Raw genomic sequence first — 115343 nt, 5'->3', positions numbered from 1 at the left:
AACCACAAACTTCAAAGGGTGAGGCTTAAATCACCAGCAATCCAAATTCCCTCAATGTATTTACTGGTTTCGAAAACCAAAACAGCTCAAAATTATCCATTTCTGTTTCAAAATCAACTTTCACCTCGGCGAAGGTATGTACTTTTCTATTTGAGACATGAATTTTATTTAGAATTGAAACCAACCACTCTCCCTCCATTTTATTCGTTTGAACGGTAAATGTTTCCTTCTTGTGGTGAAAAGTTAGCGCAGCCATTTCCCAGGTGTTGCCTTTTTTCGATTTCTTATAATATTCGGCATTCGGCTCCCCACCTATCCAAACCACTTTTGCAGTTGGCTTGATGTTGAAGCGATCATCGTTATTTAATGCACGCTCAATGAAATCGGTAGCAACGGTTGTGCGGGGAATTTTAAAATCGAACCAGTCCTGTAGCTGGTAATCGAAACAAACGCCATGCATAAAATTGAACAGCGATTTTTTTAATCCATAACTGAACTTGTTGTGGTCGATACCCGTTTTATCGATGTAGTTGATATCATTATTGGCAAAAGCGCCAATGATTTCAGTTTCTTTAACTACACCAAACTTTTCGGGGTATAGGCCCACCGGACTGTGAGCAGTCATGGCGAATTGGTGCCAGAAACCCGATTGCAACACACCCGCCTCGAAGAGTTGACGAACCATCTCCAAACTATCGACAGTTTCTTGCACCGTTTGCGTTGGGTAACCGTACATTAAATAAGCATGAACCATAATGCCTGCAGCGGTAAAATTTTGCGTAACCTTGGCCACCTGCTCTACCGTTACGCCTTTGTCAATCAGTTTCAATAACCGATCAGAAGCAACCTCTAACCCACCCGAAACCGCAATACAGCCCGAAGCTTTCAGCAACAAACATAAATCGGCTGTAAAACTCTTTTCAAAGCGGATATTTGTCCACCAGGTAACCGACAATTTTCTGCGGATTATTTCCAATGCCACTTCCCGCATCAATGCCGGCGGAGCTGCCTCATCAACAAAGTGAAATCCGTTTTGCCCCGTTTTAACCGATAATTCCTCAATCCGATCGACAATTTGACCTGCCTGAACAGGTTCGTAAACCTTAATGTAATCCAACGAAATATCGCAAAATGTGCATTTGCCCCAGTAACATCCGTGTGCCATGGTAAGCTTGTTCCAACGGCCGTCACTCCACATGCGGTGCATTGGGTTTACAATTTCGATTACGGAAATATAACTGTCGAGCAGCAAATCAGAATAATCTGGCGTACCCACGTCTGCCTGCTTATAATCGTTCCTAAACGAATCGTTTTTATAAACTACTTCTTCGTGTTCGAGCAAAAATGTTCGTTTGTAGGTTTGCATTTCGATTGGCACGTTGCCAGAGGTATTTTGAATTAGCAGTTCAATTGGCAATTCACCGTCATCCAGCGTGATGAAATCGAAAAATTCAAATACACGCTTATCCGATAGCGAGCGTAATTCAGTATTCGGAAAACCACCGCCCATAGAAATCTTAATTTCCGGATGGTTGCGTTTTACCCATTGCGCACAGCGAAAGGCGCTGTACAAATTTCCGGGAAAAGGCACCGAAATTAAAAACAATTGAGGTTGGATGGTTTCGATCTTTTCTTTTAAAACCGATATTAGTAAATTATCGATGTAAGTAGGTTCCTGCTGTAACGCGTCGTACAATTCGTCGAAGGCATTTGCACTTCGGCCAAGGCGCTCTGCATAGCGGCTAAACCCAAAGTTTTCATCAAGGCATTCCACAATATAATCCGAAATGTCTTCGAGATAAAGCGTTGCCAAATGCTTGGCTTTATCTTGCGTTCCCATTGCACCAAAGGCCCAATCCAATTCCTCCAGCTGCGAAAAGCGTGAGGCCTGCGGCAGAAAATCATCTCCGCAAATCTGTAGCGCCAATGTTGGGTTTTTTCCTTGCAGAAAGGAAATAACAGCATCAATCGTTCTAATATATTCGTCTTTTAAAGCAGAAATCCGTTTCGCATTGTCGCTTGTTGGTTTTACACTTCGACTCCGATGAGTGTAACAGAATAAATCGGTTAAACCATTTTTAGAGAAAAGCTGAAGAATAACTTCGATGCCCAAATCGGCCTGCGTAGATGGAATATTTTTTGTGTTCAGAAAGCCTTTTATATACGCAGTTGCCGGATATGGAGTATTCAGCTGGGTAAATGGCGGCGTTATGGCAAAGATCTCTGTTTTCAAAAGGAAATTATTTTCTGCAAAAATAAGGGAAATTTATTCCAATCGATATTTAAATTCATCGAGTACCACTCTGTTTAGGCTCATCGTTCAATAAATTGCAATCACATTAATATTTTTCTCAAATCCGCAAACATTTTATTGGGTTTTTGGTTATCTATATAATTCACATTATACTAATCTTTTACAGATTAATTTGTTTGGTTTAAAAAAAGGGATTTATGGATATAAATCCCTTTTCTTTTACGCAAAAATTTTAAATCATATATTAGGCCACTGCAAATTACATCCTTAATATATCGATGAACAGAAAACATTTCCTTGCTTCATTAGCTGCTGCTTCGGCCCTACTTCCTCCCTTCAAAGTGTTGGCAAAGACCGTTCAAACCGAAAATTCATCTTTTAAAACGCCACAATATTTAAAATCGGGCGATAACATCGGAATTACCAGTCCTGCGGGATTCATCACCGTAGACGAAATACAGCCCGCCGTTTTACAAATGCAAAGCTGGGGTTTTAATATAAGCGTTGGCAGCACCATTGGTAAAAGAGATTTCACCTTTGGTGGAACTGACGAGGAACGCATAGCGGATTTACAGGAAATGCTGGATAACGATAACATAAAAGCCATTATGTGTGCCCGAGGTGGCTATGGGCTGGTACGAATAATAGATCGGCTCGATTTCTCTAAATTTAAGAAAAACCCAAAATGGATTATCGGTTTTAGCGATGTAACGGTGCTGCACTGTCATTTGGCCAAAAACTATGGCATTGCGTCCATTCATTCTAAAATGTGCAACAGCTTCCCTAGCAACTGGGCAACTGCTGAGCCCATTCAGATTGAAACAATCCTCTCGATAAAAAACAGCTTACTGGGCCAACAGATGACATATAACGCCCCTCCGAACAATAATAATCGGCCTGGCAGAACCAATGGAATTTTGGTTGGCGGAAATTTGAGTATCATAGAAACCCTGTCCGGCAGCAGCTCGGATTTAGACACGAAGGGTAAGCTCCTTTTTATTGAAGATACGGGAGAATATCTGTATAGTATCGACAGAATGCTTTGGAATTTGAAACGAAGCGGGAAGTTAAAAAATCTGGCGGGGCTGATTATTGGTGGCTTTAAAGTGAAGCCCGATGATGAAGGCGAAGAATTCGGAAAGACTGTTTATGAAATTGTGATCGAAAAAATTAAAGAATACGATTATCCTGTTGCTTTCGACTTTCCAGTCGGCCATCAAAGGAATAATTTTGCACTGCGCTGTGGCCTAAACCATACTTTGGATGTTACTAATGCAGGTTCGGTGCTTACAGTTTAGCTGATATGCCCGTTACTTAGAAACCGAAGTTCTTCGATTTTGACTTGGTCTATAGCATAAACCGTCATATCAAAAACGGATCCTTCATCGGTTGAGATATCTCATGCTAATAGCAGTGGCTTAAAGGCTTGTGCTTTGTTGAAGCAAGTGTTACATCGCTTGGGGATCCTTCACTGCGTTCAGGATGACAGCAACCTCGAAAAAATGACGCGAAAAATGTGCATCGTCGTACGGACCCCTCAAACTCCCCGTCATATCGAAAACCGATCCTTTATCGGTTGAGATATCTCTCCCGGATAGGTACAGACTCGAAGCCAGTAGTACTTAGCTAACGGATTTCTCCCTGAGCTGTGCCAAAGGCATCCGTTCGGAAAAAAAACTCCGGTTCGAAATGAGGTAGATTATTAAGCCGTTTTTACTTCGTTTTCGTTATAATCTTCAATATCGGTAATATAGCCATTAATCAATAGAAAATCGAACAATGGTTTGGCCTCCGCAGTTACAGGCATATTTTTGGTTGTAATTACCTCATTGGCTTTTTTGCTAAAGAATGGATAAGCGAACAATCGAACGTTCGTATTAAACATATCGTTAACGTAGCTTAGCAATTGGCCTGAGTAATTTTCGCCCTTAAAGTTGGTTGAGTTAAACACAAACTTTAAGTTATTAATATTGGTGGCCATTCCCACGCTTTTCGGCTTACAACGGGCCAAATACTTTGCTAGCCGGTTATGACGGGTAAAGTTTGATACAATTACCAGGTTACCGGTATCGCACATTTCGAGCGTACGTTTGGCTACCGCCTCTAAATCAATATCATCCGGCGTTTCCTGGTCATCAGTTAACACATTAGTTAATAAAACCTCAATCATAACCGCAAGGTTGTCGTCGTTTACCTTATTGGTTCGCTTAAACTGGTCGGTGGCTTTATTAAACAAATTGAAGTTGGGTAACGATTTCTGACCATATTTGGTCCTTAAAATCATGATGTCTTTTTTATAAAGAAGATCCTTGGCCTGGCGGGGATGGGCATCTGCATCGAAGATCGCTGCTGCCGAAAAATCCTTCACAATCATATAAAGATTGAGCAGCACATTATCTGCATTTGGAAAAGCAGGCCCTTTAACCGAAATCAAATCTATTTCAACGGAGCCAATGGTGAGGTTATCCGCCAGCGATTCGACCATTAATTTAGGATCTTGATAATGGTAAAAAGCAGCATAAATCAAATTTACACCGATAATTCCCAACACCCGTTGCTGCATATTTACATCGGTATCGAGTAACCTCACATGGAAAAATATTTCATTCGGCAACCCGCCGGGTTCGTGCTGAAAACGAATACCAACCCACCCGTGCGGCTCGTTTGTACGTTTGTAGTTTAAGGTAGTCACCGTGTCGGCGAACGCAAAAAATCTTCGGCTCTCGTACTTTTCGCCCGATAGGCGTTCGTTGAGCAAACCAAACTCGTGATCGAGCATTTGCAGCAATCTGTTTTGAGAAACATAGCGTCCGTTGGTTTCCGCCCCATAAATGGCATCACTAAAGGTCATGTCGTAGGCCGACATGGTTTTGGCTACCGTTCCAGACGCTGCACCAGCGTTAAAAAAATTTCGCGAAACCTCCTGCCCTGCTCCGATTTCGGCGAAAGTACCATAGATTCTAGGGTCAAGATTTATTTTAAGTGCTTTACGTTTAGTATCCAGAATTTCTCGTGCCATAGTGCAAAAATAACAAAAATGGAGCAGGATTTATAGGATTAACGGATTTTCAAGATCATAGATCGCGAAAGAAGCGCCGTTTTCAAAATGACACTACTAAGAAACCCTATTCTTTTTGTTTTCCATAATGGACACATTTTTATTAACAGATTCAAATCTTGTAAATCCTATTTTTTTGATTGTAAATCTTTTTAAATTGCAAACTTGTTGAACCAAAATTAATCAATAACCCAATATCGAAATTATAAGCTATAACATAGTTTTTTGCTTGCGACAAATGTTGGTTTTCTAAATTGATACATGCTTTAACTTCTACGGTAAGTATACCTTCAATAACAAAGTCTGCTCGTCTTTTCCCAACAACTAAGCCATCATAAAAAATTTCCTGCTCAACTTCTCTCCTAAATTTAATTCCGGCCTTTTCCAGTTCAATCGCTAAACAACGTTGATAGATAACCTCTTGAAAGCCATTTCCCAAAACGTTGTGAACTTTCATTGCACAGCCATTTACCCGATAAGTTAAATTGTCGATATCCATTTTATTTAAATTAACGGAATGAAAGACTACAACAACGCGGGATTATATTTTCAGGCTTACAGTTAAAAAAATCAATACCCAATTCGTTCAATTTCTTTTTGCATTTGTAAGATACTCACATTATCCTGAAAATCCGGCTAAAGGAAGAATATTTAGTTAATTAATTCATTTTGGCTTTTGAAACCTATGCTTTATCATGGACATCCTTAAATCTTTCAAATCCTGCTCAAATAAATAAGGTTAGCATCATCCGATGCTAACCTTATAAACCTAAACTTAAACTATTATGAAACCTGCGTCAGTTATCAATCAAACTTACTTTCAACAAGCTGTCGCAAGCTTCATAACCATTTTCCTAAACTAAACTATTATGAAAAACCCTCTTTCGAGAATATCCTATTTACGATACCGAAATTTCTCTGTGTTGTAATTTCGAATCGTCTTTTTTGCTGATATTGATGCTTAAAATACCATCTTTATATTCAGCAGTAATTTTGTCACCGTCAGCTGTTTCTGGCAAGTTAAATGATCTTGCAAATGAGCTATAATCAAATTCTTTGCGGGTAAAATCTTTAGCTGTCGCAGTTTCTTCTTTTTTAACTTCTGCCCAAACAGAAAGCGTATCTTTTTTTAGGTTGATTTGAAAATCTTCTTTCTTTAAACCCGGTGCGGCCAACTCAATTACGTACGCTGTTTCGTTTTCGTAAATATTTACATTTGGCGATTTGTCAACCATTTTATTTTTAGTTATTGCATCGCTAAACAATGAATCGAAAACATTGTTAAAGTAAGGAGCTGTGTTACGGGTTCTGTTGTTAAAATTTACAAGTGTCATATCTCTGGTTTTTTTAATTTTTAATTGATATTATCCCTTATTCAACTTACATACCAAAGCGAAAACATATGATTTTTAAGACATTTTGGCAAAAAAAGCAAACCATAAAAGACAAATTGGCAGAAACCAGAGCTTTTTCAGACGAATTCAACTATAAAACGAACATCCATCTCCGCTTTGTAGATTTCGATTTAATGGGGCATGTGAACAATTCTGTTTATTTTACCTATCTGGAAATCGCCCGTTCGAAGTACTGGGAGGAGATTGTGAAATGGGACTGGAAGAAAACCGGGATTGTGATTGCGCATGCAGAACTGGATTACATTTTACCTATCGTAATGGGCGATAAAATTGCCGTACATGTAAAAACGTCGAGGATTGGCAATACGAGCTTCGATCTGGATTACCAAATTGTGAAGCTAAAAGGCACTGAAGAAGTGATTTGCAGCAAGGGCAAAACCGTTTGCATCGCCGTTGATTATACCACTAACAGACCAACGGCAATACCCGAAACGGCTAAGCAGAAAATGCTGGGGTTTGAGCAATTGCAATAATCAAAGAAGAGGCTGTATCGAACAGTCGACTTTTTCCTCCCAAAGGGATGCCTACAGTACAAAGGGATCCCATTGCATAAATTTCCCTTCCAAATTAATTTTGCCTTGCGGTTCCTAACCTCTCCCTATCAACGTTTGGGTTAAAAGCAATGCCTTTGCTTTCCCTCTCCTCGAGGAGAGGGATGTACAGACAGAACAAAAACCAGCGCCATTAAAAGGGAGAGGTTTAAGGCGCCAAATAAAATCCGATAGCTATCCGATCTGAGCTAGGGTGTCGTTTTGCTTTTTGACACAGCCTCTTCTTTAGTCAGGCATTATCTTCCCGGGATTCATTATTCCTTTCGGATCGAACACCTGTTTAATTCCCCGCATAAGGTTCAAATGAATTTCAGAATATTTGATCGGCATAAATTCTTTCTGAACCAGTCCTATTCCATGTTCGCCAGATAAAGTTCCACCCAGCGCAGTGGTCAGTTCAAAAATTTCTGCGATACCGAACTTCAGCTTGTCTTTCCAATCTTGGTCGCTCATTCCGGCCTTAATGATATTTACGTGCAGATTGCCATCGCCGGCATGGCCGTAACACACGCTTTCGAAGCCGTATTTGGCGCCCACTTCTTTAATGCCGTTAATTAATTTGGGTAATGCCGCACGAGGTACAACCGTATCTTCTTCCTTATACACCGAGTTCGATTTTACTGATTCGGCCATCGTTCTGCGCATCCGCCACAACTCTTCTTTTTGCGCTGCTGTATCGGCAAACAAAACTTCGGTACAATTGTGCTCTTCGAGAACGATATTTGCTTTTTCACAATTTTTAAAGATGTCGTCCAAATCGTCGCCATCAAACTCAATCATCAGCAAGGCCGCCACATCATCTTTTAAATCGAACTTAATGTCGTCGAATTTGATTACCCACTCTACGCCTCTCCGCTCCATAAACTCCAGCGCAGACGGCGTAACACCTGCTCTGAAAATTGCCGAAACCGCAGCACAGGCGGCTTCATTTGTACTGAACGACCCCATCATTAAAACAGATTGACTTGGCTTGGGCAAAAGCTTGGTTACGATTTTTGTAACTACGCCCAAAGTTCCTTCCGAGCCGATCATCAGCTGTGTTAAATTATAACCCGAGGCATATTTTAAAGTATTAGCCCCGGTCCAAATAATATCTCCATTGGGCAAAACCACTTCTAAGTTTAAAATATACTCGCGTATCGTTCCGTACTTTACAACCCTCGGTCCGCCGGAGCCGTGCGCCACATTTCCACCAATAAAGCACGAGCCTTTACTACTCGGATCTACCGGGTAAAGGAGCCCTTTTTCGGCCACAGCATTGATAAACTCCTCAGTAATAACGCCTGGCTCAACAGTGGCCTGTAAATTTTCGGTATCGATATCAATAATAGATTTAAATTTCTCCATCGATAAAGAAACACCGCCATAAATCGGCAAGGCTGCACCACTCAAGCCCGTGCCACCGCCGCGGGGCGTTACCGGAACCTGGTATGCGTTGCAGATTTTCAATAAGGCTGAAATATCTTCGGGCGAAGTGGGTTTAACCACCACCTCGGGCTGAAAACGAAGGTCTTCCGTTTCGTCGTGGCTATAATGATCGAGGTTTTCGGCATCCGTAAAAATTTTTTCTTCGCCGATTGCAGCTTTGATCTCTGCTAATATTTCAGCATTTATTTTGGTAAAATTCATTTCTATTTTAATGATGTATAGGACAGTTTAACAAATGAATGCCCGATTTGGCCCGGCATTGGTGGATTTAGCTTTTTGATGCTCACATTTACCGTTTCTACGAAAGGATAAAGCGCAATCACTTTTGAGATCATATTGTTTAAAACCGTTTCTAAAAGCTTTTGAGTGTTTTTCATCTCCTCCTGAATGATGCCGTTCAAATCTTCGTAATTTACGGTTTGGGCGAGCTCATCATCAAAGCTTTTCGGTAAAAACTCGGTTTCCAAATCTACAATAAAATGATTTCCAATAAGTTGCTCTTCTGGATAATATCCGTGTAAGGCAAAACATTTAACATCCTTTAAAGCTACAGTTTGTTTGAATTGGCCCATATCTGTTTTGTGTGGTGCAAAATTAAATTTTTATTCATGAATATAAGGCCCATTGTTGTAAATTGTTACCTTTGAAATGAACGTGATTCTTTAACCAGATAAACGAAACTAAATGAGCAAATCAGTAAAAAAAGACCTTTACGAGGCACCGGATTACTATTTATTGGATGAACTGTTAACTGATGAGCATAAACTCATTCGCGCAACAGCAAGAGAATGGGTAAAGAAAGAGGTAAGTCCGGTTATTGAAGATTATGCTCAAAAAGCTGAGTTTCCGAAACATTTAATCAAAGGATTGGCCGATATTGGTGCTTTTGGCCCCACAATTCCGGTAGAATATGGGGGCGCCGGTCTTGATTATACTGCCTATGGCATCTTGATGCAGGAAATTGAACGCGGCGATTCGGGCATCCGTTCTACAGCCTCCGTTCAGGGCTCGCTGGTAATGTACCCCATTTACGCTTATGGAACGGAAGCGCAGCGCAAAAAATATTTACCAAAGTTGGCCACCGGCGAGTGGATGGGTTGTTTCGGCTTAACCGAGCCGGATCATGGCTCAAATCCCGGCGGCATGGCCACCAATATTAAAGATGCTGGATCGCATTATATTTTAAACGGCGCCAAAATGTGGATCAGCAACGCCCCTTTCGCCGATATCGCCGTTGTTTGGGCAAAGGATGAAGCGGGAAAAATTAGAGGAATGGTAGTTGAGCGTGGAATGGAAGGTTTTTCTACCCCGGAAACGCATAACAAATGGAGCTTGAGGGCATCGGCAACCGGTGAATTAGTTTTTGATAACGTTCAAATTCCTAAAGAAAATGTTTTTCCTGAAATTAGCGGACTCAAAGGCCCGCTGGGCTGCCTTAACCAAGCTCGCTATGGTATTGCCTGGGGTGCGCTCGGCGCCGCAATGGATTGCTACGATACGGCGCTACGCTACGCTAAAGAAAGGGTACAGTTTGGCAAACCGATCGGCGGATTTCAATTGCAACAGAAAAAGCTGGCCGAAATGGTTACCGAAATTACCAAGGGGCAGTTATTGGTTTGGCGTCTGGGCGTCCTTAAAAGTGAAAACCGAGCTACAGCCGAACAAATATCGATGGCAAAACGAAACAGCGTAGAAATTGCGCTGGATATTGCCAGAAACGCCCGCCAAATGCTCGGCGGAATGGGAATTACAGGCGAATATTCAATTATGCGACATATGATGAACCTCGAGTCGGTGGTAACTTACGAGGGAACGCACGACATACACTTATTAATTACCGGAATGGATATCACCGGATTAAATGCTTTTAAATAAAACATGATAAAAAAAATTACACTCTCAACCATCCTTACCATTTTTACAGTTCTTTTAAGCTTTGCCGGAAACGGCAAAGTAAACATCAATAAGCAACTGCCCAGTTGGTTGCAAAAAGTTGATGTGATCAACAAGAAACCGCCTTATAAGAACATTCAAGACGGTTATTATATTTTTCTTTTCGAAAGACAAAACAACCTTGAAACGAAAGAACATTATACGCACATCATAAGAGAAATCAGTAATTCGAGCGGCGTTCAAAATGGTTCCGAAATTTCTGTGTCCTACGATCCAAGTTACGAAAAGCTAATTTTCCACAAACTTGTAGTTTGGCGGGCGGGCAAGCCAATCAACAAGCTGGTTTCCGAGAATTTCAAAATCCTGCAAAATGAAGAAGAACTTTCACGCTTTATTTACAGCGGTTTATTCACCGCTTATTTAATTCTTGATGACATTAGAAAAGGTGATAGGATCGAATACGCCTATACCACGCAAGGGAGTAATCCGGTATTTCCAAAATACGCTAGTACGATCTATTTTGAAGGAAATAGCCAGATTGTTAATGTTTATAACAACATTATCTTCGATCCGAACAGAAAGATGAGGACCAAAACCTTTAACGACACTCCGGTTTTAAATAAATCTGTTGTAAACGGATTAAATGTTTTCGAATGGCAAAACACAATGTCCAAAACATATCCCGATCAGGATTTTGTACCTTCATCTTACAACCCCTTTGCCCGCGTTCAAATTTCTGAATACCAGAGTTGGGAGGAAGTTGTAGACTGGGGCTTAAGCATTCAAAATTTCGATATCAAAAACACAACACTTCTCAATAACAAAATTGCTGATTTGAAGTCGAAATCAAAAGGAAATAAAGAGAAGTACTTAGAACTTGCAACGAGGTTTGTCCAAGATGAAATTAGGTACATGGGTATAGAGATGGGAGAATATTCTAATCGCCCAAATACGCCTGACAAAGTCTTAAATCAACGGTATGGCGACTGTAAGGATAAATCCAATTTGCTTTGTTACCTACTTAAAGCTAATGGAATTGATGCCTATTCTGTATTTATTGATACGTACCTCAATAACGAAACGGCGAAGCTTCTGCCCAGTCCAAATGTATTTAACCACGAAACATTAGTTGTTGAGCTCAACGACAGAAAAGTTTACATCGATCCAACTATATCCAATCAAAGAGGTCCTATTTTCGACAATTATTATCCATATACCGCAAAAGTTTTGGTCATTAAAAAAGGTGTAAAGGACCTAATAAGCACACCGCGACCAAACTTAGGGAGACTGCACTCCTTTACTGTTTTTAAAGTTGCAGACACCTCAACAAAATCAAAAACAAGCTTCATAATAACTACAACTTATTCAAATAATTACGCAAATACTTTTAGAGACGATTTAAATACTAAAGGTGAAGAAAGTTTGGAAAAATCTTACATAGAATATTATACAAATTTTTATCCCGGCTTGAGCATGAAAGGGCCATTAACAATTAAGGATGATGAGCTGGAAAACGTCATCACGGTAAAAGAGGAATATGAAATAAATAACTTTTGGACAAAGGATGAAAATTTAAAGTCAAAGAAAATAGCTTACTTCTATGGCGACTTGATAAATAACCAAATAAACGACTTGAAAAAGTTTAGAAACGCACCAATGAGTATGCAGTTTCCAAGCACTGTTGAGCAGCAAATAAAAATTATTTTGCCACGAACGTGGAATCTTCAAAACGAAAACTTAACTATTGATGATGAGAATTACAGATTTGTTTACTCAGCAAACGCTAAAAAAGATACCTTAACGTTAAACTACTATTATCAAAGTTTTGTCTCCGCTTTACCACCCATTGCACTTGATAAGTATATAAAAGACAGCAAACAGATTTCGGCTTTACTGAGCTACGGAATTTATTGGGATGGCGATGTAGCTGGTGATTTAGGTGGCCTCGCTGCAATGCCATTTTCAATCGCCATTATTACATTAATTCTTTTCTCTTTTATCGCAATGTATGTCTACACAAGACATACAGCCTACAACCTCGAAGCAATCAAAAACGCACGTAAAATTCAGGGCTGGCTTATCGTTCCGGCAATCGGTATAACGGTTTCGCCAGTAACAATTCTGTTTGCCACATTCAAATTAGAAATTTTTAATCAAGCCATTTGGAGCGCAATGCAAACCAGCGAACATTCAGTTTTTTTCGTTTGGTCGGTAGTTTTGACCGTTATAGTAAATACGATCCTGTTTGTTTCCAGTATCTTTATTCTCATCTCTTTCTATAATCGAAGAGATTTTTTTCCAAAATACTATATTGGATTTTTATGTTTTAACTTCGTAGTATTATCGGCCGATTATTTTGCCAATGCTTATTTAACGAAGATTGTAGCTACCGAGGCTGCAAATGGCACTAACGACCTGGGTTTTCTAGTGGTAAAAGGAATTTTCGCGATAATCTGGATTGTTTATTTCATTAAATCAGATCGGGTTAAGGAAACGTTCGTATTTTCGTACCCCGGTTCCGCATGGCGCATGGCTATGGTTAAAGACCTGAATGAACAGTTTGAAAAAAATGATGGCGCAAATGATGAGCAAGCATTTAACGATAAAGAAATAGTAAAAATTGATGAAAGACTATAAAAAATACACTTACCTGCCAGCTTCTCCCGAAGAAGTTTATTTAGCGCTCACAAAAGATCTCAGCATTAAACTTTGGACAGGTGCCGAAGTAACGTTTGAAGAAAAGCCTGATACCGAATTTTCTTTTTGGGATGGCGATATTGTTGGAAAAAACATTGAGTTTGAAACCAACAAAAAGATTGTGCAACAATGGTACTTTGGCGAAAATAATGAACCATCAATCGTTACTATCAAACTTCATGACGATAAAAAAGGAACATCGTTGGAGTTTAAGCAAACCAACATTCCGGATGAAGATTATAAAGATTTTACCGAGGGCATAGAAGAATATTTTCTTGGTGGGCTCGTCGATTTTTTTGACGAATAAATTCCTAGGTTCAGGAATACTTTGTATCTTGAACCTGTAAATTATCTCTTATTTATTAACGTATGCTCATCCCACGAAACTCCTTTGCGGTTTTAATACTGCTTTTGGCTGTCGTACTCACCTCCTGCGGTGGTATTTCAAGCAACTTACCCGTTTTTTACACGCCCGCGGCAACCTCAAATCACATGTCGTACCTACCAAAGCCAATGATTTCTGACAGCGTGAAAGCCCGAAATTATGTTAGCGCCAGTTTTGCAGATAATACCTTGCCATACGAAACAGGCAGCATGTCGATGGGTTTCGTTAACTACAACCGATCCAATGTAATCGGAAACTTTAACTTTTCGTACGGAGGCTTTGGGTACTTCGGCGGAACATCGGAAGGATATGAAAACACCCGACGTAAAATAAGCGACGATTTCTATCAAAAGGGTGTTGTAGGATTTGGATTGAGAACATCGGCAGGCGTTGCACAAGTGTCGGGCAACACAGAATTTAGGATTTTAAACTGGGAAACAGCGCTTGTTTATGAGGGCGGAAGTTACGCATCGTTCAGAAAAGATTTAAGAGCAAAATCAGATTCATTATCCATTGCATCAAACAAAACAACCCTGTTTACTACGGGCGGATCTACAGAACTCATCTGGCATGGCCGAAAAAACCCCGACAGGCAATATGGCTTCCGGCTGTTCCTCGGCTCTACAATTGGCCTCAAGCGCAATATTAACTACAGCACCGAAAAAATCTCGGGACTCGCGGCCGATTTCTCCTTTTTCATCAAGATCAAAAACGCTTATGGCATCGTTGGCACAGGTTCCAATTTGATGAACAACTCTGGAAAAATTACCATCGGATATGCATTTTAAAACATAAGCCCAATTCATTTGTTCAACTGTAAATTAAAATGATATGAACAGAACAGTTGGAATTGTATTGATTATTGTAGGAATTGCAATGCTCGTTTGGACGGGGTTTTCTTACACCAAAAGAGAAAAAGTTGTTGATGCCGGCCCGATCCAAATTTCGGCAGACAAAGAAAAATCAGTAAACTGGCCTCCGTATGTTGGCGGTATTATTCTGGTGGCGGGGGTTGTAGTGCTTGTTACTTCGAAAAAAAGGTAAGCTCGTTTGTCCCAATGCATTAATTGGTTAGCTAAAGCGTAGGTTATCAGCGCTCTATTATACTTTCTGCATCGCAATTCATATTCAATAGAATCTGGATTGCGATGCTTTTTTATTTCTGGCTCAAAAATAAATCACTCACATTCAACAAATTATTGAAATTTCAGAATTTAATTTTGTCATTCAAAAAATAATTCAGACATTTGAAATATTATTTGGCGGATAGCTGAATAAAAGTCAATCTTAATCGGATTGATTTATAAAGAAGTGGCGAGAGACTGGCTCTGCGACCCACTGGCAACCCTCAGAAAGAGAAGGTGCCAATTCCTGACCGGATAACACGGTGTTATCTGGAGATATAAATTACAACTGATGAAAATATTAAATCTTCAATCGCAAAGCGAGAACAGTTTGAATCCAAAGCAGGTTCGAATTTCCCCTATTTTGTCTATTTATTTTGATATCAAAGCGGTTACTTGTATGTGCTGTTGCATGCAGTAATTTAAAAAATCTTCCTCTATTGTGTTTTCAAATTGGAAGGTCCCAGTAAATTGGGATACGCCCCTGTCTGAACTTACGAAGCATATTTCACTAAGTATTCGGAAGTTCCATCATTCAACAACCACAAATTCAATCATTTAAAATTATGTCAACATCATATAAATTCGAAACGCTACAAATTCATGCCGGCCAGGAAATTGACCCAACAACTGGTTCAAGAGCTGTTCCAATCTATCAAACTACATCTTACGGTTTTAAAAATGCCGAACACGGTGCAAACCTCTTTGCATTAAAAGAATTCGGAAACATTTATACACGGATTATGAATCCTACAAATGATGTTTTCGAAAAACGGATTGCCGCTTTAGAAGGCGGTGTGGCCGCTTTGGCAGTGGCCTCCGGCCAGGCCGCACAGTTTATCGCGTTGAACAATATTTTGGAGGCTGGCGATAGTATCGTCTCTTCGTCGCATATATACGGGGGCACCTATAATCAGTTTAAGGTGGCCTTTAAACGCCTGGGCATTCATGTAGAATTTGCCAATCCTGATGTACCAGAAGAATTTGAAGCGAAGATTACCGAAAAAACAAAGGCCATTTATTTAGAAACGATCGGAAATCCAGCTTTTAGTATCCCCGATTTTGAGAAGATTGCAGCAATTGCCAAAAAATTCGATTTGCCTTTGGTTGTCGATAATACTTTTGGTGCAGCGGGCTACTTATTTAAACCTTTAGAGCACGGTGCAAATATCGTTGTAGAATCGGCCACAAAGTGGATAGGTGGACATGGAACGAGTATTGGCGGCGTAATTGTTGATGGCGGCAATTACAACTGGGGCAACGGAAAGTTTCCGCAGTTCAGCGAACCATCGGCAGGTTACCACGGCCTCGTTTTTAGTGATGTTTTTGGCGTTGATGGTCCTTTCGGAAATATTCAATTCATCATCCGTGCCCGTGTTGAGGGCTTAAGAGATTTAGGTCCTGCGCTTTCGCCATTCAACTCCTTCCTTTTGTTACAAGGATTGGAAACCTTATCGCTCCGCGTTCAGCGCCATGTAGATAACGCCCTTGAATTGGCAACCTGGTTAGAAAACCATCCGGCCGTAAAAGAAGTTTCCTATCCCGGATTGGTCAGCAGCAGCTATAACAGCCTCGCAAAAAAATACCTCAGCAATGGTTTCGGTGCCGTTTTATCGTTCGAGTTAAATGGCAGCAAGGAAAACGCTACAGAACTGATCGACAACCTCAAACTGATTTCGCACCTGGCCAATGTTGGCGATGCAAAAACATTGATCATCCAACCGTCGGCAACTACGCATCAGCAACTAAGTGACGAAGAACAATTGGCCGCAGGTGTTAAACCAAACTCGTTGAGAGTTTCGGTAGGCATTGAACATATAGATGATATAAAAGCCGATTTCGAACAGGCCTTTACTGCAATTGGCGTGGCTTAAACGCATAAATAGCGTAATAATCCTAAACTTTTTGCTTTAAAACCTCTCAATATTCAACATGCAGACTAAAAAAAATAACAGCGCTTCAAATTCTCCCTCCGGAGGCTCAACAGCGACATATACATACCCCAAGCAATTTAAGCTCGAAAACGGGAAAAAGCTTCGCAACCTCGAAATCGCGTATCAAACGTACGGCAAGTTAAACGCCAATAAAGACAATGTGATTTGGGTTTGCCATGCACTTACCGCAAATGCCGATGTTTTTGAATGGTGGGAAGGTTTGTTTGGGCAAAATGCATTATTTAATCCGAAAGACCATTACATTGTTTGTGCAAACGTTTTGGGTTCTAACTACGGCACCACAAATCCGTTGAGCAAAAACCCCGTAACCGGCCTGCCCTATTACCTTTCTTTCCCGCAATTTACCATTCGCGATTTTGTTTCTGCGCATCAACTGTTGGCGAAACATTTGGGCATTAACTTAATTAAACTCTTAATCGGTGGTTCTTTGGGCGGTCAGCAAGCAGTAGAATGGGGAATTATCGAGCCAAATCAGATTGAAAACCTGATTTTGGTCGCCACAAATGCAGCGCACTCTCCCTGGGGAATCGCCTTTAACGAGAGTCAGCGTTTGGCAATTACCAGCGACCGCACTTTTTATGCCAACCAGCCCGACGGCGGAAGTAAAGGGTTGAAAACGGCCAGAACGATTGCACTTTTGAGCTACAGAACCTACAGCGCATACGGCAGTACGCAGGTAGAAAGCGTAAATGATAAAACCGATCATTTCAGGGCGTCATCTTACCAGAATTATCAGGGAGAAAAACTCATTAATCGCTTTAATGCCTACAGTTACTACTATTTAACCAAGGCAATGGATAGCCATAACGTGGGGCGAAACAGAAACAGCATTACCGACGCCTTGAAGCTTATAAAAGCGAACACCCTGGTTATCGGAATTGAGAACGATTTTCTCTTCCCCATTTCGGAGCAAAAATACCTGGCAGACCATATTGATGATGCCGAATTTGTATCTATTCATTCAGAGTATGGTCATGACGGGTTTTTGATTGAAACGAATGCCTTAACCAATATCATCAGCACTTTTATGAAGGAAAGCCGCAAAAAAAAGGTAATCAAACTGCAGTACACCGCTTGAAGGGAGTTTGGAGTCGTGAGTCAAGAGTCCGGAGTCCGAAACTCGAGAGACAAAAGACCAAAGCTGAAAGACCAAAGCAAAAATAAACGTCTGCACAGTATTCCCATCGCTAAGCCCTCCCTTCTGGGGAGGGTTGGGTGGGGCTTAAATAATCAAAACAGATAAAATCGGTGCAATCCGTTTAATCTGTGTAATCACAAAAATAAAAATGAGTAAGAACTTAAAAATTGGTTTATTTGGTTTTGGAGTTGTTGGGCAAGGTTTATTGGATATTATCCAAAGCCAGAACTTAAACCTCGAAATCATTAAAATAGCGATTAAAGATCCAAGAAAGAAACGTACGCTAAACAAGGATTTATTTACTACCAATAAAGACGAAATTCTGAACAATTCGGAAATCAATACCATTGTAGAGCTGATAAATGATGCCGATGCGGCATATGAAATCGTAACTACTGCACTAAAAAACGGCAAAAATGTGGTTTCGGCCAACAAGAAAATGATTGCCACCCATTTGAAGGAACTGGTAGATCTGCAACAAAAGCATGGCACCTCTTTGCTTTACGAAGGTGCAGTTTGCGGCAGTATTCCAATAATCAGAAACTTAGAGGAATATTACGATAACGAACTTTTCCATGCTTTGAGCGGCATCTTCAACGGCTCATCAAATTACATTCTGTCCAAAATATTCAATGAGAACCAAAGTTACGATTCGGCATTAAAGGAAGCACAGGATTTAGGCTTTGCCGAAACCGATCCAATTTTGGATGTGGGAGGCTATGATCCAAAATACAAATTGGCCATTGCTACAGCACATGCTTATGGCTTGTTTGTTAATCCTGATGTCATTTTGAACATCGGTATTCAAAATCTTTCTGCTAACGATATTAAATATGCCCGTGAAAAGAACTTTAAGATAAAGCTGGTTCCAACCGCCCGAAAGGTTAACACGAAAGATATTGTTACCTACGTTTTGCCGAAATTAGTTGCCAAGGATGATTTCTTGTATAATGTAGAGAACGAATACAACGCGGTAACCGTTCAGGCTGCATTTGCTGATAAACAGTTCTTTTTTGGCAAAGGAGCCGGGGGCCACCCAACAGGAGCAGCAGTGCTATCTGATATTGCGGCGCTGCGATATGATTATCGCTATGAGTATAAAAAATACCACTCAGAAAATGGTGTTAAGCATACAGAGGCTATTTTGTTGGAGGTTTACCTGCGTTACGCTGACGAGGATTTAATTAGGTTACTGGAATTTGACAACATTAGCGAACGTTACTCGGCCAGTAATTACAAGTACGTAATCGGTACCGTAAAGCTCGAAAGCCTCATTAAAAACCGCGACTTGTTATTGGATAAGGAAGTATTTATCGCCTACACCGGAAGACAAGTTTATGCGCAAACTGAAATAGCCGAAAATATCTTCGCAGAAGAACTGGCGGCGATTTAAGAATATAATTTAAGTTAATTTTTTATTTGTTTTGTTGTTAGCACAAAGGCCGGAGCGATTCCGGCCTTTTGCATTATTCGAAGTTTTCTAAAATCCGCTTCCGATCTTCGTTTTCCTTATCGTTCTTGTGATAAAGCTCAATAAATACGATCTTTTGTTCCTCTGGAAAATAAGCGTAAATCAGCCTCAATCCGGAGTTAACTCCACGGCCTTTTAAACTATCGCACGCAATTTTCTTAACTTTTATAATACAGGATGAAATCCCCAGATTATCAATCCTAAAGCTAAATGGATTCTGAGCATCTGGCTTAACTCTCAAAATAATCTTTACATCCTCTAGGTCAGAATTAAGGCTCCGATATTTTTTCAATAACTTCTTTAAGTCCTTGTCAAATTCATTTAACGAATCAAAGCGCATATCTAATGATCAAAGTCCTCGTCGTAAACCCTCACTGAATAAGGCACTTCTCTATAAAAAGCTAAATTATAGCTGATGTCTTTCCCATCTTCAGTAACCTCCCAGGGCAAATCCTTATGAGAATAATCGCTTATTGCAGTTGCCGACCAATCGCTCATTTGCTCTAAAACCTTGTCGATCACATCCTTTTCGCTGGCTTTTAATTGTGTTAAATCGGCCTTTTGCAACGGCAAAAAACGCTTTTGGGCGAAACCTTTATACGCTGTTTTAATGCGTTGAATTTCGTTGTCATCCAACATCTGATTAATTACAGAATCTAATTTTTGCGGCACAGGCCCATAGGGTAGTTTTTTGTACTTCGCCCCTGTTAAATGTTCTTCGTAAAGTTCGTAATAATTGAAATCAGAAAAGTATAGCAATTTATACAGAACCGTTTCACCAACGTTCGGTTTTCCGGCACACCGTTCTAAAATGTAAAGTAAAACGTTCTTAAATTTATTGATATTCAAAGTTGGAATAGAAATCCGCTCTTCCGTTACTGGTTGCGCTTCCTTAGTAGAATCAATATTCTGACCAAGCTGGAAATCTTTCGCGACAAAGTCATCCAACGAAAAACTTAAGGCATGCGAAAGCCGCTGCAACTCATTTAAACTAATGCTCCTGTTGCCCAACTCAATTTGTGTTAAAGACGGACGGGAAATATTGATACTTTTTGACAATTCGCTTTGCGACAAGCCTTTTCGGTTGCGTAATAGAACAATTCTCCGTCCAATTTCTTGTTTCGACAATTCAAAATCCATCACCAAAGGTAAGCGATGTTTCGAAATAAAACAATAGATTGATTTAATTCAAAACACTTATCCCCTTCCGGCCATCTCCATCAATTTTTTCGCCAGTTCTTTGCCCAGGTAACCATCAATAATGGCATGAACGATATACAAGATTGGCGTCATCAAAATGGCCACTACAAATTTGTAAGTGTAGTTTACCAGGCCAATTGCGGCCACCATTTGCCAGCTGTAATGGTACTGGGGATTGAGGTAAAAAGCAATAAATATAACCACAAAGCTATCAATCAACTGCGAAACCAAGGTAGAACCTGTTGCCCGAAGCCACAAAGCACGTTCGCCGGTTATTTTCTTTATCCGATGGAAAATTAAAACGTCGGCAAGTTGCCCTACAATAAACGCAATGATAGAGCCCACAATAATCCACATTCCCTGCCCAAATATGCCCGCAAAAGCATTATTCATATTCAAATCTTCACCATTAATGGTCTGGTGAACCCAAAAATCGGCTGCACTTAAGTGCATTGAGCCCCAAACCACCAGAAATGCAAATGCAATTAAAATTGAAGTTAAGATAGATAAAAAGCGAACCTGTTTTACTCCGAAATACTCGTTGATAATGTCGGTCATGATAAAAATAATAGGCCACGTTAGTACGCCCGCCGACATTACAAACGACAAATTAGGCACGCCAAACAAGTTTATATCAAACTTTTTGAAACCAAGTGTTTCTTCTACACTGAACAATTTTACACCAATAAATTCGGACAAGATTGCATTAGCAACAAAAAAACTTCCTAATATGAGAAGCAGACGGCTTTCTTTGGTCTTAAAGGTCATAGCGTATAAATCTAGGGATAAATCAAATAAATGTTGCCTTTTTGATTAAATTAATAATCCGCATGAAACCAACTATCTTCGTTCAATGCGTACCCCTGACGCCGATGCTAAACGGACTAATCCCAATGTTACTAAGTTAAGCCCTTCAGTTGTCAGTCTGAGCGGAGTCGAAGACCCTTTTTTTTGGATAAAACAAATATTTGTCCTTCGACTCCCTTGACATCGACGTTATTTTGTAATCTGTTGTTTTTAGCTTTTTAGATGAACAGTCGTCATGCTGATCCCGTACGTAGGGAGACAGGGTGACGAGGAGGTTGACCAGAACGCCCTAAAATAATCATCAACGTCACTCATATTGATTTTTGCTAAAAAACTACCCCTACCATTGGCGTTTCGTCATTGCGAAATCGATTTTTAATCGATTGAAGCAATCTCATTAGCGACCTTATTGCAGAATAGATTGCTTCGTGCCTCGCAATGACGGCCGACTAAAAAACGTCACTCATATTAAGTTTTTCCTAGAAAATTAAAACTCCGGATGACACAATATTTTTTGTTCACCCTTAACGTTAATCGCACTGGAACGAACCCTAACAGCTATCCGATACCCAGATTAAAAATGTTTAACCAAAATTCAAAACATTTTAAAAAACGAAATCTTTTTTACAATCATTCGACCTTAAAAATAGGTTAAGAAATTTAATCTCCCAATCTTTGCGCTCCGAAAAAATCGAACAAGAACATGGCTAAGAAAAAGCACTTTTACCTCATTTTAATTTTGGGTTCGTTAGCCGCACTTGGCCCGTTCTCTATTGACATGTATCTGCCAGGTTTTGTAGATATTGCGCAAGATTTAAACAGCACCGAATCAACCGTCGCGTTATCGCTATCAAGCTTTTTCATCGGAATTTCTGCGGGTCAATTATTGTACGGCCCCCTGCTCGATAAGTTCGGTCGAAAAAAACCGCTGTATTTTGGTCTGGCACTTTATATTGTTGCTTCCATTTTGTGTTTGGCCGTTACAAACGTGAACCAGCTTATTGTTTTGCGGTTTGTACAAGCTATTGGCAGCTGCGCCACTGCCGTTGCATCTGTAGCCATGGTTCGCGATTTGTTTTCCGTTGAAGAGAGCCCAAAAGTGTTTGCCTCACTAATGTTGGTTATTGCCGTATCGCCAATGCTTGCGCCTACCGCCGGCGGCTACTTAATTGCAGCGCTCGGCTGGAAATATGTGTTTGTTTTTCTGGGGTTTATGGCTGTGTTGATTTTGCTGGCATCGATATTCAAATTGCCCGAAAGCTATAAACCTGATCCGAATTATTCCCTAAAGCCGAAACCAATTTTAAACAGCTTTTTAGGTGTTTTAAAAGAGCCGCAGTTTTCTACTTATGCATTAATCAGCTCAATAACCTTTTCGGGGTTGTTCGCTTACGTCTCTTCATCGCCAACCGTTTTTATGAAAATTTACGAAGTAAGTAAAACCGGTTACGGATGGATTTTCGCCTTGCTATCAGTCGCGTTCATCGGGTCGAGCCAGTTAAACAGCGTAATTTTAAGATGGTTTACCAGCAAAAAAATAGTAACCTGGGCTTTGCTTGCGCAATGCGCCTTCAGCTTGATATTCCTGGTTTTTGCTTTGAACGATTGGTTAAGTTTATATTCAACCATTGGTTTTATTGCGCTGTTTTTGTGCTGTTTAGGATTTATTAATCCAAATGCGGCGGCCTTATCTTTAGCGCCTTTCAGCAAAAATGCTGGCAGTGCATCGGCTTTAATGGGTGCGCTGCAAATGGGATTGGGCGCACTCGCTTCCGTTGTTGTTAGTCTCTTTAGCGAACACTCAGTAGTGCCCATGCCCCTGGTAATGACGCTTGCCGCTTTTATTGCGCTCTTTTGTCTGTTCGTTGGTACGAGGTTCATCAAAACAGAAATCGCAGCTTCGGCCGATGCGACGGTTGTGGGGCATTAAGGCCGCTCCCTATCAAAGTTTGTGAATTATTTTTCTGTAGTGCAAGTCCCTCTCCGGGAGAGAGGGAAACAAGGGTAAGGCAGCGACGTACTGGCCAATGCATTTACTTTCAAAGGGTGAGGCCCTAAGGTACAAACAGTTTATAAATGATATAGCAAGCCAGTGCTCCAACCGCTGCAATGATCAAACCGCTCATTCTTTTCTTCTTGATAAAGCAAATCAGGATGATGCCCGAAAGGGAAACCAATGTCATCAGCACCGCCGAAATATCGATAATCCACGACCAGGCTTTCCCCGAGTCTCGTCCTTTGTGCAGGTCATTTATTACCGCAATAGCACCAAAACGGGTAACTGTTAGCTCATAATTACCTGTCTCCCTATCAACAAATGTATCGGCAATGTATCCGGGGCCATTAAAGGTTAGGCTGCATTCCGCATCATCGATTCTAAAATCGCTCAATGCACCTTTAACCTCGTGCTTGCTCCTAAAATATTCTACCAGTTGAAGCTTATTAATTTTTGAGGTATCAATTTCATTTACCCATTTTACGTTTACGGTTCCTGAGTCTTTCCTTACCACTTCTTTGCCCGAGGTAAACCAATCCGCATGGTTTAAGGTTAAACCCGATACCGCAAAAAACAGCAGAATGGCAAAACTTACCATCGATAAATAGATATGAAGCCAACGAGACAAACCTGCAAAGCGTTTTTTTACCCTGCTTTTTCCTTGAGGTTTTTTCGAAGTATTACGACCTAAGCCTGCTGGAGCCACTACAATATTACTTTTTCCTGGTTGCGATTTTTCTGTAGTCAAGTGATGCTGATGCTAATTCTGTATTTGGGGTTAATTCGATCTTACTGGCCGTTCCGGTAAATTTCATCTGTTTAGCTATAATTTGATAAGTGCCATGTTCCCTAACCACTTCAATATAAACCGTGTACGAGCCTGCTTTAACCAGCTTACCATGATCATCTTTCCCGTCCCAAACCAACGTATATTTTCCGGGGCCACGGGTTGCCGAACTTGTTGAACTCAGGCTGCCTTCTGCCCCTTTTTTAAATTCATCGCCATTTGAACGCGACCACGATTTTAAATCGGGCAGCCAACGTGGCTTGTTATACCAAATCGCCAGGTTACGCACAGGTGTTTTCTGGGCGTCTTCTACCCAAACGGCAACAAACGGGCGACGAACGCGACGGCCGTCGGTAGATTCAACATTTGCAAGTTCCAGATTGACGAGCAGTTCGAATTTGGTATTCCAGAATTTATCTGCTTTAGCACGATCGGGAGAAGCAGTTGATGTTGCTGTTTCTACTTCATAGGCCGTCCAGCCCTTACTTTTTATTTCTGTGCCAGCTTTGGTAACCAACAGATATGCAACATCTGATTGTGCCGACATCAGTTTTTCAATCTCACTTACCGAAAGTACGTTGAAAGCGGTTGCCAGCGCGCCGGCCTTACTGGCATCAGCCGCAATTACCGTTGCACTAACGATTTCAGCAACAGGGTTTCCGTTACGTGGATCGATTATGTGCGAATACCACTTTCCATTTATACGATAACCTCTTCTATAATTGCCACTTGTGGCTACAGCCTTGTTCGATACTTTAACGGTAACCAATGGCGCAGCGTTTTCTGCATCCGCCATGGGGTTGGCAATCTTAATTACCTCTGTGCCAGAACCTTTTACCACCATATCTCCACCAATGTTTACAACAACATGTTTAATGCCGGGAGTTTCTATAGCTTTTTCTGCAGCCTTATTAATAATGTAGCTTTTGGCAAAAGAATTTAAGGCCAGCGGCGCATCATCAAGGCGTGTTACCGTTAAATCCTGCTCATTCAAAACATAGTGTTTTGTTTTTACCATACTTACGGCCGTTTTCAGTTCGGCAGCCAATGGCAAGCGATTTTCGGCAGTTGCCTTTTTCCATACGTTGGCAAAAACCGCTGCCGAAGCATCCAAAGCGCCATTTGTTGCGCCTTTATAATTTTCAAATTGTTGTAAAACCTCAAACAGCTCGGCCGAAATTGGCGTAGTCGTTTTTCCGTTGCGCATCCACCTGCTAAACTCCGATGTGCTTTTGTATGCACTTAAAATATTATCTAGGCGATCAATTTCATTTACGGCGTTTTGCTCAGCCAAATAAGCGTCGTCCTCGCTCGCTGCTTTAAATTTCAATTCTAACGATGTTCCCAGTACATTTTCGTAGTTGGACACAAACGTTTTGATCGTTTTTTTCGGAAGAACAAAAGCCGATGTTGTTAAAGCAAACAAGGCAATGGCAATTAGATATTTAAATTTCATAGAAACGAGTTTTGATTTGGCATGCCAAATTAAGATTTTTTATTTGGATTAATTATAAATAGCAAACAAATATTCAGGTTTACTTGAACAAAATAGTGCAATAACGAGTACCGAAAGATCCGAATAGGTACAATATTCATCAATCGTAACCAGCATCGGCGAGCAATAAAAATGAATCAATACCTTTGCTATTTAAGCTTTAAAGCTTTTTTTCATACATTCGCTTATAACATGTTAAATATCATATCGAAGCTTCCTGGTGTGGGCACTACCGTTTTTTCGGTCATGTCTAAACTTGCGGCAGATCACAATGCCATTAACCTGTCTCAAGGCTTTCCTGATTACCCTTGCGATCCCCATCTGGTCGAATTGGTAAATAAGGCCATGAAAGATGGTTTTAACCAGTATGCGCCGATGCCTGGCAACCCGTTTTTAAAAGAAACAATTGCCAGGAAAATAGAAAATCTTTATCAGGTAAAATATAATCCAAACACCGAAATAACGGTTACCGCAGGTGGAACACAGGCTATTTTTACCGCCCTGGCTACCATAATCAATCCCGGCGATGAGGTTATCATTTTCGAGCCCGCTTACGATAGTTATGCACCAACCATAAAACTGTTGGGTGGCCTGGTAAAAACTTACGAGCTTGCGCCGCCAACCTACGCTATTGATTGGGACATGGTAAAAAAGCTGTTTACAGCCAATACCCGGATGATTATCCTCAATTCTCCTCAGAACCCTACCGGAAGCATTTTATCAGAAGACGATATGCGATCGCTCATTAAACTGATTAAAGGTACGGATATACTGATCCTGAGCGACGAAGTTTACGAACACTTGGTGTACGATGGGCAAAAACACATGAGCGTTATGCTCTTTCCCGAACTAAGGGAAAGGAGCTTTATTGTAGCTTCCTTTGGCAAGCTTTTACATGTTACCGGATGGAAGCTCGGTTATTGCCTTGCACCTGAGCAGCTTACCACCGAATTTAGAAAAGTACACCAATTTAACGTTTTCAGCGTTAATAGTGCTATGCAGCAAGCCATTGCCGAGTACATCAATAATTCTGAAAACTACACTGGTTTAACCCGCTTTTTTGAGCAGAAACGCGATTATTTCAGGCATCTCTTAAGTCAAAGCCGCTTTGAATTATTGCCATGCAATGGCTCGTATTTTCAGTGTGCCAGCTACAGTAAAATTTCAAAAGAAAAAGATACAGATTTCAGCATGAGGCTGATAAAAGAATTCGGGGTTGCTACGATACCCGTTTCCGCTTTCTACCAAAAAGCAACCGATTACAAGATTATCAGATTCTGTTTCGCCAAAGAAAACTCAACCCTACAAATGGCCGCAGAGAAATTAATTAATGTTTAATGCATCCCGTAAAGCAAAACACATGGAAACACCTATTTACACGCAAATAGAAAACCTGAAAGTTACCGTTTTTCAAGCCTACCTTTTTTGGGAGAACATAGAAAAAAACCTGCAGAACCTCACCTTGCGCCTTTCGATGGGCGTTAGAGAGAAAACAGATTTAATTGTTTTGCCAGAAATGTTTAACAGTGGCTTTAGCATGCATGCCGAAGCACTTGCCGAAGAAATGGGCGGCTTTACCATGCAATGGATGCAGAAAACGGCCTATCAATACAATTGCGTGGTTACCGGAAGCTTAATTGTTAAAGAAGATGGTAAATTTTATAATCGCATGATTTGGATGGAACCGGATGGCGAGTTTAAAAAGTACGACAAGCACCATCTGTTTGGGATGGGCGAAGAGGATAAAAACTTCACTGCAGGAAATGAAAAACTCATTGTAACGCTAAAGGGCTGGAAAATACGATTGGCGGTTTGCTACGACTTACGCTTTCCGGTTTGGTTACGCAATAAAAACGAAGAATACGATGTTTTACTGCTTATTGCAAGCTGGCCCGACAAGCGTTCTTCGCACTGGAAAGCACTGATCCCTGCCCGTGCCATCGAAAATCAAAGCTACGTGATTGGTGTAAACCGCGTTGGCCACGATGGCGATCAGATTTACCACAGCGGCCATTCGATGTGCATTGACCCTTACGGCGGTACCGTATATTACAAGCCCGAAGACGAAGATTTGTACACTTTTAGCATTAACTACGAGGAATTAGTTAAAATAAGACGCCAGTTTCCGTTTTTAAAGGACGCCGACCAGTTTGAGATCGATTAGGTTTGACAGTTTTCAATTGGGAGTTTCCAGTTGGGAGTTTCCAGTTGGGAGTTTGCAGTTGGGAGTTTCCAGTTGGGAGTTTCCAGTTGGGAGATTGCAGTTGGGAGATTGCAGTTGACAATAGGAAACTAGCAATAGGCAACCTAAACCATTAAGCAATTCAACAATAAAGCAATTTAACAATTAGGCAATCTAAACAATCAAGCAATTTAACAATTCAACAATTAACCATACAAACTAAACTAACTAATGTTCAACCGTCGTAAATTTATTAAAGCCTCTGCCCTTTCTGCGGGTTTATTGGCTATCGATAAAACCAGTATTGCTCATGTTATCCCAACTGAAGTTGGCCAGGCAGATCATTTTCCGATTGTAATTTCGACCTGGGATTTTGGCATTGCCGCAAATGCTGATGCCTGGAAAGTGCTTTCCAAAGGCGGCCGGGCGCTCGATGCCGTTGAACAGGGCGTTTGGGTGCCAGAGGCCGATGTAAAAAATCAATCTGTTGGCTACGGTGGCCTTCCTGATAGAGACGGCCGGGTAACGCTCGATGCCTGCATTATGGATGAAGAGGGAAATTGCGGCGCCGTATTGGCTATTGAACACATTAAACACCCCATTTCGGTAGCGCGGAAAGTAATGGAAAAAACGCCTCATGTTATGCTGGCCGGCGATGGCGCATTACAATTTGCGCTTGAGCAAGGTTTTAAAAAGGAAAATCTCCTTACTCCAGAAAGCGAAAAAGCCTGGAAAGAATGGTTAAAAACGGCTAAATACCAACCTATAATAAACATCGAAAATAAACTTTACGATAAGGCGGCACCGCAAAAACTGCCGGGAAACCAGTACAACCACGATACCATCGGTATGCTCGCGATAGATGCCAAGGGGAACATATCAGGCGCCTGCACTACCAGCGGAATGGCCTATAAACTGCACGGCAGAATTGGCGACAGCCCGATTATTGGTGCCGGATTGTATGTTGATAATGAGGTGGGCGGCGCAACGTCAACAGGTGTTGGCGAAGAAGTAGTAAGAAACGTCGGTTCATTTTTGGTGGTCGAGCTGATGCGTCAGGGTTATACGCCTGAAGCAGCTTGTAAGGAGGCCGTAATGCGGATTATCAAGAAAAAACCCGAAACCGCAAAGAACATCCAAGTTGGCTTTTTAGCGATCAATAAAAAAGGCGAATATGGTGCCTACGCTATTCAAAAGGGTTTTAGTTATGCGGTTTGCAACGAGAAACAGCAAGATTTACTGATTAAAGGAAAAAGCTATTATTAATTTAAATGAGTCATCATTTCCAATGCCGATTCTTCGGGAGGGATCTGATTTGCGAATAGAGATTGCCTCGTGCCTCGCAATGACGATATAACAAAAACGAATTGTCAAAGCTAAATCTCCATAAAAGATATGAACGATAATATAAAAGGCGCCTTTGGTGTACTGGAAATTTGTGGTAATTCTTTCGAATCGGCTTTGGCTGCACAGCATGGTGGCGCCAAACGTGTAGAACTTTGCGATAATTTAGCCGAAGGAGGAACTACGCCCAGTTATTCCCAAATTGCCTTATCTAAACAAAAACTTAACATAGCAATATGGCCCATTATACGTCCACGCGGAGGCGATTTTCTATATTCTGAGATCGAGTTCAGCTTAATGAAAGAAGATATAGCCATTTGTAAATCATTAAATTGCGACGGTGTAGTGATCGGAATACTTCAAGCTGACGGAACGATTGATAAAAAGCGGTGTGCTGAACTGATTGAACTTGCCAAACCTCTTCCCGTGGCTTTTCATCGTGCATTTGATATGAGCAATGATATGGAGAAATCACTGGAAGATTTGATCGACCTGGGAATTGTTCGGGTGCTTTCATCTGGTGGAGCGGCTTCAGCCATTGATGGGGCCGATGTTTTAGCAAAACTGGTTAAGCAAGCCGCCGGAAGAATAGTAATTATGCCGGGGGCCGGAATTAACGAACACAACATTAGCACACTTATTAGCAAAACTGGCGCTACAGACTTTCATGCTTCCGCTAAAACCTTTGTTCAAAGTAAAATGCAATACCGCAACCCCACAACCAAAATGGGTAGTATAGAAGATGAATACCGCTACGAATTGACCTCCGTAGAAAAAGTGAAGGCTTTAACAGCGCAATTGGCCATTAAACACACTTAGCTGCCCAGGTTAAAATTGGTATGTATAGTATTTAATGTTCCTTATTCTTAGTTCTCAGAAGTAAATTTAGCAGCCCTACAAGCGCAGCCAGTACAATATAAACCATTGCTATCGCCAGTAGGGCAAATTTGGTTACGGCACAGTAAAAGGTGATGGCGGGCATTGTGTCGTAAACTTCGTTCAGCGTAATCAACATGGTTCCGTTCTCCAGTACATCAAACAGGCCCGCCAACCAAACTAGCTTAGCCAAAAATGAGCCAATGGCAATCAGCTTAGGCTGCATAGAGAATTTGCCGGCGATGTTACAACCCAGGCTGATCGACCACGAGTACAAAATCAGAAATCCAAAATCAAGATAAATGCTTAATCTTGCCTTTGCAATGCCCGCCGCTCCCCATTCGCTCAAAATTGCCAATGCCCGTTCGGGTACTTTTGCCAATTCAAATGCTACAATGTTATTGGGCGTATACGGGCGCATTACCAACATCCAGCTAACGGCGAGAACAGTAATAAGCCAAAATTTTTTACCTGTATTTCGCATGTTAGTTCACAATTTAAGGTGCCCAAAATAAGTTTACGGCAAAGAGCCTTATTCCAAAACCACTCCGCTTACTTCTAACTCGGCAATTGCCGACAAAGTGGCTTTCTCAAAAGTTACCTTGATAAATCTTCCCGTTTTTTTGCCATCGAACGAAATATTCAATTGTTTATCCGTGCTATTTTCTTGCTTTGATAAAATTTGCCAGTTTATTTTATCGTTCGAAATTTCTATAGAATAGTTTCGCTGTTTTACATTAGGAAAAGTGAGGTTAATACCTTTAACTGCAATACGTTTTTCCGTATCAAGCGTAAAACTAGGTGTTGGATCGTTATCAGCAGCCTTCCAAAAAGTAAGGAGATTAGCATCTACACCAAAACCTGCTGTACTGTTTCGTTGTGAAGAACTCGAAAAGGCCGGATTGTTTGGCCCAAACGTGCTGATCTCCGATTTTTGGCCCGATGTTTCAAAACGAATATATTTTTTCTCTGTATATTTTTGAGCAGGGTTATACCGAACCGCTCCCTCAAACTCAAGTTTTATCGTATCTGGTTTTAGGCCCGGTGAAGTGGCTACTATTGTTGTTTTACCAGCGTAATACGATCTAAACTCAATTGCCGCCTGCCCATCTAAAATTCTAATATCGCTACCCTGTTCAAAGCGGATGCTTCTTCCAGTTGGAAACTCCCCCGGGCCAGCAATTACCGTAAGCGTCACCCGCGGTGCAGATTTTACAACCTTTCCCCATTTGCTCAATGCCGATACAACCAGCTGTACATCTTCCCCTCCGTTAATGTCTTTTACCAACACCCTATCAGCGCCCAGTTTTAAATAATCTGCCGCCGCTTCAGTATGCTCCCCAGGTGCCGGCACACCGGCATAAGCCTGTCGATACCAGTAATACGCTTGCTTAGGAATGCGAAAATAATCTACGATCCCCATTTTACCCAGCGTTTGCCCGGCTATACTTCCATGATCAAAACCACACCATATGGCTTCACCGCTTCGCCATGCCGGTGTTTGGCCATTTTTACCCTTACTCAAATCGCCCCATTGCGGGCTGTAAACCCCCGGTCTATCCGCCGTAACGCTGCCGTATTCCGAAACAACCGAAGCCACCCCTGGGCTTTGAAAAACAGAAATCGAGGCTCCATCGCCATTATAGCCCGCTATATCCCCCAGCCTATCTATTCTGTTACTGTCCAAAGGTCGTTGTGCACCACCAATTGCCACAGCCCTTGTAGCGTCCAGTTTTTTAGAGAGCGCTACTTGTTTTTTTAGCAGCCCCCTCATTTTCGAGATTACAGCACCTGTGCTGAAAAATGGCTCATTCGACATGCTCCACGTGATAATAGAAGGATGATTTCTAGAAATCCTGATCATCTCCCCAAGCTGCTGTAAAACACTTTGTTCAAATTCTTCCTCGTCTTCAATTTTTGTTGGGTAAGCGCTCGAATTCCAATAACCCTCCGCTTTAAAGCCTCCTATTCCCCAAAACGCATTTTCAGACCAAAAAAGCATTCCCAGTTCATCACAAGCTTCAGCAAAAGAGGGATCGTGAGGATAATGAGAGCCCCTAATTAAATTAAAACCGGCCTCTTTCATCATTTTTACATCCCTGTAGAAACCAGAATTGGTTACCGCATCGCCCCAGCCAGCATGATCCTGGTGTACATTTGCTCCTTTCAGGTAATAATGTTTGTTGTTAAGAAAAAACCCACTGTCTGCCGTCCATTTTAACGAACGTATTCCAAATTTTGTTTCATATTCGTCTGCTTTTGTTTTTCCATCCATCAAAGTTTGTACTGCTTTATATAGAACTGGCTTTTCGGGACTCCAAAGCTGGGGATTGTTAAATGCGTTCATATTTTGAACAATTGTTTTCATTTGTCCCTTATCTATCTGCTCTTTTACAGTTTCCGAACAAACTAAATGCCCTTTGGCATCTAATATGTCTGTTCTTAAAACAATCGATTTCGATTCGTCATCGTCGTTTTTTACTTCCGTTTGTACCTTAATATTTGCGCTGGCGTGGTTTGCCGTAGGCGTAGTTACGAAAGTTCCATGCCATGCTACATGTACGGGGCTGGTAACATGCAGGTAAACATCTCGATAAATTCCTCCTGAAAATACATGCTCACCAGCGCGGGGCGCTAAACGAGGGTTCCATAAATTGTTTAAACGTACGGCAAGCACATTGTTGTCATTTTTAACCGCTTCCGTAATATCAATCAAAAAGCCAGTATAACCGCCTTTATGTCTTCCCACTTTTTTTCCGTTCAAAAAAATCTCGGCATCCTGAAAAGCCGCTTCAAACTCTAAATAAAAGCGTTTAGATTTAATGTCGTCATGAATGTCGAACGTTTTTCTGTACCAACCATAGCCTGTGTAAAACTCTGTCGACATAAAATAAGGCATGCTAAACGAATGCGGCAAAGCAACGTTACTCCAACTTTCATCTTTGTAGGTAACAGCCTCTGCCCCATTGTGATCCCCGATTATAAATTTCCAGTCGCGATTGAAATTTATCTTTGATCGTTGTGCCGATGCGTCGTAAATATTTAGAAAGAAGAAAAGGGATAAAGCCAACATTTTGAAGGTTGCACTTGTGATTTTAATACAGTGGAAGAACATATACAACTACGATTTAATTTAAAAATCTATGAATATAGTTCTTTTTAACAACCAATAGTTGTAAAAACGGATTTTTTTTTAAAAGTTTCTGTCCCGATACCGTTTATTTCACCTTAACTCTTTTAAGTAGCTGTGTAGATTTAGATGGAAAACAAGGATGATGCTGACGCTTTAACTTCAGGCGTAATTAAGCGGTATTGTTTATTATATAGAGATGAACTTTAACACCATTTTAAGCTTTTTTATCGCCGCTACCAGGAATATAATGCAAGCCGGGCGTTAAGTAATGAAGTAAAATTACCCGCGAATATCTATAATTTATCGGCGAGCATAAGAGCACCCCGAATAAGATCAGACCTACGTAATACCAAAGGTTTTCGTAAACTAAATCTAGCCCTAAAATGTACGAGGCCACACCTATTGTAATAATCTCGGCAACATTCATGGCGTAGCTCACAAACATCGCTACATAAAAAAATCCCGGTTCGCGTTCAAATTTTAAGTTGCAATGCGGGCAGTGTTCATTGGTTTTTTGAAGCCTGAATGCGTAGGCACTACCTGTAAATATATTGCCTTTGCGGCATCTGGGGCACTTACATTGTAAAAAAGCTTGAAATTTAGATAACTCTGCCATAATTCTGTATTTAATAGTGCAAATCTACCTTTTTGTATTTTGGTAATTTATGACCTATATCATCTTTATAAACAGGTTAACAGCGCATCTGTTTTAACTGTCGGGCTGCGTTTTTATTTTCGCTGTCATCCTAAGTGTAACACCCGCACATCGCTTAGCCATTTCAGCACCCCGCTAGTCAGGATTTGTAATCCTGACTCCCCTAGCTCTGGATTTCAAATCCAGTATTAGCTAAGACGAGTTTGCAAATCGCGGAAGCATCCCCGCTAGTCAGGATTTGTAATCCTGACTCCCCTAGCTCTGGATTTCAAATCCAGTATTAGCTAAGACGAGATTACAAATCGCCGAAGTGTTATAGGCACATCGCTTAGCTGGGCCACGCTGAGGCTGTCTCAAAAAGCAAAGCGAGAGCCTGAGCGCAGTATTAAATTTGGCGTCCTAAACCTCTCCCTTTTAATGTCGGTGGTTTTTGCGCTGTCTGTACATCCCTTCCGAAGAAGTCGGAAGGGAACGCAGAGGCATTGCTTTTAACCCGAACGTTCATAGGGAGAGGTTATGAAAGCAGTGCAAATCCGATAGCTATCGGATTTAACCCCGCTAGTCAGGATTTGTAATTAGGAGTGTTCGAAACCTTCATTTTTAGGAAACCACGCTAGTCAGGATTTGTAATTAGGAGTGTTCGAAACCCTAAGGCCCTCTAAAAACTAGGTCTGGGTTGCCGCCGCAAGCAATAACTATCTGAATCGTAACTAGGTCGTCCAGTTCCATCGAAATACGCCTTTTTGCTGTTTTATAGCCGGTTTTATTGCTCTTTTTATAAATAAGGATGAGCATTGAGAGGATCAGGGTCATGTATAGGATGATCTTTATGCCGTTGGTATTGGTTGACATGAAATGGTTAAAGTTCAGCTCCTGTTTGATGAACCTGAAAAACACTTCGATGTCCCATCTCTTTTTATAGATATCAATTATTTCCCAAACGGGGGTATCCAACATATTGGACAGCAAGAAAAACTCCTTGCCCTTAGCATTCAGCCCTTTTACAAGCCTGAATTTATTGGGCAACCGCTTGCTGTTTCGGTCATAAAGCTCAACGAGTTCATCCGATCTAATCACCATATTATCCATCAGCAGGCTTTCGGGCAGCTCCAGTTCTTCCAGCCTGTGATACCGGGCATTGGTTTTCATCCTGGTGACGAAATTCCAGTCCCTCTCATCAATGGCGGCAAATGTCTTTCTGCTGCTTACCCCCCGATCAAATACAAATACTGTGTTTGGACTCGGATCGGTCACCTTCAGGATCGCCTGGGGAATGGTTTTGTCTTCACTCAGCTCGCTTTGTGAAGTGAATACCTGAACACTACTGGGAAAAAGATCTTCCATGCACAGCGTGTATTTAACCTGTCTCTTTCCGTTTTTCTTACAGCCAACCGCCATCCCTCCGCAAGCTTACTGGCAGTCTCGGCCACCATGGTCGAATCTACCCTAACAATATTGTGAGACTCGGACTCGCTAGATGAGAACTGCCTGCTGAATACCGAGTAGATTAGCCCGTGTGCTTTTTCAAAGAAGGACAGCTCCATCGTTGCCAAACGGTCGGAAAGAGAATTATACTTGACAGTACTGTCACGGTCAAGCGAAAAAAGTATTTTAAAACGGTTAGAGTTGAAGACGTCCTCAAGGCCTCTCAGACTTGTTTTCTCACAGGTAGCCAGCCCATAAAGAAGGAGGTAGAACATGCTACGCCCGTAAAGGGTTTTTACCTGGTAATCTACGTTGGTAACCTGAGCTAGAACACTAAGTTCACTTTCAGGAATCAGCTCAAGAAGCTGCTTAATAGATATGTTTGAAGGTATGGGCACTGTCAGACAAAGATAGGCTCAAAAAAAGGTATACAACAAAAAACGCAGCACCTTAAATTAAACAAAATCAAGTTCTTATCAACAAAAAATGTGGAAAAAGGTCTGTTTTTCTAAAAATGAAGGTTTCGAACACTCCTAATTTGTAATCCTGACTCCCCTAGCTCTGGATTTCAAATCCAGTATTAGCCAGGACGAGATTACAGACCCACACAGTTTAATGAACAGACCCCGGAAGAATAACCTAGCACCTACATTTAATAACCTAGCACTTGCATTTAATAACCTAGCACTTGCATTTAATAACCTGGCACCTACATTTAATAACCTGGCACTTCCATTTAATAACCTGGCACTTGCATTTAATAACCTAGCACCTACATTTAATAACCTAGCACTTTCATTTAATAACCTAGCACTTGCATTTAATAACCTAGCACTTGCATTTAATAACCTAGCACCTACATTTAATAACCTAGCACTTGCATTTAATAACCTAGCACCTACATTTAATAACCTAGCACCTACATTTAATAACCTGGCACCTGCATTTAATAACCTGGCACCTACATTTAATAACCTAGCACTTGCATTTAATAACCTAGCACTTGCATTTAATAACCTAGCACTTGCATTTAATAACCTAGCACTTGCATTTAATAACCTGGCACTTGCATTTAATAACCTGGCACTTGCATTTAATAACCTAGCACCTGCATTTAATAACCTAGCACCTACATTTAATAACCTGGCACTTGCATTTAATAACCTAGCACCTACATTTAATAACCTGGCACCTACATTTAATAACCTGGCACTTGCATTTAATAACCTAGCACTTTCATTTAATAACCTGGCACTTGCATTTAATAACCTAGCACTTTCATTTAATAACCTAGCACCTACATTTAATAACCTGGCACCTGCAACTAAGAATTAGCGCCTGTATTTAGAATTATTGCATACCCTGTTTATTTTGTGCAGCCAGTCATCCGATCAATATAGGCGAGTGGCACAGTATTCATCGGATGACTAAAAGCCTTTAGGCAATCGCGAAAGTGTTATAGGCACATCGCTTAACCATTTCAGCATCTTTCTTGCTTAGTGTTCATGCTATAGAGATCCCGAATCATACCGATAGCTATCGGTATCAGGATGACGACCGTTCATCATGTCAAATCGCCAATTAATAGCGTGGAAAAGGAGTTTTATTAATCGAACGCAGGTTTTCTCCGCTGCGCTCCAAATAACGATTTTTTTTATCAGTCGAAATTACAAATCTCATCCGGCAAAAGCCTCGGCTTTAACAATTTTTCCCTTTTCAACAGTAATCATTTTTTTATCAGCCAGTACTTTTACACCCCTAATTACTGTTTCAACACGCAGCCCGGTCATATCTGCTAATTCCCTCCTTGTGGCCTTTAAAGGCTCGCCCGCTTTAACATCAATAAGCAGGTAATTAATTATGGTAAGCAGCCTGTGTTCAGCTTTTTCGTTCGCCAGTTCTTCGAGCATCATCGATTTGTAGAACAACCTGTGGCTGAGGGTTTGAATCAACCCCGTACTAAATTCGGGATCTTGTTTAATCAGATCAAAAAACTGATCTTTTCCAACCGCAACCAATTGCGAATTTTTGTTGGCAATAGTAAAGGCCAGGTATCGGCGGTTTACAATCATCGCTGGTTCACCAAAGTATTGCCCGCTTTTGAATATCCCCTGAATAAACTCTTTCCCTTCGTCGCTCACCGTTACCATTCTTACCTCGCCCCACTTTATAAAGTAAACATATCGCGGCAACCCACCAGGTTCATAAATAATGCTATCTTTTCGATATTCACGAACCGAAAAACCACTTTTTATAAGTTGCTCAATATCCATAAAAGTCGTGGCATTAACCCAAGGTTTCTGTAATTAAGTCGGTATAAAACTGGCCTAATGTTAAGCCCATGGCCGCAACCTGTTGTGGAATAAAACTCGTAGCCGTTTGGCCCGGTATCGTATTTATCTCGATAAAATAGAAGTTACTTGTTTCATGTTCAAGGAAATAATCAATCCGAACCACTCCCCTGCAGTTTAATTTCATGTAAATATCTTTCACTATTTGATGTACCCGGGCAAATTCTTCCTCGCTCATTGCCCCTGGGGTAATTTCTTTCGTAGCGCCCGGGGTGTATTTTGCCTCAAAATCAAAAAATTCATTTGCCGGAATCACCTCCGTTGTCGGCAACACAATGATTTCTCCTTTCGCCTTAAAAACACCAATAGAAAATTCTCTACCACTTACAAATTCTTCAATCAACACCTGGTTATCTTCCTTAAAAGCTTTATCAACAGCCGCTTCCAGGTCGTCGGCATGTTTAACCTTGCTCATGCCAATGCTGCTTCCCCCGCTGTTTGGCTTTACAAAGTACGGGAGTTTTAAATCAGACTTTATTTTGGCAATATCATAGTTACCATTTTTAAAAATCTGCACCGATTTCGCAATCTTCAAATTCTCGATTCCGTTAACAATAGCTTTTGTATAGCCCTTGTTCATCGTTATAGATGATGTTAAGGCATCGCAGGTCGTATACCGAATGTTCAGCATATCAAAATAGCCCTGAAGCTTTCCATCCTCGCCCGGCGAACCGTGTATGGCAATAAAAACACCATCGAACTTAATTTTCCGACCTTGGAGCAAGATAGAAAAATCGTTTTTATCAACCTCAATTTTAACCGAATCCGCAGGCTCGTAAAACCAGCCTTTATCGTTGAGCATAATTTTGTACACCTCATACAAATCCGTATCCATATGTTGCGCAATAGTGGCCGCACTTTTTACCGATACCACCCATTCGCCCGTAGTGCCGCCCGTTAATAAAGCAATAGTTTTCTTCATGTTGAAAATCGTCGAGTATAAATAGAAATTGATTGTAAATATATCCTCAAAAATATAAATATCTTTGTGGTTTATTTAATTTTGGATGAATTTAAGCGATTGCCCTGCCGGCTAAAAGTCCCATTGTCAATCAACAAAAACGCCCATTCAGTCGTTAATTAAAATAACTACATTTGAATTTATAAGCATAACACCCCATTCATGTCTAAATTTATTGATTATTTAAAAACAAAATCCTTCAGAAACAATCTCTTAGCCGCGTTTTTAACCGTTATTGGCTTACTCGCCATTGCTTTTTTTAGCTTAAGGTATTACACGAAACATGGCCAGGGCTTAGATGTTCCAATCGTAAAGGGTTTGTCTTTCGAACAGGCCGTGCAAAAGCTTGAGGCTGCCGGCTTAAAATACGAGGTCGATTCTGTGTTCATTTTAGATCAGCCTGCCGGCATTGTAATTGATCAGGATCCGGACCCAAATACTTTTGTTAAGGATAACAGAACAATTTATCTCACGATTAATGCAGGAAAAACACCAAACACCAAATTTCCTGATATTGCCTTTAAAACGCTGAGAGAAGCACAGGCAATTATCGAAAGCTCGAGGTTGAAGCTTGGCGATACAACTTATAAACCTGATGTAAGCCGCGATGTGGTTTTAGAGGCTTCATTTGGCGGCGCACCCATCCAGCCCGGGGATGAGATTCCGGTCGGATCGCGAATTAACCTGGTTTTGGGCGATGGCCGCGGTAATGGCGAGGTAGATGTGCCACAATTGGTTGGCTTAACCGTTGATGAAGCGAAATTTAGTTTGAAGGGCTCCAACCTGAGTTTGGGAACAATTATTTACGAAGGCGCCATTACCGATAGTGCGAATGCAGTAATTACCAAACAAGACCCAATGCCCGTAGATTCATTAACGAAAGTGGCCATCGGCACAAAAATCAATATTACATTATCTAACCAATAAACGGGCCTTAATAAAATGACCGATACAGAAAAAAAGAAAATGAGTGCTGCAAAAAAAGTGATTATTGCCATTGTGCTGATGGTTATTGTTGGTGGAGGATATTTTGCGCTAAACGTTTACCGACTGTACTTTGCGGCTAACATAACGCAGAACCAGAAATACCTATACATTAAAACCGGAAGCAATTTTGATGATCTGATTGCCAATTTAAAACAAAAAGACATTGTGGTTAGCGTGTCTTCATTTGAGACGGCGGCGGAGAAAATGAACTTGCCTGCAAACGTAAAACCGGGAAGGTATTTATTGAAAAAGGGAATGACGAACCGCACGTTGATTAATACAATTAAGGCGGGTAACCAAGAACCTGTTAAACTAAAGTTTCATAACATCAGAAAGAAAGAAAACTTTGCGGCTTATTTGGCCAGCAATTTAGAGGCCGATTCATTAAGCTTTATGAACATGCTGGATTCTACCGCTTTGCTAAGCAAATACGGTTTCACAACAGATAACGTTTATACCATGTTTATTCCCAATACGTACGAGCTTTACTGGAATATTTCTCCTGCTGATTTTTTTGTGCGGATGAATAAGGAGTATGATCAGTTTTGGAATGCAGAGCGCAGAAAAAAGGCTGAAAGCTTAAATTTAACCCAATCGCAGGTTTACACATTGGCGTCTATAGTTGATGCGGAGGCACTTTACGATAAAGAAATGCCCATTATAGCCGGTTTGTATCTCAACAGGTTAAACAAGGGGATATTGTTGCAGGCAGATCCAACGGTGATTTTCGCCAACGACGATTTTACGGTAAAGCGGGTAACTAACAAGCTGCTGCAGGTACAATCGCTTTATAACACCTATAAATATGCGGGTTTGCCTCCCGGCCCAATTATGATGCCGAGCATAAACGCTATTGATGCGGTGCTAAATCGCCAGCAGAACAATTACATTTATATGTGTGCCAAAGAGGATTTTTCGGGATACCACAATTTTGCTGAAACCAAGGCAGAACATGAGGCAAACGCCAAGAAATACCGTGAGGCTTTAAATAAAAGAAACATCTTTAAATAATGTTTACCTACGAAACTAAAGTTCGGGTTCGCTATGCCGAAACCGACCAAATGGGCGTTGTGCATCATGGCAATTATGCGCAATACTACGAAATTGCACGAACCGAATGTTTTGAAGCCTGTTCCGGCATGTCGTACGAAGCCATGGAAGACGAAGGCGTAATGCTCCCGATTTTGGAGATGACATCTAAATTTTTAAAACCAGCACGCTACAATCAGGTTTTAACTGTAAAATCTATTGTGAAAACGCTGCCAACCGTGCGGATAAAGGTTGATTACGAAGTTTACAATGAAAGCAATGAGCTGATCAATGTGGCATCCACTACGTTGGTATTTGTTGATAAGGCAACGCGAAAGCCATGCCACCCGCCAGAAAGTTTTATGAAAAACGTTCGTACTTTTTTTAACAAATAATAAATGGAATGGTTACACCGGCAATTATTACACGTTAAGCTCTATTCTAAATTTATCGAATGGACAAAGGTTTGTATTTTACCCGGGTTTAGTCCCCTACCGCTCTATACCGTTTCTACTTTCTTTTTCAGAGAAATTGCAAAAGATACCCTCATCAATAAGGCTTCATCGCTGGCGTACAGTTTTATGCTTGCAATTTTTCCGAGCATCATCTTTTTGTTTACGCTGATTCCGTTTATTCCAGTGGATGGGTTTCAGGATAAGCTGCTGAGCCTGATACAACTTATTTTGCCGCACAATGCGTTTCTGGCTTTCGAAACCACGCTTAAAGATATTGTGAAGAACCAAAATAGCGGCTTATTATCTTTCGGGTTTTTATCGGCTATTTTTTTTGCTACCAATGGGGTTACCAATCTGATGAAGGCGTTTAACAAATCATCATTGGTGATAGAAACGCGTAGTTGGCTAAAACAGCGCTTAATTGCACTCATTTTAACAATGGTCATCTTTTTCTCGATCGTAATCTGCATTGCCGCAATGGCCTTTGGCGAAATCTTGCTAAGTTATTTGCACATTGAAGAAAGCCTGGCGGTTTATGCCATCCAGTTTACACGGTGGGCCTTACTTGGCGTGTTGTATTTTATCACCATTTCGATCCTTTATCGTTATGGCCCTTCGCACGCAAAAAAGTGGAAACTGTTTAGCGCAGGCTCATGGCTGGCTACTATTTTGGCCTTTGTTACCATTTGGGGATTTTCGTTTTATATTAATCATTTTGCGTCTTACAACAAGGTTTACGGTTCCATTGGTACATTAATCGTGGTAATGATTTGGCTGTACCTCAACTCGCTTATTCTGTTAATCGGATTTGAGTTAAATGCCAGCGTAGATGTAAGTAAAAGAAGTGTGAAAATTATTCGCCCTACCTTCAATTTATTTAAGAAATCGGCCCCAATTGAGGGAAATATTCATAAGAAATGATTTTTATTACACTCTGCGTTAAGCAATTATAAACTTTATATAAAAAAAAGCAAATCATAGTTTGCAGTTTTCGCCGGAGTTTGTACTTTTGCCTCCGGAAAGCTGGCAGAGTGGTCGAATGCGGCAGTCTTGAAAACTGTTGACTGTAACAGGTCCGGGGGTTCGAATCCCTCGCTTTCCGCCAGAAGATTCAGTAGAATAGTATAAAGCCTGTAAGTAAATTACAGGCTTTTTTTTGTTTGAAGCGCTCCTTTTTTTTGCTTTATCTTGTAGTTTAAGTTGATGATACTTTGTCAGGCTGAGCGGAGTCGAAGCCTAGTGCATTTGCCCTTCGACTCCGCTCAGGGTGACATCTATTATGGCATTTTACCATTAATAAAACACCAGGTCATATTTACTTTTGCTAATGCTACCCTAAAATTTTTGGTTTTAAAGTGGATGTGTTTGAATTTCGCTTGCATACTTAGGAGCTATTTACAATCTATAGCTCGCTCATAGTCCTCTTCTGTGAAGGTATAGGTGAATTGATATTTTCTTTCGCCTATTTTACCGTCATTCTGATAGCTGTTAATATTAAGTAAACTATGTGGTGTGTCAGGGGTGTTTAAAAGGCATTTCGTATTGTCGAACTTAATAAAAAAAGGATCAATGCTTCCATTTTCATCAAAGAAAGGAACATCATAACTGCTATTAACATCTTTCGAGGATGACTGTGTTTTATTTATTACAATAGTCGAATTTGGTTTCAGATTATATTTCTCGAAACCTTGTTTATAGGTAATGCTATGGTCTGTATTATTTGTAAAATAAAAATCTGCTTCCTTAATATAGTCGACTTTACCACAGCCAACGTTTAACATTGCGCTAATTCCAATTAGCAAAAAGTGCATCCAAATGAGGTGCCGTGTCGTTTTCATAATTTTTCTTTTATTTTAGATTTAATCTGGTGCCAACCTTGATCTACCTTAAGCAAGTGTGCTATATAGTTTATTACTTTGTTCTATTAAAAAGTATAACCAATACTAAAACCTGGCCATATTCTGTAAAAGAGATCATCGCCAACCTTACTTTTTGAAAAATCATCCTGCGATAGCCGAACCAATAGCCCTGCTCTATACATCAACCCCCCACTGGGCTTTTGATGTCGATAACCCAATCTAAGCATGGTAATTATACCAAGTTTATAGTTTTTATCCCTTATGTTGCCATCAACCTCATATTCATAATCATCAAATAGGCTAAACAATGTCAAACCTAGACCACCTTCTATGAAGTTTGAGTTACTTCTATTTTGGTTGTACAAAAGATTAATTTCAGCTGGAAAAGTGAACTTTCCATATTTATTAAGGTTGCGTCTGGGAATATATTCTACTCCGACCCTAGGAGCCACTTTTAGGTAATCAGATATGGAAAAAATCCTGTCATAGTTAACAGAATAAACGACAGCATTTCCTAGTCCTTCCAAGTAAATACTATTCTTTTTTGTTTGTGCCACAGCACTGTAAAACGCTATAAATAGTGATATAGTTAACAGGTGTTTTCTCATGATTATCTTGTTCTTGATGAAACATTTAGTCCGTTGTTATCAAAACTGGCTGAGGCGGTAAGTGGCCATGTTGATTTACTTTTAACCTGCTTTTTAAAAATCCACCCTAAAATTTTTGGTTTTTAGGGTGGGTGTGTTTGAATTTCACTTGCGTACTTAGGAGCTATTTACAATCTATAGCTCGCTCATAGTCCTCTTCTGTGAAGGTATAGGTGAATTGGTATTTTCTTTCGCCTATTTTACCGTCATTCTGATAGCTGTTAATATTAAGTAAACTATGTGGTGTGTCAGGGGTGTTTAAAAGGCATTTCGTATTGTCGAACTTAATAATAAAAGGATCAATGCTTCCATTTTCATCGAAGAAAGGAACATCGAAACTGCTATTAACATCTTTCGAGGATGACTGTGTTTTATTTATTACAATAGTCGAATTCGGCGTCATACTATATTTCTCAAAACCTTGTTTATAGGTAATGCTATGGTCTGTATTATTTGTAAAATAAAAATCTGCTTCCTTTATATAGTCGACTTTACCACAGCCAACGTTTAACATTGCGCTAATTCCAATTAGCAAAAAGTGCATCCAAACGAGGTGCCGTGTCGTTTTCATAATTTCTCTGTTTTAGATTTCAACCTGATGCCAACCTTGATCGACCTTAAGCAAGTTTGCTATATGGTTAATTACTTTGTTCTATTAAAAAGTATAACCAATACTAAAACCCGGCCATATTCTGTAAAAGAGATCATCGCCAACCTTACTTTTTGAAAAATCATCCTGCGATAGTCGAACCAAGAGCCCTGCTCTATACATCAAGCCACCACTGGGCTTTTGATGGCGATAGCCCAATCTAAGCGTTGTAATTACGCCAAGTTTATAGTTTTTATCGCTTATGTTGCCATCAATCCCATATTCGTAATCGTCAAGCAGGTTAAATAATGCCAGGCCTAAGCCACTTTCTATGAAGTTTGCGTTATTTTTATTTTGATTGTATAGAAAATTAATTTCGGTAGGAAAAGTGAACTTTCCATATTTATTAAGGTTGCGTCTGGGAATATATTCTACTCCGACCCTGGGAGCCACTTTAAGGTAATCAGATATGGAGAAAATTCTATCATAGTTAATAGAATAAACTACGGCATTTCCTAATCCTTCCAGGTAAATACTATTCTTTTTGGTTTGTGCCACAGCACTATAAGACGCTATAGATAGTGATATAGCTAGCAGGTGTTTTCTCATGATTTATCTTGTTCTTGACGAAACATTTATTCCGTTGTTATCAAAATTGGCCGAGGCGGTAAAATTGCCTGTGCTAGCTTGGTTTTTATTAGATATTTTAAGTCGTGCGGCTAAGTATGGGCCCTCGTTGGATCTAAATGTAAACTTTATACTTTTATTGTTAGCTGGTATGTATTCAGTTTTGTAGCCATTTAGATTGAGAAAACCAGTATCGTATTCATAAATAAGAAAGTACACATAATCACCCCTATCTGGATAATAAAGTGTTTTAACGCTCGGCGTCGTTTTTTTACAGTTTTCGTAATTGTTATAATTAGCTATCGGATTGTTTGTTGCGTATAGTAAAGGGGTACACGCATCATAGTAAGAATATAACTCGCTACTGAAAGCAAAGTATGTAAAATCGATATCAATTGATTTTTCCTTTTTTATTTCTTTCCGTTCGAAATCTCTAATCGAGTAGTTGTATTCTAAATCATTTACTTCGTTATAAACACCAATTTGTCTCAATTTATTACATCTGAATGAAGCTTCTATTTGATTGGTCGACGGATTTATACCGTTCTCCCAGCTTGTAGCCGCTATCACGTACACTTCGCTTGCCCCTTTAATCCAAGATTCCTTATGGTGCTTGATTGTCATTTTTGGAAAATATGCATCTGCTCCAATTGCGGTTGTTGGAGCAGCGGGTGTTGGTCCACTTGTTGGTTGAGGAGTGACTCCTAACCTATTAGCACGCTCGTTTAACGTTACAGCCCAAACTCTGTGTCTTTTAGCGAAGCATTCATCTACAGGTATGTTTTCTATAAGCAATCCGTTTTGATCGTATGTGTAACCAGTAAACGTTTCTTCACCTGGGCCTTCTTCTCCATCATATGCCACAATAACTGGATTCGGATAAACGGGTTCTAAAGAACTAACAACGACATGCGAGCATGGATCTGGATCGATTGGTGTTCCAGGATCTCCTGGCTCTATTGGCTCTAATTCTTGTTCTTCGAAAAATGGGATATAAATTTGTGGATACAGGATTTCTCCATTTACAATAAACGGTTCGACAAGTGCTACTTCTAACAGCTGTAAGTTAAGCGGCTCAATTGCTTGTCCACTTGGTGTGGGAGTAATAGTCATTTTTAAATTTGACTTTAAAAGAAGCTTTTCTGAAGGGCTATTTTTTAGTAAGTCTTTTAAGAGCACATTATAATCTCCATCGAACTTTTCGGCTACCTTATTGTTTACCAGCTTACGCATTTCAACGTTTACGGCATACTTTGCTAAAATTTTTCCGTACTCATTCAATTTTTTATTGATGTAAACTTTTGCCTCCTGTTTGGAATTAAAGGTTTTTGGTGATTTATCAACTTGTTCCCCTCGATCTTTCTTACAACCCCCTATAAAAAGTACTGCAAAAACTAATACAAGCAACAATAATTTCGCTTTGTTTGTGGATTTATGTTCCATATTATAATTGTTTTAGTATTCCAATTTTTAATACGGATGATTCGTAACAAATGTATTACTTAATTAGCTACTTCCAAATGAGGCTAATTTGGTCAGGAAAGGTACATTTTTGATGTTTATTGCCTTTACAACTATTTAAAGTGGGTTCTTGGCACCAATCAAAGGGTTTAGGTTAGCCTACCGAAATTGGAAAATTACACCAACCTTTTAGAACACAGGACGAAACCCCCAAAATAAATAAGAATATACTAAAAAATGACTCGTCAACTATGCTTATAAAACGACTTAAAAGCCTCCTCAATTCATTTAGTATAAGTGCTTTTAACCATAAAAAAAGCCCTGATTTTCATCAGGGCTTTTTAAGTGCATATTGTAATTTAAATCGCAGTTACCATTCTACTTGAACATAAAATGACCAAACCGGCTGTTTAAACTAAACCAACAGCTTCAATGTTATTAAACATTTGCAATTCTATTCGCTTTGCTTTTGTCTATTTGCGCATTAATACGCTCCAACACATTATAAATATCAAACGGCTTGCTAATATAATCGTCTGCAAAGGCATCTATTGCTTTTTGCTCGCTATTATTTTGTGCCGACATTACAATTATTGGAATATGTTTTGTAAAAACATCTGTTTTTAAGTCTTCGCAAATCTCCGCTCCGTTACCATCAGGCAACATTACATCCAGCAAAAAAAGATCGGGCATAGCGTCTTGAATATTCTTTTTTAATTCGGCAAATGATGAGGAAAGCTGAAGTTCGAAGCCTTCTTCTTTTAATAAAATTTCAATTACATTTCTAATCTCTTGATCGTCTTCCAGGATGTGAATTCGTTTTTTTTCCATTTCAATTATACGTTTGGGATTAATCGCATTGCAGGGGTGCTGCTATACGATAGTAACAGTAACACCTAAACCCTCTAAATGTTTTACAATTTGTTCAGATATTCCTTTATCAGTAATAATATGATCAATTTCTTCCAATCCGCAGATTTTACCGAAGCCTCTTTTGCCAAATTTCGTAGAGTCGGCCAGCACGATTGTCTTTTGCGAAACACTGATCATTTTACGGTTCAAATGTGCTTCCATGGCATTTGTAGTGGTTAAACCGAAATCTAAATCGATACCATCTACACCCAAAAAAAACTTATTAAAATAAAAGCCTTGTAAAACCTGCTCGGCGTATGGGCCTGTTACCGAAGAAGAACTTTTTCTTAGCAGGCCGCCCAATTGAATTACTTCGATGCTCGGCTCCCTCATCAGCTCCAGAGCCACATTAAGCGCCGATGTTACCACGGTTACATTGGTTGGAGGCACAATATTCTTCGCAAAATAAAGCACCGTTGTTCCTGAGGCAATTACAATAGAATCGTTGTCATTAAGCAAAGTTGCCGCCGCCGCCCCAATCTTGTTCTTTTCTGTCGACTGAATTTTTTCCTTTTCATTTACCGGTCTGTCAATAGTGTAAGGATTGTTTATTGTAGCCCCGCCGTGTGTTCTGAAAAGTAAGCCTTTATCTTCAAGTAGTTTTAAATCCTTTCTTATCGTAACAGACGAAACTTTCAGTTCCTTACACAAATCAACCACATTTATATACTGATCTCGTTGCAGGCGACTTAAAATAAACTGGTGCCTTTCAGCCAAATTCATCATATCTTATTTAATTAAGGTAGTGCAAAATAACAATAAAAATAGTCTATCAGATATTTTACTTAAATATTTAATGTTTTTTTAACCTACATATAATATTATTTCGATAATGATTTCTTATAATTGCGTATTGTTTCGTTTTATTACACTTTTATCGACAATGAAAAGATTCCACCAACATCAAATCGCTGAAAACACCACCTGGGACATCATTATAATTGGTGGGGGCGCTACCGGCTTAGGCACTGCTTTAGATGCCGCAACCCGCGGCTATAAAACGCTGTTGGTAGAGCAATCAGACTTTGCAAAGGGCACCTCCAGCCGAAGCACAAAACTTGTTCATGGCGGCGTTCGTTACTTGGCACAAGGTGATGTTGGTTTGGTAAAACACGCACTGCGAGAGCGTGGATTGTTGCAACAAAATGCAAAACATTTGGTTAACAAGGAAGAGTTCGTTATCCCCTGCTACAGCTGGTTTTCAGTAGCCAAATACCTGGCGGGGCTTTCTATTTACGATTGGCTTGCCGGAAAATACAGTTTTGGCAAATCTAAATTCTTATCAAAAGAGCAGGTGCTTGCTAAAATGCCCGGAATTAAAGCAAAAAGGCTTAAAGGTGGCATAAGCTATTTCGATGGCAAGTTTGATGATGCACGGCTGGCCGTAAACATTGCACAAACGGCGGTAGAAAAAGGCGCAACGCTGCTAACTTACACCAAGGTAATCGGGCTTGTAAAAAACAACGATCAAAGTATTGGGGGAATAGAAACGGAAGATTTAATTACGGCGCAGAAAGCAAAGTTTACTGGTAAAGTGGTAATTAATGCAACAGGTGTGTTTGTTGACGATATTTTGCAGATGAGTAATCCTAGCTCAAAGAAAATGGTGCGCCCAAGCCAGGGTGTACATATTGTATTGAAAAAAGAGTTCTTAAATAGCGAATCGGCATTGATGATTCCAAAAACTTCAGATGGGCGGGTACTTTTTGCTGTGCCATGGCACGAACATCTGCTGGTGGGAACAACTGACACACCACTGGACGAACACAGCCTGGAACCGCGGGCGCTTAAAACGGAAATAGACTTTATTTTGAACACGGCGGCGGCTTATTTAAATAAGAAACCAACCGAAACCGATATTTTGAGTGTTTTCTCGGGCCTTAGGCCGCTTGCTGCACCCACAAACAGCGATGGCAATAGCACCAAAGAAATTAGCCGCGATCATAAACTGGTTGTTTCAGCCCAGGGATTAATCACCATTACAGGCGGCAAGTGGACAACTTACCGAAAAATGGCAGAGGAAACAGTGGACCTTGCGATTACGCATGCCGCGTTGCAGCCGAAAGCATGCGCAACTAAAAACCTGCCTATTCATGGTTGTACGGATGCTACCGACGAACATCATTTGAATATTTATGGTTCGGATCGACGAGGAATCGAAAGTTTAATGAAAAGCAATCCCGAGCTAACTCAAAAACTCCATCCAAAGTTCCCCTATCAGTTGGCAGAGGTAATTTGGGCTGTTAGAAATGAAATGGCCGAAACCGTTGAAGACATTTTAAGTCGAAGGTTAAGGGTTTTGTTTATCGATGCACGTGCCGCAAAAGAAATGGCGCCAAAAGTTGCGTCGCTTCTGGCGAACGAGTTATCAACAAATGATGCCTGGAAAACGAATCAAATCGAAACATTTAATAAATTAGCCGATGGTTATATCCATCTTACAAATGAATACAACCAGGCGGAAATCTTAACCTCATCATACTAACCAAATCATCCCAATATGAGTAAATACATTCTGTCACTCGATCAAGGAACCACAAGTTCGAGGGCTATTATCTTTAATCACGATGGCGAGATTGTTGCCATAGCACAAAGGGAGTTTACCCAAATTTATCCTCAACCCGGCTGGGTAGAACACGATCCGTTAGAGATTTGGTCAACTCAGCTTGCCGTTGCTACCGAGGTAATTGTTAAAGCAGGGTTATCGGCAACAGATATCGACGCAATAGGCATTACCAATCAAAGAGAAACCACCGTGGTTTGGGACAGAGAAACAGGAAAACCGGTTTACAATGCAATTGTTTGGCAAGACAGACGAACGGCTGCTTATTGCGATGAAATTAAAGGGCAAGGACTGGCACCAAAAATTCAGGAAAAAACAGGTCTCATTATCGACGCTTACTTTTCGGCAACCAAAGCCAAATGGATCTTAGAAAACGTAGCAGGGGCCAAAGAAATGGCCGAAGCCGGAAAGCTTGCTTTTGGTACCATTGATAGTTGGTTGATTTGGAAACTAACTGCCGGGGAAGTACATGTTACCGATGTAACCAATGCATCGCGTACCATGCTTTACAACATCCACACGCTGAGTTGGGATGATGAATTATTGGCTCAATTCGGCATTCCCAAATCGATGCTGCCCGAAGTTAAATCATCGAGTGAGGTTTACGGCGAAACGGCAGGCAAAATCCTTGCAGCTAAAATCCCAATTGCAGGCATTGCCGGCGATCAGCAGTCGGCACTATTTGGCCAAATGTGCACAAAAGTCGGCATGGTGAAAAACACCTATGGCACGGGTTGCTTTATGTTGATGAATATCGGCGCTGAACCGAAAATTTCGAACAATAACTTACTCACAACAATCGCCTGGAAAATAAAGGATGATATTCAGTACGCCTTAGAGGGAAGTATTTTTATCGGTGGAGCGGTGGTACAATGGCTAAGAGACGAAATGGGACTGATTTCCAAATCGGCCGACGTAGAAACACTGGCGCAAAAGGTTAAAGATACCGATGGCGTATATGTTGTACCGGCATTTGCAGGTTTGGGCGCACCACACTGGGATCAGCATGCCCGTGGAACGATAACCGGGCTAACCCGTGGCACAAACAAATCGCACATCGCCCGTGCCGCCCTCGAAAGCATTGCTTACCAAACCATGGACGTTCTAAAGGCAATGGAAGCCGATGCAGGCGTAGAAATTGCCGAACTGCGTGTTGATGGTGGTGCAACCGCCAACAATTTACTGATGCAGTTTCAGGCCGATCTGCTAAAATGCAAGGTGGTAAGGCCCGAAGTAACAGAGGTTACCGCCATTGGAGCCGCATATCTCGCTGGCTTGGCTACCGGCTATTGGGAAAGTATTGATCAGATCAGATCGCAATGGAAAATTAACAAGACTTTTAGTGCCGAAGATGGAATCGATAACTCGCAACGAATTAAAGGCTGGAACAGGGCAGTGAAGGCCGCACGCGTAAACGCCGAAGATTAAAACATCCACTAATTACTGCTTAAGATCTTAAGGTCGAAGCTTAAAATATAAGAACATGAATGTATATCTAGCAGAATTTATTGGCACAGCGTTGATGATTCTTCTTGGAAATGGCGTTGTGGCCAACGTAGTACTTAAAGGAACAAAAGGAAACGGAGGAGGTTGGATGGTAATTACAACCGCCTGGGCACTAGCGGTATTTATCGGTGTAGTAATTGCTGGCCCATCCAGCGGCGCACACTTAAATCCTGCCGTTACACTTGGCCTTGCCATCGGAAAAGGTTTCGATTGGCATTTGGTTCCCTTTTACATCCTTGCGCAAATTGGCGGAGCAATGTTGGGCTCTTTTTTGGTTTGGATAATGTATAAAGATTATTTCGACGCAACCGAAGAGCAGGCATTAAAAGCGGCACCATTTGCCACTGCGCCCGCAATTAGAAATAAAATGTCGAACCTCCTTTCAGAAATCATCGGTACCTTCGTATTAATTTTGGTGATTTTTCATTTTACCGATGCCAGTATGGGGCCAAAAGAAAGTGCTACACCAATTGGCCTGGGCTCAATGGGCGCAATACCGGTAACCTTTTTGGTGTGGGTTATTGGTCTATCGCTCGGCGGAACCACAGGTTACGCAATAAACCCGGCAAGAGACCTGGGGCCAAGAATTGTGCATGCCCTGGTACCAATGAAAGGCAAGGGCGGTAGCGACTGGGGATACGCCTGGGTGCCAATAATCGGCCCGATAATTGGCTCCATTTTAGCCGCACTGCTTTTTTGTGCCTTAAATATGTAAACACACCCTTGTAAACCTATGGGGAGGTAAACGCCTCATAGGTTTGAAATAGCAATTGCCTCCCCCCCGTTAAAATATAGCGTTCGCTTATATTTTATTTCTATATTTGATTAGCTGATTGGTTCATCCTGATTTCGAACACTAACACAAATATCACCTTGCAAAACTTTTTCTTAATAATAGATACCGAAACATCTGGTTTGCCAAAAAACTGGTCGGCACCTTATTACAAAGAAAAAAACTGGCCTCATATTATTCAAATCGCCTGGATTCTTTTCGATAGCGAAAACAAGGAGGTAAAAAGGGAAAATTATTATATCAAGTGTGCCGATTTTAAGATTGAAAAATCATCGCAAAAAATACATCATATTACCGAAGCGTTTTTGATGGCCAATGGCACGTCAAAAGAGGTGGCTTTCACTTCGCTAAATCGCGACCTCCTGAGTTACAAACCACTGGTTATCGGACATTTTATTGAGTTCGATTACCACATGATCAACGTAGAGTTTGAGCGTATCGGTATGCAAAGTCCACTGAAAAACTTACCCACGTTTTGCACCATGAAAGCCAGCGCCCCGTTTGTGAGAACACCTGGCGTTGAACTTTTGAAGTTAAATCAATTTTATGAAGAGCTTTTTAACCAGCCGCCCGAAAACTTTCATAATGCAATGGCCGATGCCATAAACACCGCTAAAATATTTTTCTACCTGCTCGAAACGGGAGCCATTTCCGAAGAAACAATTTACCGACAGAACAATGAATTCGACATCAGCCAAAATGTACCAGCAAAAAACTTTTTGAGCCGCTTATTCTCTTTTTAAAGCATGAACGAGAAACTGATCTTTTTAAAAAATACCGCACCTTATCAAAATCTTCCCAACGAAATACTTGATAAGCTGGCCGCAGTTTTAGAAGTTAACGAATTTGCAGAAGACACGAAGCTGTATGCATCATCGCAAAAAATGAAAGGCGTTGAAATTGTGGTATACGGAACGCTCGAAAGTTACTTCTTAGATGCTGCGAAGCATAAAATAAATGCAGAAAGTTATCATCGGGGCAAAACATTTGGTGCAATATCCATCCTGTTCAACAAAAAGAAATCGTTAACACAGGTTGAAGCTAAAAAAGGAACCAAAACCTACTTTTTGGCACGCAAAGAGTTCAAAAAACTATGTACCGATTTCGGCGAGTTCTTCGATTATTTTGCAACAGAGTTTGGCAAAAAAATGCTCGATGAGGAATTTGCGCAACGCTACCGCCAAAGCAGCTCGTTAGAAGACAATTACTTATTTACCGATCAACTTTACAGTGCCCGGATAAGCGATATTACCTACCGGAAAATAGTTAGCTGCACACCTGAAACGCCAATTTTCGAGGCGGCAAAAAAAATGGCCGACAATAAAACTAGTTGTTTATTCGTCGCACAAGACAATAATGAATATCTGGGTTTTGTTACCGACATTACACTGCGTGACCGCGTGATAGCCAACAAGCTCGATCCGCAAGCACCAATTAGTGAGGTGATGGATGAACACATTGTTAGCATCTTCGATCACGTATATGTTTACGAGGCCATCTTACTCATGTTCAGCAGCAAATCGCGTTACCTTTTGGTAAAACAAGGCGGTGATTATGTGGGCTTTTTAAGCCGGAACAGGCTTTTGAGTGAGCAGGCGCAATCGCCGCTGGTATTCATTCAGTCCGTTAAATCGGCAGTAAACATCGCTGATTTAAGAGCTAAATGGCAAAAGGCACCCAAAATTGTGGCCCAGCTGCTGGGCAGAGGTGTACATGCGCAAATTGTTAACGAAGTGGTTACCACCATTGCCGACACGATCTCGAACAAAATTATCGACGATGTGATTTCCAAATTGGGACCTCCGCCCGCAAAGTTTGTCTTTATGGTGTTGGGCAGTGAAGGCAGGAAAGAATTGAGCCTTAAAACTGATCAGGATAATGCGATCATTTACGAAGATACGCCCGAAGAAAAGCGGGCAATGGTTCGAGCGTATTTTCTTGATCTGGCCACTCAGGTTTCAGATCGGCTAAATTATGTAGGTTTTGTGTACTGCGATGGCGATTACATGGCCACAAACCCCAATTGGACGCATTCACTTTCGCACTGGATATACAACTACAAAAACTGGATAGAACAAGCGGTGCCGGAAGCTGCTGTTAAATTTGCCGCATTTTTCGACTGCCGGGCAATTTACGGCGACCCGGATATTATGGAGCAGTTGAGGCTCGCTGTAGATGAGGAACTGAAAAAACCTATTGAAAAATTCTATCTGTATCTGGCCAAAAATGCGCTTTTGTACGAACCGCCCCTCACCTATTTCAAGAACATTAAAACGCAAAAACTCGAAAGCAAGCAAGGCTTCGATATCAAAACGGCCATGACACCTATCGTAGATTTGGTTCGCGTGTATGCACTTCAAAATAGAATTTTTCAGAAAGAAAATACCGGCGAAAGGCTGAGTGCATTAAAAGACCTTGGCATTTTCAATGAAACTCAATATAACGAGCTGATGCAATCGTACTATTACTTAATGGGTTTGAGACTAAAAAACCAGGCGCAACAAATATTAAATAATCAAATTGCCCCCAATAACTTTATCGAGGTGAACAGTTTAACAAAGATTGATAAGGTTACGCTGATCGAAATTTTCAAAACGATTCAAAATTTCCAGAGCGGCATTAAAATGAAGTTTACAAATACCCTTTTATAGCTTCTAATTGATTTGTTAAACCGTTGATTTGTTTTTACAAGTAACTGACTTGCCTTAAATGATTTCAATTAAATAAACCTTATTTTTGCATCCTATTATTTAAAGATGAGTAAACACGGTAGAATTCTGGTGGCCATGAGTGGCGGGGTTGATAGTTCGGTAGCGGCTGTAATGTTGCACGAGCAAGGTTATGAGGTAATTGGCTTAACCATGAAGACCTGGGATTATGCCTCATCGGGAGGTAGCAGCAAGGAAACCGGCTGTTGCTCGTTAGATAGTATAAATGACGCCCGAACGCTTGCCGTAAACTACGGATTTCCGCATTATATTTTGGATATACGCGATGAATTTGGCGATTATGTGATCGATAATTTCGTTGATGAGTATTTAGCGGGCAGAACGCCAAACCCTTGTGTGCTTTGCAACACCCACATTAAATGGGAAGCGCTGTTAAAACGGGCAAACAAACTAGACTGTGAATTTATCGCAACAGGGCATTATGCCAATATTCGCCAACAGGATAGCGGACGCTACGTGATCTCGAAAGGGAAAGATGAAAACAAAGATCAGTCTTACGTGCTTTGGGGTGTTTCGCAAGAAAACCTCGCACGTACCAAGTTCCCATTAGGAAGCTTTGCCAAAGCCGAAATAAGACAAATGGCATTGGATATGGGCCAGGAGGAACTGGCAAAAAAATCAGAAAGCTACGAGATTTGTTTTGTACCTGATAACGATTACAGAGCCTTTTTGAAACATAAAGTTGAAGATTTAGAAGATCGTGTTGCTGGTGGCAACTTCGTTTTAAGTAACGGAATGGTTGTTGGACAGCATAAGGGTTATCCGTTTTACACCATCGGGCAACGCAAAGGCTTGGGCGTAGCTTTCGGAGAGCCTATGTTTGTGACACAGATATTGCCCGAGAGCAACACTGTAGTTTTAGGACGTGCAGAAGAACTGGAACGTAGAGAAGCACTTGTTCGAAACGTAAACCTGATTAAATATTCGAGCATTGAAGAACCGATGAACGATGTGATTACCAAAATTCGTTACAAGGACGCTGGAATGTTAAGCACTATTGTTCAGGAGAAAAACAACATGCGTGTAGTTTTCGACCACAATGTATCGGCGATCGCACCCGGTCAATCAGCCGTATTTTACGAAGGAAATGATCTGCTGGGCGGAGGGTTTTTGGTTTAGTCTGTAGTCAGGAGTCTTAAGTCCGAAGTCTATTTTATAAATGTCAGCCTGAGCCTTTCGCCTCGAGTTCATATTGAGTGTAGTCGAAATGCTCAGGATAAACTCAGTCGAAGACCTTTTCTATGGATAAAATAAAAATTATCAGTTCTTCGACTACGCTACCATTGACGTTTTCTGAAAACATTAAAAAAATCGTCATCCGATAGCTATCGGATCCGACCGAAGTGCTCCAAAGGAGCTCCTATGGAGGAGAAATCTTTGAACCTTGAATAAAGATTTCTCGGCTACGCTCGAAATGACGACGCCTCTTAACGTATTTTTCTAAAAAACAACGTCATTCATATTGAGTTTTATCCCATAAATTACCCCATCAGGATGACAATATTTTTTGTTTTATCCTTAACTTATAGCATTGCTGCCCATCCGGTCAGGTGATACCATTAATGTATTTATGCAACTTGTTGAAATGCTGGTATTTGTTATGCTGAGGCTTTGATCCCGAAGCTTCGGGACCGCCTGCGCGGGATCCGATAGCTATCGGATGACGACCGCCTTAAAAACGTCACTTGATATTGATTTTTTGTTAAAAATTACCCCTCAGGATGACAGCAAAGTTTAACGTCGTCTGATAGCTATCGAATCATATTGAGTTTTATCCAATAAATTATCCCCTCGAAAAGACGACTCCTTTCAGGATTGCATCAACTATTCCCGATGATCCAAAAAATAAGCTATATCTGCTATTACTTCTTTTGGTGTTTGCTCTCCTTCTACTTGTTTCCAGTTGCCATCAACCTTATCCAATCTTCCAATTACAACACCGTCTATCATATAGGCAAATGGTTCGTTGTTTCCATATTGCATGAGCGTATATACATGTTTCTCGTGACCAGGCAAATTGCACCTATAAGCTAACTCTACCATAAAGATTAATTACTTTTAACTAAGGAACATTCAAGAAAACAAATTGTTCATTTTGTAATGAAAAAAGAACTATAAGGACTTAGTATCAAAAATCTGTCTACTCACTTCCCCTGAAAATATTGATGGCATTGGTTTTCCACTGAATGTAACCTAATTCACCACAGGTTTGGGCAACAAAGTTCTCTACATTTTCCGAAACATCGTTCACCACACGCCATCTGATTTTATATTTGGGGTTATAGCTAATGTAAACAACCACATCATCGCTACGTTGGCCCATGGCGTGCAACGGTTGGAGGTGAATATCCTGTAAATCTGCTGCTGCAATCTTCAGCCGCTCATTCATGATTTTTCCCAAGGAGGTGTCTGGTTTAAAGTCGGTTTCTAATATGGCTAAAACGGTTACGGTCATAGAACAAAAATATAAGCAAAACAATCGACAACGGGGCCAATTTGTTCGAAAAAATCTATTTAAATATCAGAGAGAATATTAACGTCCTCTTTAAGCAAATCTATACTAAAATTTTTAGTATAAAAATTTAATTGAATATTTTTTTCAGATAAATAGCAAATTCAATATTGTAATGACATGAAAACACGAATCGCAAACGGCTCGTATGGAAACAATTTCTGTTTAGGCTAAAGCCTTGTAACAGCGGTTGTGAAGGCGGTTTTTTCTGAAATCTCAGACAAAAAAAAATCCCGATTTTCATCGGGATTTTCGAAATATTGTTTAGCGGCTGATTATTCTGCTGGTGCAGCTTCTTCAGTAGCTTCTTCTTTTTTTGCAGATGCTTTTTTAGCTTTTGCTGGCGCTGGTGCCGCCTCAACTTCTTGAGCTACAGCTTCTTTTTTAGCAGCTGGTGCTTTTTTTACTGGCTCAGCAACTACTTCTGTTTCTACATAAGGAAGGATAGAAACATACGATTTGTTGTCAGCTTTCTTTCTGAAAACAACTGTTCCATCAACCAATGCAAATAAAGTATGGTCTTTACCAATACCAACACCTTTATCAGGGTGGTGTTTTGTACCACGTTGACGTACAATAATGTTTCCTGCGATAGCTAACTGACCACCGAAAACTTTAATACCTAAACGCTTACTATGCGATTCACGTCCGTTTTTCGAACTACCGGCTCCTTTTTTGTGTGCCATGATTTTATATTTTGTAATTCGCTAAAGGCGAATTATTGGTTAACAATTAATTATAACGTGATGTCAGAGATCTGAATCTTAGTGAAGAACTGGCGGTGACCGTTTTTCTTTTTGTAACCTTTTCTACGTTTCTTGTGGAAAACGATTACTTTATCACCTTTTAAATGAGATACGATCTTAGCCGAAACTTTAGCGCCTTGAACTGCAGGAGCTCCTACAGTGATAGCACCACCATTATCAACCAACAATACATTATCAAATTCAATACTAGCGCCTTCATCTCCTTGCAATCTGTGTACAAAAAGGTGCTGGTCTTTAGCAACTTTAAATTGCTGCCCTGCTATATTTACTATTGCGTACATTGTTTAAATATTAGTTTTTTAATTTTTATTTAACGAGGTGCAAATATAGAATAATTTCAATTAACACACAAACACATATCGAAAATTATTTTTAACCGAGATTTACAGCGTTTAAGGGTTTTTAAGATCGATTGTTATATTTTGTTGAACAGCTAGTTCGGTAGTGCTTAGGTAGCTCCTGCCCTGCTTCCGCTAACCACCGCATATGTTTTCGGTAAACAGCTCGAAAGAAAGACCCTTGTACCTAAACCTGATGTTGCCAGGTAGCTTCCGATAACAATTTTTCTTTGTTATTGGAACTACAGGCTTGCAGCAGGACTACGGCCCGCCATTGACACTAAACCGCACGTTTCCAAAAAAAACAAATACTCAGATTCTTTACTCAAAACCCTAAGTAAACGCTTTGTTATAAACGCTGTCCCTTTTCAACCCCTGCTCATTGCGGCGTTCATCTAAGAAATTATTTCCCCGATCGCCGCTCTGCCTGGGTTAAGGTTTCCTGAATTACTTTCCTCATTTGCACGGCGGCATCGAGCAGCTTCGGGTTTCCATCGAAATCGCCATAAATTACTACGTGTTTCGATTTTTCTTTGTAATTAAAAGTGATGTCGTAACGCGGCACCATCCTCGATTTATCGCTTTTCTTGCCGATTGTGTCAGGGAAATTCCAAAGACCAATTTCGTTTGCTTTTCTGTGCATATACAAAATATCGTCGCTTTTTAAGAGAACGGTTTTTTTAACCACCGAATCTTTGGTATTAACATATTGATAGGCACCGGTTGACGAATCGTAACTGTTTTCCAATGGATCTTTCAATCCATACTTAAACTGCATTGATACAAAGTCATCTTTGCGGAACGGTGCATTTTGAATAATCGGTTTGTAATAAATGTAACAATAAATAATCATCGGAACGATGATTGTAATGGCTAAGAATATCTTCTTTCCTCTCGAACTCATATTTCTATTTCTTTTGCTTCAACACTGTTTGGATCAAATTCACCTTCCCACTTGGCAACTACTACCGAAGCTAAGCAGTTTCCGATTACATTTACCGATGTGCGGGCCATATCCATTAATTCATCTATGCCCAAAATGATAAATATTGGCCATGTTGGCAGGCCAAATGATGCTGCAGTACCCAATAAAATAACCAGTGAGGCCCTCGGCACGCCGGCCACGCCCTTGCTCGTTAACATTAACGTGAATACAATAACCAGTTGATGGCCAAAACTTAAATGAATATTAGCTGCCTGCGCAACAAAAATCGATGCCAGGGCCAGGTACAGCGTAGTTCCATCTAAATTAAAGCTATAGCCGGTTGGCATTACAAAGGCCACTATTTTACGCGGTACGCCTATGCTTACCATAGCTTCCATAGCCCGTGGTAAGGCAGCTTCTGAACTGGTTGTTGCAAAAGCGATGGATACGGGCTCGGCAATGGCCTGTATAAATCTTCTGATTGGAAGCTTAACAATTAACGCAATTGGCAACAGTACCACCAATAAGAACACAATGAGTGCAATGTATAAGGTAATGAGCAGGTGAAAGAGATTAACGAGTACGCCAAGGCCCATGTGCCCCACTGTATAGGCCATTGCGGCCCCTACGCCAATCGGGGCAAAATACATCACGATGTTGGTAAACTTAAACATCGTTTCCGATAAGCTTTCGGTAAAGCTGATCAGCGGTTTTCGTTGGGCCATTGGCACCATGATTAACGCAATACCAAATAGTACGCTGAATATTACTATTTGCAGTACATCGCCGCCAGCCATACTTTTGGCAATGCTATCAGGAAAAATATGCAGGATTACTTCTTTTGCGGTTTGCGGCTCTACCTTCGGGATATCGTGCACAACGGCGTCGGCTTGTTTAATGCCCACTCCGGCCTTACTAATATTAATTGCAGCGAGGCCGATAAATAAGGCAAAGGTGGTTACCACTTCGAAGTATAATAACGACTTCCACCCCATACGCCCAACCTGCTTAATATCTGAATGGCCGGCAATACCGTAAACCAGTGTTGCAAAAAGCAACGGGGCAATAATTACCTTGATTAATTTTAAGAAAATTTGACTGAATATCTGTAAACTTTGTCCGAAAAAGGGAAAATCGTGCCCTATTGAAATACCTACGAGCAATGCAACGAGAATCCAAAAAGTAAGTGTCTTTTTTACAAATCCGTAAAAAACGATGAAGCCCAGCATGACCCATCTTAAAATAAAAAAGGCGGTATCTATTGATGGGGAGAGACTAATATTCCAGGTAAACTGGGCGTTTAAGAACAAGAAAGCACTAAACGACAAAAACCCAACCAACAGCAAGCTGAAGGTAAGTAAGCTCAGTTTTTTGGGCAAAATGTACAAAAGAAATCCTCCAAATGCCAGCGCATACATAGGAATATAATCTTTAAGCGCCAAAAGTACGTTACCTTCTTTTCCGGCACCTATAACATCAAAAAAACCGAGTGCATTTTGTAAAATAGCCAACAGAACTAGGGAGATTACTGCAATTAACATCGGTTTGTTTCTTTTCATATCGAGTTTGGTTTAAGCACAAAAGTAATTATTTGAAGCTAGTAAGCAAACAATTATTATTTTTAGCTTTTCTGTAACATTATCGACTTTCGACCATCTAAAAAACACGATCAAACCCTAAATGGAGCAAAAAGACAAGTTATTTAAGCAAATCTTCGATTCGAATTCAAAAAAAATTTTCCATTTATGTTATGGCTATACCGGTGATGCCGATGCTGCGAACGATCTTTTGCAGGAAACTTTTTTAAAGGTTTGGCAAAACCTGGATAAGTTTAGGAACAAATCGCTGATCTCTACCTGGATTTATAGAATCGCCGTTAACACCTGCTTAACGTACTTGAGGTCGGAGAAAAGGCAGGCAAAAGACGAACTAACGGATAACATTATTGAAAGCAAAATAGAGGAAGTATCTGAAAAAAATGAACAGGTGGCCCTGCTTTATACTTGCATCTCAAAACTTGAGGAAAACGACCGCTTAATTATTACTATGGTATTGGATGAGCTACCCTATCATGAAATTGCTGATATATCGGGCATTAGTGAGGGCAATTTGAGGGTTAAAATTCATCGCATTAAACAAAAATTAACAGAACTATATAACCAGTATGCAAGCGTTTGATCAAATACAGGAGTTGTGGCAAAAGCACGAGGTAGAAGTTAAGGTTTCTGCTGATGAAATGTTGCAACAGGTAAAAAAAGAAGTAAATGGCTTAAAGCTGAAATCGGCCTTAAATATTTTGGGCATGAGTTTATCTTTTATTGCAATTGCTGCGTTATGGATTTTTTATCATTTCGACTCGTGGACTACCCACGTTGGCATCAGTATTACGCTGGCGGCCATTGGCGTTTACACAGTTATTCTTTACCGCGACCACCGGTTAATTGCCAAGAGCGATTATACCGTTCATCCTGCGGCCTACTTAAGTGCGCTAAAAATTTATCAGTTAAACCGCTATAAACTTTACGATTCGCTCTATTGGTTTTACACGGTTGCCCTTTCGTTGGGGATGATTTTCTACTTCATCGAAATGCTGAGCTACCTTAGCCTGATCCAAAAAGTAATTGCCGTTGGGCTAACGGTCCTGTGGATGTTGTTCTGCTCAACATTGCTACGAAAAGCGGTTATTAAACGCGAAAAGGAGCGAATTGCTTTGCTGATAGAAAAATTTGAGCGCATTAGTAGCCAAATTTCGCAGCCCGAACGAATTTAGGCACGATTTTTTCGATGTATTTTTTACATGAACTATCGTGATTTACATTCCGGAAATGGGATAAATCGGTACAGATTCATTAGTGTTGAGTTAAATTAGACCACGTGAAAAAACTGATTATTGTTGCATTGCTTTTAATTACGCTACCTTTTAGCTTTGGTTTTAAAGAAGGTTTTAATGACCCTGTTCGGCTCGATTGGGAAACTTATTTTAAAGGCCCGGCTGATACGCAATCGCCTTTTTTTGCCTTAACGGCGATGACGTGGAAGTACAGTTACGAATCGACGGTTTATCGCAATCGCGTGGCCATTAAGCTTAAAAACGAGGTAAGTATCGACAAAAAACGTTCATGGGTGAAGTGGGACAAGATTAAAAATCCGCAGGTTAGTGCCGATTTGTTGCATCATGAGCAAGGCCATGTAAACATTCAGTATATTTTACTGTCGGAAGCTGAGCGGGTTTTAAAAAATAGAAACTATTCGGTAAGGAATTACAAAGCTGAGATTTCTAAACTCGCCAATGAAATAAGCGATTATTTTGATACGATGCAGCGTAATTATGACGCGGAAACGGAACACGGTTCGAATCATAAAATGCAGGCCCGCTGGGATAAAATTATTCAGGATAAGGCCGAAGAATCCAGAGCAGCTACGGCAGCCGATTTACAGTAAAACCGTTAAAACACCTGTCATATCGAATCCCGATTTTTTAGCGGGAGAGATATTTGCTCCTACAAGTGGCGGCGCAAAGGCGTGTGCTTTGTTAAAGCCAGTGTTCCATCGCTTGGAGATCCTTCACTGCCTGCCCGTCCGGTCAGGCGTTCAATGTCATTTAGTTGAGGATAAAACTATAAAACATTGTCACCCAGAATATTTCGACTTGAGCTTGTATTGAGCGTAGTCGAAATGCTCAATACAGGCTTAGTCGAAGGGCGGATGTTAATGGTTTTATCCAATAAAAAAGGTCTTCGACTGAGTTTATGTTGAGCGAACTCGAAAGGCTCAGATCCGATAGCTATCGGATGACGGATAGTATCGGCGGCAAAAACACAATTGCGCCAACTGCCAAAGCCAAAAATGCCGCAATTAGGACGGCGGCTGCAGCCAAATCTTTTACTATTTTAATTTGCGGGTGGTAACTGGGCGAAACAACATCGGCAAGCTTTTCGATAGACGAATTAATAATTTCTGCGGCGAGAACGATTGCGATAACTGATAAAATGGCTACCCATTCTAGCCTAGAAATATGCAGCCACCAAGAAAGTGCAATTGCTATAACCGCTGCTACTACATGGATTCTTCCGTTATGATCGTTGAGCAGAAACAGCTTTAGCCCATTAAAAGCATATTTAAAGCTTCTTAAACGATCAATTAGCGAAAATTTCTGATTCTCTTCCATATAAATGTGGTTCCATCGATTAAAGTGATTACGCCGATTTTAAAAAAGTCATCCGATGAATATCAGCATGTTGCCTGGCATTCATCGGATGACTGAAATCTTCGGGCTTTCGACTCCCGACTATGGACTCTAGACTCCCGACTAAAGACTCCCGACTATTTCTTAACGTCAGCAGCGCCGTTATTCAAAAGCGTTTCGGTAACTACACTTCGTCTTCCGCTTGGGGCCACAACTATCGTTTTCAATACTCTTTTTTCGCCCTGCGGAACGGTAACTTTTATTGGCGAATTATATAAAAATGCATTTTCAGATGGACGCGAAGAATCGAGAGAATAATAGATTTTGCTGCCTTTTACGGGTGCTTTAAGATCGATGGTAAAATTGCCACCGTTTAAAGTCTTATCGCTGATACCGATTGGTGTGGGTACCCAAAAGTTCACGCCCATTTTATCTAAACGGGAAAGGTGAACCGGTAGACGCACTTCCGAAAAGTTTACTGAATCTTTGCGGTCAACCGGCGACCAGGCAATCTCAGATAAAGCCAACAAACGCGGGAAAGCATGATTTTCTGCTTTTGCAGGCGTTTTAATGTATTCTGTCCATAAATTGGCCTGTACGCCCTTAACATGTTTCTTCTGGTCTTCTGTTAATACCTTTGGAACTGGGTTGTAAGCATAAATTTTTTGGTAAGGAGCGTAACCGCCGATGGTTACGGGTTCATCGGGAGAATTAGATTGTTTATGATCTATATACAGTCCCATTGAGCCCGGCGTCATAATTACATCGTGGTTTTGTTGTGCCGCAGCAATACCGCCGGCTTCACCTCTCCAACTCATTACCGTTGCATTGGGCGCTAAACCACCTTCCAAAATTTCGTCCCAGCCGATGATTGAACGACCTTTCGCATTCACATGCTTTTCTATGGTTTGAATAAAATAGCTCTGCAATTCGTGTTCGTCTTTCAATCCTTTTTCTTTCATCAGAGACTGGCAAAATGGCGATTCTTTCCAATAAGTTTTAGGCGCTTCATCACCTCCGATATGGATATATTTCGAAGGGAAAATTGCAATTACTTCGTCGAGTACATTTTCGAGAAAGGTGAAGGTATTTTCTGAGGGAACAAAAATATCATCAAAAACGCCCCATGTTTGTTGTACCTGCTTGCCCTTTTTACTTCCTGCCCATGGTGTTTTATCGCTCACAAAAGTATCGCGATCGGGGAAACAGCTCAATTCAGGGTAGGCGGCAATTGCAGCAGAGGCATGGCCCGGCAATTCAATTTCAGGAATGATTGTAATATGACGTTCGGCCGCATATTTTACCAAATCTTTAGCTTCTTCCTGGGTATAAAAACCCCTAACCTCTGTTAAGTAATTTCCGGTACCGGGGTAGTGGCCAATAATAGTACCGTTTCTAACTGACCCTACGGTTGTTAATTTCGGATATTTTTTAATTTCCATTCTCCAGCCCTGATCGTCGGTCAAATGCCAGTGAAAAGTGTTTATTTTATAGTAGGCCAGCTGATCGATGTACTTTTTAATGAATGATATCGGGAAAAAATGACGACAAACATCAAGCATTGTTCCGCGATAACTAAAACGAGGATAATCGTTAATGGTAGTGCCCGGCACGGTAATCTTATCTCCTACTTTATCGGGCATCATTTGCATCACCGATTGCACCGCATAAAACAATCCGGCACCCTTACCCTTAATTACAAATTGTTTCGGCGTTACCGTAATAGTGTAGCCCTCTGCTGGCAACTTTTCGGCCCCTACGGACGTTAATAAAATGCTTTTTTGATTTGGCTGCTGTACCTTCGCTTCTCTTAAGGCATAGCCCGCTTTGGTAACGATAAATGCGTTTAGGAGATCTGCAGATTTGGCCCCATCGATACTTTGGTTGATTAAAACCGTTGTTTTGTCTAAAATGAAATTTCCGTTTGATCTTGTGATACTTACGGGCGCCGGAATAATACCCAAATTGGGATCATTTTGGGCAAAGGCACTTGTACCGATTAAAACGCCAACAAGGATCGATAATGCTTTATTCATAACTGGTTTTGCTTTAGTTTGTATTATTAACCCAAGATATAGGTTATGGAAAGATTTTTAATATCACATTTTCGTTACAACACAGATCAAACGTTTGATAGTAGCGTGTTGCCCTCGTTTTTCTTTGATTAATCGGCGAGCGCCACAGCTTGTCCAACTTGGCCTATTCGGCGAAAATTGCTTCAACAAAAAAAGGGAAATCGTTATTGATTTCCCTTTTTTATTTATTTAAATGAATTTTTAAGCTTCTACAGGATGCTCTTTGGCAGCAAGAAACCTTTCTGCATCTAAAGCAGCCATACAGCCCGAGCCCGCAGCGGTTACAGCCTGGCGGTAGTACATATCCTGCACATCGCCACAAGCAAAAACGCCCTCCACATTAGTAAATGTTGTGCCCGGTTTGGTGGTTAAATACCCCGTTTCGTTCATTTCTAGCTGGCCTTTGAAGATATCGGTATTAGGTTTGTGGCCAATGGCTACAAAAAATCCTTCAACCGCAATATCATGCTCTTCGTTGGTTTGATTGTTAACCACTTTTACCGCGGTTACGTTTTTACCGTTACCCAATATCTCTTTGGTTTCGGTATTGTAATGAACTACAATATTCGGGGTAGCCAACACACGGTTTACCATCGCTTTTGAAGCTCTAAACTCATCGCGGCGAACGAGCAAATGAACGGTTTTACAAAGCTTAGCCAAATACGTTGCTTCTTCGGCAGCAGTATCGCCGGCGCCTACAATTGCAACATCTTGTCCTTTAAAGAAAAAACCATCGCAAACTGCACATGCTGAAACACCAAAACCGTTGTATTGTTGCTCGCTGGGTAAGCCCAACCATTTAGCGGTTGCACCAGTGGCAATAATTACGGTATCGGCAGTAACTGTTTTAATCTCATCAACAACCACTTTATGTGGCGCAGAAGAAAAATCGACTGAACTTACATAACCAAAACGGATATCTGTACCGAAACGCTCGGCCTGTTTGCGAAAGTCTTCCATCATTTCTGGTCCCATAATTCCTTCGGGGTAACCTGGAAAATTTTCGACATCAGTTGTTTGCGTAAGCTGACCGCCAGCTTGCATTCCGGTGTACATAACAGGTTTTAGATCGGCACGAGCTGCGTAAATTGCTGCTGTATAACCGGCTGGGCCGGAACCGATAATTAAACACTGAACGTGTTCGTTTTCTTGTGACATTATATTGTGCGTTTGAAATTTCTTAATTAAGGAGCAAATTTAATGCTTTAAACATTTGTTGGCAATAGTGCATTGTCAACATAGTTTACTTATTAACATTCGGGTTTAGGGTGATGGAATGGTTGTTTAACTAAGCTGTCATTCTGAACAACCTAACTTGTCATTCTGAACAACGTGAAAAATCTGCAACCTATTAAACAGTACCCTTTACACAATTTAACCTGTGTATTGCTTGAGCCAGGGTTTCATCGGTTGGGGATTCTTCCTACGTCAGAATGACAAAGTAACTCGCAGCGCAAAGTACATAGCTACCTGCCCTTGCTTTCGCGAACAAGCCTAACTACATTACCGCCTAAGATTTTTTTTATATCGCCTTCTGAATAACCCGCTTCAATTAACGCTGCTGTAACCTTTGGGTAATCGGCAACACTATCCATCCCTATCGGGTACGATTCTGCCCCATCAAAATCAGCGCCCAAACCAACGTGGTCGATTCCAATGAGCTTTACAATGTGGCTAATGTGTTTCACAATTAAAGAAATGGGTGGCCGGATAGCCTCTGCCTCGGCTTTATGATTGGCGATCAGCGTATCGATTGCGTTGCTTCTGCCGTATTTGGAAGTCAGCAATTTGAGCTCAGCATCATATTTGGTCAGAAATGTTTTTTCTTTACTGCTAAATGTAGCATCGAGGAAACCACTATAAAAATTGACGCATATAACGCCGCCGTTTTTACCAACCGCTTTAATCTGATCGTCTTTTAAGTTCCTCGGAACGGGATTCAAACTGTAAGCGCAACTGTGCGATACAATTACGGGCTTTTCGGTTATAGCAATTGCATCGTAAAAGGTTTTTTCGCCAACATGCGATAGATCAACCAAAACGCCAAGCTTATTTAAGCGATGCACCACTTGCTTTCCAAAGGCATTTAAACCCGCATTCTCCGGCTTTACCTTTCCCGAGGTCTCGTCGGCCGCAGAACTGGCCCACGGTGTGCTGTTGTTCCATGTTAAGGTTAGATAGGCCATTCCGCGTTTGGCCAGACTATCAACATAATCTAAACGATTATCAATCATGTGACCGCCCTCTACGCCTATCATGGCGGCCATCTTTTGTTGTTTTACAGTTTTTTCCAACTTGGTCGCAGTTGTTACCAAGCTTATTTTCTGCGGATACCTATTTATCAAACTGTAAAGTGAGTCGATTTCCTGGTTGGCAACGCCGTAGCCTCCTGTTTCATCGCACCAAATGGAAAAAAACTGAACGTCTAATCCGCCGCCTTTGGCCCTTACCAGGTCGAAGTTTCCTTTGGGTTGAAGCTTGCCGATATCAATTCCTGATTTGATCTGATTGAAGAGAATATCGCCGTGGGTATCAATAACGATGGCGTCATCATGAATCTTTTTCTGTGCAAATAACTTAAAATGAAAGAAAATGGATAGGACTATTATAGGGATGATTTTCATGCTTCAAATATAAATTGTTTTACTGCTTTGAACGCTTTATGGGATTTAAACTTAATCAAAAGATCAGCGCCAATTGAATTAATCAGAAATCGTGCTATTTCATTCCTTCGCTCTCGAATTGCAGAATATCTTTGCAAGCATTAAAGCCGTTTAAGCTAGCGTTTCATCGCCTGGGGATTCTCCCTGCGTCAGAATGACAAAATTTTCGAAAGCTTTCGCTTTCTCCTCTGCCTAGGTCTGAATAATCCCTACATTAAACTTTTTTGTTATTGGCGACTGATTTGCAGCTTCAATGCCCATTGAAATCACTTTTCGCGTTTCAAGAGGATCGATAATTCCATCTACCCAAAGTCTCGATGCGGCATAATATGGTGTAGTTTGCTCGTCGTATTTACCGGTAATCTCTTTTAAAAGTTCCGCTTCCCGCTCAGCGGTTATTGTTTCTCCTTTGGCTTTTAACGATGCCTCTTGAATTTGCAGCAACGTTTTGGCTGCCTGTGCGCCGCCCATCACCGCAATTTTTGCAGTGGGCCAGGCGAAAATTAAGCGAGGATCATAAGCCTTGCCACACATCGCATAATTACCCGCACCGTAAGAATTGCCAATTACAATGGTGAACTTGGGTACCACAGAATTAGCAACTGCATTGACCATTTTAGCGCCGTCTTTAATAATTCCGCCATGCTCTGATCGGCTTCCGACCATAAAACCGGTTACATCCTGCAAAAAAACCAGCGGAATTTTCTTTTGATTACAGTTCATGATGAACCGAGTGGCTTTATCTGCGCTATCGGAGTAAATTACGCCGCCAAATTGCATCTCTCCCTTTTTCGATTTTACTACCTTACGCTGGTTTGCCACAATGCCAACGGCCCACCCATCAATACGGCCCAGGCCACACACAATACTTTGTCCGTAACCTTTTTTATATTCCTCAAATTCAGAATGATCAACCAACCGGTTAATAATATCCATCATTTCGTAAGGCTGATCTCTGTTTTCGGGAATTAAACCATAAATATCTTCTTCCTTTTCTTTAGGTTTAGCGGGCTTTATGCGGTCGAAACCAGCATGTTCTGGCGCTCCGAGCATGCTCATGATGTTGCGAATACTATCAAGACATGCTTTATCATTTGGATGTTTGTAATCGGTAACGCCCGATATTTCGCAATGCGTAGTTGCGCCACCCAAAGTTTCGTTGTCAACTTCCTCGCCAATGGCCGATTTCACCAGATATGAGCCGGCTAAAAAAACGGAGCCTGTTTTATCTACAATCATGGCTTCATCGCTCATGATTGGCAAATATGCACCTCCGGCAACGCAAGCTCCCATAATGGCCGAAATTTGAACGATTCCTGAAGATGACATGATTGCATTGTTGCGAAACATCCGCCCGAAATGTTCTTTATCAGGAAATATCTCGTCTTGCATGGGCAGATAAACCCCGGCACTATCTACGAGGTAAATAACAGGTAAGCGGTTTTCCATGGCAATTTCCTGTGCACGAAGGTTCTTCTTTGCAGTCATCGGGAACCACGCCCCCGCTTTAACCGTTGCATCGTTGGCTACAATGATGCACTGCCTGCCACTCACATAGCCGATGCCACAAACCACACCCGCCGAGGGGCATCCGCCTTGCTCCTTGTACATGCCATCGGCAGTAAAAGCGCCAATTTCTAAAAAGTTCGAGCCGTCATCAATTAAATACTTAATGCGTTCCCGAGCTAATAATTTCCCCTTTTCTTTCTGTTTCGCTGCATTCTTCTCACCACCCCCCTGGTATATTTTCTTAAGCTTTGTTTTTAGCTCATAAACCAGTTGTTTGTTTACATCCTCGTTTTTGTTGAATTCGATATTCATGAGGGCAATTTAAATTTATTTTTAGAAAAAGCGCTGAGACTAAAACGGTTTCCGGTCTATGGCCTCTCCATATTAGAGAAAGAAGTTCGACTTAGTCTCTGCAATCCCTCTGTCAGCGAGATGGAAACAAAGCAAATATAGCGACGAAAAAAGAGGATTATGCAGTGATAAAGTGATACAGGAAAACAACCTCGCCTGTAAAAGCAGGTTTTTTTTGGTTTTCTATCTCCATTTCAATGCCCATGTGCACTTTGGTAACCCCGCGAAGGTTAACAATGGATGCCAGTTTGGCCTTCAACCTGATTTTGCTGTTTACCGTTACTGGCTGAGCAAACCTTAGGCTTTCGATGCCATAGTTGATCTCCATTTTTAGGTTTTGAATGTCAACAATTTCTTTCCAGAGGTACGGAATCAGCGATAAGGTTAAATAACCATGTGCAATTGTAGAGCCGAACGGTCCTTCATTTTTTGCTTTTTCTTCATCGATGTGAATCCATTGATGATCTAAAGTAGCATCAGCAAACTTGTTAATTTGCTCCTGTGTAATGGTATGCCATGAGGAAACACCAAGTTCCTTGCCTAAATGTTGTTCAAATTCTACGTGTGAGGTTATGATTTGCATCGGAGTATATTTTATTGTTTGAATCGGTTCATTGGTCATTAGTTCATTGGTCATTGGTTCATTGTCCTTCGACTCCGCTCAGGATGACAATTGGGTCATTGGTCATTAGTTCATTATCCTTCGACTCCGCTCAGGATGACAATTGGTTCATTAGTTCATTGGTTCATATCCTTCGACTCCGCTCAGGATGACAATTGGTTCATTGGTCATTGGTTCATTGTCCTTCGACTCCGCTCAGGATGACAATTGGTTTACTAATTCATTAGTAATTGTAAACTGGAAACTAAAAACTACGTCAAATTTCTTTCCTTAAACCACACTTCATCAGGTGTAGCAGAAAAACTGTCCATTTTGTTGATTAAAGTTTCCGCATTGTCTTCATTAAACACCAAATCGCGGTTCGCTGGCTTCAGGAACTTGCTTTTAACCATCATGTCCATCTGAGCAAACAAGGGATCGTAAAAGCCGTTGATATTCAGCACACCTATTGGCTTAGTGTGGAGCCCCAGTTGCAGCCAGGTAAGTACCTCGAAAAATTCCTCTAATGTACCAAAGCCTCCCGGCAAAATAACGAAACCATCACTTAAATCGGCCATTTTTTGTTTCCGCTGGTGCATATTTTCGGTAACGATCATTTCTGTTAGTCCTTTATGGCCCACTTCCTTGTCCATTAAAAACTGTGGAATTACGCCTGTTACTTTTCCGCCCAGTTCCAGAACATCGTTGGCCAGCACACCCATTACGCCTACACTTCCGCCGCCGTAAACCAGCATGATCTTTTCGCTTACCAAGATGCTTGCAAGCTGCTTTATACCGCTGCGTAAGTGAGGATCGCCGTTAAAATTCGATCCACAATACACGCAAATTGCTTTTAATTTGTTCATTTGGGCTAAAAAATTTACCGAAGTTAATATTTTATCGCCGCTCTATAAATTTTTATTGGGAACAAAACGATTGCGCAGCGCCAACATCATTATAAAATAATAAAAAAGCGCCGAAAAATTCCGACGCCTTTAACCAAATATAGAGAGAGAGAAAAAGCTAAAAATTAAAAACTGTAACGGAATGTTGCACCGTAGGTTCTTGGGTCGCCGAGTACGCCTGCGTATAAGCCAGAGTTGCCAGCGGCTGCCTGTAGCTGTTCATAATAATTTTTGTTGGTCAGGTTTCTGCTCCAAACAAATACGGAGAATTTTTCAGACCTAAACCCTAACCTTGCGTTCAGTAAGGCATAACCCTGAACGTTAAGCACCTTTGATGGGGTTGGGTTTGATGAGTAGGTTGAACGATAACTTGCATCGCCGGCGATAAAATATCTTCCGGGCTTTGTTGCCAGGTTGCCTGGGTTGCTAAATTCGGCACCGCCTGAAACGTTCCATTTTGAAATGCCCGGCAATCGGCCTCCTGATGCATCCTTAAAGGCCACTTGCGTGGCAACGCCGTTAATGATTTCTGTGTGTCCGGTTTCTTCAAGCGGCAGTGGCGCATTGGTGAACTTTACATATTTTCCATCGAGGTAAGCCAGCGCAGCGTTTAGCGTTAAAAATTGTTCTAACTGATAGGTTCCGTCAATTTCGAGGCCCTTAACGTTTACTTTTTCGGCATTGGCGAGGTAGCCTCGGTTTACGCCCAACTGCGGCGATTGTACGTTGGTTTGATAATCTTTAATATCGGTATTAAAAGCGGTAACATTCAATATTGCACCTTTAAATGGTTTTGTTTTAAGGCCCAACTCGTAGTGTTCTACATATTCTGGTTTTACTACAGCCAACGATAAATCGGCCTGTCCGTTTGCGGTAGTTGGCAAGCCGCCAACGTTAACGCCAACGGGCTTATATCCGGTAGAAAACGTTCCGAATACGTTCAGTTTTTGCGTGGGGCGGTAAGATACCGTGATGTTTCCGGATAAGTTTTTGTTGCTTACATTGGTTGCAAATTCCTGATTGCTGTAAACCGCAGCTTTGAGCGCAAGCAAAGCGGCATCGGTGGTTTGCAGGCCGCCATAAGTGTTTCTGTTGTAATCAACATCCTTTTTATCGTATGTGAACCTCAAACCCGGCAAAACATGTAGGTGCTCTACAATTTCCCAGTCCGCTTGCCCAAATATGGCGGCACTTAACGATTTGATGGTAGAGTTGGTTTTAATACCGAAGCCATCAAGCAGGCCGGGCGTTGCGTACAAAGCCTGAGAACCTGTATTACTGGTTTGTACAAATCGCCATTGATCTTTCCCAACTTCTTCCGTTTGATCGAGGCCCTGTAAGTTTTGGGCAAGCGCAAAGACGCCAATTACACCACTTAATTTTTCGGCTATGTTGCCGGCGTACCTAACCTCTTGCGAATACTGGTCGTGACGGGAATTGCCCTGCGATTTGGTGAGCGCCGAAAGCTGCGAGAAATCCCGGTCGTTAGTTGGATCCCAGTTCCAAAATCGCCATGCGGTTGTAGAAGTTAATGTGCCATTGCCAATTTTATAATCAACGTTTAACGATAGTCCGCCGATGGATTGATTATGTCGCCACGGTGTATTGGTGTTGATTTCCCTCGAAAACGGATCGATTTTGGGTTGCTGATAGCCTAAGTCTGAAACGATTTGCGCATACTGGCGATAGGCACTTCGCTCGGTTGTTGTAACGCCAGCGATAACCAGGGGATAACCCGCCGGATGCTGAACGCTTACATCGCCACTGAGTAATATTTTGAGCCTATCGGATGGCGTGAAATAAAGCTGCCCTTTGAAACCAAGATTATTATGGCCGCTATACTTTCTTTCCTCCAAAGTATTCCAAATGGTACCATCGCGTTGCGTGCCCGAAATGGATATTTTGGCAGCCAGATTTTTCGCTACTCCTCCGGATACCGAGGTTTTTGCCTGAATAAAATTGTAATTTCCAACGCTCATCTCCACTTTTGCAGTTGGCGTTTGGGTGGGTTTGGTAGTGGTAATATTAAATGCTCCTGCCGTGGTGTTCTTGCCGAACAGCGTGCCTTGTGGACCGCGGATTACCTCTATTTGTTCGATATCAAGAAAATCGGTAGAGGTGGCTGCCGGACGGGCATGGTAAACTCCATCTACATAAAACCCTACTCCGGGATCTATCCCATCGTTGGTTAAACCAAAGGTAGAACCTAAGCCCCTGATATTCAATGTCGTGTTTCTTGCATTGGAAGCATATAACTGTACCGATGGAACCAGTTCTTTCAGCCGGTTTACATTAAAAGCGCCCGCATTTTCTGCTGCGTGGCCGCCAATAACCGTAATCGGGATCGGTACATCCTGCAATACTTCCGATCGCCGCCTCGAGGTTACCACAATTTCATCGAGCAGCGTATTCTCTACCAAAACAAGCTCGAGTGGTGTATCTTGTAATGCCAATACCTGAAAATCTTGTGGCTTGTACCCTACCGAGCTCACCTGTATATAAAATGGAGGTTGTTGTTTGGCATCGATTGTGAATGCACCGTCGACATCGGCGATTGCAGCAATATTGGTTCCTCTGATTTTGATAGTCGCATTGGGGATCGTGATGCCGTTAGCGCCTTTTACAATGCCCTTTATGGAAGTTTGAGCGACGGCAAATTTTGCGGAAAGTGTTAAAAACACCAGGAGAAATAAATTTTGTTTCATAATTTTTTAGGAATGTGTGCGAGTGTTTTGATTGATGGATTCGGGATAATTTTTTCTAATTAACAGCGGTTAAAGCGCTCAAAATTTCATTACTATATTAAATCTATAGATTTAGTCGACAAATATATTAAAAAATGGTTACTGCCAAATTTTATTTTGAATAATTTATTTTACGAAGTTTCGGAAGATATTTTATTTGCGATGAGAGCACGATTGAACGTGGTATCGGAGGAGCAGGTTTTTTGTTGGATTGATAGATTGATTAGTCACCAGTGGATCTATGGGCTCGTGTGTCAGTCTGAGCGGAGTCGAAGACTTCTTTTTATAGAACAAGCTATTAAGTTCTGCCCTCCGACTAAGCCTGTTTTGACCCTTTCGGCTACGCTCAAGATGAACTCCAGCCGAAATGCTCAGGGTGACAAGGAGAATTTTAACGAAAAAAAGGAGCAATCGTTTCTGATGCTTCGTTATCTATCGTTAGCGTTTTTATGGTGAAAGATTTCTCGGCTGCGCTCGAAATGACGACTGAACGATTAAAAAAGGAGCAATCGTTTCGGATGCTCCGTTATCTATCAATTTTTTAGGCTCGTGTGTCAGTCTGAGCGGAGTCGAAGACTTCTTTTTATAGAACAATCTATTAACGTCTGCCCTTCGACTAAGCCTGTTTTGACCCTTTCGGCTACGCTCAAGATGAACTCCAGCCGAAATGCTCAGGGTGACAAGGAGAATTTTAACAAAAAAATGGAGCAATCGTTTTCGATGCTCCGTTATCTATTATTAACGTTTTTATGGTAAAAGATTTCTCGGCTGCGCTCGAAATGACGACTGAACGATTAAAAACAGAGCAATCGTTTCTGATGCTCCGTTATCTATCAATTTTTTAGCCTCAGGTGTCAGTCTGAGCGGAGTCGGAGACTTCTTTTTATAGAACAATCTATTAACGTCTGCCCTTCGACTAAGCCTGTTTTGACCCTTTCGGCTACGCTCAAGATGAACTCCAGCCGAAATGCTCAGGGTGATAGGGAGAATTCTAACGAAAAAATGGAGCAATCGTTTTCGATGCTCCGTTATCTATTATTAACGTTTTTATGGTAAAAGATTTCTCGGCTGCGCTCGAAATGACGACTGAACGATTAAAAACAGAGCAATCGTTTCTGATGCTCCGTTATCTATTGTTAACGTTTTTGTGGTGAAAGATTTCTCGGCTGCGCTCGAAATGACGACTGAACGATTAAAAAAGGAGCAATCGTTTTCGATGCTCCGTTATCTATTGTTAACGTTTTTATGGTGAAAGATTTCTCGGATGCGCACGAATTGACGACTGAACGATTAAAAACGGAGCAATCGTTTTCGATGCTCCGCTGTATTTCTTTCTATGGGTTAAAATCTTCCGACTTTCGGACTTCCCGACTTCGGACTTTTAAACCAACTTCAGACTTCCCAACTACCTGGTATAGTTTGGCGCTTCTTTGGTAATTGTAATATCGTGTGGATGACTTTCACGCATACCCGCAGCGGTAATTTGTACAAATTGTGCTTCTTGCAATGCTTCAATACTGGCAGCACCACAGTAACCCATACTTGCCCGCAAACCGCCAATGTACTGATACATTACTTCGGCTAGGGTCCCTTTAAATGGCACACGACCAACTATTCCTTCAGGGACAAGTTTTTTAATGTCATCTTCTACATCCTGGAAATAACGATCTTTAGATCCCTGTTCCATGGCTTCGATAGATCCCATACCGCGGTAAGATTTAAATTTACGACCTTCATAAATGATGGTTTCGCCCGGCGATTCTTCTACTCCGGCAAACAACGAACCTGCCATAACAGTACTTGCACCCGAGGCAATTGCCTTTGCAATGTCGCCCGTGTGCTTAATACCACCGTCGGCAATAACCGGAATCCCTGTGCCTTTTAATGCCTTTGCACATTCGAAAACGGCATATAACTGAGGAACACCAACACCGGCAATAATTCTTGTTGTGCAAATTGAGCCTGGGCCAATACCTACTTTAACAGCATCAGCGCCTGCATCGGCTAAAAATTTAGCTGCTGCTCCCGTTGCAATGTTTCCTACAATTACCTGAAGATCGGGATATTTCGCTTTAACTTCTTTCAATTTATCTACAACTCCCTTCGAGTGGCCGTGAGCCGTGTCGATCGTAATTACATCTACCCCAGCGTGCACCAATGCATCAACACGTTGCAAGGTATCGGCTGTTACCCCTACGGCCGCACCTACCCGCAAACGCCCGCGTTCGTCTTTACAGGCAGCAGGATAATTCTTCACCTTCGAAATATCTTTAAAAGTAATTAAACCGCTTAGGTAACCATCCGTCGAAACCACGGGTAATTTCTCAATTTTATGATATTGTAAAATTTCCTCTGCTTGTACAAGGTTTGTTCCTTCTGGGGCGGTGATCAGATTTTCCCTGGTCATTACCTCAGCAATCGGCCTTGCCATGTTTTTTTGGAAACGTAAATCGCGGTTGGTAATAATGCCTACCAATTTATTGTCGCTCGTTACCACCGGAATACCGCCAATTTTATGCTCTTTCATAATTTTAAAAGCATCGGCTACAACTGCAGTCTCCAATAGCGTAACCGGATCTTGAATCATTCCACTTTCCGAGCGCTTAACCTTGCGCACCTCATTAGCTTGTCTTTCAATCGTCATGTTTTTGTGCAACATGCCAATACCTCCGTTTTGCGCAATAGCAATGGCCAGTTCAGCTTCGGTAACCGTATCCATTGCTGCAGAAATCAACGGTACGTTAAGCTTGATTTTTTTTGTTAAGAAAGTGCTTGTATTTACATCACGAGGCAGGATTTCGGAATATGCGGGTACTAAAAGTACGTCGTCATAAGTTAAACCTGTAGCAATAAATTTTGTGGGGTCGAGTTGCATAGCAAATAAATTAGGAGTTATTATTTGCCAGGCAAAGATACGAAAATACAAGGAAAATAAAAGTACAAAATCTAAAATAGATAAATATTGAGCTTCGCTGACAAATGGAGTTTAAGAAGGCACAACATTAGAAAGCCGTTAAGCCACCAGCTTTAGGTTTTAACCTGCAAGGCAAAAAAACACTACCTTTTTACCTTGCTGATTATGAATAAGATAATGATGAAATCGCACGATTTTTTCGTTTTGTGATTACGTTAAGGAACAAATACGCAACAAATATGCATTGAAGATACCATTACTTTTACTATATTCGTCCATCAACTCTCTTTAATTAACATCCCAATTTAACTTAAAACTTAAACTTAGGGATCTTAATTATGACCAAAAACGCCCTCAAACTCTTCTTTCTGGTGCTTTGCATTGGAATCCAAACTGCCTATTCCCAAAAATCTACCTTCGAGAGACGAGAAGTCAAGTTCGGAAAAATTTCGCCGGAAGAATTTGAAACAAAAGCCACAGGCGTAGACTCTGCCGCATCTGCCATTAAGCTATTCGACATCGGCGACTGCTATTTCGAATATGAATCTTTTTCAGGTCGCTTCGTATCCGTTTTCGAAAGGCACATCCGCTATAAAATTTTAACTAAAAGTGGTTACGACCTGGCAAATTTCGAACTACAACTTTACAGAAGCAGTAACTCACAAAAAGAGGATTTAAGTTACATGGATGCCGCTACCTATAACATGGTAAATGGAAAAATGGTAACCAGTAAATTATCCAAAGATGCCAAGTTTACCGAAGATTTTGATAAAAACCATGAGATCAAAAAGTTTGCATTGCCCAATGTTAAAGAGGAATCGATAATCGAATTTAAATACAAAATCAAATCTGATTTTATCTTTACCCTGCGCCCCTGGAAGTTTCAATCCAGAGTGCCAACCCTCTATACCGAATTCAACGTCAGAATTCCTGAGTATTACCACTACAAGCAAAATTTAACCGGCTATTATCTGGTCAATCACCCCATTCATAAGGTAGTAAACGCAACCTATGCAGCAGGCTTATCATCGACGGCGACTTTAGATACGTACTTTCTCGAAAACGTACCTGCCCTGAAAGATGAGCGGTATGTAACCACAATGGACGATTACATCCCGAAGATAGAGTTTGAGCTGAGGGCAACCAATTTTCCCGGCGATGTTTACAGAGACCATACCGGAACCTGGCCAAAAATTGTTGGCATCCTGGCAGAGCACGAGAACTTTGGTGAATATATCGATAAAGGCGGTTATGCAAAATCGGTACTTCCACAGATTCTAAAAGGAGAAAAAGACACCCTGGCAATGGTAAAATTAATTACCAACCATGTTAAGCACAGCTTGAAATGGAACAAAAGTTATGAAAGGTACACATCTGAAATGAATCCAAAAGTGATTTTTGAAAAGAAAACCGGATCATCAGCAGACATCAACCTTGCCCTGATCAACCTATTGAAAGAAGCTAACTTAAACGCTCACCCGGTTTTGATCAGCACACGTTCGAATGGGATGCACCCTGGCTATCCCATATTGTCGGCGTTCGATAACGTGGTCGGGATGATACAAATTGCTGGAAAAACCTACTTTTTAGATGCGACGAATATCGATCTGCCTGTTGGCATGTTGGATTATGAAAACCTCAGTCACCAGGGTTTTTATGTAGACTTAAAAAACAAAAACGGCAGATGGATTTCGTTAGAGCCCGAGGCTATAGACGAAAAAATATACGCTTACAATTTTACGCTAGGCACCGATAATAAACTCACTGGTGTAATTAATCAGTATTCGAAAGGATATTCTGCATTGCGATTGAGGAACCGATACAGAAACACGAATAATGAGGATGAATTTGTTAAAGGTTTCAAAACAGACAAGACGGGACTGGAAGTTTTGAAGTATGAGATTTTAAATCTTGATAGTCTTGATAATCTCCTGACGGAATCGATCAACGTTGTTATCGAAGACAACGTTGAAGAAGCTGGAAATCTGGTTTATTTCACCCCGCTCCTTTTCGAGCGGACAAAGGAAAACCTATTTAAGCAAGACAAGCGCAAATTTCCGGTTGATTTTGCCTATCCTTTTCGGGAGACATTCAGGATTACTTTAAATTTTCCGGAGGAATATGAGGTTGAAAAGTTGCCCAAGGGCGGCATTTATAAGTTGCCAGATGATAAGGGAGCGTTCAGCATTAACTTCGTTGCACAGGGAAAAGTCTTAATGGTGAAAAGCATAATTAACATTAATAAGTCGTTTTATACACCGGAAGAATACTTCGATTTACAAGCGCTATTTAAAGCTATTGTAGAGAGACAGGCAGAACAAATTGTATTTAAAAAGAAAGCATGACAAAGTGTTTATTGAGTTTAGCGCTATCCCTTTATGGTGTTGCCGCTGCCTGCCAGGGCGCCTATCATGTTGCAAAAATTCCTGCCAACTTAAAAAAGGATGCAATTGCGGTGGTACGGAATGAAGAACAATTTTTCGACATCAAGAATTTGGGTGCCGGACAGTTTGAATATAAAATAGCGATTACAATACTAAACAAAGCAGGCGATGACTTTGCTGAAATGAACGAGGTGTACGATAAATTTTCGAACATTTATAGCATCAAAGCTACCTTGTACGATGCTAGTGGCAAAAAGGTAAAAGATTACCGATCTTCTGAAATTAAGGATCAAAGCCTCCTTTCGGATTTTTCTATATTTGATGACAACCGGGTTAAGCGATTAAAATTTGTGAGTGTTAATTACCCCTACACCATCGAATATAGTTACAAACAAGATTTTAAGGGTCTTTTATACTTTCCATCGTGGAGAGATTTTAAGGGCTACAACGTTTCGGTTGAGAAATCGTCTTATACCATTCAAAAAGACAAAAATTATCAATTGCGGTATCTTACATCAAAAGGCCTAAAAACCGATTCCGTCACCGCAGATGATAAAGTGCAATACAAGTGGGCAAGTGCAAATAAACCGGCCTTAGTTTACGAGCCATTAGCTACCGGTATCGACAAAATTTCATCGTGGGTTAAGGCTTCGCCAGATCAGTTTGAATACGATGGCTCTACCGGCAATTTCAACAATTGGAAAAGCTTTGGTGCCTGGATTTACGACTTGAACAAAGGTGGTGAGAAGCTGCCCGATGCTACCAAACAACTGGTTCAAAACTTAATTAAAGATGCCAAAACACCGAAAGAAAAAATTCGGGCATTGTACAATCATTTGCAACAAAATACCCGGTATGTGAGTGTTCAATTAGGAATTGGCGGCTTTAGGCCCATACTGGCCGAGAAAGTTGCTCAGGTTAATTACGGCGATTGCAAAGCGCTTTCGAATTACATGAAGGCGCTGCTTTCGGAAGCAGGAATAAAATCGAACCTGATTGTAATTGGAAACGACATGCCGAGTTTGAATAGAGAATACTCAAGCATGGGCCAGGCCAACCACATGATTTTGTGTGTACCGCTGACTAATGATACCACCTTTTTAGAGTGTACAAGCCAGTACAAGCCGATGGGATTTATTGGCAACAGCAATTCTGACAGGGATGTTTTAATGATTACGGAAGATGGTGGAAAAATTGTACATACGCCTGTTTACACCGCAAAAGACAACTATCAAATTAGGAAAACAAAAATTGATTTGAACGAAGACGGAACTGGCCTGTTGAAATTAGAATCGGTATACGGCAATGCGCAATTTGAAGATAATTTTGACAATACCTTGCTCGAACCTGTTACACTCCGCAAGCGCATTATTGAAGGAAGCCCCATACCTGTTAATGAGTTAATCAACATCAAATACACTCAGCCAGATAAAAGTTTGCCGGTTCTTACCGAAGAACTCAGTTTTAAAACAAATAAACTCTTGACTAAGGGCGGCGATAAGCTGTTTTTGGTAGTCAATCAGATCAATAGAAAAGAGCATGTGCCCTTAAAGGTGGAAGATAGGAAAACATATTTCTCGGTTCCGTTCAGTTATAACGATGAAGACGAGATTATTTATACACTACCAACTGGCTACAAAGTTGAATTTATTCCACAAGATGTAACCATCACTTCTGAATTTGGCACCTACACCGCAAAGTTTGCAGCCAAGGATAATACAATTGTGTACACGCGGACGCAAATCATGAGTAATCAAAAATATCCGCCAGCGAAATACAATGACTACGTGGATTTTATTAAAAAAATTTATCAGGCTGATAAGCAAAAGGCGGTTTTGGCGAAAACGTTGTAGTGGTGGATTAAAGAAGCCTAAATGAGCAAAGGCACAAACGGAAGATTTGGGCTTATACAGGCGAGGATTTAGTTAGATATTCGACTCTCTTATTCGTTAAGGTTTATAAGCGTTTGAAATGAATTGTTGTGTCTATTTTAGAGCTAGCTGTAACTTTATCGCTCGAAAAACGTAAAAAGACCAAGATATTTTTTCTAATTACTGAAAACCGTAAAATTCGTTATTGCAAACTATGTATAATTAAAATTAAAATAAATAATAAACTATGGCATTTTTAGACCACAATGGTGAAAGTGAATTTCCAATGTCGAAAGACAGAGTCTTCGAGGCAATGAGAAGAGCAATTCCTTCAATTAAGGGATTGAAAATTGAAAACGCAGATAAATTACAAGGTAGATTTGTAGTAAAAGCAGGGGTTAGTTTGTATAGTTGGGGTGAAAATATTCCAATTCAATTATCTGAAATTTCCGAGAACAGGACAAAAGTTCAAATTACTTCTTCACCAAAAACAGGAATCATGTTTGGAGGAGCATTCGATATGGGGAAAAACAGGAAAAATATTGAAAATATTCTTTCTAGCACTTCGCAAATATTGTCTTCTGAAAGTGAAATAAATACTTCCGAAATAAAACAAACAAATAATTATCAATCAACTATAACTTTAAATTCTACAGAAAAAACAATCCAAATTCTAATGCTTGGTACGAAAGAACTTGGTTGGTTGTAATTTTATGTATAATCTTTTTCCCGGTTGGACTTTACGCACTTTGGAAAAACTCATCAATTTCGAAAGGCTGGAAGATTGGAGTAACTGTAATTATTGCTTTGATTGTGATTGTAAATTTAGGCGGTAAAGATGAAACTTCTGCAACTTCAACTCAAACCCAAAATGTGATTGAAACTGAACAATCAAATACAACACAAACTGAAACGGTTGCTGATGGAGAACAAGATAAAGCCGATACAAAAAAAGAAGCAATAATTGAAAAATTAAAAGCAAAAGCAAAAAGAGATTGGCCGAATGATTTTACTACTCAAGAATTTTGGGTAAACGAACAAATTGATGCTTACGAATATATGCTTACTATTGAAAATAATTCAATAAAAGCAAAAGCACAACAAGATTGGCCTTTAGATTTTACCACTCAAAAATTTTGGTATAACGAACAGATTGAAGCACAAACCCGGATGCAATAAAAAAAGCTACAGCTAATAAGAGTTTTGGAAAAAAAGCAGGTTTAGTGCCAAGTTCAGCATCCTGAATTCTAATTAACATTTATGCATTAATAGGCAGAGTCGTCATTGCGAGACGGGATACGAGCGAGTCGAAGCAATCCTTCTAGTATAATTGTTTTACAGAAATTGCTTTACGCCATCACAAGCCCATTTCTTCTGTTAAATATAGAGTTACCAACTTTTTAAAGTTAGTAACTCTAATAACCTGAGTTCGATTATTATTTCCGCTGAAGGAGCAACCTTAAGCCCATTACCAAGCCACCACGTCATTCTAGCGCAGGCGGTCCCGATTATCGGGACTAAAGCGTTGTGATACCCCCTTTTGCATTAAGATCCCCAGTCAAGCTGACGATGACGACAGGTCACGTTTAATAGCAGATATAACCTAAAAAAGACGTTATTAATCGAACTCAGGTTAATAGTAACTCTCATCCTACTTCTTCCCGATTACCACCTCTACAAAATCGTCGGTAGTAAAATATTTATTCGCCAAAGCCTTAAGTTCGTCGGCGGTAATGGTTTTTACCTTTTCGATATAATTGGTGTAATAATCGTAGTCTAAACCCGCAAAATAAATGTTTTTAAATTTATCGGCATGCGAAAACACATTTTCGAGGCTGCCAAGCATCGACCCGAGCATGTAATTCCGTACCAAATCGAGCTCCTCATCCTCTACCAGTTCGTTTTTAAGGATGTCAATTTCCTTGTAAATTTCTGTTAAGGTATCGGCACAAACATCAGTACCCACTTCGGTAGCAATGAAAAAATAACCCGCATCATGCAATGATGAAATACCCGATCCGATGCCATAAGTATAGCCCTTATCTTCGCGGATATTATTCATTAATCGCGAACCAAAATAGCCGCCTAATACCGTATTCAAAATCTGCAAACCCGGAAAATCGGGATGTTTTCTGTTAACGGCAATTTTGCCCATTCTAACGGCCGACTGAATGGCTTCGGGCCTTTCGTTATAAATAACTTGTTTTTGGGTATCCGCAAAAGCGAACTTGTTTTTTACGGCATTTCCCTCACGCCAATCCTTACCAAATTGCTCATTTAAAAGCTCGAGACTTTCATCGTCAAACTTTCCCGAAACAATAATGGTGCAGTTGTTGGCGGTATAAGCCTCGTTAAAATATTCAATTAAATCGTCGCGTTTCAGGGCGTCGTAATGCCGCTCTTGAATGTCCACACCATAAGCAGTGTTCCCAAACAAGGCATTTGCAAACGCCTTCCTCGAAAGCACATCGTTCTTTTGTAGATTTACCTGCAGCTTTTGCTTCTGATTTTGAATGTAAATATCCAATTCGTATTGCGGAAACTGGCTATCAGACAAAATATCCTTTACAATAGGCAAAACGAAAGGCAAATGCTTATTTAACGTATAAAGCGTTACACTCGATTGATCTTGCAGGTATTCGGTCTGAAAAAATGCCCCGTAAAAATCAATCCTTTCGGCAATTTCCTTCGAGGATAATTTTCTGGTTCCGTTATTTAGCATCGAACTTACGGCAATGGCCTGTAAAGGCTTCTCTAAGTTCCAGTTTACGTTATTAAAAATAAATTCAATTCGCACTAAATCCTGTTCACGAGAGTAAATAGTGAAAACGGGAACGCCGTTAGACAGTTCGCGCTTCTGCGGATGAATAAAATTTATAGTCGATACCTGTTTAAAATCAGGCGCCAGTGTTCTGTTAAGCATTTTCTTCAGTTAAGTAATATAAGGTTGACGAGGCGTTTTTGTTAAAGGTTTCGTTCGAAATTCGTTGAATGTCATCGGGCGTTACTTTAAGAAACTCTTCCGTTTCCTGATTCAGTAAACTTGCATCGCCAAGCAGTTCGTAATAAGCAAGATTCATCGCTTTATCGAGCAGGTTCATTTCTGAGAACACCAAAACCGACTCCACTTTGTTTTTTACCTTTGTAAGCTCCAGCTCAGAAACCAATTCAGTCTTTAATTTATTCAATTCTTCCCAAATTGCTTTTTCGGCAGTTTCTACAGTGACGCCTTCAATTAATTTTCCCTCAACAATAAAAAGCCCGGGATCGAGACTGCTCGAAATGTAGGCATTAATATCGCTAAAAAGCTGTTGTTCTTTAAGCAATCGGTGATACAAACGCGATGATTGGCCTCGAGAAAGGATATCAGAAAGTAAATCGAACGCATAATAATCTTTGCTCAATCGCTCCGGCATTTTAAAGGCGATATAAATCGCGTTTAATGGCACATTTGCTTTAATTGTGGCCGTTCTGGCTTCTGTTTGTGGTTCCTCCTGAACCAGATTTCTCACATATTTATCACCGGCGGGGATTGGTGCAAACCATTTTTCGGCCAGTTTTTTCACCTCTTCCAACTTGACGTTTCCGCCAACTACCATTATTGCGTTTTGAGGCGTATAATGCTTTTTGAAAAATGCCTTTACATCATCCATCGTAGCGTTTTCGATATGCGAAAGTTCCTTACCAATGGTTGCCCAGCGGTATGGGTGCTTTTTGTAAGCTAAGGGCCTCAACTTTAGCCAAACATCGCCATAAGGCTGGTTCAGGTAGCGTTGCTTAAACTCTTCGCTCACTACATTGCGCTGCGTATCTAAGCTCTTTTCAGAAAAAGCCAGGCTCAACATCCGGTCGCTTTCCAGCCAAAATGCAGTTTCGATGTTTTCAGCAGGCAGCGTAATATAATAATTGGTAATGTCGTTACTCGTAAAAGCATTGTTTTCGCCTCCTACTCTTTGTAAGGGCTCATCGTAATTTGGAATATTTACAGAACCGCCAAACATTAAATGTTCGAACAGATGAGCAAAGCCTGTTTTTTCGGGGTCCTCATCGCGAGCACCCACATCATATAAAATATTTAAAACTGCCATTGGCGTTGTTGCATCTTCGTGCACCAGAACTTTTAATCCATTAGACAGTGTGAAACGTTTAAAATCTACCATAATAATTTTTAGAATCGTAAAGATATATAAAAAGGGATGAAGGTTGAAGGCGGACGGTTGAAGGTATGTCAAAAGATTAGTTTCGTTTAGTATCCAGCTAGAAGTATCAAGATTTGAGTATCACGTATCCGGAAGCTGAAAGAAGTAGAGATTGCTTAACGATGAAAATTTGCACAAGTCGGCACGCTCCTATCCAGTTTCGCTACGAGAGAAATACCCGGCATTTTGCTTTGGTCTTTCCGACTTCGGACTTTCCGACCTCGGACTGCGGACTTTCTGACTTTCAGACGACGGACTTTTGCCTATCTTTGCATTATGAATACAGCCGATTTACTACAACGGGCCTTACACTTCGACTTTTTAAGCCTCGAAGAAGGGGTGCATTTATATCATCATGCCGATACAGCATCGCTGATGTTTGTTGCCAACGAGTTGAGGAAAATTCAGGTTCCGAGTGGTAAAGTGACCTGGCAAATCGACAGGAACGTAAATACCACCAATGTATGTATCGCCAACTGTAAATTCTGCAATTTCTTCCGTCGCCCCGGCCACGATGAAAGTTACATTACCGATATTGAAACTTATAAGGTTAAAATTGAGGAAACGTTTCGCTTAGGGGGCGATCAGTTACTGCTGCAAGGCGGCCACCATCCCGATTTGGGCCTGGCTTTCTATGCCGATTTATTCAGGAAACTTAAAGAGCTTTATCCCGATTTAAAACTGCATGCGCTTGGTCCGCCAGAAATTGCCCACGTAGCGAAGTTAGAGGGCATTAGCCACACAGAAGTGCTGAGCACGTTAAAAGCCGCCGGAATGGACTCTTTGCCCGGCGCCGGTGCCGAAATTTTAAACGATCGCGTTCGCCGATTAATTTCTAAGGGAAAGTGTGGTGGCAAAGAATGGCTCGATGTTATGCGGGCATGTCATCAATTGGATATTACCACTTCGGCAACCATGATGTTCGGCCATGTTGAAACCATTGAAGAACGTTTTGAGCATTTGGTTTGGATCCGTGAGGTACAAAGCGAAAAGCCCGAAGGAGCAAACGGATTTTTGGCCTTTATTCCGTGGCCGTTTCAAGATGACGGAACACTGCTGAAGAGGCTTCGCGGCATCAGTAACAATGTAACCGCCGATGAATATATCAGAATGATTGCGCTGAGCAGGATTATGTTACCAAATATTAAAAATATTCAGGCAAGCTGGCTAACCGTTGGAAAAACCACCGCCCAGATTTGTCTGCATGCAGGTGCTAATGATTTCGGTTCGATAATGATCGAAGAAAACGTAGTTTCTGCCGCAGGCGCACCACATCGTTTTACCGCCAATGGCATTCAACAATCGATAAGGGCCGCAGGATTTGAACCGCAGCTTCGCGGACAAAAGTATAACTACAGAGACCTGCCAGAACATTTAGAAGAGCAGGTAATTACTTATTAAATTGAATGAGTGAGTGATTCAATGAGTGAATGATTCAATGAGTGAATGTGCCGCACTAGATTAAACAAACAAGCTTCCGTTATACGCGGGGGCTTTTTTTTTGCCTTAAAAGTAAAATTCGATGCTAACAACGGGGCCTGTGCTTTGTTGAAGCTAATATTGCATAGCCTGGGAATTCTTCCCCGAAGCATCGGGACACGCGTTGGACTACCACTGACGTTTCTTTTTATTTAACTGATACATATACTTAACCTATATGCTAGCCAAATAATGAAACACCAACTCTGAACGGTCGTCATTCCCAATTTAATTGGGAATCCTAAAGCGAAAGAAAGGCGGTCTTAACTTAGCATTAATCCCGTACGTACGGGACCGCCTGCGCGGGAAAGACGGCAAGAATAATAAACGTCACTCATATTGAATTTAGCCCAAAAATTAACCCTCAGGATGACAGCAAATTGAAATTGACTGGTGTTTTTATGCCACTCGATCCTCAAAATCCTTCAATCCTGAACATCCTGCCACAAAAAAAGGGAAGCAGAACTAAGTTCTACCTCCCTACCTTAAACTAAACATTACCTAATCACTAATTCGGGTAATTTTTTATGTTAACTTCTTACCAGCTTTGATAAACAAGTTGGCAATAGTTTTAACGGCCGATCCGGTCAAAAATTCATCAAACGATTCTGCAGCTGCAGTTTGCGTTACCGCTGTTCCGTTAATTCCTGTAATTTGGATATTATTCGGTCCTTGGGTTGTAGTTTGTTCACCTGCATAAACCGCATCAACAGCGCTAACACCAGTATCGTTTCCATTTGCTGTATAAGCAATCCACGGTTTTAACGATCCTGCGCCTGTAACGTTGGCAGCAACCATCTGACGAATGTGTGAAGCATGGCGAGCCTCAACCGAGTGAATTTGCAATGCCGTTGTTAACACTGCGTTACCTTTTAAAATTGGCGCCTGACCTTTATAAGCCCTAACACCAGTATCTTCAAAAGCTAAAGCAACTTTTAAAAATGTTTGATAGTTTGTATTAACATCGCCGAATCCGCCATTTGCTGTAAAATCAAAGTCAGCATACACGTAACCATCAGCACCAGTAATATTTAAAGCACCTTTTAGCAAATCTACGTGCGCACGTTCGTGGTTACGGATGGTTGTAATTGCAGCTCTAGGCGCACCATCAGGAATATAAGTAGCATTGGCAAGTGTTAATGCATGATTATAATAGTTCCACTCCAGGTATTCTAATGCCAATGCGAAGTTCAAAACATCAGTTACCGAACTTGGATTGCTTTGTCCGTATGCTTTTTGGAACATTGAGCCCATCGCTAATGGCAATGCTGCCAACGAGATTTTTTTACCAATATTGTAAAAATCTCTCATGGCCTTACGTCTCGGGTTTAATCTTTCATAGATCTCACCATCAACTTTTTCTATTTCGTCTAATATATTTAGGATATTCATGATTGTTGAGTTTTAAAGATTAAAGGTTAATTACGTTAATTTTAGTTTTGATGTATTTTCCAGCGATGCCTAAAACTTTATCAGGAGTAAGTGCTGCATCCAAACCACCGGCATTATTTGCACCAAGCGGGGCAAGTGAATTTAAATCTGCGAATGATCCGTTAGAAATAATATCTCTGATATAAGCAGCATGGCGTGCCTCAACCGAAACAATTTTGCCTGCTAAAACCAGGTAATCAGTTGTTTTAATGCGTACACCTGCACCGTTATATGCTGCAACACCTAAATCTTCAAAAGCCATCGCTGCTGCTAAAACGCTACTTCCACTGGTAAAATCAATCGAAGAAAAATCAACCTCTAAACTTCCAATAGCCGCTGTGCTCAATGCGTTTTTAAAGAACTCTCTGTGCGCAATTTCGTGGAATTGAATATCCTGAAAATAAGCTTTCTGAGCCGTAGTAAAAGACGATGGTGGTGCAGAGGCAACTTTTACGTAAAACGCAGCTTCCAATTGTTCCAACGCGTACGCATAATTCAACACACCGAAATCATCTTTAAAATCAAGCGTTGCGCCTGCCGACATATCCATGTCTGTAAAGTTGCGGTCTTTTCTACAACCTGCGGCAACCAAGGCCAGAGCTGCTGCACTTGCACCGGCATACTGCAGAAATGATCTCCTGCCCACAGTGCTGTTTAATAAACTTTCGTCTTGAAGTTTACTTTTTGTTTCTAGTTCATTGTTTTTCATAGTAACTATGTTTAGTGTTTTAGTATTCGTTTGATGATACATACGTGACAATTTCGATAACGGTTTTTTTGCATTGCATTTTTTTTTATGGGGCTATTTTAATACATTCACCAACCTATTGCCATGAATGTATTAAAAGCCATTATTGTTGATGATGAGGAGTTTGCCAGATCTTCCTTGTTTTTTTTGCTGCAGCAGAACTGCCCCGAAGTAGAAATTACCGGCATAGCACGATCTGTAGCCGAAGCAAGAGATATACTAAGCCATCACCCCATCGATCTGATTTTTCTGGACATAGCCATGCCCGGCGGTAATGGTTTCGATTTAATACCCGATGCACAAAAACACAAAGCCGCCGTTATTTTTACAACCGCTTACGATCAGTATGCCTTAAAGGCCATTAAGGCGAATGCATTAGATTATCTGTTAAAGCCCATTGATATTGATGAATTAAAAACCGCCGTTGAAAAAGTAGCCCAACACATTAAGCTTTTCCAAAATCAGAATGAAATCGATGAAAGGATTAATAACCTTGCAAGCAGTTTGAGCGGAAGATCGGAGATTAAAAAACTCACACTTCCCTACGGACAGGGCTTTAAAATGGTCGATGTTGATGACATTATCTATATTGAGGCCGATAGTAACTATTCTGTTGTACACTTTAGCAATAAAGAAAAGATTACTGTTTCAAAAGTGCTCAGAGAATTTGAAGAATTGCTCCCTACAGATCAGTTTGTAAGGATTCATAAGTCGAGCATCATTAATTTGAATCATTTGAAAGAGTATAACTCAAAAAATGGCCTTCAGGTTTTCCTGAAGAACGGCGAAAGCATCAATATCTCGCGAAGAAGAGCAAGTGATTTTTTTGAGAAGATAAAGTTATTTACAAAGGCAGGTGATCACTAACCCGAAAAGATTAATCGAAAAATGCTTACTCGAAGCGGGCATAAAGAAGATTCTTTTCCTCTTTATTTCGGCAATAACACTTTTTGTCAGCCCCCGATTGGCCACTGCGCAAACCACGTACCTACCCCACTACACATCTAAAAACGGCTTGGCAAGCAATAACTGCTATTATATTTTACAAGATAGAAAGGGGTTTATCTGGATTTCTACTGATAACGGAATAAGCAGGTTCGACGGAACAAATTTCCAGAATTTTACCATCGAAGACGGCCTGCCCGACACCCAGATTCTTCGCATGAAAGAAGACAGAGCAGGCAGAATCTGGTTTTTTGCTTTAAATGGTCAGTTGAGCTATCTGCAAGACGGTAAATTTTATAATCAGGAGAATAGCGAGCTTTTAAAAAAACTAAGTTTCAATACCGTTATTGTTTCGTTTCTGATGGATAAATCAGGGAGAATTTGGCTCGGAACTAACTCCAATCTAATCGTATCATGGGATGGCCGCACAATTAGAAAATATGTATCACCAAATCCGAACGACAAATTTATTAATGCCTTTATTCACGAAGATGAACAAGGCAACATTTATGCCTACAGCGATTTAAGTGTTCAAAAATTCGACGGAAAAACGTTTTCCATCATCAAATCAAAGGTTCAGCCGGTTTCTTTTATGGCAGCAGATAACCATGTCGATAAGTCGATGATATACCTTGATAATGGCGGCTTAAAACGGTTTAAAAACGGAAACATTCAGGATTTGATATCCGTACCGCCAAATTTGATCAAGAATATGTCGGGCTATTTCTATTACGACACAACAACGAAAGAGGTTTGGCTGGCCAATGCCAACGGTGCCTTTGCGTTGAACAAAAGTGGAAAAACGGTTCAATATTTACAAGACATCTCCGTTAATCAGGTAATTAAAGACAATCGACAAAATATGTGGTTTGCCACAAACGTTGGAATTTTTATGCTCCCGAATGTGAACAACCGGCTGTCTATTATTGATGCCGAATCGGGCCTCAGCAGCAATGTCATTAAAAGCATTACCAAAGATGGAAAAAACCGACTGTGGCTCGGTACAGATGACGCTGTTATTGATGTGTTGACGATTAACAATTATGAAGTTGAGGAGGTTGGGCTCGACGATTTTAAAAAGTACAAAACCGTTAAGCAGATCACTTTCGACCCAAAAAACCAGTCGATATACTTTTCATCTGATTATGGGATGGGCGTATTCAAAAACATCTACAAATCGACAAATGAGGTAGAATATTTAAAAGAGTCGAACGATTTCATGTTCGTAATCAAGCATTTCAGCCTCGGCCAAAACAACAACAACCTGGCGCTTGCCCTCTCATCTGGCGTAGTTTTTCTTTCTGATAGATTAGACAATTTCGGATTTAATTCGCTCAAATACCGCGAGAAAGAAGACTTTTTTAAAGATCGCTCCTACCATGTTTTTTACGATCGTTCGGGCGATTTGTGGTTTTCAAACATCTACGGGCTTTCTCAGCTCCGCAATGGAAAACTGATCAAACATTTCGAAAAACATCCCTTGCTAACTAAGCGCATTAACGATATACAGCAGCTGGCCGACGGCACCTTAATTCTGGCGACTGACGGTTATGGATTGATTTTTTATAAGGACAATAAAATTGTTAGGCAAATTACCCAAAAAGACGGCCTCACAAATAACATTTGCACCAAGCTTTTTTTAAAAAACAGCGAAATTTGGGTGCTGACGAACAAGGGTGTGAACAAGATTCCCGATTATCCAAAGGATTTAAGCGTAGCCAATTTCGATTATGGTAAAGATTTGCTAGGCGATGATATCAACAGTTTGTTTATTGATGATAGCACCGCTTACTTTGCCACCAATAAGGGGCTTATTTTGTTCAAGTACAATAACAAAAATATCAGCCGGAATTTGCCTAAAGTATATGTTACTTCAATTATAAAAGATAACGAGCGGCTGCCGATCAATAGAAGCAATTTCACCTTCGAAACAGGCAACAATACCATTCTTTTCACTTTTAGTGCTGTGGATTTTACCACCAGCGACATTACTTACCGCTACCGCTTAAACGAAAATTTGGCATGGCTGGAAACGAGAACCCGCCGGCTCGATTTTTCGTCGCTGCAAGCCGGCGATTACGTGTTTGAAGTGAGTGCCAAAAGCCAGAATGGAATTTGGGGACCATCGGCAAAAATCTCATTCGTTATTAAAAAGCATTTCTGGCAAAGCCTGTGGTTTTTATCCATTTTAATATTGCTGGTGGCCTATATTTTTTACAAGGTTGCCGTAAACATTACCCGCAAGCAAAAAGATAAAGAACAAGCTCAGCTATTGGTTAAAAACAAGGTTTTAATGCTCGAGCAACAAGCGCTGCAGGCCATGATGAACCCTCATTTTGTGTTCAACGTAATGAACTCTATCCAGCATTACATCAACACGCAAAACACCGCTTCCGCTAACCGGGTGCTAACGGGTTTTGCACGGTTGATTAGAAAGAATCTCGAGATTTGTACAAAAAGCTACATCTCATTAGAGGAAGAAATCGAATACCTCAACCTGTATTTAAAACTAGAGAAAAATCGGTTCGGAGACAAGCTAAAGTACGTTTTCCATATCGATGAGGGCATTGATAGAGAAGAAACCATGATCCCATCTATGCTATTGCAGCCCTATGTAGAAAATGCAATTTGGCACGGCATTATGCCAAAAGAAACTGGTGGTGAAATCCAGATTGGCATTAAATTGCAGGGTGAATTTTACCTGAACATCGAAATTATTGATGACGGCATCGGGATTGAAAACTCGTTGAAAGATAAAAAGGACACGCATATCAGTAAGGGAATGCAACTCACTAAGGAAAGGTTAAACCTACTGGGCCAAATTGGAGCAAAACCCATACACTTAAGTGTACAGCAAAATGCCACAAGCGGTACAACCGTATCTATTTCTATACCGTTAAGATAGCTTTTTTACCGTTTACTCAATTATTAATACCACTCACTAAATAGAACTCGCATCGCAGCCCGTTTAGCCTTAAACTTGTCTTAGAAATAAACGATAGTGTTTATCAAAAACGTTCTTATAGAATTGATATAGATATTTAATAACCTAACCTAAAGCTATATCTTAATTCAGGTTTCATTTGTGTGTTGAAAGCGGTCTTGTTTTTTAAAAAGCGAGACCGCTTTTTTTATGCCCAGAAATTTTATTTTTGTAAATGCCGCAGCCAAACCTTACCCAACATATTGAAGCGCTAATATTTTCATCTGTTCAAAGTATAAGCGTGCAGGAAATTATCTTGGCACTAAATGCCGTATTTGAAGAGGAGTTTATCGAGACACAGGTTTTTGAAAGCCTCGACGAAATAAAAGCTAAATATAACGACGAAAATTTTGCGCTCGAATTGGTATACTTAAATAACGGCTATCAGTTTTTAACCAAGAAAGATTACCATGAAACCGTAAATCAACTGCAGCTGCATCGATCTAAAAAGAAGTTGAGCCAGGCCGCTATGGAAACCCTCGCTATTATTGCCTATCGCCAGCCGATAACCAAGCTTGAGATTGAGCAAATCAGAGGTGTCAATTCCGATTACTCCGTACAGCGGTTGCTCGAGAAAGAACTCATCAGCATAGATGGAAAAGCCGAAACACCTGGGCGCCCGATTCTTTACAGCACCAGCACGCTTTTTATGGATTATTTTGGTTTAAACAACCTAAATCAACTTCCACAGTTGAAAGATATTGCCAGGGAAGAAAATACAGTCGGCGAAAACAATGACTAGAATAATTATTTAATTTGCTTTCAGGTTGTTATTAAAAAAAGTTTTTTTGTACTTTTAAACTATCAAAGCAATTTTTATTTTTGTCTTATGAAAGCGCCAAAGAAACTCCCTACTAAGCCAACTACCAAAAAACAGGTAGACGAAGATGATGATTTTGAAGATGACGACATTCAACCCACAAAGAAGCCCCAAGATGAGGATGAAGATGATTTTGACATGCCGTTAGACGACCTGGACAATTTTGAAAACTTTGACGATGACGACGACGATTTTTAATCACTAAAAAATATATTTGAAAAAGCATCCCTCCGCTTGGTAGGATGCTTTTTAATTTAAAACCTATCCATGCAAATTATACCCGTAACTAGTGCTTCACTAAAAAAAGATTTTTTAACGGTTCCAAAACACCTGTACAAAAACGATAAAAATTGGATTTGCCCGTTAGATACGGAAGTAGAAAATGTGTTCGAGCCGGCAAAAAACGACTTCTTTAAGCACGGGAAGTGTACGAGATGGATTTTGAAAGACGGTTCGGGAAAGCTTATTGGTCGCGTTGCTGCCTTTATAAATGAGAAAAAGGCATACAATTACGAGCAGCCAACTGGCGGCATGGGTTTTTTTGAATGCATTGACGATGAAAAATCGGCATTTTTGCTGTTCGATACAGCTAAGGCTTGGCTGGCTGAAAACGGCATGAAAGCGATGGACGGGCCCATTAACTTTGGAGAGAACGATTCTTTTTGGGGATTATTGGTTGAGGGTTTTACGCCGCCATCGTTCGGGATGAACTATAATTTTCCGTACTACAAAAAGTTTTTCGATGCCTACGGCTTCACAACCGAGTATGAGCAGCTTACCAATCACATCAACTTAACCATTCCCTTTCCTGAGCGCTTTACCAAAATTGCCAACTGGGTACGCAATAAACCGGGTTATACATTTGAGTATTTTAACAAGGCAAATGCAGAAAAGTACATCGACGATTTGATGGAAATTTACAACGATGGTTGGCAAGACTTTGAAAACTTTGTGCCTATTAAAAAGGAAACATTAGAAGCGAGCTTTAAGAGTATGGAGCCAATTATGGACGAGCACTTAATTCAATTTGCTTACTTTAATGGCGAACCGGCATCGTTTGTAGTGCTAATTCCTGACGCCAACCAAATGATTAAGGGTTTTGACGGAAAACTTGGATTGCTGGAAAAACTTAAGTTTGCTTATCGCCGCTGGGTTGGCGTAACCCGTATGCGGGCCATTGTAATGGGCACAAAACCAAAATTTCAGAAACACGGTCTCGAATCCGTGCTATTTATTAGGTTGGGCGAATATGTTTTACCGAAAAATCAATATAAAGAACTGGAATTAAGCTGGGTTGGCGATTTTAACGAACAAATGCTAGCGATACATAAAGCTACAGGCGCTACTTTTGGCAAAAAGCACTTAACCATGAGGAAGATCTTTTAATCGGCTATTCGTCATTCGGTTTTGTTGTCATTCTGAGCGCAGCGAAGAATCTCTAAGCGACGAAGCGACGAACCCGCGTTTACGAATAGGCTCATTTCTACATGCCCAACTTATCGTAAAGATCAATAACCTTTTTGCGGAGTTTATTGATCTCTTCATCTTTTTCGATCAGCGCTTTCTTCAAAGCTAAAACGTCATCAGCAGCGCTAGCTTCTACCTCTTCGGCAGATAACAGCTGCATTACCGGAACCTTGAAGGTTTTTGCAATTTGCAATAAACGAGAAACATTTAAATCTGTTTGTCCGGTTTCGATTTTACAGAATGCCGGAGTAGAAATTTGCAGCATTTTTGCAGCATCGGCCTGACTCAAACCGAGCCCTATCCTACTCTGCTTTATACGATCGCCTATGCTTTTCATTTTTTTGGGATTTGAGATGTTAGACATGAGAATTTGAGAACAAGCCGTTTCTCATATCTCACGTCTCTAATCTCCTGTCTCACATCTATTTTTCTAATGCCGCAGCCAATTGAGGCAAATCAAAACCAGCATAATTACCTGAACTCATCATCAACAAATTGGTATCTTTATAATTTAAACTCAGTAGATAGGCTTTTAATTGCTCTGCCTGGTTAAAAAACTTAAGCTTCGGATTGGCAAAAGCCAACTGAACATCTTCTTCGGAGAATGGCTCCATACGTTTTTGTTCAAAGCTTTTTAAATCAATGAAAACAATCGCCTCGTCGGCCTTATCCATTGCGCCAGTATATTCTTTTAAGAAATCTTTGTTCAAGCTACTAAACGTGTGCAATTCGATGCAAGCCACCAACTTTCGGTTAACAAACTGTGCTTTAACCGCATCAATTGTTGCCTTTAATTTAGAGGGTGAGTGCGCAAAATCCTTATAAACATTTGTCGATTCGTTGGCAGAAATTACCTCCAAACGTTTGGCAGCACCCGTAAAAGAAGCAATAGCGCTATCAAAGTCCTTTTGATCGATACCCAATTGCCCGCAAACCAATTTTGCCGCATTCAGGTTCATCAGATTATGATCGCCAAAGATTTTCAAAGGCGTTTTTTCGGGGAGTAAATAGGTAATTCCGTTTTCGATAGTATGCTCCGGAATTTCATAGCCGATCTTTTTAACTTCCGCAGTCGAACCATCTACAATTTCCGTTAAGTCACGGTCTGCCTCGCAGTAAATCAAGGTTCCACCCGCTTCAATCGTGTGGATAAACTTATCAAATTGAGCAATATAATCTGCATAGGTAGGAAACACGTTGATATGATCCCAGGCAATGCCACTTATTACAGCAACGTTGGCCTTGTAAAGATGAAATTTAGGTCTCCTGTCAATCGGCGACGATAAGTACTCATCGCCTTCGATAATGATTACAGGCGCCTCTTCTGTAACCCTCACCATAGTTTCGAAGCCTGCTAACTGCGCACCCACAAGGTAATCGAAATCACGTTTGTAAAAGTTCAGCACATGCAAAATCATGCTGGTAATGGTAGTTTTACCATGACTGCCTCCTATTACAACCCTGAGCTTGCTTTTGCTTTGTTCGTAAATGTACTCTGGATAAGAATAGATTCTGATGCCCAATTCCTGAGCTTTCAGCAGTTCTGGATTGTCGATCCTCGCATGCATCCCTAAAATGATCGCATCAATATCGCCAGAAATGCGGCCTTCATCCCATCCCATTTCGTTCGGAAGCAAGCCGTATTTAGCTAACCGGGATTTTGCGGGCTCGAAAATCACGTCGTCCGATCCTGTAACCTGATAGCCTTTTTTATGTAACGCAATGGCTAAGTTGTGCATGGCACTTCCGCCAATCGCTATAAAATGTATTCGCATTTATTTTAATGAGTGAATTGTTGAGTGAGAGAATGTTTGGATGAGAAAATTATTAAATGATAAAATGTTTGATGAAAGAATAGCGTTGCATACAACTCACTCATTCACGACTCTTTCATTATTTTTTCTCAAACTGTGCCGCAACCCAATCGCCATTTTGTTTATTATCGAGGTATTTGATGTTATATTTAGCACATTCGGCGGTAATCATGGCCAAATCCGGCTCTAAATAAAATCCACTAAAAAAGATTTTGCCATCAGTTTTTAAAACCTCCGCATAGCGGTGAATCTGATCGAGCAGAATGTTCCTGTTAATGTTGGCGAAAATTACATCGTATTTGCTGTCGGGAATGACTTCCTTACTGCCGCAAAGTGCTTCCAGATTATCTACATTGTTCAATGCGGCGTTTTCAATGGTACTTTCATAACAAACCTCGTCGTAATCGATAGCCGTTAAACTCTTGGCGCCCAACTTTGAAGCAAGAATAGCTAAAATTGCCGTTCCGCAGCCCATATCCAAAACATCTTTGTCTTTTAAATCCGCAGCCAGAATATATTGCATCATCATCGTTGTTGTTTGATGGTGCCCTGTACCGAAAGCCATTTTCGGGTCGATCACAATTTCGTACGGATATGATGGCTGTGGCTGATGAAAGGTAGCCCTAACGTAGCAAACATCATCAATAACCAACGGACTGAAATTCTTTTCCCATTCGGCGTTCCAGTTTTCATCGGCAACATCTTCCAAATGATAGGTTGTTGCAAATTCATCTTCATGGCTGGCCAGCAGTTCTTTTAACCGCTGTTCGTCTAAATTTTCTTTAATTACGAAAGCGGTAAAACCTTTTTCGCTATCTTCAAATGTATCAAAGCCCAAATCAGCAAGATCACTGATCAGTAGATCTTGCTGATAATCTTCAATATGCTCGAATTTAAATATTGCCCTTGTGTATTGCATTATTCCTTTTCGTATAAATTTAGTAGCGTTTATTCAATTCAATGATTGGATTATGTATTTCTCACCAAAAATCAGAAGATCGATGTCAGGCTGAGCGGAGTCGAAGCCCACTTTAACGACCTTTCGACTACGCTCAAGGTGACAAACGAGATAAAATCTACGATCGATATAAACTAGCTATTTAATGCCTTAATAATATCAGTAAAATCGCGAGATTTTAACGATGCACCTCCAATTAAACCGCCGTCTATATCCTTTTGTGCAAACAAGCTCGCTGCATTGCCCGGATTGCAACTTCCGCCATATAAAATAGTCGTATCATCAGCAACATTGAAACCATAATTAGCCTCAATTTCACTCCGGATGAATGCATGAATATCTTGCGCCTGATCAGGAGAAGCAGTTAAACCGGTACCAATTGCCCAAACCGGCTCATAAGCAATAACAACCTTTCTGAAATCTTCTTCAGTTAAGCTAAAAATACCGTTGATCAACTGCTTTTTCAACACCTCATAATAGCTACCGTTGTTACGTTCATCCAGCGTTTCGCCAATACAAAAAATAGGTTTTAAATCGTTGGCCAAAGCCATTTTGGTTTTTGCAGCTAATAATTCGTCGCTTTCGGCTTGGTATTGTCTGCGCTCAGAATGGCCTAAGATTACATATTCTACACCAACAGATTTCACCATTTTTGCAGAAACTTCGCCCGTATAAGCACCGTTTTCTTTATCATGAATATTTTGAGCGCCGATTTTAACATCGTTTCCGCCCAATTTTGCCAAACTATTTAAATGAATGAAAGGGGCGCAGATAATAGCCAATTGATCGCCTTTGCGCTCATCTTTAACCATATTTACAATCTCACTGAACAACGAAACACCTTCGTTGTAATCCAGGTTCATTTTCCAGTTTCCGGCAACAATTTTTTTTCTCATATTTTATTAGTTTATAGTATTAAGTATCGAGTATTCAGTATCAAGACATTGCTAATGCCTTATTCATTAATTCATTCTCTTAGAACACGCTTTATGCCTCTTTATCTTCCAACTTTCGAACCTCAGACTTTCGGCCTTTTCTAGAATCTCCTAAACTCCCGGGTCAATTCGAAAACGCTGGTAAGCAGTTCCTTTTCAACATCATCGAACGGTAAATCCCGTCTGGCGTAAACCTTTTCGGCGGTTTCGAACATTTTGGCCAAACTGTATACTTCAAAACCATGTACACCACCCCAGGCAAAATCGGGGATAAAGTTTCGCGGAAAGCCGGCACCAAAAATATTGGCACTAACGCCCGCAACGGTACCCGTATTAAACATTGTATTAATTGCGCATTTAGCATGATCGGCCATAATCAACCCACAAAATTGCAGTCCTGTTTTCCTAAAACTTTGTTGTTTATACTCCCACAACTTTACTTCGCCGTAATTATTTTTTAAGTTAGAGTTATTGCTATCAGCGCCAATGTTGCACCATTGTCCGATTACCGAATTCCCCAGGTAACCTTCGTGTCCTTTTGATGAGTAACCCCAAATTACGGCATTGTTAATTTCGCCACCTACCCTACTGCATGGCCCGATAGTGGTATTGGGATAAATTTTGGCCCCCATTTTAACCGAGGAGTCTTCGCACAAGGCAAAGCTTCCCCTGATGATGCTGCCCTCCCAAACCTGGCTGTTCTTGCCTAAGTAAATTGGCCCTTGTTTGCTATTAAAAATGGCACAATCTGCAGTCGCCCCTTCTTCTATGAAGATGTTATCGCCCAAAAAAGTGTTAGTAGAACTTAAGCTTGCCGAGCTTCTTCCCTTGGTTATGAGGGCAAAATCTCTTTTTATTTCCGTCCCATTATGTGTAAAAATATCTTCGGGATAAGTAATTCGAGTAAACGCCTGTGTATAAATTATTTTTTTAAAATCGCCGTAAAGCAACTTATCGGGCGTAGTATCGTACTTATGAGCCAAAAGCAAGGTATCGGTAACCAGTACTTCATCCTGTTTTAGTTTATCAATCGCCTCCAACAGCGCTTCGTCGGGGCAAACCGATCCGTTAATAAAAACGGTTGCCGCGGTTTTTTCGGGATATTTTTTTAAAAGATGCTCTTGAGTTTTGAAGCCAAATTCGGCATTTAAATGCCTGGCCCATTTTTCTGCTATGGTTAAAATGCCAACACGCAAATCGCCAACTGGCCGTGTAAAGGTAAGCGGACGAAGGGAATTCCAGCTAGAATCATCAAATAGATTGATTGTCATAAGCAACAAAAATAAAAAAAGTCCCGATGCTTTGGGCAAAGGGACTTTAAAAAAGTTCTTAACGCTTGATTATTTCTTAGCGTAACGGTTTTTAAATTTATCGATACGACCTGCAGTATCAACCAATTTCATTTTACCAGTATAAAAAGGGTGTGAAGTATGAGAAATCTCCAATTTATAAAGAGGGTACTCATTACCATCTTCCCATTTAATAGTTTCTTTAGTATCAACGCAAGATTTTGTTAAAAAAGCATATTCGTTAGACATATCTTTAAAAACAACTGGTCTGTAGCTTGATGGGTGCAAATCTTTTTTCATTTGAATATTATTTTTAGTTATCTGTGTGAAAACATCAAGAACATTTTTGCAATTTGCTGGCAACAACGCTTATGACACTTTCTATTTGTCTTTTCTATCTCTAGTTTTAGAGGATGCAAATGTATTAATTTATTTTAAAACAATCAACACTTTCAATAAATATTTAATTCAGGGGATGTTTGCTTTAAAAAGATGGAAGAACAGCCCATTAAATACCAAAATCTTATCTTTTAATTATTATTATGATCTAACTAAACATTCGCCGTTGGCTGAAGCCGAGCGGCAATGAGAATTTAATTGAATAACCTCTTGCTTTGTGCCGTTGGCTGAAGCCGAACGGCAATGAGATACAAATAACCTCAAGGATTGGACTAGCTATTCTTGCTGCCGGTTTAGTATGCCATTTGCCGTCGTTTTAAACCGACGGAGCCTTATATTTAAGCAGGGGCTTTAGCCCAAAAGATTGCTCCGTAGCCCGCAATGATGAGACGGCTATGCTTTTCGCTTTATTCTTTATTCTTTGGCTTTTCAGCTTCAGCATTTTAGCTTTTGCACTAAAACTCCAGACTTGCGGACTCACGACTTCGGACTCGCCTTAAACCCACTTAATTTCCTGACAAAGCTCTATCAAAACGCCATTGGCATCTTTCGGGTGAACGAAGCAAACCATCTTGTTATCGGCACCTTTTTTGGGCGTGTCGTTCAGCAACGTAAATCCGTTGGCTTTCAAGCGTTCCATTTCCTCTAAAATGTTATCTACGGCGAAAGCAATGTGATGAATCCCCTCACCTTTTCGCTCCAAAAACCTGGCAATTGAACTGTCATCAGATGTTGCCTCCAAGAGCTCAATTTTATTTTCGCCCGTTTTAAAAAATGCCGTGTTCACTTGTTCTGAGGCCACAATTTCGGTTTTATAACACGAGGCGTTTAACAAAAGTTCGTACAGCGGAACCGACTTACCGAGGTTTTTTACGGCAATACCAACATGTTCTATCTTATTCATCGTTTAAACGGTTTGTTGAATGTAAAAATGCAGCTTTTCTTTATAACCTCATAGGCAATATCTATAATTGTTAGGAAACTTTTTTTGTATCTTTGTGATATAATTAACAGAATAAGATGAAACAGCCGATATATTTAGACAATAACGCAACAACACCTCTCGACCCTAGGGTGTTGGAAGCGATGCTACCGTACTTTACCGAGAAATTTGGAAATGCCGCAAGTCGTAACCATGCTTTTGGTTGGGTTGCAGAAGAGGGTGTGGATTATGCTCGTGAGCAAGTGGCCAAATTGATCGGCTGTACTGAAAAAGAAATTATTTTTACTTCGGGTGCAACTGAGGCCGATAACCTGGCCATTAAAGGGGTATTCGAAATGTACAAAGAAAAAGGTAACCACATTATTACTGCGGTTACTGAACATAAAGCCGTTTTAGATACTTGCAAGCACCTCGAGAAAAATGGCGCACGCGTTACCTATTTAGGCGTTAAAGAAGATGGATTAATCGACCTAGCAGAATTAGAAGCAGCGATGACTCCTGAAACCATTTTGGTTTCTATTATGTATGGCAACAACGAAATTGGTGTTATTCAGCCTGTAAAAGAAATTTCTGCTATTGCACACAGACATGGTGCTTTATTTATGACAGATGCTACGCAGGCCGTGGGTAAAATCCCGGTTGATGTAAATGCTGATGGAATTGATTTGATGGCCTTTTCGGCACATAAAATGTATGGCCCAAAAGGCGTTGGTGCACTTTATGTGCGCAGAAAAAACCCACGCGTTAAAGTAACTTCTCAAATGGATGGCGGTGGCCACGAACGTGGAATGCGTTCTGGTACATTAAACGTTCCGGGTATTGTTGGCTTGGGTAAAGCCTGCGAGCTTTGCCGCTTGGAAATGGATAGCGAAGCACAACGTTTATCTGCCCTTCGCGATCGTTTAGAGTCGACGCTAAACCAAATGGAAGAAAGCTATGTTAATGGTAATACACAACATCGTTTACCGCACGTGGCAAACATTTCGTTTAAATATGTTGAGGGTGAAGGTTTAATGATGGCAATGAGCGATTTGGCTGTTTCTTCCGGTTCGGCGTGTACATCGGCTTCTTTAGAGCCGTCGTACGTATTAAAAAGCCTGGGCTTATCTGATGATTTGGCACATTCGTCAATTCGTTATGGCCTCGGAAGATTTACCACTGAAGAAGATATTGATCACGCAATTGAAATTACACAAAAAGCGGTTAATCACTTAAGAGAACTTTCTCCACTTTGGGAAATGTTTAAAGAAGGTATCGACTTGAGTAAAATTGAGTGGGCTGAACACTAAATAAGGCAAAAGGCTTTAAGGTTTAAGGTGGAGGGTAAAACCCAGCGCTAATTACCAAGAGCAGAAATATTAATTACATTGTTTTACTACTCCCTCCCTACCGGGGAGGGTTGGGGTGGGGCTAAAAAAACATAAGACATGGCATATTCAGAAAAAGTAATTGACCATTACAATAACCCACGCAACGTGGGCACATTGAACAAAGACAGTAAATTTGTTGGCACAGGATTAGTTGGTGCACCAGAGTGTGGCGACGTAATGCGCTTACAGATTGAAGTTAGCGAAGATAACGTAATTACCGACGCTAAATTTAAAACATTTGGTTGCGGATCTGCAATTGCATCATCTTCGTTAGCTACGGAATGGTTAAAAGGAAAAACGATTGACGAGGCGTTATCTATCGACAATATGGATATTGTTGAAGAATTGGCTTTGCCACCGGTAAAAATTCACTGCTCGGTGTTGGCAGAAGATGCAATTAAATCGGCTATTAACGATTACCGCGTTAAAAATGGCTTAGAAGCAATTGTGTTAGAAAAATCGCACCATTAAAATAGATGTGAGAACATAGATATGAGAGGTGAGATCATAATGGTTCTCATAAACGTCTCAAATCTGATTTCTCAAATCTCAAATCTAATTATTATGATTACAATAACTGATAAAGCAAAAGACAAAATTGATCACCTGATGCAGGATTCTGAAATGGGTGCTGATTACTTTTTACGTGTTTCGGTAAAAGGTGGAGGTTGCTCTGGGTTATCTTACAACCTCGATTTCGATAACGAAGAAAAAGTTGGCGATCAGTTTTTCGAAGATAAAGGGATTAAAATCGCTTTAGACATGAAATCGTTTCTTTATTTAGCCGGCACAGAGCTAGACTTTACAGATGGCTTAAACGGTAAAGGTTTTAACTTTGTAAACCCTAATGCAAGCCGTACCTGCGGTTGTGGAGAAAGTTTTTCAGTTTAACATCAATAAAAATTAAGTTTAAAGGCCCCGAAAAATTCGGGGCCTTTTGCGTTTTTAAACCAAAAAGACTTATAATTGTTAATTATAATCAATACCAAATAGAGCAAATGCCATTAATTAACGAATTTTCTACTATTCCCACACTATTAAGGAATGTTGTAAAGAACATTCATAAGCCTGAGGAAACGTTTTTAATTGATAAACAAGGCTCCGAGTGGGCTGAAATCTCGTACGAAGACACCTTAAAACGGGCAGATGCAGTTTCTGCTTTCTTCTTAGAAAAAGGAATAAAAAAAGGCGATCGTTTAGGGTTAATGATAGAGAATTCGCCCGAGTATGTTTACTATGATCAGGGCATACAGCAAATTGGTGCAATTAATGTTTCAATATACCCTACCCTTTCCGAACACGAAGTTTCTTACATAATCAACGATTCCGGCATAAAGGCCATATTGGTTGGAAATAATTTCCTCTACAGAAAAGTACTAAAGGTAGCCGCAAGTTGCAGAGAATTAAAATATATTATTCCGGCCTTTAAAGATTTTGAGAAAGTAGCCGTACCCGCCGATGTAAATGTGGAGCTGATTGCATTTTCTGATATCCTGGCCTTGAAACATCAGGTTACGGCAGCCGAACGAGCCGAAATTGATCAATGCAGAAGTTTGGTGTTGCCTGACGATGTTTCGTCGCTGATTTATACCTCTGGAACTACCGGAACGCCGAAGGGTGTGATGCTTACCCACTATAATTTTGTTAAAAATGTTGAAGTGTGCCTGCAGCAAATTCCGGTGATTGACCAAACAGAAACTTTTTTGTCGTTTTTACCGCTCTCGCATGTGTTTGAGCGTACCGCAACCTACCATGTATGCTGTGCCCAGGGTTGTAAAATTGCTTTTGCCCAAAGTTTAGAGTTATTGGCAAAAAACATGGGCGAAGTGCGTCCAACCGTGATGAGTTGCGTGCCACGATTACTAGAGCGCATACACGATAAGGCCATAAAATCTGGAACTGCCGGTGGCGGAGCAAAAGCCAAAATTTTTACATGGGCTTTAACTACCGGAAATAAATATCGTGTTGCTCGGGAATCGGGAGAAAACCCGGGCCTGATTTTAACCGCTAAAAAGGCAATTGCAGAGAAGTTGGTGTTTAGCAAAATCAAAGAGAAAACTGGTGGCAGATTAAAGTTTATGATTTCGGGCGGAGCTGCGCTACCCAAAAACGTCGGTGAATTCTTTGGCGACCTCGGCATTAAAATACTCGAGGGATTTGGCCTCACAGAAACGTCGCCCGTAATGTCCGTAACAGAATACCACAGGCAGGTTTATGGAACGGTTGGCCGTATAATTCCCGGCATTGAAGTGGGTATTCAAGATGTAGATACAAAAGAAATGATCAACATTCAAACGCATAACACCTTTGATGAGGACTTTGAATGTGCGGAGGGTGAAATTATTGTTCGTGGCCACTGTGTAATGAAAGGCTACTTTAACAAGCCCGCCGAAACTGCTGAGGCAATTGATAAAGACATGTGGTTTCATACGGGAGATATTGGACGCTTTTACAAGGGAAATCTGCAAATTACCGACCGGTTGAAAAATATGATCGTAAATGCGTATGGTAAAAACGTTTATCCTACGCCTGTAGAGAACATTTATTTAAAAAGCCCGAAAATAGATCAGTTGTTTTTGATCGGCGATAAACGTGAATTTATCACGGCGATTATTATCCCCAACAAAGAAACACTGGAAGAAACCTTTAAGCTTAAGGCCGCCTTTTTTGAAGAGCATGACCCCTTTATCCGCGATAAGGAAATTACCGACTGGATGGAGCAGGACATTAAAAAGATATCTAATGAGCTAGCGAAGTTTGAGCGCATTAAGAACTTTAAAATTAAACGAAATCCATTCAATATCAACGAAGGTGAGATTACGCCTACCTTGAAAGTGAAGCGTCGTGTAGTTGAGAAGAAATACGCTGAAGCCATCAATGAGATGTATGAAGAAAATGTAGAGGCAGAGTAGATTAGCTTTTAGTTGAGATTGTAAGTATGTTAGGAATGTACGACCAAAATCTAAACTTCAATTCTCGCTATAAATTTAAGGGCTATAATTTGGTTCACACTTACAGGCTTAGCCGTGGGCTTGCGCTTGCTGACGCGGTGATTGCCGCAACTGCTATACAAACGGAGCTTCAACTTTCACCTATAACATAAAAGATTTTAAATTTATCTCAAAACTGGGGCTATATCAGCCGTAATATGGAGCTACCACACGTTTCCTTCTCGGTTTGGACTAACTATAATTATTTGCTAATTTGTTTGGCATTTTCTTCGGACTTCAGACTTCAGACTTCAGACTTCAGACTTCGGACTTCGGACTCCACACTCCACACTCCACACTCCACACCTCACTTCAGCATCTTGTAAATTTTCGATCCGGAAAAACACTGATTATAAATAGAAGGGAAATTTTAAGCGTTTAAGATAAACCCATTGATCATTTGGTTGCTTGAAACTTAAATATACGAAAATTAACGAATTGATTCTCATTTTTCTACGGAAATGGCTTGTCTAGTTGTAAAGCACTTACTTTGCAACCGTAGCTAGTACTACGCTTATTCTACACACTACTCCTCGAAAAAATTATTACTTTTGCAAAAAATACCTGAAATGAGTATAGGATTATCAGAACAAGAAATATTGCGACGTGAGTCGTTACAACAATTACGCGAACTGGGCATTGAGCCCTATCCTGCCGAAGCATACGAGGTAAATGCGTATGCTGCAGATATTAATGCAAACTACGAAAAAGATAAAACTGCTTATAAAACGATTAGTATTGCCGGAAGATTGATGACCCGCCGCATTATGGGCAGCGCCTCTTTTGCCGAACTGCAAGATTCTACAGGGCGTGTTCAACTGTACTTAAAGCGTGATGATCTGTGTCCTGATGAAGATAAGACCTTATATAATACCGTTTTTAAAAAACTGTTAGACCTTGGCGATTACATCGGCGTTAAAGGTTATGTTTTCACTACTCAAACCGGCGAAATTTCGGTACATGTTACTGAGTTTAAGGTTTTGGCAAAATCGTTACGTCCGCTTCCTGTTGTAAAGCGTGATGATGATGGAAATATTTACGACGGCTTTACCGATCCGGAATTGCGTTACCGCATGCGTTACGTTGATTTAACGGTAAATCCAGATTACAAACAGATCTTCATTAAACGCAGCAAGGTAATTAATACCATGCGCAGTTATTTTGACAATCAGGGCTGGATGGAAGTGGAGACACCTATTTTACAACCCATTCACGGGGGTGCGGCGGCACGTCCGTTCGCTACACATCATAATACGTTAGATATGCCGCTGTATTTGCGTATTGCTAATGAATTGTATTTAAAGCGTTTAATTGTTGCTGGCTTTGACGGTGTTTATGAGTTCGGTAAAATGTTCCGCAATGAGGGCATGGATCGTACGCACAACCCTGAGTTTACCTCAATGGAAATTTATGTAGCCTACAAGGATTATGTGTGGATGATGGCCATGGTTGAAGAATGCCTGGAGAAAGTGGCCATTGCAACTACAGGTTCGGCATTGGTTAAAGTTGGCCAGAACGAAATTAATTTCGAAGGTCCGTACGAAAAGTTAACCATGTACCAATCTATCCAGAAATACACCGGAATTGATGTTTCGGCTATGACAGAAGATGAAATTGCGCAAACGTGTAAAGATTTAGGCATCGAAATAGATGCTACAATGGGTCGTGGTAAATTAATAGACGAAATTTTCGGTGCAAAGGTCGAAGCAAACCTCATCCAACCTACTTATATTACTGATTATCCGTTAGAAATGACGCCATTGGCCAAAAAACACCGTTCGGCTGAAGGCTTGGTAGAGCGTTTCGAGCTTTTTGTAAATGGTAAAGAGATTGCCAACGCTTATTCGGAGTTGAACGACCCAATCGATCAAAAAGAGCGTTTCGAAGATCAGTTGAAGTTGGCAGCGAGAGGTGATGACGAAGCCATGGTAATGGATGATGATTTTGTTCGTGCCCTTGAATATGGCATGCCGCCTACTTCGGGCCTGGGCATCGGTATTGATAGATTGGTGATGCTGATGACCAACCAAAGCACGATTCAAGAAGTGTTATTCTTCCCGCAGATGCGTCCTGAGAAGAAAAAAATTGAGCTCACAGCAGAGGAAACGGAGTTGTTTTCGTTGGTTTCGGCAGGAGAACAATATCTTTTAGCTGATGTTAAGGCGAAGCTCTCTGATTGGAGCAACAAAAAATGGGATACTACACTTAAAGCATTAACCAGCAAAGGTATTTTAAAGGTTGCTAAAACTGATGATGGATTATTTCTATCTCAGAAATAGCAATAACTGCCAGTTTGCATAGCTTACAACTGCTATCATCGTTAACACAAACATAACATAAATTTAAAAGGCTTGCTAACAAATCTTTAGCAAGCCTTTTCTATATTTACAGCAATCGAAAACTTAAAAATGATTGCTTTATGAATACTTCAAGCTTAGAAATTAACGAAAGAGAATATTGCATTAAACTAAGCAAAGATGCTTTCGACTTAACACTCGTTCGCCAGTTGATTAAAAGAATCCAGGCGGAAGCACTTTTCTTCAAAAAAGCCGAAACTGAGGAAGATGATATCCTGAGCAAAAGAAACCTGCGTGAAGACCTTGAGGGCTTCGACTATCTCGGCGATAAGTGATGGTTCAGTTTTCAGTTGACAATTCTCAGTTGACAGTATTCAGTTGGAATTTTTCAGTTACAATTGGCAGTTGATAATTAACCAATTCAACAATCGAACAGTTAACCATCTAACCTAACGAACAACTGAACTAGTGAACTATTGAACCGAGACCTAATCAATATCTAAAGTACCTTCTACCGAATCATCCATGGTTTTTCCGGTAATTACCGAAGCCGCCATTTTTAAGAATGCAACCGCTGTTCCGTGCTTGGTATCCCAATAGTATCCTTCTGATGGAACTACTTTAATCAATGTAATATTTGGGTCGTCTTTTCCTCCCTGAAACCATGTTTTAAGAAGCGGCGTCCAAAGTTCATCAATTTTAGCCTGATCTCTGCTGATTTCTGAAATTCCATAAATATTCACAAATCCAGCGTGTGCGCCAGCTTGAAAAAGCAGGTGTGTAAATGGATCAGCAGAAATTTCCTCATTTTTATGGCTATCTGACAAGCTCATAAACCAAATGTTTCCTTGGTCATCTACCTGTTGTATGGCCATTGGGCGAACAGAGAGCGGTACGCCTGTTTTTATATTGGTGCAAAAAAAGCAACTTTCAGCCTTTCCGGCCAGGTCTCTGAGTTTTTCGATGGCCGTTTCACCACCTAAATCTTTAATGTTACCTTCTTCTTGCGTGTTATTGGTACTTCCTTCTTGAGATGTCGACATAATATAAATTTTTATTTATTATAGTACAATTTAAATGCGATTTTAGTTTTTGGTTATTTCTAAAAAGATCGCATCAATAATTACAGCTCTGTAGGTGCCAGCAACACTAGATAGAATTCGATATGCTTTAATCTCGACAGGCTAAAAAACGCTATCTAGGCTAAAAGGCAATTCCCATAAAACGCAAAAAGCCATTTCATTTAAGAAATGGCTTTTAAAAATCGTATTTGAATCGTTATCGGTATCGAACTTGTTGTTGTTTGTCCATCATACCCATTTGGTCTTTCATTTGCTTAATCTGATCGGCCAGCAATTTATTTTTGTCTGCCTTTTTTGCCTCGGCTAAATACATTGTGGCTTCGCGTTTATTACGTTTGGCCATTGCAATACCAGCTAAACTAAGCTTGGCTAAGGCGATGTTATGATCCATCTGCATACCCAGGGAAAGCGACTTTTTAAAGTACTTTTCGCTCTGCATCGGTGCTGTCCGGCTTTCTATCAAACCGATTAATAAATTATAGTAACCGTGTTGAACACTGATCAATTGTTTTTCGTAATTGGTAATGCGATCTAAAAATTGTTTAGCTTTTGGCATATTGTCTTTTCGTAGAAACCATTGCGCCAAAAGCATGTTTTCATTAAAGAAATAGGTTACTAATACAATTAAGCCCAAAAGAATGGCTAAAATACCCCAGGGCCAGTAACCGAAAATAAATAAAGCTACTGCGCCACCTAGTAAAGCAAACCCCGCAATTAATCTGATATAATTTGGCATAAATTTAAATCTCTTTTTTTTGCAAATATCGTTTTTAAATGGCAGAAATTAGATTTTAAAATAATAATTTCATAAAAAATTTCACTGGCTCAACAATTAAACTATTTTAAATGAAAATTATCTTTTCAATAACCCTCATCGTACTTGCAATGAATGTTTCAGCACAAGAAGTAAACAAAAAAATCCACGATCAGGCAAAAAATAAGGACATCCTTATCAACACCTGCTCTCGCGAAGGGATGATGACTTTCCCCGAATTTAAAGAAATGTACGATCCTTTGTATGCTTCTTATACACCAGATCCGGCTACCATTGCTGAACTGAAGAAGCTGGTTAAGAAAGAGAAAATAAAAATCGTTTTTGGTACCTGGTGTGGTGATAGCAAGGTAAACGTTCCTCACTTTTTCAAAATCTTGGATGATTTGGATTTCAAAGAGAAAAACGTCGAAATAATTGCGGTCGACGGTCATAAAAAAGCGGAAGATGGTTTATTAAACGGACTCGACATTACAAGGGTACCTACTTTTATTCTGTTTGATAAGCAAGGAAAAGAACTCGGCAGAATTACCGAAGGACCTAACACGACGCTGGAAGGCGATTTGCTTGCTATTTATAAGAAGTAGATAGTTTGCAGTTAGCAGTTGGCAATTTACAGTTAGCAATTTTCAATTTACGGTTGGCAATTGGCAATACGCAGTTAACCGTTTAAACAATTTCAACAATTAACCAATATTACAATAACAATTATGTCTGCAGCATTAGAACCGGGTTGGTTGGCCGTTTTAGATCATGAATTTGAAAAAGATTACATGAAAAACCTGAAATCTTTTTTAGAACAAGAGAAAGAAAATGGTGCAACGGTTTACCCTAAGGGATCGGATATATTCAACGCCTTAAATACTACTCCTTTTGATAAGGTCAAGGTAGTGATATTGGGTCAAGACCCCTATCATGGTGTAGGACAGGCGCATGGGTTATCGTTTTCAGTTCAGCGTGGTATGGCTGTTCCGCCGTCGCTAAAGAACATCTATAAGGAACTGGAAACCGATATTGAAGGTTTCAAAACGCCAAATCACGGCAACTTAACGCACTGGGCAGAGCAAGGTGTACTGCTCTTAAATGCCACGTTAACGGTTCGGGCTTCGGAAGCCGGCTCGCACCAAAACCGCGGCTGGGAGATCTTTACCGACGAAATTATTAAAGCATTATCTGAAAAGAAAAAACACGTGGTATTTCTGTTATGGGGAAAATATGCACAGGCAAAAAGTACTTTAATCGATCAGCAAAAGCATTACGTACTTACGGCCGCTCACCCATCACCCTTCTCGGCGCATACCGGCTTTTTAGGGTCGAAGCATTTTTCAAAGACAAATCAATTGCTCGTTCAAAATAATTTAACACCAATTGACTGGAATTTACCGGCATAATGAATACGTATTTTATTAGTAGTTTGTAAACAGCTACGCTGTCATTCTGAACGCCCGCCTGACGGTACGGGCAGCAATGCTATTAAGTTAAGCTTGTCAATTGTCATCCGATAGCTATCGGATCTGAGCCTTTCGACTTGAGCTTGTATTGAGCGTAGTCGAAATGCTCAAGATAAACTCAGTCGAAGACCTTTTCTATAGGATAAAACGAAAAATATCTGTCCTTCGACTGAGCCTGTATTGAGCGTAGTCGAAATGCTCAGGATGACAATATTTTTTCGTTTTATCCTTAACTTAATAGCATTGGTACGGGCAGGCAGTGAAGACCGCGAAGCAGCTACGAAGTAAATCTCCAAGCGATAGAACACTACCTTCAATAAAGCACAAACCTAAATTGTGGATTTGTGCTGAATCAAAGCTTCGTGCTTAGTGGGGAACAGATTCTTCGTACCTCAGAATGACAAAAAGAATAGATTGATTTGCGTTTAATATTCCAAAGGCACAATCGGCTCTTTTTTCGTTGTCGACATAATCATCATCGTTTGGAACGTTTTAACAACAGAAATCTTACTGATTTTCTCCATAATCAAACGCTCATACGACTTGATATCCTTAACATACACTTTCAGCAGAAAATCTGCCTGCCCGGTTACATGATGGCATTCGGTTATCTCGCTAATTTGATTCACCTCATCCAAAAAGATCTGAATGGTGTTATTCTTATGAAAATCGAGCTGAATTTGAATAAATGTTTTAATTCCCAGTCCCAGTTTTTCCTCGTCAACTAATGCATGGTAACTTTTAATAAAACCTGCCATTTCGAGTTTGCGAACACGCTCTAATGTTGGTGCTGGCGATAAGCCAATTTCTTGTGATAAAAGCAAGTTGGTAATTCTACCATTCTCTTGTAAGATTCTTAAAATTTTAAAATCAATTTTATCTAATTCTGTTGCCATATAGTTAAAGGAAATGAGATCACAAACATAACCAAATTAAATTCTAAATTTTAACAAAATTTATCCTGTAAATTTTAAATATTATTTTTTAGATTTACCTAAAAATAAAATTAGATAAATTTAAATGCAAAGTTTTACTGAAGAGAACTACCTCAAAATTATTTATCACCTTGCAGAAAAAAGCAACAGCGTTCAAACCAATGCGATTGCCGAACAAATGCAAACCAAGCCAGCCTCGGTAACAGATATGATTAAGAAGCTTGCTGAAAAAGAATTGGTAGATTATGTCAAATACCAGGGCGTTACCCTCACTGAGAAGGGCAAAAACGCAGCGATTGACATCATTCGAAAGCACAGGCTTTGGGAAGTTTTCCTTGTAGATAAACTGAACTTTAAATGGGATGAGGTGCACGACGTTGCTGAAGAGTTGGAGCATATCAAATCAGACGATTTAATAGAGCGGCTTGATGAATTTCTCGGCTTCCCGAAATCAGACCCCCATGGAGACCCTATTCCGGATAAGAACGGGCGGTTTGCACAAACTCAGTTCATAAAATTGATAGCACTGAAAGTTGGCGAAACCGGAACAATAACGGGGGTTAGTCAGCACAGTTCGCCGTTTTTAAAGCACCTTGAAAAATTAGGGCTCACGCTTGGAAAACAAATCGAGGTAATTGATGTTACGGATTTCGATGGTTCAGTAGAAATTCTGTTGGCCGATAAACAAATTGTGATTAGTAGAGAAGTTGCAAAACATATTTTAATAAGCAGTAATGGCAAAAACCGAATCGCTAAGTGAGGTACACCAAAGCGTAAGCACAGATAAGAGAAAAGGTTGGCGTAGAATTTTATCTTTCATTGGTCCGGCTTACCTGATCAGTGTAGGTTACATGGACCCGGGAAACTGGGCAACAGACCTGGCCGGCGGAAGTAAGTTCGGCTATCAGCTCCTTTGGGTGCTGTTAATGTCAAATCTGATTGCATTGTTATTGCAATCGTTAAGTGCTCGCCTCGGGATAGTTAGAGGTTTAGATCTGGCACAGGCCTCCAAACACGCTTATCCCCGCTGGGCAAATATTCCGTTGTTCGGCTTGGCCCAAACGGCAATCATTGCCTGCGATTTAGCCGAAATTATCGGTATGGCCATTGGCTTACAACTGCTTTTCGGCCTGCCGCTAATCTGGGGGATATCGATTACCATTTTTGATACCATTCTGCTCTTGTTCCTTCTTAATAAAGGCATGAGGGCGATGGAAGGCTTCATTGTTTCAATGGTTTTCATCGTCGGGATTTCGTTTCTGGTAGAAATGTTTATCGTAGAACCATCATTAAAAGAAGTGGCCAAAGGTTTTGAGCCTTCCATTTTAGGCGGCGATGCGCTGTACATTGCCATCGGCATCATCGGGGCAACCGTAATGCCGCACAATTTGTACTTACACTCTTCATTGGTACAAACCAGAAAGATAGAACGCACGAATAAGGGCATTAAGGAAGCATTAAAATTCAATTTAATTGACACCACTGTTGCCTTGAATTTAGCCTTTTTTGTGAATGCTGCAATCCTGATTTTAGCCGCTGCAGCATTTTATAAGAACGGGTTGCATGAGGTTGCGGAGATTCAGGATGCCCACAAACTATTATCGAATATTTTCGGTAACATCGCTCCTGCCCTGTTCGCCATTGCGTTAATTGCCGCAGGCCAAAGTTCAACAGTTACCGGAACGCTTGCCGGCCAGATTATAATGGAAGGCCATATCAATTTACGGATCCAACCCTGGCTTCGCCGATTAATCACCCGCTTGTTGGCCATTATTCCCGCTTTTTTTACCATAATCCATTATGGCGACGATGCATTGGGAGGTTTGCTTGTGCTCAGTCAGGTTGTTTTGAGCTTACAACTCGGTTTTGCCATTGTGCCGCTCATTCATTTTACATCAGATAAAAAACTGATGAAGGATTTCGCGATTAAGCCCTGGGTAAAAGTTTTGGCATGGACGAGTGCAATCGCCATTATTGCGTTAAACGTAAAACTGGTATTTGAGGAAGTAACCGGCTGGGTAAAAGAAGAAGATGGCAACACCTGGTGGATTTTTGTCATCGTAATACCGGCACTAATTGCCATTGTACTTTTGTTGCTGTACGTGTTCTTCCATCCGCTGATCGAAAAAAAGAATCGCGACAGGCAAATGGTTCCGCATGGCAATGCGCTTGACATTGGGAAGATTGAGCGGATTAGTTATGAAAAAATCGGCATCGCGGTCGATTTCTCTAAAAACGACAGAAATACGATTCGGCATGCGCTAATACAAGGCGGTAAGGATGCCAATTATTACCTCATTCATGTGGTAGAAACCGCCGCTGCAAGGTACCACGGTAAAGAGACTATGGACCACGAGACACAAAGTGACGCCGATAATCTCGAAAAGTATAAGGTTAATTTAGAAGATTTGGGTTACGATTCAACCACGTTTATTGGCTTCGGTAGCACGGCAAAGGCGATTGCCGATATCACCAATAAAAACGGAATCGAGCTATTGGTAATGGGCGCCCATGGCCATAAAGGACTCAAAGACCTGATCTTTGGAACTACTG

Annotated in this window: 102 protein-coding genes, 1 tRNA gene and 1 riboswitch (1 of these 104 only partly in view); of the genes, 50 read left to right on the top strand and 53 right to left on the bottom strand. The window is 40.7% G+C overall.

The window, feature by feature from the left end:
* Positions 1-25: 25 nt before the first annotated feature.
* Positions 26-2233, bottom strand: coding sequence for a B12-binding domain-containing radical SAM protein (locus IZT61_RS00790; protein ID WP_196099317.1), 2208 nt, complete (start codon positions 2231-2233; stop codon positions 26-28).
* 299 nt (positions 2234-2532) lie between these two features.
* Here IZT61_RS00790 and IZT61_RS00785 point away from each other — a divergent pair, with 299 nt between their 5' ends.
* Positions 2533-3552: a S66 peptidase family protein gene (locus IZT61_RS00785; RefSeq protein WP_196099316.1), complete on the top strand. Its 1020-nt coding sequence runs from the start codon at positions 2533-2535 to the stop codon at positions 3550-3552.
* 404 nt (positions 3553-3956) lie between these two features.
* On the opposite strand, the gene IZT61_RS00780 is transcribed toward IZT61_RS00785, so the two are convergent.
* The 3 genes from IZT61_RS00780 to IZT61_RS00770 form a co-directional block, all read right to left on the bottom strand.
* Positions 3957-5273, bottom strand: a complete 1317-nt coding sequence (locus tag IZT61_RS00780; protein ID WP_196099315.1) for a nicotinamide mononucleotide adenylyltransferase — start codon at positions 5271-5273, stop codon at positions 3957-3959.
* A 151-nt stretch (positions 5274-5424) separates the two neighbouring features.
* Positions 5425-5811 (bottom strand): GxxExxY protein, encoded by a 387-nt coding sequence (locus IZT61_RS00775; protein ID WP_196099314.1) that lies wholly within the window; start codon positions 5809-5811, stop codon positions 5425-5427.
* Positions 5812-6211: 400 nt separating this feature from the next.
* Complete coding sequence (locus IZT61_RS00770) at positions 6212-6646, bottom strand: Hsp20/alpha crystallin family protein (RefSeq protein WP_196099313.1); 435 nt, start codon at positions 6644-6646, stop codon at positions 6212-6214.
* 68 nt (positions 6647-6714) lie between these two features.
* Here IZT61_RS00770 and IZT61_RS00765 point away from each other — a divergent pair, with 68 nt between their 5' ends.
* On the top strand, positions 6715-7200 hold the full coding sequence (locus IZT61_RS00765) for an acyl-CoA thioesterase (protein WP_196099312.1): 486 nt from the start codon (positions 6715-6717) through the stop codon (positions 7198-7200).
* Positions 7201-7503: 303 nt separating this feature from the next.
* Here the strand turns inward: IZT61_RS00765 and IZT61_RS00760 are convergent, their stop codons facing one another.
* Positions 7504-8907: an FAD-binding oxidoreductase gene (locus IZT61_RS00760; protein WP_196099311.1), complete on the bottom strand. Its 1404-nt coding sequence runs from the start codon at positions 8905-8907 to the stop codon at positions 7504-7506.
* A gap of 2 nt (positions 8908-8909) precedes the next feature.
* Entirely contained in the window at positions 8910-9278 is a 369-nt protein-coding gene (locus IZT61_RS00755; protein WP_196099310.1) for a dihydroneopterin aldolase, read from the bottom strand.
* A gap of 112 nt (positions 9279-9390) precedes the next feature.
* Between IZT61_RS00755 and IZT61_RS00750 the strand changes: the two genes are divergently transcribed.
* The 8 genes from IZT61_RS00750 (at position 9391) to IZT61_RS00715 (ending at position 19291) form a co-directional block, all read left to right on the top strand.
* Positions 9391-10581, top strand: coding sequence for an acyl-CoA dehydrogenase family protein (locus tag IZT61_RS00750; protein WP_196099309.1), 1191 nt, complete (start codon positions 9391-9393; stop codon positions 10579-10581).
* A gap of 3 nt (positions 10582-10584) precedes the next feature.
* Positions 10585-13236: a DUF3857 domain-containing protein gene (locus IZT61_RS00745; RefSeq protein WP_196099308.1), complete on the top strand. Its 2652-nt coding sequence runs from the start codon at positions 10585-10587 to the stop codon at positions 13234-13236.
* Positions 13223-13603: an SRPBCC domain-containing protein gene (locus tag IZT61_RS00740; RefSeq protein WP_196099307.1), complete on the top strand. Its 381-nt coding sequence runs from the start codon at positions 13223-13225 to the stop codon at positions 13601-13603. The genes IZT61_RS00745 and IZT61_RS00740 overlap by 14 nt, the downstream gene beginning before the upstream one ends.
* A gap of 62 nt (positions 13604-13665) precedes the next feature.
* A complete protein-coding gene (locus IZT61_RS00735; RefSeq protein WP_196099306.1) occupies positions 13666-14469 on the top strand; it encodes a hypothetical protein in 804 nt (267 codons plus the stop codon).
* Between the two features lie 43 nt (positions 14470-14512).
* Positions 14513-14725, top strand: a complete 213-nt coding sequence (locus IZT61_RS00730; protein WP_196099305.1) for a hypothetical protein — start codon at positions 14513-14515, stop codon at positions 14723-14725.
* 254 nt (positions 14726-14979) lie between these two features.
* Positions 14980-15090, top strand: a riboswitch (SAM riboswitch).
* 281 nt (positions 15091-15371) lie between these two features.
* A complete protein-coding gene (locus tag IZT61_RS00725; RefSeq protein ID WP_196099304.1) occupies positions 15372-16679 on the top strand; it encodes an O-acetylhomoserine aminocarboxypropyltransferase/cysteine synthase family protein in 1308 nt (435 codons plus the stop codon).
* 58 nt (positions 16680-16737) lie between these two features.
* Complete coding sequence (locus IZT61_RS00720; protein ID WP_196099303.1) at positions 16738-17838, top strand: homoserine O-acetyltransferase family protein; 1101 nt, start codon at positions 16738-16740, stop codon at positions 17836-17838.
* A gap of 208 nt (positions 17839-18046) precedes the next feature.
* Entirely contained in the window at positions 18047-19291 is a 1245-nt protein-coding gene (locus IZT61_RS00715; protein WP_196099302.1) for a homoserine dehydrogenase, read from the top strand.
* A gap of 73 nt (positions 19292-19364) precedes the next feature.
* Here the strand turns inward: IZT61_RS00715 and IZT61_RS00710 are convergent, their stop codons facing one another.
* Genes IZT61_RS00710 through IZT61_RS00700 form a run of 3 tightly spaced genes read right to left on the bottom strand, consistent with a single transcriptional unit; the run spans position 19365 to position 21337 of the window.
* Positions 19365-19709, bottom strand: a complete 345-nt coding sequence (locus tag IZT61_RS00710; protein ID WP_196099301.1) for a hypothetical protein — start codon at positions 19707-19709, stop codon at positions 19365-19367.
* 2 nt (positions 19710-19711) lie between these two features.
* Complete coding sequence (locus IZT61_RS00705) at positions 19712-20509, bottom strand: type II toxin-antitoxin system antitoxin SocA domain-containing protein (RefSeq protein WP_196099300.1); 798 nt, start codon at positions 20507-20509, stop codon at positions 19712-19714.
* A 57-nt stretch (positions 20510-20566) separates the two neighbouring features.
* Positions 20567-21337: a queuosine precursor transporter gene (locus tag IZT61_RS00700; RefSeq protein WP_196099299.1), complete on the bottom strand. Its 771-nt coding sequence runs from the start codon at positions 21335-21337 to the stop codon at positions 20567-20569.
* A 742-nt stretch (positions 21338-22079) separates the two neighbouring features.
* Here IZT61_RS00700 and IZT61_RS00695 point away from each other — a divergent pair.
* The gene (locus IZT61_RS00695; RefSeq protein WP_196099298.1) at positions 22080-23306 is read left to right on the top strand and encodes a multidrug effflux MFS transporter; all 1227 of its coding nucleotides are present in this window, start codon (positions 22080-22082) and stop codon (positions 23304-23306) included.
* 124 nt (positions 23307-23430) lie between these two features.
* Here the strand turns inward: IZT61_RS00695 and IZT61_RS00690 are convergent, their stop codons facing one another.
* Positions 23431-24120, bottom strand: coding sequence for a PepSY-associated TM helix domain-containing protein (locus IZT61_RS00690; protein WP_230383804.1), 690 nt, complete (start codon positions 24118-24120; stop codon positions 23431-23433).
* Positions 24086-25615 carry a DUF2271 domain-containing protein gene (locus tag IZT61_RS00685; RefSeq protein ID WP_196099297.1) on the bottom strand — a complete coding sequence of 510 codons (1530 nt, stop codon included), beginning with the start codon at positions 25613-25615 and terminating at the stop codon, positions 24086-24088. Before IZT61_RS00685 ends, IZT61_RS00690 begins: the two co-directional genes overlap by 35 nt.
* Positions 25616-25846: 231 nt before the next feature.
* Between IZT61_RS00685 and IZT61_RS00680 the strand changes: the two genes are divergently transcribed.
* The 4 genes from IZT61_RS00680 (at position 25847) to IZT61_RS00665 (ending at position 29999) form a co-directional block, all read left to right on the top strand.
* Positions 25847-26992: a methionine aminotransferase gene (locus IZT61_RS00680; RefSeq protein ID WP_196099296.1), complete on the top strand. Its 1146-nt coding sequence runs from the start codon at positions 25847-25849 to the stop codon at positions 26990-26992.
* A 22-nt stretch (positions 26993-27014) separates the two neighbouring features.
* Positions 27015-27818, top strand: coding sequence for a nitrilase family protein (locus tag IZT61_RS00675; protein WP_196099295.1), 804 nt, complete (start codon positions 27015-27017; stop codon positions 27816-27818).
* A 249-nt stretch (positions 27819-28067) separates the two neighbouring features.
* Positions 28068-29102: a N(4)-(beta-N-acetylglucosaminyl)-L-asparaginase gene (locus IZT61_RS00670; protein WP_196099294.1), complete on the top strand. Its 1035-nt coding sequence runs from the start codon at positions 28068-28070 to the stop codon at positions 29100-29102.
* Positions 29103-29231: 129 nt separating this feature from the next.
* The gene (locus IZT61_RS00665; RefSeq protein WP_196099293.1) at positions 29232-29999 is read left to right on the top strand and encodes a copper homeostasis protein CutC; all 768 of its coding nucleotides are present in this window, start codon (positions 29232-29234) and stop codon (positions 29997-29999) included.
* Between the two features lie 31 nt (positions 30000-30030).
* On the opposite strand, the gene IZT61_RS00660 is transcribed toward IZT61_RS00665, so the two are convergent.
* From IZT61_RS00660 to IZT61_RS00645, 4 genes are all read right to left on the bottom strand, one after another.
* A complete protein-coding gene (locus tag IZT61_RS00660) occupies positions 30031-30540 on the bottom strand; it encodes a hypothetical protein (RefSeq protein WP_196099292.1) in 510 nt (169 codons plus the stop codon).
* A gap of 48 nt (positions 30541-30588) precedes the next feature.
* Positions 30589-33171 carry a glycoside hydrolase family 2 protein gene (locus tag IZT61_RS00655; RefSeq protein WP_230383803.1) on the bottom strand — a complete coding sequence of 861 codons (2583 nt, stop codon included), beginning with the start codon at positions 33169-33171 and terminating at the stop codon, positions 30589-30591.
* A 232-nt stretch (positions 33172-33403) separates the two neighbouring features.
* Positions 33404-33805 carry a DUF983 domain-containing protein gene (locus IZT61_RS00650; protein ID WP_196099290.1) on the bottom strand — a complete coding sequence of 134 codons (402 nt, stop codon included), beginning with the start codon at positions 33803-33805 and terminating at the stop codon, positions 33404-33406.
* Between the two features lie 687 nt (positions 33806-34492).
* Entirely contained in the window at positions 34493-35188 is a 696-nt protein-coding gene (locus tag IZT61_RS00645) for a transposase (RefSeq protein WP_196099289.1), read from the bottom strand.
* Between the two features lie 696 nt (positions 35189-35884).
* Here IZT61_RS00645 and IZT61_RS00635 point away from each other — a divergent pair.
* Positions 35885-36604 (top strand): leucine-rich repeat domain-containing protein, encoded by a 720-nt coding sequence (locus IZT61_RS00635; RefSeq protein WP_196099287.1) that lies wholly within the window; start codon positions 35885-35887, stop codon positions 36602-36604.
* A 341-nt stretch (positions 36605-36945) separates the two neighbouring features.
* Here IZT61_RS00635 and IZT61_RS00630 read toward each other — a convergent pair whose 3' ends face one another.
* Both IZT61_RS00630 and IZT61_RS00625 read right to left on the bottom strand, forming a co-directional pair.
* The gene (locus IZT61_RS00630; protein WP_196099286.1) at positions 36946-37542 is read right to left on the bottom strand and encodes a Crp/Fnr family transcriptional regulator; all 597 of its coding nucleotides are present in this window, start codon (positions 37540-37542) and stop codon (positions 36946-36948) included.
* 13 nt (positions 37543-37555) lie between these two features.
* A complete protein-coding gene (locus tag IZT61_RS00625; protein ID WP_196099285.1) occupies positions 37556-38542 on the bottom strand; it encodes a D-alanine--D-alanine ligase in 987 nt (328 codons plus the stop codon).
* Positions 38543-38743: 201 nt separating this feature from the next.
* Here IZT61_RS00625 and IZT61_RS00620 point away from each other — a divergent pair, with 201 nt between their 5' ends.
* The 5 genes from IZT61_RS00620 (at position 38744) to IZT61_RS00600 (ending at position 42157) form a co-directional block, all read left to right on the top strand.
* The gene (locus IZT61_RS00620) at positions 38744-39508 is read left to right on the top strand and encodes a PASTA domain-containing protein (RefSeq protein WP_196099284.1); all 765 of its coding nucleotides are present in this window, start codon (positions 38744-38746) and stop codon (positions 39506-39508) included.
* Positions 39509-39523: 15 nt separating this feature from the next.
* Entirely contained in the window at positions 39524-40579 is a 1056-nt protein-coding gene (mltG, locus tag IZT61_RS00615; RefSeq protein ID WP_196099283.1) for an endolytic transglycosylase MltG, read from the top strand.
* On the top strand, positions 40579-40992 hold the full coding sequence (locus IZT61_RS00610; protein WP_196099282.1) for an acyl-CoA thioesterase: 414 nt from the start codon (positions 40579-40581) through the stop codon (positions 40990-40992). Before mltG ends, IZT61_RS00610 begins: the two co-directional genes overlap by 1 nt.
* Before the next feature lie 3 nt (positions 40993-40995).
* Positions 40996-41973: a YihY/virulence factor BrkB family protein gene (locus IZT61_RS00605; RefSeq protein ID WP_196099281.1), complete on the top strand. Its 978-nt coding sequence runs from the start codon at positions 40996-40998 to the stop codon at positions 41971-41973.
* A gap of 96 nt (positions 41974-42069) precedes the next feature.
* Positions 42070-42157: transfer RNA gene (locus tag IZT61_RS00600), tRNA-Ser, on the top strand.
* 286 nt (positions 42158-42443) lie between these two features.
* On the opposite strand, the gene IZT61_RS00595 is transcribed toward IZT61_RS00600, so the two are convergent.
* The 7 genes from IZT61_RS00595 to IZT61_RS00565 form a co-directional block, all read right to left on the bottom strand.
* Positions 42444-42890 (bottom strand): hypothetical protein, encoded by a 447-nt coding sequence (locus IZT61_RS00595; protein ID WP_196099280.1) that lies wholly within the window; start codon positions 42888-42890, stop codon positions 42444-42446.
* Positions 42891-42976: 86 nt separating this feature from the next.
* Positions 42977-43519, bottom strand: a complete 543-nt coding sequence (locus IZT61_RS00590) for a hypothetical protein (protein ID WP_196099279.1) — start codon at positions 43517-43519, stop codon at positions 42977-42979.
* A gap of 163 nt (positions 43520-43682) precedes the next feature.
* Positions 43683-44129: a hypothetical protein gene (locus IZT61_RS00585; RefSeq protein ID WP_196099278.1), complete on the bottom strand. Its 447-nt coding sequence runs from the start codon at positions 44127-44129 to the stop codon at positions 43683-43685.
* Positions 44130-44213: 84 nt separating this feature from the next.
* Complete coding sequence (locus tag IZT61_RS00580) at positions 44214-44756, bottom strand: hypothetical protein (protein WP_196099277.1); 543 nt, start codon at positions 44754-44756, stop codon at positions 44214-44216.
* 3 nt (positions 44757-44759) lie between these two features.
* Positions 44760-46217 (bottom strand): hypothetical protein, encoded by a 1458-nt coding sequence (locus tag IZT61_RS00575; RefSeq protein ID WP_196099276.1) that lies wholly within the window; start codon positions 46215-46217, stop codon positions 44760-44762.
* A gap of 456 nt (positions 46218-46673) precedes the next feature.
* Positions 46674-47066: a response regulator transcription factor gene (locus IZT61_RS00570; RefSeq protein WP_196099275.1), complete on the bottom strand. Its 393-nt coding sequence runs from the start codon at positions 47064-47066 to the stop codon at positions 46674-46676.
* 42 nt (positions 47067-47108) lie between these two features.
* The gene (locus IZT61_RS00565; RefSeq protein WP_196099274.1) at positions 47109-47873 is read right to left on the bottom strand and encodes a DeoR/GlpR family DNA-binding transcription regulator; all 765 of its coding nucleotides are present in this window, start codon (positions 47871-47873) and stop codon (positions 47109-47111) included.
* A gap of 157 nt (positions 47874-48030) precedes the next feature.
* Between IZT61_RS00565 and IZT61_RS00560 the strand changes: the two genes are divergently transcribed.
* The 6 genes from IZT61_RS00560 (at position 48031) to mnmA (ending at position 55857) form a co-directional block, all read left to right on the top strand.
* Positions 48031-49632: a glycerol-3-phosphate dehydrogenase/oxidase gene (locus tag IZT61_RS00560; protein WP_196099273.1), complete on the top strand. Its 1602-nt coding sequence runs from the start codon at positions 48031-48033 to the stop codon at positions 49630-49632.
* A 15-nt stretch (positions 49633-49647) separates the two neighbouring features.
* Entirely contained in the window at positions 49648-51138 is a 1491-nt protein-coding gene (gene glpK, locus IZT61_RS00555; protein ID WP_196099272.1) for a glycerol kinase GlpK, read from the top strand.
* Between the two features lie 55 nt (positions 51139-51193).
* Positions 51194-51931 carry an MIP/aquaporin family protein gene (locus IZT61_RS00550; RefSeq protein WP_196099271.1) on the top strand — a complete coding sequence of 246 codons (738 nt, stop codon included), beginning with the start codon at positions 51194-51196 and terminating at the stop codon, positions 51929-51931.
* A 158-nt stretch (positions 51932-52089) separates the two neighbouring features.
* Positions 52090-52752 (top strand): 3'-5' exonuclease, encoded by a 663-nt coding sequence (locus IZT61_RS00545; RefSeq protein ID WP_196099270.1) that lies wholly within the window; start codon positions 52090-52092, stop codon positions 52750-52752.
* A gap of 3 nt (positions 52753-52755) precedes the next feature.
* Entirely contained in the window at positions 52756-54660 is a 1905-nt protein-coding gene (locus IZT61_RS00540; RefSeq protein WP_196099269.1) for a DUF294 nucleotidyltransferase-like domain-containing protein, read from the top strand.
* A gap of 105 nt (positions 54661-54765) precedes the next feature.
* Positions 54766-55857 (top strand): tRNA 2-thiouridine(34) synthase MnmA, encoded by a 1092-nt coding sequence (gene mnmA / locus IZT61_RS00535; RefSeq protein WP_196099268.1) that lies wholly within the window; start codon positions 54766-54768, stop codon positions 55855-55857.
* A gap of 705 nt (positions 55858-56562) precedes the next feature.
* On the opposite strand, the gene IZT61_RS00530 is transcribed toward mnmA, so the two are convergent.
* The 6 genes from IZT61_RS00530 to IZT61_RS00505 all read right to left on the bottom strand — a co-directional run bounded on the left by IZT61_RS00530 (position 56563) and on the right by IZT61_RS00505 (position 60839).
* On the bottom strand, positions 56563-56721 hold the full coding sequence (locus tag IZT61_RS00530) for a hypothetical protein (RefSeq protein ID WP_196099267.1): 159 nt from the start codon (positions 56719-56721) through the stop codon (positions 56563-56565).
* 157 nt (positions 56722-56878) lie between these two features.
* The gene (locus tag IZT61_RS00525) at positions 56879-57193 is read right to left on the bottom strand and encodes a hypothetical protein (protein WP_196099266.1); all 315 of its coding nucleotides are present in this window, start codon (positions 57191-57193) and stop codon (positions 56879-56881) included.
* A gap of 332 nt (positions 57194-57525) precedes the next feature.
* On the bottom strand, positions 57526-57936 hold the full coding sequence (gene rpmA / locus IZT61_RS00520; protein ID WP_196099265.1) for a 50S ribosomal protein L27: 411 nt from the start codon (positions 57934-57936) through the stop codon (positions 57526-57528).
* 50 nt (positions 57937-57986) lie between these two features.
* Positions 57987-58298: a 50S ribosomal protein L21 gene (rplU, locus tag IZT61_RS00515; RefSeq protein WP_196099264.1), complete on the bottom strand. Its 312-nt coding sequence runs from the start codon at positions 58296-58298 to the stop codon at positions 57987-57989.
* 460 nt (positions 58299-58758) lie between these two features.
* On the bottom strand, positions 58759-59259 hold the full coding sequence (locus tag IZT61_RS00510) for a hypothetical protein (protein WP_196099263.1): 501 nt from the start codon (positions 59257-59259) through the stop codon (positions 58759-58761).
* Positions 59256-60839, bottom strand: a complete 1584-nt coding sequence (locus IZT61_RS00505) for a dicarboxylate/amino acid:cation symporter (RefSeq protein WP_230383802.1) — start codon at positions 60837-60839, stop codon at positions 59256-59258. The genes IZT61_RS00510 and IZT61_RS00505 overlap by 4 nt, the downstream gene beginning before the upstream one ends.
* Positions 60840-60960: 121 nt before the next feature.
* Here IZT61_RS00505 and IZT61_RS00500 point away from each other — a divergent pair, with 121 nt between their 5' ends.
* The 3 genes from IZT61_RS00500 to IZT61_RS00490 all read left to right on the top strand — a co-directional run bounded on the left by IZT61_RS00500 (position 60961) and on the right by IZT61_RS00490 (position 62721).
* The gene (locus IZT61_RS00500) at positions 60961-61458 is read left to right on the top strand and encodes an RNA polymerase sigma factor (RefSeq protein ID WP_196099262.1); all 498 of its coding nucleotides are present in this window, start codon (positions 60961-60963) and stop codon (positions 61456-61458) included.
* The gene (locus IZT61_RS00495; protein ID WP_196099261.1) at positions 61445-62050 is read left to right on the top strand and encodes a hypothetical protein; all 606 of its coding nucleotides are present in this window, start codon (positions 61445-61447) and stop codon (positions 62048-62050) included. Before IZT61_RS00500 ends, IZT61_RS00495 begins: the two co-directional genes overlap by 14 nt.
* A 104-nt stretch (positions 62051-62154) precedes the next feature.
* The gene (locus IZT61_RS00490) at positions 62155-62721 is read left to right on the top strand and encodes a DUF922 domain-containing protein (protein ID WP_196099260.1); all 567 of its coding nucleotides are present in this window, start codon (positions 62155-62157) and stop codon (positions 62719-62721) included.
* Between the two features lie 343 nt (positions 62722-63064).
* Here the strand turns inward: IZT61_RS00490 and IZT61_RS00485 are convergent, their stop codons facing one another.
* The 9 genes from IZT61_RS00485 to guaB form a co-directional block, all read right to left on the bottom strand.
* A complete protein-coding gene (locus IZT61_RS00485) occupies positions 63065-63448 on the bottom strand; it encodes a diacylglycerol kinase family protein (RefSeq protein WP_196099259.1) in 384 nt (127 codons plus the stop codon).
* A 155-nt stretch (positions 63449-63603) separates the two neighbouring features.
* Complete coding sequence (locus tag IZT61_RS00480; protein WP_196099258.1) at positions 63604-65502, bottom strand: beta-N-acetylhexosaminidase; 1899 nt, start codon at positions 65500-65502, stop codon at positions 63604-63606.
* 240 nt (positions 65503-65742) lie between these two features.
* The gene (gene trxB, locus IZT61_RS00475; RefSeq protein ID WP_196099257.1) at positions 65743-66699 is read right to left on the bottom strand and encodes a thioredoxin-disulfide reductase; all 957 of its coding nucleotides are present in this window, start codon (positions 66697-66699) and stop codon (positions 65743-65745) included.
* Between the two features lie 308 nt (positions 66700-67007).
* On the bottom strand, positions 67008-68165 hold the full coding sequence (locus IZT61_RS00470; protein WP_196099256.1) for a dipeptidase: 1158 nt from the start codon (positions 68163-68165) through the stop codon (positions 67008-67010).
* A 231-nt stretch (positions 68166-68396) separates the two neighbouring features.
* Positions 68397-70025 carry an acyl-CoA carboxylase subunit beta gene (locus IZT61_RS00465; protein WP_196099255.1) on the bottom strand — a complete coding sequence of 543 codons (1629 nt, stop codon included), beginning with the start codon at positions 70023-70025 and terminating at the stop codon, positions 68397-68399.
* A 157-nt stretch (positions 70026-70182) separates the two neighbouring features.
* Complete coding sequence (locus IZT61_RS00460; protein ID WP_196099254.1) at positions 70183-70647, bottom strand: MaoC family dehydratase; 465 nt, start codon at positions 70645-70647, stop codon at positions 70183-70185.
* A gap of 290 nt (positions 70648-70937) precedes the next feature.
* A complete protein-coding gene (locus tag IZT61_RS00455; protein ID WP_196099253.1) occupies positions 70938-71531 on the bottom strand; it encodes an LOG family protein in 594 nt (197 codons plus the stop codon).
* Between the two features lie 164 nt (positions 71532-71695).
* Entirely contained in the window at positions 71696-74275 is a 2580-nt protein-coding gene (locus IZT61_RS00450; protein ID WP_196099252.1) for a TonB-dependent receptor, read from the bottom strand.
* A gap of 1444 nt (positions 74276-75719) precedes the next feature.
* Positions 75720-77189, bottom strand: coding sequence for an IMP dehydrogenase (guaB, locus tag IZT61_RS00445; RefSeq protein WP_196099251.1), 1470 nt, complete (start codon positions 77187-77189; stop codon positions 75720-75722).
* A 377-nt stretch (positions 77190-77566) separates the two neighbouring features.
* Here guaB and IZT61_RS00440 point away from each other — a divergent pair, with 377 nt between their 5' ends.
* The 4 genes from IZT61_RS00440 to IZT61_RS00425 all read left to right on the top strand — a co-directional run bounded on the left by IZT61_RS00440 (position 77567) and on the right by IZT61_RS00425 (position 82662).
* The gene (locus IZT61_RS00440; protein WP_196099250.1) at positions 77567-79573 is read left to right on the top strand and encodes a DUF3857 domain-containing protein; all 2007 of its coding nucleotides are present in this window, start codon (positions 77567-77569) and stop codon (positions 79571-79573) included.
* Complete coding sequence (locus tag IZT61_RS00435) at positions 79570-81465, top strand: DUF3857 domain-containing protein (RefSeq protein WP_196099249.1); 1896 nt, start codon at positions 79570-79572, stop codon at positions 81463-81465. The genes IZT61_RS00440 and IZT61_RS00435 overlap by 4 nt, the downstream gene beginning before the upstream one ends.
* A 265-nt stretch (positions 81466-81730) precedes the next feature.
* Positions 81731-82192: a hypothetical protein gene (locus tag IZT61_RS00430; RefSeq protein ID WP_196099248.1), complete on the top strand. Its 462-nt coding sequence runs from the start codon at positions 81731-81733 to the stop codon at positions 82190-82192.
* On the top strand, positions 82183-82662 hold the full coding sequence (locus IZT61_RS00425) for a hypothetical protein (RefSeq protein ID WP_196099247.1): 480 nt from the start codon (positions 82183-82185) through the stop codon (positions 82660-82662). Before IZT61_RS00430 ends, IZT61_RS00425 begins: the two co-directional genes overlap by 10 nt.
* Positions 82663-83134: 472 nt before the next feature.
* On the opposite strand, the gene IZT61_RS00420 is transcribed toward IZT61_RS00425, so the two are convergent.
* On the bottom strand, positions 83135-84406 hold the full coding sequence (locus tag IZT61_RS00420; protein ID WP_196099246.1) for a M16 family metallopeptidase: 1272 nt from the start codon (positions 84404-84406) through the stop codon (positions 83135-83137).
* A complete protein-coding gene (locus IZT61_RS00415) occupies positions 84399-85643 on the bottom strand; it encodes a M16 family metallopeptidase (protein ID WP_196099245.1) in 1245 nt (414 codons plus the stop codon). Before IZT61_RS00415 ends, IZT61_RS00420 begins: the two co-directional genes overlap by 8 nt.
* A 315-nt stretch (positions 85644-85958) precedes the next feature.
* Between IZT61_RS00415 and IZT61_RS00410 the strand changes: the two genes are divergently transcribed.
* Positions 85959-87083 carry a CofH family radical SAM protein gene (locus tag IZT61_RS00410; RefSeq protein ID WP_196099244.1) on the top strand — a complete coding sequence of 375 codons (1125 nt, stop codon included), beginning with the start codon at positions 85959-85961 and terminating at the stop codon, positions 87081-87083.
* Positions 87084-87686: 603 nt separating this feature from the next.
* Here IZT61_RS00410 and IZT61_RS00405 read toward each other — a convergent pair.
* Both IZT61_RS00405 and IZT61_RS00400 read right to left on the bottom strand, forming a co-directional pair.
* Complete coding sequence (locus IZT61_RS00405; protein ID WP_196099243.1) at positions 87687-88553, bottom strand: ferritin-like domain-containing protein; 867 nt, start codon at positions 88551-88553, stop codon at positions 87687-87689.
* Between the two features lie 19 nt (positions 88554-88572).
* Positions 88573-89301, bottom strand: a complete 729-nt coding sequence (locus IZT61_RS00400) for a ferritin-like domain-containing protein (RefSeq protein WP_196099242.1) — start codon at positions 89299-89301, stop codon at positions 88573-88575.
* Between the two features lie 123 nt (positions 89302-89424).
* Here IZT61_RS00400 and IZT61_RS00395 point away from each other — a divergent pair, with 123 nt between their 5' ends.
* From IZT61_RS00395 to IZT61_RS00375, 5 genes are all read left to right on the top strand, one after another.
* Positions 89425-90207: a LytR/AlgR family response regulator transcription factor gene (locus IZT61_RS00395; RefSeq protein WP_196099241.1), complete on the top strand. Its 783-nt coding sequence runs from the start codon at positions 89425-89427 to the stop codon at positions 90205-90207.
* Positions 90197-93190 (top strand): sensor histidine kinase, encoded by a 2994-nt coding sequence (locus IZT61_RS00390; RefSeq protein ID WP_196099240.1) that lies wholly within the window; start codon positions 90197-90199, stop codon positions 93188-93190. Before IZT61_RS00395 ends, IZT61_RS00390 begins: the two co-directional genes overlap by 11 nt.
* A gap of 253 nt (positions 93191-93443) precedes the next feature.
* A complete protein-coding gene (gene scpB, locus IZT61_RS00385) occupies positions 93444-94010 on the top strand; it encodes an SMC-Scp complex subunit ScpB (RefSeq protein ID WP_196099239.1) in 567 nt (188 codons plus the stop codon).
* An 87-nt stretch (positions 94011-94097) separates the two neighbouring features.
* Positions 94098-94286 carry a hypothetical protein gene (locus IZT61_RS00380; protein ID WP_196099238.1) on the top strand — a complete coding sequence of 63 codons (189 nt, stop codon included), beginning with the start codon at positions 94098-94100 and terminating at the stop codon, positions 94284-94286.
* 69 nt (positions 94287-94355) lie between these two features.
* Positions 94356-95474 (top strand): GNAT family N-acetyltransferase, encoded by a 1119-nt coding sequence (locus IZT61_RS00375; protein ID WP_196099237.1) that lies wholly within the window; start codon positions 94356-94358, stop codon positions 95472-95474.
* A gap of 97 nt (positions 95475-95571) precedes the next feature.
* On the opposite strand, the gene IZT61_RS00370 is transcribed toward IZT61_RS00375, so the two are convergent.
* From IZT61_RS00370 to mce, 7 genes are all read right to left on the bottom strand, one after another.
* Positions 95572-95892: a helix-turn-helix domain-containing protein gene (locus IZT61_RS00370; protein ID WP_196099236.1), complete on the bottom strand. Its 321-nt coding sequence runs from the start codon at positions 95890-95892 to the stop codon at positions 95572-95574.
* Between the two features lie 85 nt (positions 95893-95977).
* Positions 95978-97330, bottom strand: a complete 1353-nt coding sequence (locus IZT61_RS00365) for a UDP-N-acetylmuramate--L-alanine ligase (protein ID WP_196099235.1) — start codon at positions 97328-97330, stop codon at positions 95978-95980.
* Positions 97331-97448: 118 nt separating this feature from the next.
* Positions 97449-98288, bottom strand: coding sequence for a 50S ribosomal protein L11 methyltransferase (gene prmA, locus IZT61_RS00360; protein ID WP_196099234.1), 840 nt, complete (start codon positions 98286-98288; stop codon positions 97449-97451).
* 173 nt (positions 98289-98461) lie between these two features.
* Positions 98462-99223, bottom strand: a complete 762-nt coding sequence (gene tpiA, locus IZT61_RS00355) for a triose-phosphate isomerase (protein ID WP_196099233.1) — start codon at positions 99221-99223, stop codon at positions 98462-98464.
* A 140-nt stretch (positions 99224-99363) separates the two neighbouring features.
* Entirely contained in the window at positions 99364-100533 is a 1170-nt protein-coding gene (locus tag IZT61_RS00350) for a GlmU family protein (protein WP_196099232.1), read from the bottom strand.
* A 69-nt stretch (positions 100534-100602) separates the two neighbouring features.
* Positions 100603-100851: a type B 50S ribosomal protein L31 gene (locus IZT61_RS00345; RefSeq protein WP_010601831.1), complete on the bottom strand. Its 249-nt coding sequence runs from the start codon at positions 100849-100851 to the stop codon at positions 100603-100605.
* A gap of 595 nt (positions 100852-101446) precedes the next feature.
* Entirely contained in the window at positions 101447-101854 is a 408-nt protein-coding gene (mce, locus tag IZT61_RS00340) for a methylmalonyl-CoA epimerase (protein WP_196099231.1), read from the bottom strand.
* A gap of 116 nt (positions 101855-101970) precedes the next feature.
* Between mce and IZT61_RS00335 the strand changes: the two genes are divergently transcribed.
* From IZT61_RS00335 to IZT61_RS00310, 6 genes are all read left to right on the top strand, one after another.
* Positions 101971-103182 carry an IscS subfamily cysteine desulfurase gene (locus IZT61_RS00335; protein WP_196099230.1) on the top strand — a complete coding sequence of 404 codons (1212 nt, stop codon included), beginning with the start codon at positions 101971-101973 and terminating at the stop codon, positions 103180-103182.
* A 138-nt stretch (positions 103183-103320) separates the two neighbouring features.
* On the top strand, positions 103321-103734 hold the full coding sequence (iscU, locus tag IZT61_RS00330; protein WP_010602054.1) for a Fe-S cluster assembly scaffold IscU: 414 nt from the start codon (positions 103321-103323) through the stop codon (positions 103732-103734).
* Positions 103735-103827: 93 nt separating this feature from the next.
* Complete coding sequence (locus IZT61_RS00325; RefSeq protein ID WP_196099229.1) at positions 103828-104154, top strand: HesB/IscA family protein; 327 nt, start codon at positions 103828-103830, stop codon at positions 104152-104154.
* A gap of 107 nt (positions 104155-104261) precedes the next feature.
* The gene (locus tag IZT61_RS00320) at positions 104262-106175 is read left to right on the top strand and encodes an AMP-dependent synthetase/ligase (protein WP_196099228.1); all 1914 of its coding nucleotides are present in this window, start codon (positions 104262-104264) and stop codon (positions 106173-106175) included.
* A 647-nt stretch (positions 106176-106822) separates the two neighbouring features.
* On the top strand, positions 106823-108532 hold the full coding sequence (lysS, locus tag IZT61_RS00315; RefSeq protein ID WP_196099227.1) for a lysine--tRNA ligase: 1710 nt from the start codon (positions 106823-106825) through the stop codon (positions 108530-108532).
* A 140-nt stretch (positions 108533-108672) separates the two neighbouring features.
* A complete protein-coding gene (locus IZT61_RS00310; protein WP_196099226.1) occupies positions 108673-108885 on the top strand; it encodes a hypothetical protein in 213 nt (70 codons plus the stop codon).
* A 153-nt stretch (positions 108886-109038) separates the two neighbouring features.
* On the opposite strand, the gene IZT61_RS00305 is transcribed toward IZT61_RS00310, so the two are convergent.
* Together IZT61_RS00305 and IZT61_RS00300 are read right to left on the bottom strand one after the other, a co-directional pair.
* Entirely contained in the window at positions 109039-109593 is a 555-nt protein-coding gene (locus IZT61_RS00305; protein ID WP_196099225.1) for a pyridoxamine 5'-phosphate oxidase family protein, read from the bottom strand.
* 235 nt (positions 109594-109828) lie between these two features.
* Positions 109829-110368, bottom strand: a complete 540-nt coding sequence (locus IZT61_RS00300) for a DUF2892 domain-containing protein (protein WP_196099224.1) — start codon at positions 110366-110368, stop codon at positions 109829-109831.
* 110 nt (positions 110369-110478) lie between these two features.
* Between IZT61_RS00300 and IZT61_RS00295 the strand changes: the two genes are divergently transcribed.
* Both IZT61_RS00295 and ung read left to right on the top strand, forming a co-directional pair.
* Positions 110479-110991 (top strand): TlpA family protein disulfide reductase, encoded by a 513-nt coding sequence (locus tag IZT61_RS00295; protein ID WP_196099223.1) that lies wholly within the window; start codon positions 110479-110481, stop codon positions 110989-110991.
* A 123-nt stretch (positions 110992-111114) separates the two neighbouring features.
* Positions 111115-111795, top strand: coding sequence for a uracil-DNA glycosylase (gene ung, locus IZT61_RS00290; protein ID WP_196099222.1), 681 nt, complete (start codon positions 111115-111117; stop codon positions 111793-111795).
* Between the two features lie 485 nt (positions 111796-112280).
* Here the strand turns inward: ung and IZT61_RS00285 are convergent, their stop codons facing one another.
* Positions 112281-112751, bottom strand: a complete 471-nt coding sequence (locus IZT61_RS00285) for an Lrp/AsnC family transcriptional regulator (RefSeq protein ID WP_196099221.1) — start codon at positions 112749-112751, stop codon at positions 112281-112283.
* 124 nt (positions 112752-112875) lie between these two features.
* On the opposite strand from IZT61_RS00285, the gene IZT61_RS00280 reads away from it, so the two are divergent.
* Positions 112876-113550 carry a metal-dependent transcriptional regulator gene (locus IZT61_RS00280; protein WP_196099220.1) on the top strand — a complete coding sequence of 225 codons (675 nt, stop codon included), beginning with the start codon at positions 112876-112878 and terminating at the stop codon, positions 113548-113550.
* Positions 113525-115343: the 5' portion of an Nramp family divalent metal transporter gene (locus IZT61_RS00275; protein ID WP_196099219.1), read on the top strand. It continues 50 nt past the right edge of the window; the window shows 1819 of its 1869 coding nt (coding positions 1-1819); it begins with the start codon at positions 113525-113527; the stop codon falls past the right edge of the window. The genes IZT61_RS00280 and IZT61_RS00275 overlap by 26 nt, the downstream gene beginning before the upstream one ends.

The sequence above is a fragment of the Pedobacter endophyticus genome (genome assembly GCF_015679185.1).
In the GTDB taxonomy this organism is placed as follows: Bacteria; Bacteroidota; Bacteroidia; order Sphingobacteriales; family Sphingobacteriaceae; genus Pedobacter; species Pedobacter endophyticus.
The sequence above is the reverse complement of the archived record's forward strand: the minus strand, read 5'-3'. Positions and strand labels throughout refer to the sequence as shown.

Bases quoted from the DNA above. Each gene is read 5' to 3' on its own strand.
- IZT61_RS00785 (WP_196099316.1), top strand. From the start codon at position 2,533: ATGAACAGAAAACATTTCCTTGCTTCATTAGCTGCTGCTTCGGCCCTA.
- IZT61_RS00780 (WP_196099315.1), bottom strand. From the start codon at position 5,273: ATGGCACGAGAAATTCTGGATACTAAACGTAAAGCACTTAAAATAAAT.
- IZT61_RS00775 (WP_196099314.1), bottom strand. From the start codon at position 5,811: ATGGATATCGACAATTTAACTTATCGGGTAAATGGCTGTGCAATGAAA.
- IZT61_RS00770 (WP_196099313.1), bottom strand. From the start codon at position 6,646: ATGACACTTGTAAATTTTAACAACAGAACCCGTAACACAGCTCCTTAC.
- IZT61_RS00765 (WP_196099312.1), top strand. From the start codon at position 6,715: ATGATTTTTAAGACATTTTGGCAAAAAAAGCAAACCATAAAAGACAAA.
- IZT61_RS00760 (WP_196099311.1), bottom strand. From the start codon at position 8,907: ATGAATTTTACCAAAATAAATGCTGAAATATTAGCAGAGATCAAAGCT.
- IZT61_RS00755 (WP_196099310.1), bottom strand. From the start codon at position 9,278: ATGGGCCAATTCAAACAAACTGTAGCTTTAAAGGATGTTAAATGTTTT.
- IZT61_RS00750 (WP_196099309.1), top strand. From the start codon at position 9,391: ATGAGCAAATCAGTAAAAAAAGACCTTTACGAGGCACCGGATTACTAT.
- IZT61_RS00745 (WP_196099308.1), top strand. From the start codon at position 10,585: ATGATAAAAAAAATTACACTCTCAACCATCCTTACCATTTTTACAGTT.
- IZT61_RS00740 (WP_196099307.1), top strand. From the start codon at position 13,223: ATGAAAGACTATAAAAAATACACTTACCTGCCAGCTTCTCCCGAAGAA.
- IZT61_RS00735 (WP_196099306.1), top strand. From the start codon at position 13,666: ATGCTCATCCCACGAAACTCCTTTGCGGTTTTAATACTGCTTTTGGCT.
- IZT61_RS00730 (WP_196099305.1), top strand. From the start codon at position 14,513: ATGAACAGAACAGTTGGAATTGTATTGATTATTGTAGGAATTGCAATG.
- IZT61_RS00725 (WP_196099304.1), top strand. From the start codon at position 15,372: ATGTCAACATCATATAAATTCGAAACGCTACAAATTCATGCCGGCCAG.
- IZT61_RS00720 (WP_196099303.1), top strand. From the start codon at position 16,738: ATGCAGACTAAAAAAAATAACAGCGCTTCAAATTCTCCCTCCGGAGGC.
- IZT61_RS00715 (WP_196099302.1), top strand. From the start codon at position 18,047: ATGAGTAAGAACTTAAAAATTGGTTTATTTGGTTTTGGAGTTGTTGGG.
- IZT61_RS00710 (WP_196099301.1), bottom strand. From the start codon at position 19,709: ATGCGCTTTGATTCGTTAAATGAATTTGACAAGGACTTAAAGAAGTTA.
- IZT61_RS00705 (WP_196099300.1), bottom strand. From the start codon at position 20,509: ATGGATTTTGAATTGTCGAAACAAGAAATTGGACGGAGAATTGTTCTA.
- IZT61_RS00700 (WP_196099299.1), bottom strand. From the start codon at position 21,337: ATGACCTTTAAGACCAAAGAAAGCCGTCTGCTTCTCATATTAGGAAGT.
- IZT61_RS00695 (WP_196099298.1), top strand. From the start codon at position 22,080: ATGGCTAAGAAAAAGCACTTTTACCTCATTTTAATTTTGGGTTCGTTA.
- IZT61_RS00685 (WP_196099297.1), bottom strand. From the start codon at position 25,615: ATGAAATTTAAATATCTAATTGCCATTGCCTTGTTTGCTTTAACAACA.
- IZT61_RS00680 (WP_196099296.1), top strand. From the start codon at position 25,847: ATGTTAAATATCATATCGAAGCTTCCTGGTGTGGGCACTACCGTTTTT.
- IZT61_RS00675 (WP_196099295.1), top strand. From the start codon at position 27,015: ATGGAAACACCTATTTACACGCAAATAGAAAACCTGAAAGTTACCGTT.
- IZT61_RS00670 (WP_196099294.1), top strand. From the start codon at position 28,068: ATGTTCAACCGTCGTAAATTTATTAAAGCCTCTGCCCTTTCTGCGGGT.
- IZT61_RS00665 (WP_196099293.1), top strand. From the start codon at position 29,232: ATGAACGATAATATAAAAGGCGCCTTTGGTGTACTGGAAATTTGTGGT.
- IZT61_RS00660 (WP_196099292.1), bottom strand. From the start codon at position 30,540: ATGCGAAATACAGGTAAAAAATTTTGGCTTATTACTGTTCTCGCCGTT.
- IZT61_RS00655 (WP_230383803.1), bottom strand. From the start codon at position 33,171: ATGTTCTTCCACTGTATTAAAATCACAAGTGCAACCTTCAAAATGTTG.
- IZT61_RS00650 (WP_196099290.1), bottom strand. From the start codon at position 33,805: ATGGCAGAGTTATCTAAATTTCAAGCTTTTTTACAATGTAAGTGCCCC.
- IZT61_RS00645 (WP_196099289.1), bottom strand. From the start codon at position 35,188: ATGGAAGATCTTTTTCCCAGTAGTGTTCAGGTATTCACTTCACAAAGC.
- IZT61_RS00635 (WP_196099287.1), top strand. From the start codon at position 35,885: ATGAACAGACCCCGGAAGAATAACCTAGCACCTACATTTAATAACCTA.
- IZT61_RS00630 (WP_196099286.1), bottom strand. From the start codon at position 37,542: ATGGATATTGAGCAACTTATAAAAAGTGGTTTTTCGGTTCGTGAATAT.
- IZT61_RS00625 (WP_196099285.1), bottom strand. From the start codon at position 38,542: ATGAAGAAAACTATTGCTTTATTAACGGGCGGCACTACGGGCGAATGG.
- IZT61_RS00620 (WP_196099284.1), top strand. From the start codon at position 38,744: ATGTCTAAATTTATTGATTATTTAAAAACAAAATCCTTCAGAAACAAT.
- mltG (WP_196099283.1), top strand. From the start codon at position 39,524: ATGACCGATACAGAAAAAAAGAAAATGAGTGCTGCAAAAAAAGTGATT.
- IZT61_RS00610 (WP_196099282.1), top strand. From the start codon at position 40,579: ATGTTTACCTACGAAACTAAAGTTCGGGTTCGCTATGCCGAAACCGAC.
- IZT61_RS00605 (WP_196099281.1), top strand. From the start codon at position 40,996: ATGGAATGGTTACACCGGCAATTATTACACGTTAAGCTCTATTCTAAA.
- IZT61_RS00595 (WP_196099280.1), bottom strand. From the start codon at position 42,890: ATGAAAACGACACGGCACCTCATTTGGATGCACTTTTTGCTAATTGGA.
- IZT61_RS00590 (WP_196099279.1), bottom strand. From the start codon at position 43,519: ATGAGAAAACACCTGTTAACTATATCACTATTTATAGCGTTTTACAGT.
- IZT61_RS00585 (WP_196099278.1), bottom strand. From the start codon at position 44,129: ATGAAAACGACACGGCACCTCGTTTGGATGCACTTTTTGCTAATTGGA.
- IZT61_RS00580 (WP_196099277.1), bottom strand. From the start codon at position 44,756: ATGAGAAAACACCTGCTAGCTATATCACTATCTATAGCGTCTTATAGT.
- IZT61_RS00575 (WP_196099276.1), bottom strand. From the start codon at position 46,217: ATGGAACATAAATCCACAAACAAAGCGAAATTATTGTTGCTTGTATTA.
- IZT61_RS00570 (WP_196099275.1), bottom strand. From the start codon at position 47,066: ATGGAAAAAAAACGAATTCACATCCTGGAAGACGATCAAGAGATTAGA.
- IZT61_RS00565 (WP_196099274.1), bottom strand. From the start codon at position 47,873: ATGATGAATTTGGCTGAAAGGCACCAGTTTATTTTAAGTCGCCTGCAA.
- IZT61_RS00560 (WP_196099273.1), top strand. From the start codon at position 48,031: ATGAAAAGATTCCACCAACATCAAATCGCTGAAAACACCACCTGGGAC.
- glpK (WP_196099272.1), top strand. From the start codon at position 49,648: ATGAGTAAATACATTCTGTCACTCGATCAAGGAACCACAAGTTCGAGG.
- IZT61_RS00550 (WP_196099271.1), top strand. From the start codon at position 51,194: ATGAATGTATATCTAGCAGAATTTATTGGCACAGCGTTGATGATTCTT.
- IZT61_RS00540 (WP_196099269.1), top strand. From the start codon at position 52,756: ATGAACGAGAAACTGATCTTTTTAAAAAATACCGCACCTTATCAAAAT.
- mnmA (WP_196099268.1), top strand. From the start codon at position 54,766: ATGAGTAAACACGGTAGAATTCTGGTGGCCATGAGTGGCGGGGTTGAT.
- IZT61_RS00530 (WP_196099267.1), bottom strand. From the start codon at position 56,721: ATGCAATATGGAAACAACGAACCATTTGCCTATATGATAGACGGTGTT.
- IZT61_RS00525 (WP_196099266.1), bottom strand. From the start codon at position 57,193: ATGACCGTAACCGTTTTAGCCATATTAGAAACCGACTTTAAACCAGAC.
- rpmA (WP_196099265.1), bottom strand. From the start codon at position 57,936: ATGGCACACAAAAAAGGAGCCGGTAGTTCGAAAAACGGACGTGAATCG.
- rplU (WP_196099264.1), bottom strand. From the start codon at position 58,298: ATGTACGCAATAGTAAATATAGCAGGGCAGCAATTTAAAGTTGCTAAA.
- IZT61_RS00510 (WP_196099263.1), bottom strand. From the start codon at position 59,259: ATGAGTTCGAGAGGAAAGAAGATATTCTTAGCCATTACAATCATCGTT.
- IZT61_RS00505 (WP_230383802.1), bottom strand. From the start codon at position 60,839: ATGAAAAGAAACAAACCGATGTTAATTGCAGTAATCTCCCTAGTTCTG.
- IZT61_RS00500 (WP_196099262.1), top strand. From the start codon at position 60,961: ATGGAGCAAAAAGACAAGTTATTTAAGCAAATCTTCGATTCGAATTCA.
- IZT61_RS00495 (WP_196099261.1), top strand. From the start codon at position 61,445: ATGCAAGCGTTTGATCAAATACAGGAGTTGTGGCAAAAGCACGAGGTA.
- IZT61_RS00485 (WP_196099259.1), bottom strand. From the start codon at position 63,448: ATGGAAGAGAATCAGAAATTTTCGCTAATTGATCGTTTAAGAAGCTTT.
- IZT61_RS00480 (WP_196099258.1), bottom strand. From the start codon at position 65,502: ATGAATAAAGCATTATCGATCCTTGTTGGCGTTTTAATCGGTACAAGT.
- trxB (WP_196099257.1), bottom strand. From the start codon at position 66,699: ATGTCACAAGAAAACGAACACGTTCAGTGTTTAATTATCGGTTCCGGC.
- IZT61_RS00470 (WP_196099256.1), bottom strand. From the start codon at position 68,165: ATGAAAATCATCCCTATAATAGTCCTATCCATTTTCTTTCATTTTAAG.
- IZT61_RS00465 (WP_196099255.1), bottom strand. From the start codon at position 70,025: ATGAATATCGAATTCAACAAAAACGAGGATGTAAACAAACAACTGGTT.
- IZT61_RS00460 (WP_196099254.1), bottom strand. From the start codon at position 70,647: ATGCAAATCATAACCTCACACGTAGAATTTGAACAACATTTAGGCAAG.
- IZT61_RS00455 (WP_196099253.1), bottom strand. From the start codon at position 71,531: ATGAACAAATTAAAAGCAATTTGCGTGTATTGTGGATCGAATTTTAAC.
- IZT61_RS00450 (WP_196099252.1), bottom strand. From the start codon at position 74,275: ATGAAACAAAATTTATTTCTCCTGGTGTTTTTAACACTTTCCGCAAAA.
- guaB (WP_196099251.1), bottom strand. From the start codon at position 77,189: ATGCAACTCGACCCCACAAAATTTATTGCTACAGGTTTAACTTATGAC.
- IZT61_RS00440 (WP_196099250.1), top strand. From the start codon at position 77,567: ATGACCAAAAACGCCCTCAAACTCTTCTTTCTGGTGCTTTGCATTGGA.
- IZT61_RS00435 (WP_196099249.1), top strand. From the start codon at position 79,570: ATGACAAAGTGTTTATTGAGTTTAGCGCTATCCCTTTATGGTGTTGCC.
- IZT61_RS00430 (WP_196099248.1), top strand. From the start codon at position 81,731: ATGGCATTTTTAGACCACAATGGTGAAAGTGAATTTCCAATGTCGAAA.
- IZT61_RS00420 (WP_196099246.1), bottom strand. From the start codon at position 84,406: ATGCTTAACAGAACACTGGCGCCTGATTTTAAACAGGTATCGACTATA.
- IZT61_RS00415 (WP_196099245.1), bottom strand. From the start codon at position 85,643: ATGGTAGATTTTAAACGTTTCACACTGTCTAATGGATTAAAAGTTCTG.
- IZT61_RS00410 (WP_196099244.1), top strand. From the start codon at position 85,959: ATGAATACAGCCGATTTACTACAACGGGCCTTACACTTCGACTTTTTA.
- IZT61_RS00405 (WP_196099243.1), bottom strand. From the start codon at position 88,553: ATGAATATCCTAAATATATTAGACGAAATAGAAAAAGTTGATGGTGAG.
- IZT61_RS00400 (WP_196099242.1), bottom strand. From the start codon at position 89,301: ATGAAAAACAATGAACTAGAAACAAAAAGTAAACTTCAAGACGAAAGT.
- IZT61_RS00395 (WP_196099241.1), top strand. From the start codon at position 89,425: ATGAATGTATTAAAAGCCATTATTGTTGATGATGAGGAGTTTGCCAGA.
- scpB (WP_196099239.1), top strand. From the start codon at position 93,444: ATGCCGCAGCCAAACCTTACCCAACATATTGAAGCGCTAATATTTTCA.
- IZT61_RS00380 (WP_196099238.1), top strand. From the start codon at position 94,098: ATGAAAGCGCCAAAGAAACTCCCTACTAAGCCAACTACCAAAAAACAG.
- IZT61_RS00375 (WP_196099237.1), top strand. From the start codon at position 94,356: ATGCAAATTATACCCGTAACTAGTGCTTCACTAAAAAAAGATTTTTTA.
- IZT61_RS00370 (WP_196099236.1), bottom strand. From the start codon at position 95,892: ATGAAAAGCATAGGCGATCGTATAAAGCAGAGTAGGATAGGGCTCGGT.
- IZT61_RS00365 (WP_196099235.1), bottom strand. From the start codon at position 97,330: ATGCGAATACATTTTATAGCGATTGGCGGAAGTGCCATGCACAACTTA.
- prmA (WP_196099234.1), bottom strand. From the start codon at position 98,288: ATGCAATACACAAGGGCAATATTTAAATTCGAGCATATTGAAGATTAT.
- tpiA (WP_196099233.1), bottom strand. From the start codon at position 99,223: ATGAGAAAAAAAATTGTTGCCGGAAACTGGAAAATGAACCTGGATTAC.
- IZT61_RS00350 (WP_196099232.1), bottom strand. From the start codon at position 100,533: ATGACAATCAATCTATTTGATGATTCTAGCTGGAATTCCCTTCGTCCG.
- IZT61_RS00345 (WP_010601831.1), bottom strand. From the start codon at position 100,851: ATGAAAAAAGATTTGCACCCATCAAGCTACAGACCAGTTGTTTTTAAA.
- mce (WP_196099231.1), bottom strand. From the start codon at position 101,854: ATGAATAAGATAGAACATGTTGGTATTGCCGTAAAAAACCTCGGTAAG.
- IZT61_RS00335 (WP_196099230.1), top strand. From the start codon at position 101,971: ATGAAACAGCCGATATATTTAGACAATAACGCAACAACACCTCTCGAC.
- iscU (WP_010602054.1), top strand. From the start codon at position 103,321: ATGGCATATTCAGAAAAAGTAATTGACCATTACAATAACCCACGCAAC.
- IZT61_RS00325 (WP_196099229.1), top strand. From the start codon at position 103,828: ATGATTACAATAACTGATAAAGCAAAAGACAAAATTGATCACCTGATG.
- IZT61_RS00320 (WP_196099228.1), top strand. From the start codon at position 104,262: ATGCCATTAATTAACGAATTTTCTACTATTCCCACACTATTAAGGAAT.
- lysS (WP_196099227.1), top strand. From the start codon at position 106,823: ATGAGTATAGGATTATCAGAACAAGAAATATTGCGACGTGAGTCGTTA.
- IZT61_RS00310 (WP_196099226.1), top strand. From the start codon at position 108,673: ATGAATACTTCAAGCTTAGAAATTAACGAAAGAGAATATTGCATTAAA.
- IZT61_RS00305 (WP_196099225.1), bottom strand. From the start codon at position 109,593: ATGTCGACATCTCAAGAAGGAAGTACCAATAACACGCAAGAAGAAGGT.
- IZT61_RS00300 (WP_196099224.1), bottom strand. From the start codon at position 110,368: ATGCCAAATTATATCAGATTAATTGCGGGGTTTGCTTTACTAGGTGGC.
- IZT61_RS00295 (WP_196099223.1), top strand. From the start codon at position 110,479: ATGAAAATTATCTTTTCAATAACCCTCATCGTACTTGCAATGAATGTT.
- ung (WP_196099222.1), top strand. From the start codon at position 111,115: ATGTCTGCAGCATTAGAACCGGGTTGGTTGGCCGTTTTAGATCATGAA.
- IZT61_RS00285 (WP_196099221.1), bottom strand. From the start codon at position 112,751: ATGGCAACAGAATTAGATAAAATTGATTTTAAAATTTTAAGAATCTTA.
- IZT61_RS00280 (WP_196099220.1), top strand. From the start codon at position 112,876: ATGCAAAGTTTTACTGAAGAGAACTACCTCAAAATTATTTATCACCTT.